The organism is Streptomyces showdoensis, assembly GCF_039535475.1.
GTDB classification, from domain to species: Bacteria; Actinomycetota; Actinomycetes; order Streptomycetales; family Streptomycetaceae; genus Streptomyces; species Streptomyces showdoensis.
In genome coordinates this window covers 1-115,343 of record NZ_BAAAXG010000029.1, presented here as the reverse complement: position 1 = coordinate 115,343, position 115,343 = coordinate 1, and the positions used below count along the sequence as shown (strand labels likewise).

At 72.9% G+C, this 115,343-nt stretch carries 91 protein-coding genes and 5 pseudogenes (1 of these 96 running past the window's edge); 54 read left to right on the top strand and 42 right to left on the bottom strand.

Features of this window, described 5'->3' with window-relative positions; translation table 11 throughout:
• A protein-coding gene (locus ABD981_RS38425) for a hypothetical protein (RefSeq protein WP_046907785.1) crosses the window boundary here: on the top strand, positions 1 to 187 show its 3' end. It extends 350 nt beyond the left edge of the window; 187 of the gene's 537 nt are visible here — the last part of the coding sequence; its start codon lies off the left edge, out of view; the stop codon is at positions 185 to 187.
• A gap of 33 nt (positions 188 to 220) precedes the next feature.
• Here ABD981_RS38425 and ABD981_RS38420 read toward each other — a convergent pair whose 3' ends face one another.
• Positions 221 to 925: a helix-turn-helix domain-containing protein gene (locus ABD981_RS38420; RefSeq protein ID WP_046907784.1), complete on the bottom strand. Its 705-nt coding sequence runs from the start codon at positions 923 to 925 to the stop codon at positions 221 to 223.
• 227 nt (positions 926 to 1,152) lie between these two features.
• On the opposite strand from ABD981_RS38420, the gene ABD981_RS38415 reads away from it, so the two are divergent.
• From ABD981_RS38415 to ABD981_RS38400, 4 genes are all read left to right on the top strand, one after another.
• Positions 1,153 to 2,343, top strand: a complete 1,191-nt coding sequence (locus ABD981_RS38415) for a cytochrome P450 (RefSeq protein ID WP_046907783.1) — start codon at positions 1,153 to 1,155, stop codon at positions 2,341 to 2,343.
• A gap of 121 nt (positions 2,344 to 2,464) precedes the next feature.
• Entirely contained in the window at positions 2,465 to 3,097 is a 633-nt protein-coding gene (locus tag ABD981_RS38410; RefSeq protein ID WP_240495213.1) for a HutD/Ves family protein, read from the top strand.
• A 785-nt stretch (positions 3,098 to 3,882) separates the two neighbouring features.
• Positions 3,883 to 4,140 carry a DUF6221 family protein gene (locus tag ABD981_RS38405; RefSeq protein ID WP_046907782.1) on the top strand — a complete coding sequence of 86 codons (258 nt, stop codon included), beginning with the start codon at positions 3,883 to 3,885 and terminating at the stop codon, positions 4,138 to 4,140.
• Positions 4,141 to 4,509: 369 nt separating this feature from the next.
• Positions 4,510 to 5,625: an AraC family transcriptional regulator ligand-binding domain-containing protein gene (locus ABD981_RS38400; RefSeq protein ID WP_165590931.1), complete on the top strand. Its 1,116-nt coding sequence runs from the start codon at positions 4,510 to 4,512 to the stop codon at positions 5,623 to 5,625.
• A gap of 4 nt (positions 5,626 to 5,629) precedes the next feature.
• On the opposite strand, the gene ABD981_RS38395 is transcribed toward ABD981_RS38400, so the two are convergent.
• Positions 5,630 to 6,478, bottom strand: coding sequence for an SDR family oxidoreductase (locus ABD981_RS38395; protein WP_046907781.1), 849 nt, complete (start codon positions 6,476 to 6,478; stop codon positions 5,630 to 5,632).
• A 93-nt stretch (positions 6,479 to 6,571) separates the two neighbouring features.
• Between ABD981_RS38395 and ABD981_RS38390 the strand changes: the two genes are divergently transcribed.
• From ABD981_RS38390 to ABD981_RS38365, 6 genes are all read left to right on the top strand, one after another.
• Positions 6,572 to 6,991 carry a MarR family winged helix-turn-helix transcriptional regulator gene (locus tag ABD981_RS38390; protein WP_046907780.1) on the top strand — a complete coding sequence of 140 codons (420 nt, stop codon included), beginning with the start codon at positions 6,572 to 6,574 and terminating at the stop codon, positions 6,989 to 6,991.
• Positions 6,992 to 7,188: 197 nt separating this feature from the next.
• A complete protein-coding gene (locus tag ABD981_RS38385) occupies positions 7,189 to 9,447 on the top strand; it encodes a choice-of-anchor A family protein (protein ID WP_123954466.1) in 2,259 nt (752 codons plus the stop codon).
• Between the two features lie 195 nt (positions 9,448 to 9,642).
• Positions 9,643 to 9,963, top strand: a complete 321-nt coding sequence (locus ABD981_RS38380) for a PEP/pyruvate-binding domain-containing protein (protein WP_123954465.1) — start codon at positions 9,643 to 9,645, stop codon at positions 9,961 to 9,963.
• 148 nt (positions 9,964 to 10,111) lie between these two features.
• A complete protein-coding gene (gene zapE / locus ABD981_RS38375) occupies positions 10,112 to 11,173 on the top strand; it encodes a cell division protein ZapE (protein WP_240495211.1) in 1,062 nt (353 codons plus the stop codon).
• A gap of 283 nt (positions 11,174 to 11,456) precedes the next feature.
• Entirely contained in the window at positions 11,457 to 12,551 is a 1,095-nt protein-coding gene (locus ABD981_RS38370; RefSeq protein ID WP_046907778.1) for a baeRF3 domain-containing protein, read from the top strand.
• Positions 12,552 to 12,569: 18 nt separating this feature from the next.
• Positions 12,570 to 13,070 (top strand): DUF1269 domain-containing protein, encoded by a 501-nt coding sequence (locus tag ABD981_RS38365; RefSeq protein WP_046907777.1) that lies wholly within the window; start codon positions 12,570 to 12,572, stop codon positions 13,068 to 13,070.
• Between the two features lie 56 nt (positions 13,071 to 13,126).
• On the opposite strand, the gene ABD981_RS38360 is transcribed toward ABD981_RS38365, so the two are convergent.
• The 3 genes from ABD981_RS38360 to ABD981_RS38350 all read right to left on the bottom strand — a co-directional run bounded on the left by ABD981_RS38360 (position 13,127) and on the right by ABD981_RS38350 (position 15,779).
• Positions 13,127 to 13,846 (bottom strand): hypothetical protein, encoded by a 720-nt coding sequence (locus ABD981_RS38360; protein WP_123954464.1) that lies wholly within the window; start codon positions 13,844 to 13,846, stop codon positions 13,127 to 13,129.
• A gap of 78 nt (positions 13,847 to 13,924) precedes the next feature.
• Positions 13,925 to 14,461 (bottom strand): cupin domain-containing protein, encoded by a 537-nt coding sequence (locus ABD981_RS38355; RefSeq protein ID WP_046907776.1) that lies wholly within the window; start codon positions 14,459 to 14,461, stop codon positions 13,925 to 13,927.
• Positions 14,462 to 14,519: 58 nt separating this feature from the next.
• Positions 14,520 to 15,779, bottom strand: coding sequence for an MFS transporter (locus tag ABD981_RS38350; RefSeq protein ID WP_046907775.1), 1,260 nt, complete (start codon positions 15,777 to 15,779; stop codon positions 14,520 to 14,522).
• 117 nt (positions 15,780 to 15,896) lie between these two features.
• On the opposite strand from ABD981_RS38350, the gene ABD981_RS38345 reads away from it, so the two are divergent.
• Complete coding sequence (locus ABD981_RS38345; RefSeq protein WP_046907774.1) at positions 15,897 to 16,403, top strand: MarR family winged helix-turn-helix transcriptional regulator; 507 nt, start codon at positions 15,897 to 15,899, stop codon at positions 16,401 to 16,403.
• 48 nt (positions 16,404 to 16,451) lie between these two features.
• Here the strand turns inward: ABD981_RS38345 and ABD981_RS38340 are convergent, their stop codons facing one another.
• Complete coding sequence (locus ABD981_RS38340) at positions 16,452 to 17,045, bottom strand: TetR/AcrR family transcriptional regulator (protein WP_046907773.1); 594 nt, start codon at positions 17,043 to 17,045, stop codon at positions 16,452 to 16,454.
• A gap of 93 nt (positions 17,046 to 17,138) precedes the next feature.
• On the opposite strand from ABD981_RS38340, the pseudogene ABD981_RS38335 reads away from it, so the two are divergent.
• Positions 17,139 to 17,570, top strand: a pseudogene (locus tag ABD981_RS38335) (nuclear transport factor 2 family protein); the annotation flags it as partial.
• A gap of 125 nt (positions 17,571 to 17,695) precedes the next feature.
• Positions 17,696 to 18,565 (top strand): NAD(P)H-binding protein, encoded by an 870-nt coding sequence (locus ABD981_RS38330; RefSeq protein WP_046907772.1) that lies wholly within the window; start codon positions 17,696 to 17,698, stop codon positions 18,563 to 18,565.
• A gap of 28 nt (positions 18,566 to 18,593) precedes the next feature.
• Here ABD981_RS38330 and ABD981_RS38325 read toward each other — a convergent pair whose 3' ends face one another.
• The gene (locus ABD981_RS38325) at positions 18,594 to 19,013 is read right to left on the bottom strand and encodes an SAV_915 family protein (RefSeq protein WP_240495210.1); all 420 of its coding nucleotides are present in this window, start codon (positions 19,011 to 19,013) and stop codon (positions 18,594 to 18,596) included.
• A 353-nt stretch (positions 19,014 to 19,366) separates the two neighbouring features.
• Between ABD981_RS38325 and ABD981_RS38320 the strand changes: the two genes are divergently transcribed.
• Positions 19,367 to 19,876, top strand: coding sequence for a universal stress protein (locus ABD981_RS38320; protein WP_240495209.1), 510 nt, complete (start codon positions 19,367 to 19,369; stop codon positions 19,874 to 19,876).
• A 108-nt stretch (positions 19,877 to 19,984) separates the two neighbouring features.
• Here the strand turns inward: ABD981_RS38320 and ABD981_RS38315 are convergent, their stop codons facing one another.
• The 3 genes from ABD981_RS38315 to ABD981_RS38305 form a co-directional block, all read right to left on the bottom strand.
• Positions 19,985 to 21,226 (bottom strand): DUF559 domain-containing protein, encoded by a 1,242-nt coding sequence (locus tag ABD981_RS38315; RefSeq protein ID WP_123954461.1) that lies wholly within the window; start codon positions 21,224 to 21,226, stop codon positions 19,985 to 19,987.
• A 386-nt stretch (positions 21,227 to 21,612) separates the two neighbouring features.
• A complete protein-coding gene (gene bla, locus ABD981_RS38310) occupies positions 21,613 to 22,551 on the bottom strand; it encodes a class A beta-lactamase (protein ID WP_046907771.1) in 939 nt (312 codons plus the stop codon).
• A 141-nt stretch (positions 22,552 to 22,692) separates the two neighbouring features.
• Entirely contained in the window at positions 22,693 to 23,844 is a 1,152-nt protein-coding gene (locus tag ABD981_RS38305) for a hypothetical protein (RefSeq protein WP_046907770.1), read from the bottom strand.
• A 479-nt stretch (positions 23,845 to 24,323) separates the two neighbouring features.
• Here ABD981_RS38305 and ABD981_RS38300 point away from each other — a divergent pair, with 479 nt between their 5' ends.
• Positions 24,324 to 25,841, top strand: a complete 1,518-nt coding sequence (locus ABD981_RS38300) for a glycosyl hydrolase family 18 protein (RefSeq protein WP_046907769.1) — start codon at positions 24,324 to 24,326, stop codon at positions 25,839 to 25,841.
• A gap of 109 nt (positions 25,842 to 25,950) precedes the next feature.
• Here the strand turns inward: ABD981_RS38300 and ABD981_RS38295 are convergent, their stop codons facing one another.
• The 4 genes from ABD981_RS38295 to ABD981_RS38280 all read right to left on the bottom strand — a co-directional run bounded on the left by ABD981_RS38295 (position 25,951) and on the right by ABD981_RS38280 (position 31,890).
• Positions 25,951 to 28,341: a heavy metal translocating P-type ATPase gene (locus tag ABD981_RS38295; RefSeq protein WP_205628160.1), complete on the bottom strand. Its 2,391-nt coding sequence runs from the start codon at positions 28,339 to 28,341 to the stop codon at positions 25,951 to 25,953.
• Positions 28,342 to 28,422: 81 nt separating this feature from the next.
• Positions 28,423 to 29,898, bottom strand: coding sequence for a multicopper oxidase family protein (locus tag ABD981_RS38290; protein WP_165590930.1), 1,476 nt, complete (start codon positions 29,896 to 29,898; stop codon positions 28,423 to 28,425).
• Positions 29,899 to 30,140: 242 nt separating this feature from the next.
• Positions 30,141 to 30,653 (bottom strand): SRPBCC family protein, encoded by a 513-nt coding sequence (locus ABD981_RS38285; RefSeq protein WP_240495208.1) that lies wholly within the window; start codon positions 30,651 to 30,653, stop codon positions 30,141 to 30,143.
• Between the two features lie 169 nt (positions 30,654 to 30,822).
• Entirely contained in the window at positions 30,823 to 31,890 is a 1,068-nt protein-coding gene (locus ABD981_RS38280) for an LLM class flavin-dependent oxidoreductase (RefSeq protein WP_046907767.1), read from the bottom strand.
• A gap of 99 nt (positions 31,891 to 31,989) precedes the next feature.
• On the opposite strand from ABD981_RS38280, the gene ABD981_RS38275 reads away from it, so the two are divergent.
• The 3 genes from ABD981_RS38275 to ABD981_RS38265 all read left to right on the top strand — a co-directional run bounded on the left by ABD981_RS38275 (position 31,990) and on the right by ABD981_RS38265 (position 33,838).
• Complete coding sequence (locus ABD981_RS38275; protein WP_046907766.1) at positions 31,990 to 32,394, top strand: hypothetical protein; 405 nt, start codon at positions 31,990 to 31,992, stop codon at positions 32,392 to 32,394.
• 33 nt (positions 32,395 to 32,427) lie between these two features.
• On the top strand, positions 32,428 to 33,099 hold the full coding sequence (locus ABD981_RS38270; RefSeq protein ID WP_165590929.1) for a hypothetical protein: 672 nt from the start codon (positions 32,428 to 32,430) through the stop codon (positions 33,097 to 33,099).
• A gap of 184 nt (positions 33,100 to 33,283) precedes the next feature.
• A complete protein-coding gene (locus ABD981_RS38265) occupies positions 33,284 to 33,838 on the top strand; it encodes a hypothetical protein (protein ID WP_046907764.1) in 555 nt (184 codons plus the stop codon).
• Positions 33,839 to 33,920: 82 nt separating this feature from the next.
• Here the strand turns inward: ABD981_RS38265 and ABD981_RS38260 are convergent, their stop codons facing one another.
• A complete protein-coding gene (locus ABD981_RS38260; protein WP_046907836.1) occupies positions 33,921 to 36,032 on the bottom strand; it encodes an FUSC family protein in 2,112 nt (703 codons plus the stop codon).
• A gap of 66 nt (positions 36,033 to 36,098) precedes the next feature.
• Between ABD981_RS38260 and ABD981_RS38255 the strand changes: the two genes are divergently transcribed.
• From ABD981_RS38255 to ABD981_RS38210, 10 genes and pseudogenes are all read left to right on the top strand, one after another.
• Positions 36,099 to 36,374: a hypothetical protein gene (locus ABD981_RS38255; RefSeq protein ID WP_345530569.1), complete on the top strand. Its 276-nt coding sequence runs from the start codon at positions 36,099 to 36,101 to the stop codon at positions 36,372 to 36,374.
• A 137-nt stretch (positions 36,375 to 36,511) separates the two neighbouring features.
• Entirely contained in the window at positions 36,512 to 37,417 is a 906-nt protein-coding gene (locus ABD981_RS38250) for a sterol desaturase family protein (protein WP_046907763.1), read from the top strand.
• Between the two features lie 133 nt (positions 37,418 to 37,550).
• Positions 37,551 to 41,214, top strand: a pseudogene (locus ABD981_RS38245) (type I polyketide synthase); the annotation flags it as partial.
• Between the two features lie 150 nt (positions 41,215 to 41,364).
• A complete protein-coding gene (locus ABD981_RS38240) occupies positions 41,365 to 47,058 on the top strand; it encodes an amino acid adenylation domain-containing protein (RefSeq protein WP_382747979.1) in 5,694 nt (1,897 codons plus the stop codon).
• Positions 47,045 to 48,730: a phytoene desaturase family protein gene (locus ABD981_RS38235; protein ID WP_046907761.1), complete on the top strand. Its 1,686-nt coding sequence runs from the start codon at positions 47,045 to 47,047 to the stop codon at positions 48,728 to 48,730. The genes ABD981_RS38240 and ABD981_RS38235 overlap by 14 nt, the downstream gene beginning before the upstream one ends.
• Before the next feature lie 11 nt (positions 48,731 to 48,741).
• Positions 48,742 to 50,385, top strand: coding sequence for a phytoene desaturase family protein (locus ABD981_RS38230; protein WP_046907760.1), 1,644 nt, complete (start codon positions 48,742 to 48,744; stop codon positions 50,383 to 50,385).
• On the top strand, positions 50,382 to 51,437 hold the full coding sequence (locus tag ABD981_RS38225) for an MDR family NADP-dependent oxidoreductase (RefSeq protein ID WP_046907759.1): 1,056 nt from the start codon (positions 50,382 to 50,384) through the stop codon (positions 51,435 to 51,437). The genes ABD981_RS38230 and ABD981_RS38225 overlap by 4 nt, the downstream gene beginning before the upstream one ends.
• Positions 51,434 to 52,516 (top strand): Rieske 2Fe-2S domain-containing protein, encoded by a 1,083-nt coding sequence (locus tag ABD981_RS38220; protein WP_046907758.1) that lies wholly within the window; start codon positions 51,434 to 51,436, stop codon positions 52,514 to 52,516. The genes ABD981_RS38225 and ABD981_RS38220 overlap by 4 nt, the downstream gene beginning before the upstream one ends.
• 59 nt (positions 52,517 to 52,575) lie before the next feature.
• The gene (locus tag ABD981_RS38215; protein WP_046907757.1) at positions 52,576 to 53,685 is read left to right on the top strand and encodes a PP2C family protein-serine/threonine phosphatase; all 1,110 of its coding nucleotides are present in this window, start codon (positions 52,576 to 52,578) and stop codon (positions 53,683 to 53,685) included.
• Positions 53,686 to 53,796: 111 nt separating this feature from the next.
• A complete protein-coding gene (locus tag ABD981_RS38210) occupies positions 53,797 to 55,455 on the top strand; it encodes a CAP domain-containing protein (RefSeq protein ID WP_123954458.1) in 1,659 nt (552 codons plus the stop codon).
• A gap of 12 nt (positions 55,456 to 55,467) precedes the next feature.
• On the opposite strand, the gene ABD981_RS38205 is transcribed toward ABD981_RS38210, so the two are convergent.
• Positions 55,468 to 56,508: a saccharopine dehydrogenase family protein gene (locus ABD981_RS38205; RefSeq protein WP_205628159.1), complete on the bottom strand. Its 1,041-nt coding sequence runs from the start codon at positions 56,506 to 56,508 to the stop codon at positions 55,468 to 55,470.
• A gap of 127 nt (positions 56,509 to 56,635) precedes the next feature.
• Here ABD981_RS38205 and ABD981_RS38200 point away from each other — a divergent pair, with 127 nt between their 5' ends.
• Positions 56,636 to 57,571, top strand: a complete 936-nt coding sequence (locus ABD981_RS38200) for a helix-turn-helix domain-containing protein (protein ID WP_046907756.1) — start codon at positions 56,636 to 56,638, stop codon at positions 57,569 to 57,571.
• 28 nt (positions 57,572 to 57,599) lie between these two features.
• On the opposite strand, the gene ABD981_RS38195 is transcribed toward ABD981_RS38200, so the two are convergent.
• Together ABD981_RS38195 and ABD981_RS38190 are read right to left on the bottom strand one after the other, a co-directional pair.
• Positions 57,600 to 59,174 carry a beta-N-acetylhexosaminidase gene (locus ABD981_RS38195; RefSeq protein WP_046907755.1) on the bottom strand — a complete coding sequence of 525 codons (1,575 nt, stop codon included), beginning with the start codon at positions 59,172 to 59,174 and terminating at the stop codon, positions 57,600 to 57,602.
• On the bottom strand, positions 59,167 to 60,327 hold the full coding sequence (locus ABD981_RS38190) for an ROK family transcriptional regulator (protein WP_046907754.1): 1,161 nt from the start codon (positions 60,325 to 60,327) through the stop codon (positions 59,167 to 59,169). The genes ABD981_RS38195 and ABD981_RS38190 overlap by 8 nt, the downstream gene beginning before the upstream one ends.
• Positions 60,328 to 60,418: 91 nt before the next feature.
• Between ABD981_RS38190 and ABD981_RS38185 the strand changes: the two genes are divergently transcribed.
• From ABD981_RS38185 to ABD981_RS38165, 5 genes are all read left to right on the top strand, one after another.
• The gene (locus ABD981_RS38185) at positions 60,419 to 61,771 is read left to right on the top strand and encodes a Gfo/Idh/MocA family protein (protein ID WP_345530568.1); all 1,353 of its coding nucleotides are present in this window, start codon (positions 60,419 to 60,421) and stop codon (positions 61,769 to 61,771) included.
• Positions 61,768 to 63,063 carry an ABC transporter substrate-binding protein gene (locus ABD981_RS38180; protein WP_046909705.1) on the top strand — a complete coding sequence of 432 codons (1,296 nt, stop codon included), beginning with the start codon at positions 61,768 to 61,770 and terminating at the stop codon, positions 63,061 to 63,063. Before ABD981_RS38185 ends, ABD981_RS38180 begins: the two co-directional genes overlap by 4 nt.
• 167 nt (positions 63,064 to 63,230) lie before the next feature.
• On the top strand, positions 63,231 to 64,202 hold the full coding sequence (locus ABD981_RS38175; protein WP_046909760.1) for a carbohydrate ABC transporter permease: 972 nt from the start codon (positions 63,231 to 63,233) through the stop codon (positions 64,200 to 64,202).
• Positions 64,199 to 65,092, top strand: a complete 894-nt coding sequence (locus ABD981_RS38170) for a carbohydrate ABC transporter permease (RefSeq protein WP_205628238.1) — start codon at positions 64,199 to 64,201, stop codon at positions 65,090 to 65,092. The genes ABD981_RS38175 and ABD981_RS38170 overlap by 4 nt, the downstream gene beginning before the upstream one ends.
• A 191-nt stretch (positions 65,093 to 65,283) precedes the next feature.
• The gene (locus tag ABD981_RS38165; RefSeq protein WP_046909706.1) at positions 65,284 to 67,236 is read left to right on the top strand and encodes a discoidin domain-containing protein; all 1,953 of its coding nucleotides are present in this window, start codon (positions 65,284 to 65,286) and stop codon (positions 67,234 to 67,236) included.
• A gap of 236 nt (positions 67,237 to 67,472) precedes the next feature.
• Here the strand turns inward: ABD981_RS38165 and ABD981_RS38160 are convergent, their stop codons facing one another.
• The 5 genes from ABD981_RS38160 to ABD981_RS38140 form a co-directional block, all read right to left on the bottom strand.
• Entirely contained in the window at positions 67,473 to 67,625 is a 153-nt protein-coding gene (locus ABD981_RS38160; RefSeq protein WP_165590981.1) for a DUF7638 domain-containing protein, read from the bottom strand.
• Positions 67,626 to 67,688: 63 nt separating this feature from the next.
• A complete protein-coding gene (locus ABD981_RS38155; protein WP_046909707.1) occupies positions 67,689 to 68,222 on the bottom strand; it encodes a hypothetical protein in 534 nt (177 codons plus the stop codon).
• A 185-nt stretch (positions 68,223 to 68,407) separates the two neighbouring features.
• A complete protein-coding gene (locus ABD981_RS38150) occupies positions 68,408 to 69,112 on the bottom strand; it encodes a class I SAM-dependent methyltransferase (RefSeq protein ID WP_046909708.1) in 705 nt (234 codons plus the stop codon).
• A 35-nt stretch (positions 69,113 to 69,147) separates the two neighbouring features.
• Positions 69,148 to 69,744, bottom strand: coding sequence for a class I SAM-dependent methyltransferase (locus ABD981_RS38145; RefSeq protein ID WP_046909762.1), 597 nt, complete (start codon positions 69,742 to 69,744; stop codon positions 69,148 to 69,150).
• A gap of 59 nt (positions 69,745 to 69,803) precedes the next feature.
• Complete coding sequence (locus ABD981_RS38140) at positions 69,804 to 71,693, bottom strand: ATP-binding cassette domain-containing protein (protein ID WP_046909709.1); 1,890 nt, start codon at positions 71,691 to 71,693, stop codon at positions 69,804 to 69,806.
• Positions 71,694 to 71,994: 301 nt separating this feature from the next.
• Between ABD981_RS38140 and ABD981_RS38135 the strand changes: the two genes are divergently transcribed.
• Together ABD981_RS38135 and ABD981_RS38130 are read left to right on the top strand one after the other, a co-directional pair.
• Positions 71,995 to 72,267 (top strand): hypothetical protein, encoded by a 273-nt coding sequence (locus ABD981_RS38135; protein ID WP_123954797.1) that lies wholly within the window; start codon positions 71,995 to 71,997, stop codon positions 72,265 to 72,267.
• 165 nt (positions 72,268 to 72,432) lie between these two features.
• Positions 72,433 to 73,488: a metallophosphoesterase family protein gene (locus ABD981_RS38130; RefSeq protein WP_046909711.1), complete on the top strand. Its 1,056-nt coding sequence runs from the start codon at positions 72,433 to 72,435 to the stop codon at positions 73,486 to 73,488.
• Between the two features lie 149 nt (positions 73,489 to 73,637).
• On the opposite strand, the gene ABD981_RS38125 is transcribed toward ABD981_RS38130, so the two are convergent.
• From ABD981_RS38125 to ABD981_RS38090, 8 genes are all read right to left on the bottom strand, one after another.
• A complete protein-coding gene (locus tag ABD981_RS38125) occupies positions 73,638 to 74,159 on the bottom strand; it encodes a P-loop nucleotide/nucleoside kinase family protein (protein ID WP_046909712.1) in 522 nt (173 codons plus the stop codon).
• A gap of 179 nt (positions 74,160 to 74,338) precedes the next feature.
• Complete coding sequence (locus ABD981_RS38120; RefSeq protein WP_046909713.1) at positions 74,339 to 75,994, bottom strand: ABC transporter substrate-binding protein; 1,656 nt, start codon at positions 75,992 to 75,994, stop codon at positions 74,339 to 74,341.
• A 14-nt stretch (positions 75,995 to 76,008) separates the two neighbouring features.
• Complete coding sequence (locus tag ABD981_RS38115) at positions 76,009 to 76,815, bottom strand: ABC transporter ATP-binding protein (protein ID WP_046909714.1); 807 nt, start codon at positions 76,813 to 76,815, stop codon at positions 76,009 to 76,011.
• A complete protein-coding gene (locus tag ABD981_RS38110; protein WP_046909715.1) occupies positions 76,812 to 77,834 on the bottom strand; it encodes an ABC transporter ATP-binding protein in 1,023 nt (340 codons plus the stop codon). The genes ABD981_RS38115 and ABD981_RS38110 overlap by 4 nt, the downstream gene beginning before the upstream one ends.
• Positions 77,831 to 78,706 (bottom strand): ABC transporter permease, encoded by an 876-nt coding sequence (locus ABD981_RS38105; RefSeq protein ID WP_046909716.1) that lies wholly within the window; start codon positions 78,704 to 78,706, stop codon positions 77,831 to 77,833. The genes ABD981_RS38110 and ABD981_RS38105 overlap by 4 nt, the downstream gene beginning before the upstream one ends.
• The gene (locus ABD981_RS38100) at positions 78,703 to 79,758 is read right to left on the bottom strand and encodes an ABC transporter permease (protein ID WP_123954798.1); all 1,056 of its coding nucleotides are present in this window, start codon (positions 79,756 to 79,758) and stop codon (positions 78,703 to 78,705) included. The genes ABD981_RS38105 and ABD981_RS38100 overlap by 4 nt, the downstream gene beginning before the upstream one ends.
• Positions 79,755 to 81,464, bottom strand: coding sequence for an amidohydrolase (locus ABD981_RS38095; RefSeq protein WP_240495341.1), 1,710 nt, complete (start codon positions 81,462 to 81,464; stop codon positions 79,755 to 79,757). The genes ABD981_RS38100 and ABD981_RS38095 overlap by 4 nt, the downstream gene beginning before the upstream one ends.
• Positions 81,465 to 81,473: 9 nt before the next feature.
• Positions 81,474 to 82,550 (bottom strand): C45 family autoproteolytic acyltransferase/hydrolase, encoded by a 1,077-nt coding sequence (locus ABD981_RS38090; protein ID WP_046909717.1) that lies wholly within the window; start codon positions 82,548 to 82,550, stop codon positions 81,474 to 81,476.
• A gap of 124 nt (positions 82,551 to 82,674) precedes the next feature.
• On the opposite strand from ABD981_RS38090, the gene ABD981_RS38085 reads away from it, so the two are divergent.
• The 3 genes from ABD981_RS38085 (at position 82,675) to ABD981_RS38075 (ending at position 85,050) form a co-directional block, all read left to right on the top strand.
• Complete coding sequence (locus tag ABD981_RS38085) at positions 82,675 to 83,703, top strand: LacI family DNA-binding transcriptional regulator (protein ID WP_046909718.1); 1,029 nt, start codon at positions 82,675 to 82,677, stop codon at positions 83,701 to 83,703.
• Between the two features lie 424 nt (positions 83,704 to 84,127).
• A complete protein-coding gene (locus tag ABD981_RS38080; protein ID WP_046909719.1) occupies positions 84,128 to 84,484 on the top strand; it encodes a hypothetical protein in 357 nt (118 codons plus the stop codon).
• Between the two features lie 116 nt (positions 84,485 to 84,600).
• On the top strand, positions 84,601 to 85,050 hold the full coding sequence (locus tag ABD981_RS38075) for a DUF5959 family protein (protein ID WP_240495342.1): 450 nt from the start codon (positions 84,601 to 84,603) through the stop codon (positions 85,048 to 85,050).
• A 182-nt stretch (positions 85,051 to 85,232) separates the two neighbouring features.
• On the opposite strand, the gene ABD981_RS38070 is transcribed toward ABD981_RS38075, so the two are convergent.
• Together ABD981_RS38070 and ABD981_RS38065 are read right to left on the bottom strand one after the other, a co-directional pair.
• Entirely contained in the window at positions 85,233 to 86,168 is a 936-nt protein-coding gene (locus tag ABD981_RS38070) for an amidohydrolase family protein (protein ID WP_046909721.1), read from the bottom strand.
• A gap of 94 nt (positions 86,169 to 86,262) precedes the next feature.
• Positions 86,263 to 87,510 (bottom strand): amidohydrolase family protein, encoded by a 1,248-nt coding sequence (locus ABD981_RS38065; RefSeq protein WP_046909722.1) that lies wholly within the window; start codon positions 87,508 to 87,510, stop codon positions 86,263 to 86,265.
• A 97-nt stretch (positions 87,511 to 87,607) separates the two neighbouring features.
• Between ABD981_RS38065 and ABD981_RS38060 the strand changes: the two genes are divergently transcribed.
• Positions 87,608 to 88,087 carry a MarR family winged helix-turn-helix transcriptional regulator gene (locus tag ABD981_RS38060; protein WP_046909765.1) on the top strand — a complete coding sequence of 160 codons (480 nt, stop codon included), beginning with the start codon at positions 87,608 to 87,610 and terminating at the stop codon, positions 88,085 to 88,087.
• A 733-nt stretch (positions 88,088 to 88,820) separates the two neighbouring features.
• On the opposite strand, the gene ABD981_RS38055 is transcribed toward ABD981_RS38060, so the two are convergent.
• Positions 88,821 to 89,810 (bottom strand): nucleotidyl transferase AbiEii/AbiGii toxin family protein, encoded by a 990-nt coding sequence (locus tag ABD981_RS38055; protein WP_123954799.1) that lies wholly within the window; start codon positions 89,808 to 89,810, stop codon positions 88,821 to 88,823.
• The gene (locus tag ABD981_RS38050) at positions 89,807 to 90,397 is read right to left on the bottom strand and encodes a hypothetical protein (RefSeq protein WP_046909723.1); all 591 of its coding nucleotides are present in this window, start codon (positions 90,395 to 90,397) and stop codon (positions 89,807 to 89,809) included. The genes ABD981_RS38055 and ABD981_RS38050 overlap by 4 nt, the downstream gene beginning before the upstream one ends.
• Positions 90,398 to 90,521: 124 nt before the next feature.
• Between ABD981_RS38050 and ABD981_RS38045 the strand changes: the two genes are divergently transcribed.
• The 3 genes from ABD981_RS38045 (at position 90,522) to ABD981_RS38035 (ending at position 93,340) form a co-directional block, all read left to right on the top strand.
• Positions 90,522 to 91,454, top strand: a complete 933-nt coding sequence (locus tag ABD981_RS38045) for a phytoene/squalene synthase family protein (RefSeq protein ID WP_046909724.1) — start codon at positions 90,522 to 90,524, stop codon at positions 91,452 to 91,454.
• A gap of 29 nt (positions 91,455 to 91,483) precedes the next feature.
• Positions 91,484 to 91,921: a glutaredoxin domain-containing protein gene (locus tag ABD981_RS38040; RefSeq protein WP_046909725.1), complete on the top strand. Its 438-nt coding sequence runs from the start codon at positions 91,484 to 91,486 to the stop codon at positions 91,919 to 91,921.
• Between the two features lie 441 nt (positions 91,922 to 92,362).
• A complete protein-coding gene (locus ABD981_RS38035; protein ID WP_046909726.1) occupies positions 92,363 to 93,340 on the top strand; it encodes an alpha/beta hydrolase in 978 nt (325 codons plus the stop codon).
• Positions 93,341 to 93,522: 182 nt separating this feature from the next.
• On the opposite strand, the gene ABD981_RS38030 is transcribed toward ABD981_RS38035, so the two are convergent.
• Positions 93,523 to 94,023, bottom strand: coding sequence for a GNAT family N-acetyltransferase (locus ABD981_RS38030; protein WP_046909727.1), 501 nt, complete (start codon positions 94,021 to 94,023; stop codon positions 93,523 to 93,525).
• A 132-nt stretch (positions 94,024 to 94,155) separates the two neighbouring features.
• Between ABD981_RS38030 and ABD981_RS38025 the strand changes: the two genes are divergently transcribed.
• Both ABD981_RS38025 and ABD981_RS38020 read left to right on the top strand, forming a co-directional pair.
• The gene (locus tag ABD981_RS38025; protein ID WP_046909728.1) at positions 94,156 to 94,746 is read left to right on the top strand and encodes a DUF4291 domain-containing protein; all 591 of its coding nucleotides are present in this window, start codon (positions 94,156 to 94,158) and stop codon (positions 94,744 to 94,746) included.
• Positions 94,747 to 94,910: 164 nt separating this feature from the next.
• Entirely contained in the window at positions 94,911 to 95,204 is a 294-nt protein-coding gene (locus ABD981_RS38020) for a putative quinol monooxygenase (RefSeq protein ID WP_046909767.1), read from the top strand.
• Positions 95,205 to 95,267: 63 nt separating this feature from the next.
• On the opposite strand, the gene ABD981_RS38015 is transcribed toward ABD981_RS38020, so the two are convergent.
• The 4 genes from ABD981_RS38015 to ABD981_RS38000 form a co-directional block, all read right to left on the bottom strand.
• Positions 95,268 to 95,792: a DUF1877 family protein gene (locus tag ABD981_RS38015; protein WP_046909768.1), complete on the bottom strand. Its 525-nt coding sequence runs from the start codon at positions 95,790 to 95,792 to the stop codon at positions 95,268 to 95,270.
• Positions 95,793 to 95,990: 198 nt separating this feature from the next.
• The gene (locus tag ABD981_RS38010) at positions 95,991 to 98,396 is read right to left on the bottom strand and encodes a protein kinase family protein (protein WP_046909729.1); all 2,406 of its coding nucleotides are present in this window, start codon (positions 98,394 to 98,396) and stop codon (positions 95,991 to 95,993) included.
• Positions 98,332 to 99,444: a patatin-like phospholipase family protein gene (locus ABD981_RS38005; protein WP_123954801.1), complete on the bottom strand. Its 1,113-nt coding sequence runs from the start codon at positions 99,442 to 99,444 to the stop codon at positions 98,332 to 98,334. Before ABD981_RS38005 ends, ABD981_RS38010 begins: the two co-directional genes overlap by 65 nt.
• A 351-nt stretch (positions 99,445 to 99,795) precedes the next feature.
• Positions 99,796 to 99,978 (bottom strand): hypothetical protein, encoded by a 183-nt coding sequence (locus ABD981_RS38000; RefSeq protein WP_240495343.1) that lies wholly within the window; start codon positions 99,976 to 99,978, stop codon positions 99,796 to 99,798.
• Positions 99,979 to 100,450: 472 nt separating this feature from the next.
• Between ABD981_RS38000 and ABD981_RS37995 the strand changes: the two genes are divergently transcribed.
• Positions 100,451 to 103,267 carry a TIM-barrel domain-containing protein gene (locus ABD981_RS37995; RefSeq protein ID WP_205628240.1) on the top strand — a complete coding sequence of 939 codons (2,817 nt, stop codon included), beginning with the start codon at positions 100,451 to 100,453 and terminating at the stop codon, positions 103,265 to 103,267.
• Between the two features lie 468 nt (positions 103,268 to 103,735).
• Complete coding sequence (locus ABD981_RS37990) at positions 103,736 to 104,170, top strand: MarR family winged helix-turn-helix transcriptional regulator (protein WP_046909770.1); 435 nt, start codon at positions 103,736 to 103,738, stop codon at positions 104,168 to 104,170.
• Positions 104,171 to 104,179: 9 nt separating this feature from the next.
• Here the strand turns inward: ABD981_RS37990 and ABD981_RS37985 are convergent, their stop codons facing one another.
• Complete coding sequence (locus ABD981_RS37985; protein WP_046909732.1) at positions 104,180 to 105,466, bottom strand: NAD(P)/FAD-dependent oxidoreductase; 1,287 nt, start codon at positions 105,464 to 105,466, stop codon at positions 104,180 to 104,182.
• 173 nt (positions 105,467 to 105,639) lie between these two features.
• Between ABD981_RS37985 and ABD981_RS37980 the strand changes: the two are divergent.
• From ABD981_RS37980 to ABD981_RS37970, 3 genes and pseudogenes are all read left to right on the top strand, one after another.
• Positions 105,640 to 107,714 (top strand): annotated as a pseudogene (locus tag ABD981_RS37980) (MMPL family transporter).
• A gap of 275 nt (positions 107,715 to 107,989) precedes the next feature.
• Positions 107,990 to 110,899 carry an MFS transporter gene (locus tag ABD981_RS37975; RefSeq protein ID WP_345530565.1) on the top strand — a complete coding sequence of 970 codons (2,910 nt, stop codon included), beginning with the start codon at positions 107,990 to 107,992 and terminating at the stop codon, positions 110,897 to 110,899.
• A 405-nt stretch (positions 110,900 to 111,304) separates the two neighbouring features.
• Positions 111,305 to 111,979 carry a TolB family protein gene (locus ABD981_RS37970; protein ID WP_345530564.1) on the top strand — a complete coding sequence of 225 codons (675 nt, stop codon included), beginning with the start codon at positions 111,305 to 111,307 and terminating at the stop codon, positions 111,977 to 111,979.
• 2 nt (positions 111,980 to 111,981) lie between these two features.
• Here ABD981_RS37970 and ABD981_RS37965 read toward each other — a convergent pair whose 3' ends face one another.
• On the bottom strand, positions 111,982 to 113,415 hold the full coding sequence (locus ABD981_RS37965; protein WP_046909735.1) for a tetratricopeptide repeat protein: 1,434 nt from the start codon (positions 113,413 to 113,415) through the stop codon (positions 111,982 to 111,984).
• A 282-nt stretch (positions 113,416 to 113,697) separates the two neighbouring features.
• Here ABD981_RS37965 and ABD981_RS39010 point away from each other — a divergent pair.
• The 3 genes and pseudogenes from ABD981_RS39010 to ABD981_RS37960 all read left to right on the top strand — a co-directional run.
• A pseudogene (locus ABD981_RS39010) lies at positions 113,698 to 113,949 on the top strand (RICIN domain-containing protein); the annotation flags it as partial.
• A gap of 17 nt (positions 113,950 to 113,966) precedes the next feature.
• Positions 113,967 to 114,062, top strand: a complete 96-nt coding sequence (locus ABD981_RS39005) for an RICIN domain-containing protein (RefSeq protein ID WP_425586555.1) — start codon at positions 113,967 to 113,969, stop codon at positions 114,060 to 114,062.
• A 418-nt stretch (positions 114,063 to 114,480) separates the two neighbouring features.
• Positions 114,481 to 115,121 (top strand): annotated as a pseudogene (locus ABD981_RS37960) (fasciclin domain-containing protein).
• Positions 115,122 to 115,343: the final 222 nt, after the last annotated feature.

The window sequence follows — 115,343 nt, the reverse complement described above, 5'->3', positions numbered from 1 at the left end:
CGCGGCCGGCACCGGCCTCAGTCCCAGCCTCTGGCGCAAGCAGTACGGGGAGTGGACGAGCGACGAGATGAACCCGCTGGAAGCCACCGCCTTCCTCCTCGCGGAACACATCAACCGCATCACCGACGACCGCGAGTTCGCCACCCGCCTGATCGCCGACGCGCTGTCCCGGGTCGACAAGGACTGAGGGGGGGGGGCGGGGGCCGGCCGCCAGGCGGACCTACGACAGGAGGGTGCGCCAGCGGTCGGCCGACTCCATCATCTCCTGGACGACCTGTTGAAGGTACGTGCCGCCCCGGGCGAGCCGCCGGGCGGCGGGCCGGTCGGGCCCGAGCCGCTCCGCCGCCGCGATCGAGGCCCGTGCCACGTCGAGCGTCTGCCGTGCGCTGATGAGGATCGAGTGGTACCACGCGTCGTCGTCGACCACGTACACGTCGCGCCGCCGCTGCGGATCGCGCTCGCGGCGGACGTACCCGTTCTCCACCAGGAAGTTGACGGACACGGAGACGGAGGCCGGACTGACCCGCAGCCTGCGGGTCAGCTCGGCGGCGGTGCGCCGGCCGTCCTCGGACATGAGCAGGTCCACGTGCACGCGGGCCGTCATCCGCGGCATGCCCGATCTGACGGCCAGTTCGACGATCTCCGCTTCGACCGCGCTCCCGGACGACCGATCCGCCACCGTCCCCGACGCTTCGACCGCCCGTGCGGGCGGGGGCGTGGGCGTGCTGCGCCGCGCCCGTTGGGCCGTCACCTGGTGCGCCTGCTGGGGCCGGTAGCGTCCGGGTCCGCCGTTGCGCGTGACCTCGCGGCTGATCGTCGACGTCGGCCGGCCGAGCCGCCGGGCGATCTCCGCGTACGAGAGGCCGCCGGCGAGCCCCGCCGCGATCCGATGGCGTTCCTGCTGGGTCAACCGTCCTCCTGGCATGCGGCCAGTATTGCCTTCGCTCGATCTCATTGCAACGAGGCGTTGCATTCGGGCGCAGCGTCATTGCATCAATTTCGGCTTCACTGCCTGCGATGACTCGCTCGATCCATTGCTCGAATGGTGAACGCAACGTAGCGTTCGGGATAGGCCGAACACGGGGCGCGGGCCGGACGGGGTCCGGGCACCGGCCCGGCCGAACCCGTGATGCCGCGAGATGAGGAATGGTCATGACCGAGTCCCTCCACACCGTCACGACGCTGCCGACGGAGCGTCCGGCCGGCTGTCCCTTCGACCCGCCCGCCCCCCTCACCGAGGCCCAGCGGCACGGCCCCATCAGCCGCTACACCCACCCGGGAGGGAAGCCCGGCTGGATGATCACCGGACACGAACTGGTCCGGTCGGTCCTGGCCGACCCGCGGTTCAGCTCGCGCAAAGAGCTGATGAACGTGATCGACTTCGAGCTCCCTCCGGCGCCGCCCGGCGAGTTCCTGCTCATGGACGACCCGCAGCACAGCCGCTACCGCAAGCCCCTGGTGGGCAAGTTCACCGCCCGACGGATGCGGCTCCTGACCGAGCGCGTCGAGCAGATCACCGCCGGCCGTCTGGACGCGATGGAGCGCACGGGGCCGCCGACGGACCTGGTGACGGCCTTCGCCAAGCCCATCCCGACCATGGTGATCTGCGAGCTGCTCGGGGTGCCGTACGAGGACCGCGACTCCTTCCAGGAGCAGATCGACACGTTCATGGGCGGGGACACGAGCGACGAGGAGCTCATGGCGGCGTACACCGCCACCCAGGAGTACCTGGAGCGACTCGTCGCCGCCAAGCGCGCGAAGCCCACCGACGACGTGCTCAGCGAACTCACCGACAGCGACCTGAGCGACGAGGAGCTGAAGGGGATCAGCCTGATCCTGCTGGCCGCCGGCTTCGACACCACGGCGAACATGCTGTCCCTCGGCACCTTCGCGCTCCTGCGGAACCCGGACCAACTCGCCGCGCTGCGCGCCGACCCCTCGCTCACCGACCGGACCGTCGAGGAGCTGCTGCGCTATCTGAGCGTCGCCAAGTCGTTCACGCGGACGGCACTGGTGGACGTCGAGCTGGGCGGCCGGACCATCGAGGCCGGGACCACGGTCGTCCTCTCGTACCACACCGCCAACCGCGACCCCGAGCGCTACCCCGACCCCCACGCCCTCGACCTGCGCAGGGACGCGGGCGGCCACCTCGCCTTCGGTCACGGCGTCCACCTGTGCCTCGGCGCGCAGCTGGCCCGCGTCGAGATGCGCGTCGCGTTCTCCGCCCTCCTCGACCGTTTCCCCACGCTGCGGCTGGCCGTACCGGCGGAAGAGGTCGTGCTGCGCCCGGAGACGGCCGACATCTTCGGGGTGAAGAGCCTTCCGGTCACCTGGGACGTGTGACGGCGGTCGGATCGTACGGCGGACGTGTCCCTTGCGGCCGGCTCCTGCCGCCAGGGCGCACCCGCCTAGACTTCGTCGCCGATCAGCACCCGTGACACACACGCAGGTCAGGAGCCCCCTCATGCACGACGCGGACGCCATGGACGAATCGGACGGCATGCGCGGCATGCACCCCTTCGACGTCGAGACCCTGCCCGTCGGCCGCTGGCGCAACGGCGGCGGTGCGACGAGGGAGGTCGTCGCGCGGCCGGCGGGCGCGGAGGGATTCGGCTGGCGGGCGAGCATCGCCGACATCGCCGCGGCGGGGCCCTTCTCGGCGTTCCCCGGTGTCGACCGGGTGCTCACCCTGCTGGCGGGCGACGGCGTGCGGCTGACCAGCCCTGGGGCGTTCGACCGCCTTCTGCACCGCACGGGCGAGCCGTTCGCGTTCTCGGGCGACCTCGCACTGGACGCCGCGCTGCCGGGCGGGCCGTGCCGGGTCCTGAACATCATGGTGCGGCGGGGTGGGTGGGCGGCACGGGTGGAGCGGCCCACGGGTCCCGTCGCGCCGCCCGCCGGGCACGCGGGCCTGCTGTACGTGCTGAGGGGACGGTGGCGCGCGGGTGCGGGCGGTGCCGTTCTGACGCCTGGGCAGGGCGTGTGGTGGGACGGGGTCGCGGGCGCGGGAGCCGGCGATGCGCCGGGCGCCGGGTCGCTCGTACCGCTCTCGCCCGACGCCGTCGCCCTGTGGGCGGATGTGGCTCCGGTGGGGTGACCCCGGGCTCCGGGCAGCCGGAGGGTGCGGTGACGGTGGTCGAGTTCGGCACGACGCCGCCGTACGCGTCGAGGCGGTCGACCGTGCACGTGTCGACGGCGAGCGCGCCGGGGCCGTAGTGCGTGGCGCACCCGCACCCGGCTGAGATCGGGCAGAGCACGCCGAGGACGGTCGCGATGCGTGCGGCGATGTTGAATGGTGTCGTGGCGAGACGAAGCAAGGCGAGGAAGAAACCGTCCCTAGGCGTGCCGAGGGAGATCATTCTTTTGACGGGCGCGAAGGAGTGGCCCTACACGGTCGCCGCCGACGACGGGAGCGGCGTGTGCGGCAAGGTTCCGCTGCCGTGCGACGCGTTGCCGGAAGACGTGCAGGAGCGCGTCTTCACGCCGCTGGCAGAGCTCACCCGCGCCTGGCACGGCATCGATATCGACGTGACGTGGTCCCCCTTGACACAGGACTCATGGGTCGGGCGGATCACGAGGGGGGGACGGGACGCCGCCAGTCGAGGGCGGCCCCGCCTGACCGGCGGTGCCTGCCGGGGGGCGAGTCCGCAGGCGGAGGAGCGCCGATCCCTCCTGGGGACGAGCTCCCCGGGGCGGGGCGGCGGCCCCTGGCGCCGCGCGGCGGCCCCGCGGACTGCACCACCCCGCCCCCCCCAGACACACACCCGGATCACCGGCGCCCCACCGCCGGATGACTCGTGGCGGGCGGATTCAGCTCGGGGGAACGTCCAGCGGACCCAAGTCGCTTGACGGGCGCAGCACCTTGGTCGCGAAGATGGCCGCATGGACGATCTTGTGGAGTTCCTCGTCGCACGCATCATGGACGACAACCACGCCTATGCCTACGTGGCCGACACGCTGGGCGGCGACGCCCTTCTCGACAGCCATCTGCCCATGCTCGACCTCACCGAGCAACTGGCCCGCGAATACGCGGCGATGGACCCCTCGGACCCCCGCTCGGAGGGCGTGGCGTACGCGCTGCGCGTTCTAGCCCAGTCATATGCCGAACACCGCGCCTACCGGGAGGAGTGGCGCCCGTAGCCTTTCAGGCTGCTGTACGACGAGATCCTTGCGCCATGGGTGAAGTCTCCCGCCCGATACGTGTCCGGTTCGAGCCGTTGCCTCACTCGGCAGCTCGGGGAAGACCATGATGAACGGGATCGAGAACGTGAGCATCGCGAGCGGGACCGGAGGATGCACCTTGCCGCGCCGTACGGGGGTGCCGGGACCGGCCGGGGCCGAGAACCAGGCGACCCCGGCAGCGCAGCGGTCCGCCTCCGTGAAGATCACAGGGCGCCCCCGTACGAGGAGAGTCATGACGCGATCGAGGTGCACACGGCACGGCCGCGAGGTGGAGGCGGTGGCGGTGGCGGTGACGACGGCGCCGCGCGCGAAGGGCCGGCGGGCGGCATGAGCGACCCGATGGCGCCCTGCGGCACCGCCCTCCCCGAACCCCTTCCGGCATCGCGGACCCACCCCGGCACGAAGCCCGCGTCCTTCACCCGCCTGATGCTCCACAGCGCCTCCCTGCTGGGCATCCGGGAGAGCGCGGGCACCGACCTCCTGGGGCTGGCGCCCGCGCAGCTGAACGACAACCGGTACCGCACGCCGTCCGCCACGAACGGGCGCATCTGGGAGCTGATGACGACCAGGGCGCCCTGGGCCGAGGTGGCCGCCGTCATGACGCAGGAGTCGAGTCTCGGCCGACTCGGGGTGTGGGACTACCTGATCACCTCGGCCGTGACGCCGCTCGAAGGCATCCAGGACGGCGCCCGCTACCTCGCCGCCGCCGGCGACGTCCGCAGCCACACCCTCCTCGTCGACGACGACGGGGACGAGGTCACCATCAGCCACGTCAACGACGCCGACCTGGGCTACGAAGCGGCCAACGCCGTCCGGTCCTACATACTCGGCGTGGTCTGGCGGCGGCGGTGCGAGGCGCGGCAGCGGTCGATCGCCCCGGTCCGCGCCGCCCTGGCCGCGCAGGCCCCGCAGCGCCACGACACCCTGGCCGGGCTCTTCGGCACCCGGGTCATCGACTTCGAGCGGCCGGTCGGCTCGATCACGTTCCGCACCGCCGACCTGCGGGCGCCGGGCCCGTACGCCCAGCCCGGTCTCTCGGCCCTCCTGCGCCGGGACACCGAACAGGGCCTCGCCCGCGCCATTCCGCTGCACGACTGGCTGGACCTGTTCCGGACGGTCCTCAGGGGCGCCGTCGAGGAAGGGGGCCAGGAGCTGACCCTCGCCGCGCTGGCGCGCCGGATGACCCTGGGCGGCCGGACCCTGCAGCGCCGCCTCGACGCACACGGCACGACCTGGCGCGCCGAACTCGAGACGGCCCGCCGCGAGCGCATCACCCGCCTGCTCGAGACCACGGACCGCACCACCGACGCGATCGCCGCCGAGAACGGCTACGCCGACGCCCGGGCGCTGCGCCGCGCGGTCACCCGCTGGACCGGACGCACCCCCAGCGAGCTGCGCCGCCGTGCGCCGCGCGCGGCCCCACCCGTGACGGACGCCCCGTAACCCGTCAGCGGACCCAGCCGCCCGTGAGGTTCTGGACCGCGGACCCGTCGAGGTCGGCGAGCTTCACCCCGGCGAAGGCGCGGGCGGCGTCGGAGGTGAGGAGGCGGAAGGCGGGGCGCTCGGCGTCGAGGAGGTCGACCATCCGCTCCGCGACGTCCTGGGAGGTCTGCGCGGAGGCGAAGGCGCCGCTGGTGCGCTCCAGGTACGCGGACAGGGCGGGCGCGTACGGACCGGCCTGCTCCAGGGCGTCCGCGGGGAGGCCCACGTTGCTGACGAACTCGCTCGCCACCGCCCCCGGTTCGACCACGCTGACGGAGACGCCGGCCGTGGCCGCGACCGGGGCGAGGGACTCCATGAAGCCCTCGACCGCGAACTTGGCCGCGCAGTAGGCCTCGTTGAAGGGCTGGCCCACCACGCCGCCGACGCTGGTGACGGTCAGGACCCGTCCCTTGCTCTGACGCAGGAGGGGGAGGACGGCCTTCGTGACGTTCAGGACGCCGAAGAAGTTGACCTCCATGACGGCGCGCACGTCGTCGACGCTCTCCTGCTCCAGGGTGCCCACGTGGCCCGCGCCGGCGTTGTTGACCAGGGCGTCCAGCCGGTCCAGGCCGGCCAGGCACGCCGTGACCGACGCGGGGTCGGTCACGTCCAGAGCCCGGAGGTCGACGGAGACGCCGGCCTCGTCGGCCGCCGCGAGCAGGGCGCCCGCCTTCGCGGTGTCCCGCATCGTGGCGATCACGTGCCAGCCGGCCCGGGCGGCGGTGACGGCGGTGGCCAGGCCGATGCCGGAGGAGGTGCCGGTGACGAGGACGGTTCTGGGGGTGGCCGTGGGGATGGTCGCGGGGGTGGTCATGCCGCATCCTTACTTATCGCTCATAACTAATATGATTCATAACTATGGCGCGCGATATTTCACCGTGTCAAGCACATCGTTAGACTGCCCTCCATGTCCGAGTCATCAGATGAGCTGACCAAGGAGATCGTCGGCCTCTTCGCGGCGGTCAACCGCCGCTACGCCCAGGAGTCCGAGACCGCGGCGGCCACCCATGACCTGACCCCGCTCCACGCCAAGGCACTGCTGGCCGTCGAGGTACCGCTCCCCATGCGCCGCATCGCCGAGCGCCTCCACACGGAGCCCTCCAACGTCACCGTGATCATCGACCGGCTCGAATCCCGCGGCCTGGTCGAGCGCCGCCCCGACCCCGGCGACCGCCGCGTCAAGCTCGTCGCCGCCACCACGGCCGGCCGCACCGTCACCGCCGACCTGCGCGCCCGCATGCCCTTCGCCTCCGCGCCGCTCGACCGCCTCAGCACGCCGCAGCGCGAGTCCCTGCGCGAGCTGCTGCAGCTCATGCTCGACATCTGACGGCAGCCGGCAAGGGCGGGCGCGTCACGGGCGCCGACGCCGGACCGGGCGGGTACGCGCCCCCTCCCACCAGGGCGGTTCCGCGATACTCCTTTCGGCGGTCGGGCTTCACGCCTGTCGGTGAGCGCGTTCCCTGAGCGGCCCAAAACGGGGCTCCGCGAATGGTGGCCCGAGGTCCCCGGGCCAAGACTCCCCGCATGAGACACCACACGACGCGGCGCTCTCGGCGCCCCCGGAGGAGAGCCGTCTCGGCCGGGCTCTCCTGTGCAGTCACCCTCGCGGCCGTCCCCGCCCTGCTCCTGGGGCCGGCGAGCTCCACCGCGCTCGCGGCGCCGCTGCCCGGCGGGCTCGGTCCGTGCATCCCGGGAAGCTGCCCCGACCCGTTCCCCGAAGTCGGCAACGGGCCCCTCGCGGGCCGTGACGCCGGCATCAACATCTTCGTGGGGAACGACTACCTCGTCCGCGGCCGGGCGGCCGAGGCCGAGGGGCGCGTCGTGGTCCTGGACGACTTCGACCAGAACAAGGACGCCACCGCCGGAGGCCTGTACAACCTGGGCATCGTCGGCGTCGGCTCCCGGGTCGTCCCGCCCAAGGACGCGGACTTCCTCACCACCGGCGGCGACGTCACCATCGCCACCGGACAGCGGCTGGAGACGACCGGCGGCATCCTCACCGAGACCGGGACCGTACGCCACGCGGGCACCGTCACCGGGAACGTCACCGGCACCCTGGTCCAGGACGCCAACGCCATCACCCCGTACGCGGGACTCCGCGACCAGCTGACCACCGCGAGCCGCTGCTACGCCCGCGTCGACGGGCAGCCCCGGACCCCCACCGGCACGGTCGTCAACCAGAACTTCCAGACCCTCTTCACGGGCGACGGAGCCTCCGCCCTCCAGGTCTTCAACGTCGACGCGGACATCGCGTCCACCAGCGGAGGCCAGCAGGGCGTCGTCTTCGCCGGCATCCCCGCCGGAGCCACGATCCTGGTCAACGTCTTCGGCGCGAACCGCACCATCAACACCTACAGCGGCGGCCTCGACGATGACGCCGACCCGCTCAACGCCTACCGCGGACGTCTGCTGTGGAACTTCCCCGACGCCACGGCCATCGGCCTGCACGGCACCGGCCAGTTCCAGGGCAGCTTCCTCATGGGCGAGCAGTCCTCGATGACGACCGTGACCCTGCCCGGCATCAACGGCCGCTTCTTCACCACCGGCTCGGTCACCCACACCAGCTCCGCCACCGGTGGCGGCGGCCAGGAGTTCCACGCCTACCCCTTCAACGGCAACCTTCCCGACTGCGGCGACACCACCCCCACGAGGGGTGAGGTGACGGTGGTGAAGCGGGACGCGGACACGGACGCCGTGCTGCCCGGTGCGACGTTCCGCCTGTGGGAGGAGACGAACGGCGTCGCCGGCCTGCAGACGGGCGGCGCGAACCCCGACACGCAGATCGGCGACACCTGCGTGACCAGCGCCGAGGGCGAGTGCGCCCGGACCGTGGAGGTGGGGACGTACTACTGGGAGGAGACGGCCGCCCCGCCCGGGTACGACCTGCCGGCCCAGCCGGTCTTCGGCCCGCTCGTCCTGACCGAGGAGAACGCGTCCGCCGGCGTCTCCGTCACCGCCGAGAACACGGCGACCCCGGTCGTGCCCACGAAGGGCGCGGTGAAGGTGGTCAAGACCGACGCGGAGACGGGCGCGAAGCTGCCCGGTGCGACGTTCCGCCTGTGGGAGGAGACGAACGGCGTCGCCGGCCTGCAGACGGGCGGTGCGAACCCCGACACCCAGGTCGGGGGCGCGTGCGTGACCGACGCGGTCGGTGTGTGCACGCGGACCGTCGAGGTGGGGACGTACTACTGGCAGGAGACGGCCGCTCCGTCCGGCTACGAGCTGCCGGCCCAGCCGGTCTTCGGTCCGCTGGTCCTGACCGAGGAGAACGCGACCGCCGGCGTCTCCGTCACCGCCGCCAACCGGAAGTCCCCGACCCCGCAGGACAGGGGCAAGGTCATGCTCCTCAAGACCGACGCCAAGAGCGACGCGCCGCTGCGCGGTGCGACGTTCGAGCTGTGGGAGGAGACCAACGGCCGCGCCGGACTCCAGGCCACCGGCACCGACCCGGACACCCGCGTCGGCACGCCGTGCACCACGAGCGCGGCCGGCCTGTGCTCCTTCGGCGACCTGGAGCACGGCACGTACTACCTGCGTGAGACCGCGGTGCCGGACGGCTACGTCCTGCCGGCCGACCCGGTCACGGGTCCGTACGTGGTCAGCGCCGAGCACGAGGTCGTGACCGTGCGGCTGCAGAACAGCCGCGACGAGAACCCGTGCGAGCCCACCGGCTACGGCGACGGAGGCTATGGCGACCAGGGATACGGCGACCAGGGTTACGGTGACCAGGGATACGGAGACGAGGGCTACGGAGCGTGCGCCACACGCGCCAAGAGGGCCTGATCCGCGGCGACCTGACGTGACCGCCTGAGGCATACCCGTGCCCGCCACCTGTCCGGTGGCGGGCACGGGCGCAGGTACGGGTGCGGGTACGGGTGCGGGCCCTTGTCACGACGGGCACCACGCGGAAACCCGTGCGCGCGGCCGGTTCCGGTGCGATCATGATCCTTTCGTGGAGGCCGATGCGGGGGTCGGGTCATGGAGTTCGTGCTGCCGTTGGACGCTGCCGCGGCGACGCTGGAGGCAGCGGGCGGCAAGGGAGCGGCTCTCTCCGAGCCGGCGCGAGCGGGGCTGCCCGTACCGGGCGGGTTCCACGTGACGACCGCCGCGTACCGGGAGTTCGTCACCTCGACGGGCGTGTCCGACCGCATCCGCGCGCGCCGCGGGCGAAGCCGTCGTCGGCGGCCTGGTCACCCCGGACACCCTGGCCGTCGACCGGACGAGCCTGGCCGTCGACCGGACGAGCCTGGCCGTCGTGCGGACTCCCATGGGCCCTGCCGCGCCGGTCTCGCCCAGTGACCGCGACCTACGGGCCTGACCTACGGGCCTGACGTACGTGCCTGACGTGCGGGCCCGACGTACGGGCAGGTCCGACCTGAACGACCTGACCCGCATCCCTCCCACCCTCCGCCCTCCCAGCCCGCGTACGAAAGGGACGACCAGACCGGTGCCCCAGCACGAGCAGGCCATGCGCCGCCACTTCCACCAGGCCGCGGCGCGGCGAGGATTCGCGGTCGCCCCGGCCCAGGAGGCCGCCGTCGAGCGCTTGGCCCGGCTGGCGGCCGAACTCGCCCGGCCCGCCTGGACGTTCCCCAAGCCGCCGCGCGACCTGTACGTCTGGGGCCCGGTGGGGCGGGGCAAGAGCTGGCTGGTGGACACGTTCTACGAGGGGCTGCCCACCGAGCGCAAGCGGCGCCTGCACTTCCACGACTTCTTCCGGCGGCTGCACGACGGAGTGACCGCGCCGGGCGCTCGCCGCGACGGGCAGAGCGCCGTCGACAGCGCTCTCGACGAGCTGATCGGGGACAGCAAGGTCCTGGTCTTCGACGAGTTCCACGCGCACGACGCGGGCGACGCGATGCTGATCGCCCGCCTCTTCCGGACGCTCCTCGACCGCCGGATCACCTTGGTCACCACCTCCAACTACCCGCCCGCCGGCCTCATGCCGGACCCGCTCTACCACCACCTCTTCGAGCCCACCATCCAGCTCATCGAACAGCGGATGGACGTCCTCGACGTCTCGGGTCCGGTGGACTTCCGCCGGCTCGCGGCGCCCCGGTCGCGGGACGGTGGACGGCGGTTCGCGACGGGCCTGTGCCTGCCGCCGGGCGGCACCGCGCCGGCGGACGCGGGCCTCGCCCTGCCGTCTCCCGCCGAGGCCACCACTGTCCCGGCCCACCTGCGGGAGCTGCCGGCCCGGGCGGTGCGCGGCGAACTCGTCTGGCTCGGCTTCGACGCGCTGTGCGAGACCGCGACGGCGGTGTCCGACTACCTGGCGCTCGCCGAACGGTTCTGCACCCTGGTCCTCGACGGCGTACCGCCGCTGGCCGAGGCCTCCGCCGACGGACGCCAGCGCTTCGCGAACCTCGTCGACGTCGCCTGCGACCGGGACGTCCGGCTGGTCCTCATCGGCGCCGACCCGCTGACGGCCCTCCCCGACGGCCCGGTCCTGACCCGCGACCTGGACCGCACGGCGAGCCGGCTGGCGATGCTCGGGCGTCCGGCCTGAACCAGGGGCCGCCGTGGCGGTGCCCGGCCTGCCCCGCGCCGGCGCTCCCGCCCCGGTCGCGCGGAGGGACCCGCGGGGGCAGTATGAGATCTTGTGGCGGCTGTAGCGACAGCGGTACGTGCCTGAAGGCATCCCCGGCGACGAGGACGGGAGGGACACGGGCCAACCGCTGATCGACACCCGTACGGATGCCGGTGCCGGTGCCGTTTCCGGATTCCGGCACAGGCCATGGCAGCCGACGGACGCAGCCCGCAAGGAAGCAACCCGCAAGGAAGGCCATCCCATGGATCCCGTCCTCACGCCGGTCACGCTCGCGAAGTTGCGGCAGCCCCGGCCGTACCCCGCCCTGTCCCTGGTGATGCCGACGCACCGGCGCGAACCGGACAACACCCAGGATCCCGTACGGCTGCGCAATCTCATCGCGGAGGCGGAGAAGGCGGTCCACGAGGACCCGGCGGTGTCGCGCGAGCGGCGGGCGGACGTCCTCGACCAGCTGCGCCGGGCCGAGGCCGAGATCGACCTGGTCCACGCCGAGGACGGCCTCGTGGTCTTCGTCGCGCCGGGGGAGCACCACGTGTGGTCGGTGGCCCGGGAGGTCCCGGAACGCGTCGTCCTGGCCGACACCTTCCTCACCCGCAACCTCGTCGCCGCGCAGGCCGCCGAGCAGCCGTACTGGGTGCTGGCGGTGGCCGCCGACCGGGTCTCGCTGTGGGACGGAGGCGCCGAACGGGCCTCCGAGCACACCGGGGACGGCTTCCCGCTCTCCCGCAGCCTCGAAGACCCGGACGCGGAGCGCAAGGAGCGCATCGGCGACCTCCCCAGCACCTTCCAGGACGAGGCCACGCGCCAGTTCCTGCGCGAGGCGCACGAGAAGCTGCGGGTCGTGCTGGCCTCCGAACCCCGCCCGCTCTACGTGCTCGGGTCGTCGGCCGCGCTCGCGCTGCTCGCGGACCTCGGTTCAACGGGCCCCGACACCCTGACCATCGAGCACGGCGGACTCGCCGCCGGGCCCGCCGCCTCCGTCTGGGGCGCCGTCGAGCCGGTCCGCACCGCACGCGAGGCCGCCGCGACGGCCACCGTCGTCGCCGAGCTGGACGCCGCACGGGGCCGGCACGAGTACGCCGGGGGCATCGACGAGGTGTGGCAGGCCGTGAAGGACGGCAGGATGCGGCTGCTCGCCGTCGAGGAGCACTACCGGACGGTCGTACGCGACGAGGGCGGCCACCTGGAGCCCGCGGACGCCGCAGAGGCCGGAGCCAGGGACGACATGGTCGACGAGATCGTCGAGCAGGCCCTGGAACGGGGAGCCGAGGTGCGCTTCGTGCCCGACGACTCCCTCGACGGCCGGGGCCGCATCGCCGGGGTGCTGCGGTACTGAGACCCGAAGGAGAGACGGATGTCCGAGCTCATCGTCCTCGGCTACGAGGATCACGCGGTCGCCCGCAAGGCGTTCGCGGAGGTGCGGAAGCTGAAGGACGCCCAGGTCGTCGACCTGGCCGGCCTGGCGGTCGTCACCGTGGACGAGGACGGCACGACCCATGTGGACACGCCGGCGAGGAGTGAGGAGGTGGCCCTCTCGGCGACGGCCGGGGCGCTGTGGGGCATGGTCTTCGGCATGGTGATCCTCACTCCGGTGATGGGCGTGGTGGGTGCCGCGGTCGGCGGCCTCATCGGCAAGCTCAACCAGATGGGCGTGGACGGCAGGTTCCGCGGCAAGGTCCAGGAGCTGCTCAGCCCGGGTTCGGCGGCCGTGGTCGTCATGGCATCCGAGGTCACCGAGGCCCGGTTCGCCGCGGCGATGGCGCCCTTCGGCGGGACCGTCCTCAAGACCTCGCTGTCGGAGGAGAGAGAGAAGGAGCTCGCGGAGCAGCTGGCGGGGCCCGACGCGACGGCGTGACGCGTGTGATGCGGGATGCGTCATGACGCGGCGTGGTGTGTGGCGGCCGGGGGCGGTCAGTGCAGGCCGAGTTCCTCGCGTGAGGCCACGTCGGGGTCCATGAGGATGAGGAAGTCCCGGTCCTTCTCGGTCAGCACCTTCAAGGACCCGGGCTCGTCCTGCATGACGTACCCGCGCAGCACCGCCCCGTCGCGCAGGCCGATCTCCTCCAGCGGCACCCAGGGAGTCCTGCTGGTGGCCGCGCCCACCAGCAGGCCGACGAGGAGCAGCACGCCGAGGTGGCGGCCGGCCCAGAGGGCGGCCCGCCGGCGCTTCCCCTCGGCTCGGGCGCCGTGTGCGAGGGCGAAGTACACGACGGTGGTGGCGGCCGCGATGAGCGGCAGCCACCAGGCGTCGAAGCTCCACAGGTAGGCGACCATCATCACCAGCAGGATCGTCAGCAGCACCGTGCCGGTGAGATCCGGTGCCCTGTGCTCGGCGCCTTCCCGCTCCCGCCGCTTGGCTTCCTCGAAGCCCCGCCGGCTCTCCAGGAGGCTGACGAGCGCGACGGGGGTGAGCGCCGCGATGAACACGGCCGAGATCACCGAGCTGGCCATCACCGTGCCCAGCACGATGCCGAGGCTGTCGTTCAGGTCGACGGTGTGCAGGACCGCGAAGGCGGTGTGCCACTCGTATCCGGCGACGGCGAAGAGCCGGAGCAGCAGGAACAGGAACGCCGCGGACGTCAGCGTCAGCCCGACCCCGTGCCGGCCCTTCTCACCTTCGGAATGCGCCACACCGCCACGATCGCACGGCGGCAACGACCGTCCGGTCGGACACGCGCCGGGCCACCCGGATCCGGGGTGTGGCGTCGATCATGCGGAACGCTCCAGGGCCGCGCGCCAGACCGGGCTGTCGACGTAGTGGTTGTCGTAGCGTTCCGAGGACTCGGCGATCTCCTTCGGGTCCGCCTCGCCGCGCATCACCCGGCCGAGCAGGCGCAGGTAGTCGAACCTGCCCATTCCGGGGGTGAAGACGAACAGGACGTCCGCCTCGCGGCCCGGGGCGGCCGCGAAGGCGTGCGGGGTGTGCGGCGGAACGGCGAGGAAGTCGCCCGCCTCGAGCACGGTGACCTCTTCGCCCACCAGGACCTGCAGGGCGCCGCTGATGACGAAGAAGAGTTCGGACGCGCGGGTGTGGAAGTGGGCGGGTGCACCTGCCGCACCCGCGGCGAAGGTGGACCGGTAGCTCGTGAATCCGCCCCCGGCGCCGTCGGCGCCGCCGGATTCGGCCAGCAGGGTCATGACGCTGCTGGGGTCGGCACAGGTCTCGGCATCGGCGTGCCGGGTGAGCATCGCGGCGAGAGGGGGAACGGTCGTGGTCGTGGGCTCGGTGGGTGCGTTCTCGTTCATGGGTGACTTCCTGAGAGTGGAGGAGGGAGAGAGGGAAGGGGACTTGGGACGGGGGGCGTCAGGCGCCGAGCGTGATCAGGGCCGCGACAGCCGGTCCGAAGGCGCCGCCCAATTGGTAGCAGAGGTTGAACAGGCCGATCGCCGTGGGGCGTTGAGCGGCCGGCGCCGCCTGGGTGGCGTAGACCGCGAGCGTGGCCTGGCCCGCGCTCGTGGTGAAGACGGCGAGCGTCGCGACGAGCAGGAGCAGCGGTGCCCAGGGGGTCAGTACGGCGGTGAGGGGGGCCAGCGCTCCGACGGTGAGCAGGAGCGTCAGCACCCGCGGGCGGCCCAGTCGGGACGAGGCGGCGGCCAGCACCATGGAGAGCGCCGAGCCGGCGAGGAGTGCCACCAGCTGGCCGGTGCCGATCGTGGAGGTCGTCCAGTCCGTGCGGTCGCGCAGCAGCTGCGGGACGGTGAAGAGAAGGGTGAAGTACGAGGTCGCGAAGGTGCAGGCGAGCAGGGCGGAGAGGACGAAGGCGCGGCTGCGCAGCAGCGCCGCGGGGACGAAGCCCGTGGGGTGGGACCGGATGTGCAGGGCCAGGACCGCGCCCGTCAGCAGCGAGGCGGCGACGGCCGGGAGCGGGTAGCGGGGGACGAGCACCAAGGCCGTCGCGGTCAGGACCAGGAGGGCGGCGCCCCGCCCGTCGAAGGGGGTGCTGCGCGGGGGTGCGGACAGGTCGGCGCGGCGCATGACGGCCGGCAGGGCCAGGAGGGCGACGGCGCCGACGGCGAGGGACACCCGCCAGGAGGTCGCGCCCGCGACGGCCGAACCGAGCAGCGGGCCGACCGCACCCAGCGTCCCGAAGCCCGCCGTGATCACTCCCATGCGGCGGACCGAGCCCGCCAGGCTCATCGCCGCGGTGATCAGGCCCGCCCCGCCCACCGCCTGCGCCGCCCGGCCCGTCATGGCGACCGGCAGCCAGGGCGCAACGGCGACGACGGCGGTGCCGGCCACGATCAGCGCCGCGCTCAGCCGGAGCGTGGTGCCGAGGCCGCGGCGCCGCAGCAGGCCCGCCATGAGCGGGGTGCCGACGGCCATGGCCCAGGCGAAGACCGTGACGAGCCAGGTCGCCGTCGCCGTACGGATGCCGAGCGAGCCGGCCATGTCGGGAAGGATCAGGACCGGGCTGTTGGCGCTCGCGGCGACCGGGGTGGCGAGTAACGCGAGCCAGAAAGCCGGGACTTGGCGTGGTGGGGCGGCAGTCCCTCCGGCTGAGGGGGCGGGTGCCTGGGCGTGTTCGGCGGTGGGTCCGGGGAGGTGGCGGGCGAGCCCGGGCATCGGCGTGCTCCTGTCGTTCAGCCTTGATAATCTCAACGTTGAGATAAAAGCAGCTCTGATCTTTCAACGTCAAGTGTCTTAACGTTGAGAAGATGAACATGGAGAGGAGTGGCGGCGATGAGCGATGCCGTGGACGCGATCATCGGCCAGTGGGCCGAGGAGCGCCCCGACCTGGTGGAGGACCTCTGGCCGGTGGAGCTCTTGGGCCGGATCCAGCGATTGGCCCGGGTGGTCGACAAGTCCGCCAAGGCCTCGGCCGCCGCGCACGGAGTGGAGCACGGCGAGTTCGACGTGCTCACCACGCTGCAGCGTTCGGGGCCGCCGTACACGCTCACCGCCGGAGCGTTCCTCAAGGCGGCCATGGTGACCTCGGGAGCGATCACCAACCGCATCGACAGGATGGAGGCCAAGGGTCTGGTCGAGCGGGTGCGCGAGGGGGACGACCGGCGCACCATCAAGATCCGCCTCACCGAACACGGTCACGAGGTCACCAGGGCCGCCTTCGCCGACCACCTGGCGAACTACGCGCAGCTGCTCGCCGACGTGGACCGCGACCTCGTCGACAGGACCGCCGAGGGTCTGCGCCAGGTGCTGGAGACCCTGGGTGACACGGGCATCAAGTGACGCCGGTGTGGCGCCCCGGGGGCGGGTCGGTGTTCGGGCTGCTCGGTGCTACCTCGCCGCGCCTCCCCGGTTCACGACGCCCCTGACGTAGTCGGCGAGTCGGTCCCTCAGCTGCTCGCGCGGTACGCCTTCGCGGCCGGCCAGGTGCTCGACGAGGTCGGCCCGCACGACGGAGAGGAGGGCGTGGGCCGTGAACCCGGGATGGGGCAGGCCGGGGACCTGTTCCAGTACGTCCCGGAGCAGGGCGTGCCAACGTCCGTACTGCTCCGCCCCGTACGGCCCGCCGCTGCCGCTCTCCTCCAGGGCCAGCGCGAGGGGGCGGTTGTCGAGCTTGAAGCACAGCATGGCGTCCAGCAGGGCGACCGCACGCTCCCGCGGCGGAGTCGAGGTTCCCAGGGGCGGGGGTCCTGCCGTCACGGCTTCCCGGAGCGGTTCGAGCCGCGTCTCGTACAGGGCGCGGAGGAGCCCGGCGCGGTCGCCGAAGGCGCGGAAGAGGGTGCCCTTGCCGACGCCGGCCGCCGTCGCGATCTCGGCCATCGTGAGGTCCTCGGCGCTGCCGGAGCGGGTGAAGAGGGCGTCGGCGGCCTCCAGGACGGCCTGTCGGTTGCGGGCGGCGTCCTTGCGGGGCTGGCGCTCGGGCATGGTGCCCTCCCATCGGCGATTGAAAAACGGACCCAGGGTCCGTATCGTCGAAAGCGGACCCCGGGTCCACATTCTACGAGGTGGAGGACACCCATGCCCCTGGCCACACCCCTGTCCGAGACGACCTCCCGTTCCCCCGAGGAGTTGTTCCGCCACGGCCTGCGGCTTCTGCTCGCCGAGGACATCGCCGGGTGGGTGGACCTGTGGGCCGACGACGGGGTGATGGAGTTCCCGTTCGCGCCGCCGGGCCGCCCCGGACGGCTGGAGGGGCGGGCGGCCGTCGGCGACTACATGCGGCCCTATCCCGAACACATCGCCCTCCACGACTTCCCCGAGAGCGACCTGCGCGTCCACCGGACCGACGATCCGCGGACCATCGTGGTCGAGATGCGCGGCGTCGGACGACTGGTGCGCACCGGAGCCCCGTTCGACATGACGTACGTCGCCGTCGTCACCGTGGAGGAGGGCCGCATCACGTCGTACCGCGACTACTGGAACCCCCTCACGGCCCTGGAGGCCGACGCGGGCGCGGGCTTCGGCTCCGATCCCGGCGCGGGCACCGCCGCGGCCGCCAACGCCGCCAACGCCGCCAACGCCGTCACGGCCGGCACCGCCCCCGACACCGCCGCCGACAACGCCGGGACCGGACGATGACCGCCGCGGGCGGCCCCGCCGTCCTGGTCACGGGTGCCACGGGGACCACCGGCAGCCGCGTCGCCGCGCGACTGGTGGCCGCCGGCCACGGGGTCAAGGCGGCCAGCCGCAGGGCCACCACGCTTTCGGGCGCCGAGCCCGTCGCCTTCGACTGGCACGACTCCGGCACCCACGGGGCCGCGCTCGACGGCGTGGACCGCCTCTACGTGATCCCGCCCGTCGGCGATCCCGACCCGGCGGCGGTGGTCCTCCCCTTCCTGCGCCGGGCCCGTTCCTCGGGGGTGCGGCGAGCGGTCCTCCTGAGCGCCTCGTCGATCCCGGCGGGCGGCCCCGCCGTCGGGACGGTGCACCGGGAACTCCCGGCCCTCTTCGACGAGTGGGCGGTCCTGCGGCCGTCCTGGTTCATGCAGAACTTCACCGGCAGCCACCTCCACGCCGAGAGCATCCGCACCGAGGGCACCTTCAGGACCGCCGCCGGCAACGGCCGGATCGGCTTCGTCGACGCCGAGGACATCGCCGCCGTCGCCGTACACGCCCTGACCGACGAGCACGCCCCCGGCTCCGACCTCGTCCTCACCGGGCCCGAGGCGCTCAGCCACGACGACATCGCCACCGTCCTCACCGAGACCACCGGCAGGACCGTGACCCACCGCCCGCTGTCCTACGAAGACCTGCGCGACCGCCTCGCCGCGCTGATGCCACGGGAGTTCGCCACCCTCCTGGCCGACATGGACCGCGCCATCGCCCAAGGGTCGGAGGACCGGGTCACCGACGCCGTCCAGCGCGTCACGGGACGCCCCGCGGGCAGCTTCCGGGCGATGGTGGAGCGGGAAGGGAGAACGGGGAGGGAACTGCCGGCCGGCTGAGCGGCGGGCGTCCCCGGCCCCGCCTCTCTCAGGCCGCCGTGGACCGAACAGAGCCCCCGGCGGCCTCCGCGTCCGAGACGACGACGGAGCTCACGGAGCTCACGGAGTACACCGAGTCCACCGAGTCCACGGAGGGCGTGAAGGGGGCCGGGGATCCGGTGGCCTGAGGAGCCGTGAGCGTCGGGTCGACCGTCACCAGTGCCGCCCCGACGGGCGCGGAGATCACCCGCAGAACGGCCTCGTCGAGCCGCACCCAGGGCTGGTCCGCTCCGAGCGTCTCGGCGAGCCGGTCGTGGGTGGTGAATCCGACCGCGGTGCGCACGCCCAGGGGGGTACGGAACATCCGTACGGCCACCTCGGCCGATCCCGGCCGGACCGGGACGTACAGGGGTCCGGCCGTGTCCCGTTCCTCGGGCTCGGGGTCGTTGTCGTACGTGAACAGGCACATGGGGCCCTCCTTGAGGAGCCTCGAACGGCGGGTCGCGCCGCCCGGAACGCCGGGGCGCTCCGGGCGGACCACCGAAGCTATGCTCCCGCCGCCGCTCCTCGGGACCCGCCCTGACGCGATCTTGACGGTGAACTCCGTCGGCCATACGGCCCGCTGACGGCCGGCGGCCGACACTGTCCGGCCCACGGTGTCAGAAACGCGTCATGGCCGGGCCCCGCGCTGTCAGAAACGCGTCAGGGAGGGGCCCCGGAGCGCCGGCGGCGTCCTTGTATGGGACCCGCGTGTCCACGGAGGACGCGGGAGCCGCGCCGTCGCGGGGGGCGGCGCACCACGCGGGGGAGGGGAAGAGGGACGTGGCGAAGATAGTGGTCGGGGTGAGCGGAAGCCTGGGCTGTCTGTCGGCCCTGCACCGGGCTGCCGCGGAAGCCCGCCTGAGGCGGGCCGAGTTGTGGGCCGTGCTGGCCTGGCAGGCACCCGGCGGCGGATTCGGGGGCCGTCACGTGGCCGACGACCCGGTGCCGGGGCTGTGCCGCGATGCCGCCCGCGAGCGGCTGCGCGAGGCCTTGGACACGGCGTTCGGGCCCGGACGCCCGGACACCCCGCTTCATGGCCTCACCATCAGGGCCACCCCGGGCGTGGCACTCGTCGACACCGCCCAGGACCCGGACGACCTCCTCGTCGTGGGCACCGGGGCCCGCGGTCCCCTGCGCCGCCTCGTCCGCCCCTCGGTGGCCCGCTACTGCCAGGCGCACGCCGCCTGCCCCGTACTGGCCGTGCCGCCGTCCCCGCTCCTCGCGACGTACGACTCGGCCCACCGCCGCAACCTCTGGCACTTGCCGCTCGACCCACGCGGGGCCGTCTGACCCGGAGCAACGGGACCGACCGGTTCCCTGACGTCCCGGGCTCCGGACGATCCGGTGGGCCCCCGTGCCGGGCGACCGGTCGCGCACGGGTCGGGCAGCGGTAGCCGGCTACGCACCCGGACCGCGAACGGGGTCCTCGTCGGGGCCGTGCGCGAGCGCGGCGCGCAGGCGGTCCGCGCAGGCGGGGAGGGCGCGGAGCAGGTCGCTCTCCCAGAAGCGGAGGACGCGCCAGCCGGCCTCGGACAGCTTCCGGTTCTGGTAGGCGTCGCTGGCCATGTTCCTCTGCACCCGGGGGTCCTCCCGCCACTCCGGGCGCAGGCCGTGCCAGTAGTCGCCGTCCGCCTGCAGGACGAGCCGGAGCGCGGGGACGGCGGCGTCGACCGTCCACCGGTCGAGGCGGTACTGCGCCTGCCACGACAGATCCCGGTCGTCCTCCGCGACCAGGTCGTCCAGCAAGGCGTACAGGATCCGCTCGGGCCGGGTCGGAGCACGGGAGGACAGCTGGTCGTGGCGCGCCCGGGCCAGAACGGCGAGGCGCTCGGGATCCGTGCCGAGGAACGTCGCCCTGCACGTCCTCGAACACGTCCGCCTGACCCGGCCGAGCGACGCCGGAACCTCGAACTCGACCTCGCACACGGGGCACCGCTTGCCGACCCGGCGCCGCGCGCCGATCGAGCGGCAGCCGTCGGAGCAGTACGTACCGCCGCCCTCGGCCGCCACCGACTCCTTCACGGTGAAGGCGGCACCGCACACCCGGCACGTGCAGGCGACACGACGCGCGGTGCAGGCCTGCGAGCAGTACAGGCCCCACCCCTTCTCGACCACGCTCCGCACCGCCCGGAACGAGCTCCCGCAGGACAGACAGGACCGCTCCTCGGTGCCTTCGGCGATCGCCTGGCAGGTCCGGCCGCAGTACTGCCCGCGGCCGGACCCGACACGGGAGACCTTGACCTCGAACCCGGCACCGCACTGGCGGCACGAGCGCGCCACCCGGGTCCGCTGCGCCAACCCCGAGCAGGTCTTCGAGCAGAACCGCCCGCGCAGGGTGCCGACCGGGTTGTTCGGCGTCTTGGGGAAGAACTCGGCGCCGCACTGCGCGCACCGCCGCGCCCGCCGTCCCGTCGCGGCCTGCCGGCAGGTGTGCGAACAGTACGCACCCCGCGTCGCCGCCGCCGCCTTGCCCCGCAGCCGGAACTCCCGGTGGCAGTGGCCGCACGAGCGGGTCACCCACGCGGTGTCCTCGGCCTGTTGCGACCGGAAGCACGGCTGCGAGCAGTACTTCCTCCCGGCCTGGGAAGGCGGAGCGGTGAAGTCGCGGCCACAGCGCGCGCAGGTGAGCGTGACAGGCATGGCGTGGAGTGTGCCAGGAGCCACTGACACCGGCCGGGGCCGGCCACGGGAGAGCCGTACGGGAGGCCTTGCGGGAGAGCCGTACGGGAGGCCTTGCGGGAGAGCCGTAGGGGAGAGCCGTACGGAAGAGCCGTACGGCGAGTGAAAGGCACTGGCGTCGGTGCTGAGGCTCGGACTGGCCGCGGTCCATGGACCGGGCGCCTGTGCGCTCCACACGGACCGGTGCCGTCATCGGCATCGCAGCCAGGTCGATCGCCGACCGCAGCCGCTGGCGGCGCGTGACGCGTCGGTACGGGAGGCAGTGCGCGGGACCGGCCTCTGCACGGCGGGGGAGCGCCGCAGGCTCGTGGCCCCGCCGCAGGTCGTGGAGGCGGTGACGTACGCCGTCAGGACAGTGCCGCGACCGCCACGGAGGCGGCTCGGGCGATGAGCCCGTTGTCGTCATCGGCCTCCTCCGTACCCCGGTTCGACATGATCGCCATGACGATGGGCGCGGCGTCAGGAGGCCACAGCACGGCGATGTCGTTGCGGACGCCGTAGTCACCGCCTGCGCCGCTCTTGTCACCGACCACCCACCCCGCCGGCACTCCGGCCCTGATCAGCTCGTCGCCGGTGGTGTTGGTCCGCAGCCAGGTCGTGAGCTGCGCGCGTTCGGCGGGGCCGAGGGCGTCTCCGAGGACGAAGGCCCGCAGGTCGCCGGCGATCGCGCGGGGCGTGGTGGTGTCCCGTGTGGCCCCGGGGGCCCATTGGTTGAGCTCCGGTTCGCGGCGCTCCACGACGGTCGTGGTGTCGCCCACCTCCCGCAGCGCGGCTGCCAGGCCCTTCGGGCCGCCGAGTGCGTCGAAGAGGAGGTTGGCCGCGGTGTTGTCGCTGTGGCGCACGGCGGCGTCGCACAACTCGTGGAGCGTCATCCCGGTCTCGACGTGCTTCTCGGTCACGGGGGAGTGGTCGACCGGCTGCTCCCCGGAGTACCGGATCACCTTCCCCATTCCGCTCGGCGAGTGGGAGCGCAGGACGGCGGCGGCGGCCAGCGCCTTGAACGTGGAGGCGTAGGCGAACCGTTCCGTGTGGTTGTGGAGCACCTCCCGCCCGCTGCCGGTGTCGACCGCGTAGACCCCGAGCCGTGCCCCGTACGCGCGCTCCAGCCGCTGGAAGTCGCCGGCGGAGGATGCTCCGGGGACCGCGGCAGTCGGGGTCGGTGCCGTCAGGGAGGGCCGGGGGTCGGTGCGGGGCCCGGCCTGGCCGCAGGCCGCGAGCGGGAGAACGGCGAGCACGGCAGCGCCCCCGAGAACCAGCCGCCGTGCGCCCGCGTAGGCGCTTCGCATCGTCGAACCCTCCAGGTGTTCCAGGTGTCCAGCGGTTCCAGCGGCCATCGGGTGGCAGCTCCGTCGCCCGTTCCCGGATGACGGACCTGAGCGCCCGTGCGTCAGACCGAACGCGTGGGCGCTGCCGGCCTCCGTCCGGCTCTACTTGCCCGGGCCCCGGAAGAGGCCGAGCGTCTTCGTGAAGGACTTCAGCGGCGAGCTGTCCTGCTTGGCCGCCGCCGGCGGGGCCGTCCGCGGGGCGCCGTCACCGCCGGTCGCCTCGGCGAGTGCGGCGAGCGCTGACTCGGCGGCCTCCCGGTACAGGTCGCAGGACGCCGTCATGGCCTCGAGCGACTTGGCGTACCGGGTGACCATGGCCCGGGCGTGGACCAGCTCCTCGTCGGAGGTGAGCAGGTGCCAGCCTTCGCGCAGCCGGGTGAGGGCCTGTTCGGCGTCGGGCGGCATGGGCAGCGGGAGGGAGGCGAACTCGGTGATCCTGGCCAGGAGTTCGGTCGGTTCCGTGCCGTCGAGGAAGACGTTGCGTACGGTGAAGCGCTGCGCGTCGTAGCCGGGTGTCTCCGGCACCGTGGGCAGGACGACGGCGCCGCCGCGCGGTATCCCCACCCCCAGCGCGCGCTTCATCGCGAAGTCGGCGGTCAGCGCCTGGTCCGGCGTGGCCCGGTGCTCGACCACCCGGTGCCGCAGGCTCGGGGGCAGGAACGCCGTGATCGGCTGCCGCCCCAAGGTGTCCGGGGTCATCGCCTCGTGCACCAGGACGTGGATGGCCCAGCTCTGCCGCGGGCAGTCCCGCAGAAGGCGGCGCAACTCGTCGTCGTCCCTCGGCAGGTGGTTCGCCGTCCGCAGACGCACGCCCGGCACCATCTCGTGGTCCCACGGAACCTGCTCGCTGTCCGGCCAGAACACGGTGGCCGGGGAGAGCCAGCCCGCGTCCCACGCCCGCTCCGCCTCGGCGGCGAGGACCCAGGTGACCCCGTCGCGCTCGGCGCGGCGGGACTCGGGGTCGAACGTGGTCAGCTGCGCCCGCACCGTGACGTCGTCGGCCACCCGCCAGCGCGCCTCGAAGAGACGGCGGGCCGAGGGGCCGGGGTCGGCGGACGCCTCCCGGGGGTAGAGGTCGGTGGACTTCGCCGCCTCGACCGGGTCGAGGTCCAGGAAGTCGTCGATGACCCGAGCCGCCTTGAGGGCGATCAGGTTGCGCCGGACGTCCCGCTCGGGCTCGGACCCGAGGTGACGCCCCCGCCCGAGCCACGCGGTGTCGGGGACGGTGGTCGATGAGGTGCTGTTCTTGGCCATGGAACCGTTCGGTGGGTGATGAGGGCCCGACCAGTATGGTCCGTGGCCCGGGCAAGGGAAGCGATACCCCGTCCATACCGCCGTGACTCGGATGCCGGGGCGATCCACGGGAGTCGTCATCGGCGTGACCGGGGTGAGCCACGCGATCGGGGCGAGCGGTTCGATCGGGGCGAGCGGTTCGATCGGCGCGACCGGGCGAGTGGCCCGGACGGCGGGCGTCGTGCCCCGGGAACCCTCCGGCGGCGGGCACGCCGTCGATTCCTGGCTCGCTGGACCAATCCGTCCGCCCGCGCGCATCTCCCCAGCGCCCGCCCGCACCGGCTGGATGTACCACGCAACGAATCGCGAAATTGGTCTAGTCCAAGTTTGGTCCAGGCCATTGACGTGCCCATGGCTACGGGGTTACTCCGTATCGCAACAGTCGTGCGCGACAACGGCGTTGGCGCACCCCGCACCCCCCCCACAGTCATTGGATTGCCATGAGAAGACGTTCGCTCCGATCGGCGCTCACCGCCGCCGTGACCGCCGTGGCCGCCCTCGGCCTCTCCGCCGTCGCCACCGCACCCGCGCAGGCGGCGACACCGCTCCCCGCCCGGGTCTTCGCCCCCTACTTCGAGTCCTGGACCGGGGAGAGCCCCGCCGCCCTGAGCGCGCAGTCGGGCGCCAAGCACCTCACGATGGCGTTCCTCCAGACGGCGACCAAGGGGTCCTGCACCGCGTACTGGAACGGCGACACCGGACTGCCGATCGCCCAGTCCTCGTTCGGCGCCGACATCAAGACGATGCAGTCCCGCGGCGGCGACGTCATCCCCTCGTTCGGCGGCTACACGGCCGACACCACCGGGACCGAGATCGCCGACAGCTGCACCGACGTCAACCAGATCGCCGCCGTGTACGAGAAGGTCATCACGACCTACGACATCACGCGGCTCGACATGGACATCGAGGTCGACTCCCTCGACAACGCCGCCGGCATCGACCGCCGCAACAAGGCCATCAAGCTCGTCCAGGACTGGGCCGCCGCCAACGGCCGCCAGATCCAGATCTCGTACACCCTGCCGACGACCACCCGCGGGCTCGCCGCGAGCGGGCTCGCGGTCCTCAAGAACGCCGTGACCAACGGAGCGCGCGTCGACGTCGTCAACCTGATGACCTTCGACTACTACGACAACGCCGCCCACGACATGGCCGCGGACACCAAGACGGCCGCCCAGGGCCTCTACGACCAGCTCGCCAAGCTCTACCCCACGAAGACGTCCACCCAGCTCTGGGGCATGGTCGGCATCATCGAGATGATCGGCGTCGACGACTTCGGACCGGCCGAGACCTTCACCCTCGCCAACGCCCGCACGGTCTACGACTGGGCGGTCTCCAAGGGCATCAACACCCTCTCGTTCTGGGCGCTCCAGCGCGACAACGGCAGCTGCCCCGGCGGCGCGGCCGCCGACGGCTGCTCCGGCATCCAGCAGAACACCTGGGACTTCTCGCACATCTTCGCCCCCTTCACGAGCGGGACGACCACCCCGGCCGACGACTTCTCGGTGACCACCACCCCGGCCTCCGCCACCGTCACCGCCGGCGGGTCCACCTCCGCCACGGTGCGGACGGCCGTCACCGCCGGCACGGCCCAGACGGTGAACCTCACCGTCAGCGGCCTGCCCGCGGGCGTCACCGCCACGCTCAGCCCGGCCTCGGTGACGGCGGGCGGCTCCTCGACCCTCACCGTGAACACCACGGCCGCCACGGTCTCCGGCACCTACCAGGTCGTGGTCAACGGAGCGAGCCCCTCGGCCGGACACGCGGCTGTCCTCTCCCTGACCGTCACCGGCGGCGCCACGCAGTGCACGGCGGCCCCCTGGGTCTCCTCCAGCGTGTACACCGGCGGCCAGCAGGTCTCGCACAAGGGTCACACCTGGAAGGCCAAGTGGTGGACGACGGGCGAGGAGCCCGGCACCACCGGCCAGTGGGGCGTCTGGCAGGACCTCGGCGCCTGCTGATCCCAGCCCTGCCGACCGGCCCGGTGTCCGCCGAGAGGCGGGCCCCGGGCCGTGCGTTCGGGGACGGCGGGTCTCCGGCCCTCGCCGGCGCCCCTCGGTCGTCGGTGAGTCAGTGCGTCGGCGGCCGGAGTCTGCGCAGCAGGACGGCGTTGAAGGTGACGATGACGGTGGACGCGCTCATCAGGAGCGCGGCCCACTCGGGGCGGAGCTGGATCCCCAGGCTCGGGTAGAGGACGCCCGCGGCGACGGGGATGGCGAGCAGGTTGTAGATCGCGGCCCAGAACAGGTTCTGCTTGATCTTGCGGCGGGTGGCGCGGGCGATGGTGACGGCGTACGAGACGGCGGCCGGGTCGTCGTGGACGAGGACGACGTCGGCGGTCTCCACGGCCACGTCGGTGCCGGCGCCGATGGCGATGCCGACGTCGGACCGGGCGAGGGCGGGGGCGTCGTTGACGCCGTCACCGACCATGGCCACGCGGGCGCCGCCGTCCTGCAGGGCGGTGATGTCGGCGGCCTTGTCCTCGGGGAGCACCTCGGCGATGACGGTGTCGATGCCGGTGGCCGCCGCGACTGCTTCTGCGGTACCGCGCTGGTCGCCGGTGAGCATGACGGTCCTGATGTCCTGCTCGCGGAGGCGGGACACGGCGGTCGGGGCCGTGGCGCGGACCGGGTCGGAGACCGCGATCAGCCCGAGCGCCTTGCCGTCGGCGGCCACGTAGATCGCGGTCCTGCCGGAGGCCGCCAGAGCGGCGGCGGTCTCGGTGAGGGCCGAGGCGTCGACGCCCTCGCGCCGCATCAGGCGCAGGTTGCCGACGAGGACGGTGACGCCGTCGACGAGCCCCGTGACGCCGTGACCGGGCACGGAGTCGAATCCGGTCGCCGGGGCGAGGGCCAGGCCGCGGGTGCCGGCCGCGTCCACGATCGCCTCGGCCAGCGGGTGCTGGGACTGCCGGTCCACCGCCGCGGCCGCCGCCAGGACGCGCTCGTCCGCCAGACCCGGCGCGGCCACGACGTCGGTCACGGCAGGCCTGCCCTCGGTGAGCGTGCCGGTCTTGTCGAACACGACGGCCGTGATGACCGCGGTGTTCTCCAGAGCGGTGGCGTTCTTGAACAGCACGCCGCCACGGGCGCCCTGCCCGATGCCGACGGTGATCGCGGTGGGAGTGGCCAGGGCGAGGGCGTCCGGGCAGGCGATGACGATCGCGGAGACGGCCGCCGTCACCGCGAACCCGACGCCGTGGTCGCTGCCGAAGACGCTCCACACCAGGAAGGTGACCAGCCCCGCCCCGAGCGCCACGAAGACCAGGTAGCGGCCGGCCCGGTCGGCCAGGCGCTGAGCGGGGGCCTTGGAGGCCTGCGCGTTGCGGACCATCCGGACGATCCGGGCCAGCGCGGTGTCCGCCCCGATGGCCGTCGCCGTGAACGTGAACGCGCCCGTGGTGTTGAGGGACCCGCCCACCACCCGGTCGCCCGCCGTCTTGGCGACGGGCACCGGCTCACCGGTGATCATCGACTCGTCGACGTAGCTGGCGCCTTCGCCGACCGTGCCGTCCACCGGGACCTTCTCCCCGGGCCGCACCACGACGGCGTCGCCCACGACCACCTGGTCCAGCGCCACCTCGGCCTCGGCGCCGCCACGGCGTACGCGCGCGGTCGGCGGCGCCAGGGTGAGCAGCGCCTCCACGGCACGGCCGGTGGCGAACCGGGAGCGCATCTCCAGCCAGTGCCCGATCAGGCTCAGCGTGGTCAGCATCGCCGCGGCCTCGAAGAACACGTCCTCCTGCCCCGCGAGGGTCGCGAACACCGAGTACAGGTAGGCGACCAGCACGCCGACGGAGATCAGCGTCATCATCGTGACATCGCCGTGGCGCAGCGACCGCGCGGCCGACGACAGGAACGGTCGGCCGCCCCAGAACACCACCGGCGTGGCCAGGATCAGACCGAACCATGCCATCGGCAGCCCCAGCGGCCGTTCGACCTCGACGCCGAGACTGTGGCCGATCGGTGAGAACACGACGATCGGGATCGTGAGCACCGCACAGACGACGAACCGGCGGAGCATGTCGTCGACCGCCGCCGCACCGTGCCCGGCGTGCCCGGCGTGCCCGGCGTGTGCGTCGTGTGCGTCATGTGCGGACGGCGCCCCGGCCGGGGCGGCCGGGGCGGGCGGGGCGGAGCGATCATGGCCCGCATGGGCCGTACGGAGTGGGGAGCCCGGCCCCGTGGCGCGCGGGTCCCGTTCGTCGGCCGCGCCGACGGCGGGGTGCCCCGGCTGGCAGCACGAGTCCGGACAGGCCGCGCAGTCGCATCGGTACCCGGCCCGTTCCAGGTCCCGGGTGAGCCGGTCCGCACCGGTCACGGCGGGGTCGAAGCCGAGGTGGGCGGTCGCCGTGGTCCGGTCGATCGTCACCGACCGCACTCCCGGCCGGCCGGCGAGGTGCCGCTCCAGTCCGGCCATCTCGCCGCCGCAGGAACACGACCGCAGCGCGATCTCGGCCACCTGGTCACCTGACACCCGTCCGCCCACGCTCCGCCCTTCCTCGTCCCCCGCTCGCTCCACGTCCCGGCGCCCGCCGCGAGGTCATCCCCCCGCGACGTAGTCGACGGTCTGCATCATGCCGAGGTCTTCGTGGTGGAGCTGGTGGCAGTGGGCGGCGGCGCGGCCGGTGAAGTCCTCGTACCGGACGAGGAAGGTGACGGACTGGCCGGGTGCGCCGCCGGGGATGCCGATGGTGTCGTGCCAGACCGGAGGGTCGAGCCGCGTGCCGTTCCGGTGGGTGAGGAGGACCTGGTTCGTGTGCAGGTGGAAGGGGTGGTTGAGCGCCGGCAGGCTCTCGTCGCTGCGGACGGTCCAGCGTTCGACCGTGCCCAGGCGCAGGGTGTGGTTGGTGTAGCCGGGGTCGAACAGCCCGTAGGCCGGGTCGTGTGACAGGTCACCCGAGGGATCGGCCGCGGGGGTGGCCTGGGTGCCCAGCATCCGGTACGCGTTCGGGAAGTCCCCGGTGAAGACGCCGGAGTCGGCGTGGAAGACGACCTCGCGGTCCGTGCCCGGCAGGGTGATGTCCTCCTCGTGCAGGAACGGCCTTCCCGGCGGGAGCGAGGCCGGCAGCTCCATCGGCGGTTCGACGGGTGTTTCCGTCACCTGGACCGTCATGAGCGGGGCGGACGCCCCCGCCGACTTCAGCGTGTAGGTGCCGGGCGTGTCGCCCCGGACGAGGACGTCGGCGCGGTTGCCCATGACCATGCCCACCTCGGTCAGGGCGACCGGTTTCGCGAAGGTGATGCCGTCCTGGGCGATCTGGTGCATCAGCAGGGTGCTGCCGCCGTCCCCGGTGATCGCGAGCCGGAGGGAGGTGAACGCGGTCGCGGCGACCAGCCGCCATCGCTGGACCTCCCCGGGCCGCAGCGTGATGGTCGGGTTGACGGTGCCGTTGACGGTGAAGGTGGACGGAATGCCGCTCACCCAGCGGCCCGAGGTGAAGGCGGGGACCTTGCCGTCCTTGATCTTCAACTCGTTGATGCAGACGACGACGTCGGCGGCGGCCCTGATCTCCGGGACGTCGTCGACGTCGCCCTCGACGACGATCACCCCGGCCATGCCCCCCACGATCTGTTCGGCCGTGGATCCGTGCAGGTGGGGGTGGTACCAGTAGGTTCCGGCCGGGTGGTCGGCCGGCACGTCGATGGTCGTGACGTACCGCGGCTCGGCGGCACCCGCGGCGACCTCGTCGTCGCTGCGCGGGGCGAACTCGCGCAGGACGTTGTCGGCGTCGCCGGACGGGGAGACGTGCATTCCGTGGGTGTGCAGGTTGAAGCTGTTGGGGTGGTGCGGCGCGTGGGAGTCGCGGATGTGCGGAGGGTTGGGCGGCAGGCCGTTGACGTGCGTCAGCCGGAGCGTGTCCCCGGCGCGTACGCGCAGGGTCGGCCCCGGAAGCGCGCCGTTGTACGTGCGCGTGGACACGGGGCCGTAGCCCGGGACGGAGATGTCCGTGAACCGGACGTCGAGGACCTGGTCGACCACCGGCGCGGGCCGGCCGGGCACCGACCGGGAGGTCACCACGACGGGCTGCGGAAACGCCGTGGGCGCCGCCACCGCGCTCCGCCCGGCCAGAAGCCCGCCCGGCGCCGCCGAGAGGACGACGGGGATGGCCTTGAGAATCGATCGACGGCTGATTCCATTTCCTCGCATAAACGGGCAATTTAGATTAATTCGACGCCGGGTGGATGGGTGACACACGGGGGAGCCCGGCACACTGCCGCGAGCGGGGTCGGCGCGGGGAACCGCCTGGCTCGCGAAACTCAACGGCTGCGCGTTCCCCCTGGCGCGGCGCCGTCGTCAGCGTGCGTGCCGGTGCCGGTGCCATTGCCGGTGCCGGCGCGCTGCTCGCTCACCGCGATCCGGGCCAGCTTCGTGAGCATCATGCCGTTGCGGATCGAGACCACGTAGTCCACCGGGAACCCGTGCATGCGGGTGCCGGGTCCCCGCAGGGGGTGCCAGTCGAGGACGAAGAGGGTGCTCTCGGCCCAGGGGATCAGCTTCATGGCGATGCGCGCCGCGCCGAAGGGGCCCGCCTTCGCCTCCAGCTCCAGACGACGCTGCGGCTCGCAGATGCGGACGACGCACGTGTCGTCGAGCACGAGGGGACCGACGCCGACCCGGACCTGCAGGCGGGCACCCACGTCCGGCCAGTGGGGGTCCGTGGAGACGACCTGCTGGGTCCCGGTGACCCATTCCCCGTAGCGATGCCCGGCCGACAGCAGGCCCCAGACAGTGGACGGCGGACTCAGGATCAGCCGACGGTTCCGAGACACACCGACCACGCTCCTTCTTGCCCCTGGGACCGGCGCGCACACGACCGTGCCGTCGCGAGCGGAACGCCCTCACGGCAGCTCGGAGTGCTCCTTGACACTAGCCGCGGTGTGCGCTTCCGGCATGCGGAGCAGTGGCCGGATACGGAGACGGATACGGAGACGGCCTCGCTCAGGCGAGGAGCCGCGCGAGCCGGGCCATCTCGGCGGGCGGGTCGACCACCGGTTGGATGAGGAGTTCGTCGACGCCGGCCCGTTCCAGGGCGGCGATGCGGTCGAGGAGGTCGTCGCGGGTGCCGACCAGGGCCAGGGTGCGCATCAGGGAGGGCAGCACCAGGTCCCGGTCCCGCGGCGCGATCCGCCCGAGGTAGCCGGGGTAGAGCCGGGTGTGCCGGTCCGGCGCGGTGGCGGTGGTGCCGCGCCGGACCAGGAGCCGCCGCACCGCCTCGTTCGCCTCGGGGCCGAGCTGCTCGGCCAGGGCGGGTTTCTCGGCGACGGTGTCGGCGGCGAAGGCCAGCAGCGACAGGACCAGGTGTCCGGTGGCGTCCCGGGCGGCGTCGCCGTGGGGGTCCTCGCCTTCGTCGAGGAGGTGGAGCGCGGTGACCGCGTACGAGTCCTTGGGGGCGTCGGGCTCGAGGTGCGCGGCGCGGGCGGCGCGGCGGCGGGCCTCGTGCAGCGCGTGCCAGGCGGCGGGGTCGAGCAGGCCGAAGGAGACGAGCCCGGTGCCGCGGCGGCCCGCGACGGCGGCGGCCTTCGGTCCGAGCAGCGCGGCCACGACGAACTCGATCGGGTCGGCGGTGTTCACGTGCGCCCCGCCGTGCAGGAAGCGGATCTCGCGCACCCGGTCGCCCTCGCGGTACTCGGTCGGGCGTCCGGCGCACAGGTCCGGCAGCGCGGCGACGAAGTGCTCCAGCCTCGCCGTCGTGGTCGGCCGCATGCCCAGGGTGCGCCGGGCGGTGTTCCCGGTGCCGACGCCGCAGACGATCCGGCCCGGTGCGAGGGCGTTGAGACTGGCGAGCCCGCTCGCGGCGGCCGGGGCCGAACGCAACGCCGGCGAGGTCACGCCGATGCCGAGCCTGATGCGACTGGTGGCCTTCGCGCACAGGCCCAAGGCGACGAACGGATCGCCGTGGACCATCGGCGTGTCGTTGACCCAGAAGCTGTGCAGCCCCAACTCCTCGGCCCGTGCGGCGAGGTCCTCCACGCCGGGCTGCGCGCTGACCACGACACCTGCCCGCATCACAGCCTCCAAGGTGTACGGACGGAACCGGACCCGCTCGGCATGACGCTACGGGGTGCGTCCCTGTCCGGTGGATCATGACGATGACAGGGTGTCCCCGTGAGTTACAGCATCTTCCTGCTCCGCTTCGTGGACGGCGAGGTCGCCGCCTTGGACGCCGAACGCTTCCGGCGTGCGACGGAGCCGTACGTCGTGGTGGGCGGCCCGGAGGAGGGCTTCTCCCAGCTCCGCGCGGAGGACGGGGGCGAGGCGGACCTCTACCACGAGCGTCACGGCGACGGCGGGATGGACTGCGTGACGGCGACGCACTTCGCCCGTGGCGCGATGTTCGGCGTGCTCGCCCGTCTGGCGGCAGCCCTGGGAGCCTCGATCGTTCCCCAGGACGGCAGGACGGCGATCTTCCACGAGAACGACCGTCGCCACCTTCCTGCCGAGCTCCAGGGGGACGCGGTGGTCATCGCCCCCACGGAGGAGGCGTTGCGGGCGGCACTCGAAGCGGGCTGAGCCATCGCCATAATCACGTGCGGAGCCCGTCCGGTGGTGTCTAGCATCCGGACGGCCGAACACGCACGTGTTGGTGGGGGAGTAGCGCACTTGTTCAAGAGATCGACGACCGTTTCGTACGAGACAGGCTCGCGGGCGGTCCGGGCGGCCGTGCTGGTGGTGTCGGGTGGCCTGGTGCTCGGTGGGTGCTCGCTCGTGGGGCTTGGGGGCGGGGGATCGGGAGCGCCGAGTGAGCCGGTGCGGGTCGAGTCGCGGGATGCGGCGCTGACCCGGGCGGGGCGGGTCCAGGAGCACGTGCGCCGACTGACGGGTCTGGAGCTGAATCCATGGGTCCTCCCCATCGCCTACTACAGGTGCCCGGGGCGGGGGACCGGCATAGCCGACGCCGGTGAGCCGTACCGGCTCGTGTCGCCCGTCCAGTTGAAGGTCACGGACGACCGGCGCCCCGGGAGCCTTCGGGCACTCCTGGAGAAGCTCGCGGGCGAGGGATTCGAGATCGCCCCGGGCGAGTTCGGTTCGGCCGACGCGTCCGACGAGTCCAGCGGGGACTTCGAGGCCGCCCACGACCGCTCCGATCCCTACACCGTTTCGGTCAGGAGCGAGACGAGGGCCGGCAAGGACGGCGGAATCATCGTCACCGTCACCCTTCCCTGCCAGGCCCCGCCCCCCGGTTCGGCCCCGCCCGCTCCGACAGCCGCACGATGAGGCTGGTGCGGTAGTGCGAGGGCGGCCTGACGAGGTGTCGTCGGGTCGCTCGGACGGCGCGTGCGCCGGTGACGTTCGTGTCCCGTGTGGCGTGCCCTCGCCAGGGGTCATTGAAGGGACGCCGGGGTGGAAAGGGTGGCCTCGCTCCTCGGACGAGGGGCACAGCCGACCTTGGGAGAAGACGTTGAAGCGTGTTCCGCTCCGCCGTTCCGCAGGACTTCTGGCGGCCGCCGCGGCCCTGATCGCAGGCCCCGCGCTGTCCGCCCACGCCGCGCCCCCCATCGCCCCGAACGACCAGCAGACCTACTCCGAGCAGGTACGGGCCGCCGGCCTCACCGACCGGCAGGCCGCGCAGCTCCGGGAACGGGTCGCCGCCGTCGTCGCCCGGAACCCGCAGGCCCGCCAGACCTCGGCGAACACCCTGGCCGTCCCCGGCGGCACCGTCACCGTTCCCGCGCCCGGACAGGCCGAAGCACGCGACCTGGCCGCCCCGAACGCCCCCCGGGCCTGTAACGACGGGCACCTGTGCATCACGGACGGGCGCGGCGTGAACTACGACTACTACCGTTGTGGCTACTACGACTTCGACGGCATCGGCGACGGAACCTTCAACAACAACCAGACCCCCGGCACCCGCGCCCGCTTCTACAACAGCGACGGCAGCGAGCGCTGGTCCCACGTGGCCAAGGGCACGGGCACCGCGTCCTGGACGCCCGTCTACCACATCCGTCCCTGCTGACCGACCGCTTCCGATCCCCGTGCCCGCCCTCTCCGAGGGCGGGCACGCTCGCATGCCACGCGGCGAGGCCCTGTCTTTCGGATCAGGCCGGATCAGCCCGCGCCGTCATCCGCGCCACGTCCGCGTCGAGCGCGTCCAGCCAGGTCAGCGCGGCGAAATAGCGTGCCGGGGCGGATTCCGTCGCAGGGTCGGGGGCCGGCGCGGCCGGCGGTGTCCCCACGGGCGTGTCCGAGGTCCCGGCGGGGGAACCGGCCGCTCCCGCGCCCGCACGGGGGGCGCCGCGCCGGTCGGACGTCTCGGCGGCGGTGGCGCGCAGGAGGGCGGCGACCTCCTCGGCGCGGGCGTGGAGCCGGGTGCGCTGGGGCGGGTCGGGGCCCGGGCCGCCGCGGGTCAGGAGCCGGCGGGAGCCCCACAGTACGTGGTGGCCGATGATCATGAGCGCCTGCCAGTCCGGTGCGGTTCCGGCGTCGTCACGCGGCTCGCTCTGGCGTTCCGCGTACGCCGACTCCGCGAGGGAGAGGGCGAGTTGCAGCTCCCGGTCCTCGGGCACCCGCCCCCGTCCGCCCGCCGCCACCGCGGCCGAGGTCTCCTCGACGGTCGCCGCCGCCCGGGTCAGGAGCGTGCCGACAGCCCTGGGCAGCTCCCGCTGGGCCCCGCGCGGCCAGGCGAGGAGCCCGAAGAGGACGCCCAGCAGGCTGCCGACCAGCACGTCCAGGATCCGGATGCCGGCCAGCCTCCACGTCGCCGGCGCCAGCTGCGCGAAGACGAAGGCCACCACCAGGGTGAACATCCCCTGGGCCCAGCCCACCCCGCGCACCGGCCCGATCCGGAACGCGAGGAGCATGACCAGGGGAAGGGCCACCGCGTAGACGGTCGTGTGCCCGCCGACCAGCGCGAGCACCGCAGCCGTCACCAGGGCGCCGATCAGGGTGCCCGTCAGCGCCGCACGGACCGTCGCCCCGGTCTGGGACGCCGTGGTGCGGGTCAGCGAGAGGACGGCCAGCATGGCCCAGAAGCCGTGCGGCAGGGATTCCACCCCGGCCACGGTGCGGGCGGCGCCGAGCGCCAGGCCCAGTCGCACGGCGTTCTGGAAGTAGACCGAGCGGGGCCGGGCGTGGGCCGCGAGCCGGTGCCACCACAGCCGTGGCGCCCGCCGGCCCGCGTACCAGAACCGGCCCGGTTCCCGGCCCGTCGGCGGCCGGGCCCGTCGTCCGAACACGGCCAGTTCGGCGGCCGTGCACAGCGCCGCGGCAGCGTCCGCCAGCTCCAGCAGTGCCGCCCGCCGCCGGCCCTGAGCGGCAACGGTCGGCTGGTCGTCGGCCGCCGCGAGCTCGTCCCGTACCCGGCGCAGCTCATCGGCCGCACCCCGGGCCGCCCCCGGGCCCGCGCTCGCCCCCGGGCCCGCGGGCGGGCCGGTGAGGAGCTCCGCGGTCTCGGTCGCGGCGGCGCAGACGGCGGTCAGCACCTCGGTCCGCTGACCGGTCGGCGGCCGCCCGGGCGGCGGAGGCGGCAGGTCCGCCAGCCGGGCGAGCAGGGTCCGTGAGGCCAGCCCCGCGTGGGCGAGGGCGCGGTCCCGCAGGCCCGGGCCCGCCGGCCGCTCCGCAGGGTCGGTCCGGGACGGCCGCAGCGACTGGCCGGCCGCACGGGCGGCCGCCGTGGAGGACGAGGAGAGCGCGTAGGGGGAGTGGTCCAGCTCCGTGACGCAGTGTGCCGCCGTGCTCGCGGCGGTGGCGGTCAGGCGCCGGTACGGGGTCCCCCGGGGCTCGGGCAGCAGGAACGCCTCGGCCAGCACCAGCAGGGTCAGCCCGAGGCCGGTGCCCACAAGCCGCTCCCCGAGCGTGTCGGGCGCGAACGGCGGGAAGCTCGGCAGGATGTAGAGGAGTTGCAGGCCGGGGGCGGCCCCGGCGGCCCTGGGGCCGGCCACGGCCGCGAAGGCCAGCAGGAAGCCGATGGCCAGCATGCCGACCACCGCGGTCCAGGTCCGCACGGCGAGACAGGTGCCGGCCACCACCAGCAGAGCGGTCAGCGGCGCCACCCGGACCAGGACGCCCGCCCGCTGCCGGCCGGTGCCGGGGATGTGCGACAGGGCGGCCATCGACACCGCGGTGAACAGGGCGTAGGTCGCCGCCACCGGCCGGTCCCACCCGTACAGGCAGAGGAAGAAGCCGGCGCAGGCGGCAGCGGTCGTGCGCACCGCCCGCCGCGTCACCTGCGTGGGACCCCGACCGGCGCTCGCGTCACGTTCGGCGCCCATGCCTCCATGGTCGAGCCGGCCGGACCGGGGTACCACCGGTGGAGCGCGGGCACCGCCGAGGAAGGTGCGGCCGTCAGGGCGGGATCGACGAACGATCACGCCAAAGACGGCGACGGCCGAGCGGCAACAGGCCATGAGCGGATCGTGCCGACGCGCTGGTCCGGTCTCCGGGCCACGTGGTCGGCCGCCCGCCGTGGCGGCGCCGCGGTGCTGCCGAATCGTTGCTCCCGTGTACGGACCGAACGCGCGCGTCACTTCGAGTACGTCGATCATCAGAAATGAAAAGACTGTCGTCCTACCGGCTGCCTGTAAAAGGCCCCGTCGCGCGTTGTCCAAAAACTGCCGGTGGGTAATACACGAGTCCTCGTGTCCGCTGCTACTCTGCAGTCCCTAATTCGGATGCGATGGAGATTCTCCGTATGGAAAATCGACCCGAGGCGGGGTCGTTGTCTTCGAACTCGTGGGTGGTTGGCTCTTTCTCGCGCCAGGTGCTCCGCCATGCCGCCTACCCCGTCCTGGCCCTGTCCGCGGTCTGGCTCTTCGTCTCGACGCTGCACTACGGCTGGGACCGCGGCGCCGCCGTCCAGCTCTTCCTGGTCGGCGCCATCCTCTACCTCGCGGTGCTGGAACGGCTGATCCCCCATCGGTCCGACTGGCATCCCAGCGTCCGGGAACTCTGCTGGTACTCGGCCTACTTCGTGTTCACCATGGCGGGAGCCGTGATCGCCCAGGCCGTGGTCGCGGCGGTGGTCGCGGCGCTTCCCGGGGGCGGGCTGGGGGTCGCCCTGTGGGTGCAGGTTCCCGTGGCCCTCCTCGCCTCGTCGCTCGCCGGCTACCTGGCGCACCGCTTCGCGCACACGAACCGCTGGCTCTGGAAGGTCCACGGAATTCACCATGTACCGGGGAAGGTGAACGTGGCCAATAACGGTGTCAATCACGTACTGGACGTCAGCTTCAAACAGGGGGTCGTGCAATTGACTCTCGGATTGCTCGGATTCTCGCCGGATTGCCTTTTCGCCGTGGCGCTCTTCACCATTGTGCAAGGCTATTTCGTGCACGCGAACGTGGACATCCGTCTCGGTCCGCTCAACCACGTCCTGGCCGGCCCCGAGCAGCACCGGCTGCACCACAGCGCCGACGTGACCGAGGCCGGGCACTACGGCGTCGACCTCTCGGTCTGGGACCGCCTCTTCGGCAGCTTCACCTGGCGGCCCGGCCGACACCCGGCCGTGGTCGGCGTGCAGGCCCCCGCCACGTTCCCGGAGACCGGGGAGGTCCTCGCCAGCCTGCTCCACCCGTGGCGCCGTCCACCCCGCACCGCGTAGCCCCCCCATACCGCGTAGCCCCCCGCACCGCGTAGCCCCCCGTACCGCTGAGCCCCGTGCCGTACGGGCGAGGTGCCCGATCCATGCCCACCGCCCGGCCCACACCGAGGCGCCGTCCCTTCCGGATTGGACCATGACCGACTCACCCCACGCCGCCGACCGGGACAAGATCGCCATCATCGGCATCGGCTGCCGCCTCCCCGGACACGCGGGTGACCACCGGGCCTACTGGCGCAACCTGATCGAGGGGCGGGACTGCATCGTCCCCACCCCGGCGGACCGGTACGACACCACCACGCTCGGCAGCCGCGACCGGGCCAAGCCGGGGCGGCTGACCGGTGGCCGGGGCGGCTACATCGACGGCTTCGACGAGTTCGACCCGCACTTCTTCGGCATCAGCCCGCGCGAGGCGCACCACATGGATCCGCAGCAGCGCAAGCTCCTGGAGGTGTCCTGGGAGGCTCTGGAGGACGGCGGACAGAAGCCCGGCGAACTGGCGGGACGGGACGTCGGGGTGTTCGTCGGGGCCTTCACCCTCGACTACAAGATCCTGCAGTTCGCCGACCTCGGCTTCGAGACGCTCGCCGCGCACACCGCCACCGGCACCATGATGACGATGGTGTCGAACCGCATCTCGCACTGCCTCGACCTCCGCGGCCCCAGCGTCTCCATCGACACCGCGTGCAGCTCCTCCCTGGTGGCGGTCCACCTGGCCTGCCAGAGCCTGCTGCGCGGCGAGAGCGAACTCGCCCTCGCCGGCGGCACCCTGCTGCACCTCGCGCCGCAGTACACGATCGCCGAGACCAAGGGCGGTTTCCTCTCCCCCGACGGGCGCTCGCGGGCCTTCGACGCCTCCGCCGACGGATACGTACGGGCCGAGGGCATCGGTGTGGTGGCGCTCAAGCGCCTGTCGGACGCGCTGCGCGACGGCGACCCGGTCCACGCGGTGGTGATCGGCAGCGGCGTCAACCAGGACGGGCGGACCAACGGCATCACGGTTCCCAACGCGGACGCCCAGGCCGCGTTGATCGAGCGGGTGTGCGCGGAGGCGGGGGTCGCGCCGGGCAGCCTCCAGTACGTCGAGGCGCACGGCACCTCGACGCCGGTCGGCGATCCGATCGAGGCCGAGGCGCTCGGCCGGGTGCTGGGGATCGGCCGGGCACCGGGGTCCCGGTGCTACGTCGGCTCGGTCAAGACCAACATCGGGCACACGGAGTCCGCGGCCGGAGTGGCCGGGCTGATCAAGACCGCGCTCGCCCTCCGGCACCGCCGCATCCCGCCGCACCTGAACCTGGAACGCCCCAACCCCGCCATCGACTTCGCCGCGCTCCCGTTCGAGATCCCGACCGTCCCGGTCGACTGGCCGGCACACGAAGGGCCCGCCCGCGCGGGCGTCAACTCCTTCGGCTTCGGCGGCACCAACGCCCACGTCCTGCTGGAGGAGGCACCGGCGCGCGCTCCGGAGGCTCCGCGGCCCGCGGTCCCGGCACCGCCCTTCTCCATCCTCCCGCTGAGCGCCCGCCACGCGTCCGGACCGGCCGAACTGGCCGGCGGCATCCGGCGGGAGCTCGCCGCGGGCACCTCGCTCGCCGACATCGGGTACACCCTCGCCCACCGCCGCCAGCGGTTCGAGGAACGGCTCGCGGTCGTCCACACCTCCCGCGCGTCGCTCGACGAGGCGCTGGCCGTCTGCGAGCGCGGCGAGCCGCACCCCAGGGTGGTGCGGGGACAGCGGCGGGAGGCCGGGCGACGGCGGCTCGTCTGGGTGTTCACCGGCATGGGGCCGCAGTGGTGGGGCATGGGACGCGGGCTGCTCGAAGCGGAACCGGTCTACCGGGAAGCGGTCGAGCGCTGCGACCGGGAGATCCGCCGCCAGGCCGGCTGGTCGCTGCTCGACGAGCTGGCACGCCCCGAGGCGGAGTCCCGGATGGGCGAGACCTGGCTGGCCCAGCCGGCCAACTTCGCCGTCCAGGCCGGGCTGGCGGCCCTCTGGCAGCACTACGGGGTGCGGCCCGACGCGGTGGTCGGACACAGCACCGGCGAGATCGCCGCCTTCCACCAGGCCGGGGTGTACGGCCTGGAGGACGCGGTACGGGTGGCCCTGCGCCGCAGCGCCCTCCAGCACCGGCTCGCCGGCACCGGCGGCATGCTGGCCGCGAACCTGTCCGAGGAGGAGGCCGGACGGCTCGTCCACCCGTACCGGGACCGCGTGTCGGTGGCCGCCGTCAACGGACCGGCCTCGGTGACGCTCTCCGGCGATGAGGACACCCTCCGGGAGCTCGCCGACCGCTTGGGCCGGGACCAGGTCTTCACCCGGTTCCTCGACGTCGAAGTGCCTTACCACAGCGTGCGGATGGAGCCGATCCGGGCCGAGCTGCACGAGGCGCTGTCCGGGATCGAACCCGGTCCGGCGCGGCTCCCGCTGTACCTCACGGCCAGGGACGGACGCGCGCACGGGCCCGAGCTGGACGCCGCGTACTGGTGGGAGAACGTCCGGCAGCCCGTCAGGTTCCGCTCGGCGATCGACCGTCTCGTCGACGACGGCCACACCCTCTTCCTGGAGCTCGGCCCGCACCCCGTCCTCGGCCACTCGATCCGTGAGTGCCTGGACGCCCGGGCCGCCGACGGGCTCACCCTGCCCTCGATCCGCCGCCGGGAGGACGAGCCCGAGCGGTTCGCCCGCTCCCTGGCCGAACTCCACACCCTGGGCGTCGAGGTGGACTGGACGGTGCTCCAGCCCGAGGGCCGCCCGGTGCCGTTGCCCGGCTACCCGTGGCAGCGGGACCGGTACTGGGCCGAGCCCCGCCCGGTCGAGCAGATCCGCCTCGGCCGGCTCGACCACCCGCTGCTCGGCCGCCGCACCGACTCCCTCCAGCCCACCTGGGAGAGCCGGCTGGACACCGAGCGCCTGGTGTACCTGGCCGACCACCGGATCGAGGGCAGCACGGTCTTCCCGGCCGCCGGGTACCTGGAGATGGCCGCCCAGGCCGTCCGCGCCATGACCGGCGGCGACCAGGCCGCGCTGGCCGACGTGGAGTTCTCCAAGGCCCTGTTCCTCCCCGAGGGCGAGAGCACCGCCGTCCAGCTCGCCTTCGCCCCGGAGGAGGCCGGGTTCACCATCGCCTCCCTCGCCGGATCCGGGGCCGACGACGAGGGAGGGGCCGGGTCCGGGGACCGCACGGTCCACGCCAGGGGAGTCGTCCGGGCCGGCCAGCCGCGCCGGGACACGGCCCCCCCTGGACCTCGAAGCCGTCCGGGCCCGCAGCGAGCGCCGTCGCGACGGGAGCGAGTGCTACGCGGAACTGTCGGCGCTCGGCTACCACTACGGCCCGGCCTTCCAGGCCGTCGAGGAGCTGTGGAGCGGACCCGGCGAGGCGCTGGCCCTGATCCGCCCCACCCCGGCGATCGGCGCGGGCGCGGCGGACTGCCACGCGCATCCGGTGCTGCTGGACGCCTGCTTCCAGACCATGCTGGCCGCCTCCGCGCCGCTCGACGGCAGCCGGACCGGTGGCATCCGCCTGCCCGTCGCGATCGAGGAGGTGCGCCTGGCCCCGGTCGGGGACCGGCCGCTCTGGGCGCACGCCACCGTCACCGAGCAGAACGACGAGGGGCTGACCGGCGACCTCGCCCTGTACGCCCTGGACGGCACACCGCTCGGCACGATCACCGGCTTCCGCGCGGCGGCGGTGGACCGGGTGGCCGCCTCGGTCAAGCGGGGCACCATCGACGGCTGGCTGGCCGAAGTCGTCTGGGAGGACGCGGAGCCGGCGGAGGCAGCGGAGGCAGCGGAGGTAGCGGCCGAAGGCGTCTCCGAGCAGCCGGGACCGGAGGCGTCCGCGCCCGACGCGTCCGCGCCCGACGCGTCCGCGCCCGACGCGTCCGCGCCCGACGCGTCCGCGCCCGAGGCGCCCGCGCCCGACGCGTCCGCGCCCGAGGCGCCCGCTCCCGTGGCCCCCGCGGCGTCCGCCGCCCCGCAGGGTGAGGAGGTGCCCGACCTGCTGGTGTTCGCCGACGCGGGCGGCCTCGGCGAGCGGCTGGCCGAACTGGTCCTGGCCCGTGGCGGCCGGTGCCGGCTCGTCCGGCCGGGGCGCCGCTACCGGCGCGGTGCGCGGCACACGACCGTGCGGCCGGACTCCTCCGCCGATCTGCGGAGGCTGTTCGCGGACCTCGACCCGGCCACCCGGACCGTGGTCCACCTGTGGAACCTCGATCTGCCGCCGCTGGACGCCGCCGCCCCGGCGGACCTCGCCGAGATCGGAACCCTCGGCGGATACTCCCTGATCCCGCTCGCCCAGGTGCTGCCCGAGGCCCGGCCGGACGGACGGCTGCACCTCGTCACGCGGGGCACCCAGGCCGTCCGGCCGGGCGATCCGGTGGAGCCGTTCGGCGCCCCCGCCTGGGGCATCGGCCGCGTGCTGCGGCAGCAGGAACTCACGGCCCACAGCGGCAAGTCGATCGACCTCGGCCTCGCCCCCGGGCTCGACCCGGCGGCGGAGGCCGAAGCCCTGCTGCGCGAGCTGACGGCCGACGACGGCGAGGACGAGGTCGCGCTGCGCGGCGACCGCCGCCACATCAGCCGGCTGCGCCCGCCCGCCGGGCTCACCCACCCGCTGCCGCTCCGGCTGCGAGCGGACGGCAGCTACCTGGTCACGGGCGCCTTCGGGGCGCTCGGTCGGCTGCTCTGCCGCACCCTGGTCCGGCGCGGGGCCCGGCGCCTGATCCTCCTCGGCCGCAGCGCCGTGCCCGAGCGCGGCGCGTGGCCCGGGCTGGATCCGCTGAGCCCCGCCGGACAGCGGGTCGCCTTCCTGCGCGAGCTCGAAGCCCTCGGTGCGGAGGTGCTGGTCGCGGCGGTCGACGTCACCGACCCGGAGGCGATGGAGCGGTGGCTCGGCCAGCGGAGGCGGAGCGGGCTGCCGCCGGTGCGGGGCGTGTTCCACCTCGCCGGCCAGGTACGGGACGTCCTGCTGCCGGCGCTGGACCGCGAGGCCTTCGACGCCGGCTACCGGCCGAAGGTGGACGGCGGGTACCTCCTGCACCGGCTGCTGCTCGACGAGCCGGTCGAGCACTTCGTCCTGTTCGCCTCGATCGCCTCGCTGCTCACCACGGCCGGGCAGGTCAACTACGCCGCCGGCAACGCCTTCCTCGACGCGCTCGCCCACCGCCGCCGCGCACAGGGACTGCCCGCGCTCAGTCTGGACTGGGGGCCCTGGGCCACCGGCATGATCGAGGAGCTCGGGCTGGTCGCCCACTACCGGGACGCCCGCGGGATGAGCTCGCTCGCGCCGGAGGCCGGCATGGCGGTCCTGGAGCGGGTGATCGGGCAGGACCGGGCCCAGCTGCTCATCGCCACGGTGGTGGACTGGCCGGTGTTCCTCGCCTGGTACCCCACGCCGCCGCGGCTGGTCTCCGGACTCGCGGCCGCCGCCGCGCGGGACACCCCGGCCGGGCCCGGCGGCGGTCTGCTCGACGCCTTCCGCCGCTCCGACGCGCAGGAGCGCACCCGGCTCGTGGCCGAGCGCTTCGCCGAGCTGGCCGCGGGCGTGCTCCGGGTGCGCCCGGAGCGGATCGACGCGGACAGCCGGCTCGGCTCGCTCGGCCTCGACTCACTGCTCGCGATGGAGCTGCGGGCCCGGGTCCTCACCGAACTGGGAGTCTCGCTGCCGGTGGTGGCCCTGCTCAGCAACGGCCCGGTCGGCGAGCTGACCGACCGTCTCCACGAAGGACTGACCGAGCTGGTGTCGGCCGAGGCACCGGACCAGGAGGCGGAGGTGGAGCTGTTCACCGACCCGCACCGCCACCCGCTCACCCACAACCAGCAGGCCCTCTGGTTCCTCCGGCAGCTCAACCCGGACGGTTTCGCCTACAACATCGGCGGCGCGGTGGAGGTCCGCGCCGCGCTCGACCCGGAGCTGCTGTTCGAGGCCTTCCGCACCCTCATCGGGCGGCACCCGAGCCTGCGGGCCGGCGTCACCACCGAGGCCGGCCGCCCCGTGCAGCGCATCCGGAGCGAGATCCGCGCCGACACCGGCCTGTTCGACGTCGAGGGCCTGCCCTGGGAGGAGGTCCGCGCCCGGCTGGTCGAGGAGTACCGCAGGCCGTACGACCTGGAGCACGACCCCCTGGTCCGGCTGCGGCTGTTCCGGCGCGGGCCGGACCGCTGGGTCGTCATGAAGGCCGTCCACCACATCGTCTCGGACGCGATCTCCACCTTCACGTTCATCGAGGAGCTGTTCGAGGTCTACCACGGCCTGCGCACCGACCGGCCCGTGGAGCTCGCCCCGGTGGCGGCCCGCTACCTGGACTTCCTCAACCGCCAGAACCGCTTCCTCGCCGGGCCCGAGGCACGGCGGATGCTGGAGTACTGGCGCGGTCACCTGCCGGACGAGGTGCCGGCGCTCGACCTGCCCACCGACCGGCCGCGCCCGCCGGTGCAGACGGACAACGGAGCCTCCGAGTTCTTCCTGCTGGACGAGGAGCTCAGCGCCCGGGTGCACGCGCTGGCCCGCGAGCACGGCGTCACCCCGTACATGGTCCTGCTCACCGCGTACTACCTGCTGCTGCACCGGTGGTCGGGCCAGGACGAGATCGTGGTCGGCAGCCCCGTCACCGGCCGCACCGAGGAGGAGTTCGCCTCGGTCTACGGGTACTTCGTCAATCCGCTGCCCCTCCACGTCAGCCTGGCCGGCGAGCCGACCGTGTCCGAGCTGCTGGGACGGGTGCGCGACACCGTCCTCGGCGGGCTGGACCACCAGGAGTACCCGTTCGTGCTGCTGGTCGAGCAACTGGGTCTGCAGCACGACCCCAGCCGCTCCGCGGTCTTCCAGGCGATGTTCATCCTGCTCACCCACAAGGTCGCCACCGAGCGCATCGGATACGAGCTGGAGTACATCGAACTCCCCGAGGAGGAGGGGCAGTTCGACGTCACCCTGTCCGCCTACGAGGACCGCTCGGACGGACGCTTCCACTGCGTCCTCAAGTACAACACCGACCTGTTCGACGCGGCGACGGTCCGGCGGATGGCCGGGCACTACCGCACCCTCCTCGACGGGCTCACCCGCGCCGACGCGGAACGCCCGGCGGACCGGCTGCCGATGCTCGGCGACGCGGAACGGGACCGGATCGTCACGGAGTTCGGCGGCGGTACGCGGACCATCGACCACGGCGTGCCGGTGCACGAGCTGATCGGCAAGATCGCCGCCCAGTACCCGGAGGCGACCGCCGTGTCCGTCCCCGGCGGACGGCGGTTGCGCTACCGGGAGCTGGAGCACCGTTCCCGCCGGATGGCGGCCGCGCTGCGCGAACTCGGCGTCGGGAACGGCACGGTCGTGGCGGTGTGCCTGGACAAGTCCCCGGAGCTGGTGGTCGCCCTGCTCGCGGTCCTCCGCGCCGGCGGCGCGTACCTGCCGCTCGACCCGGACCACCCGGCCGAGCGCCTGGCCGGGCTGATGGAGCACGCGGGCGCCCGGCTCGTCCTCACCGACCGGCAGCAGGGGGAGGCGTCCCCGCCGCCCCACCGGGCGGTGACCCTCGACGAGCTGGACCGGCCCGAACTCGACGACCGGGCCGAGCCCGCCGTGGACCTCGACCAGACCGCGTACGTCATCCACACCTCGGGTTCCACCGGCCGCCCCAAGGCCGTCCAGGTCAGCCACCGCAACCTCGCCTCCGTGTTCGTGGCCTGGCAGGCGGAGTACCGGCTGGAGACCGAGGCCCGGGTCCACCTGCAGATGGCGGGCGTCTCCTTCGACGTCTTCACCGGCGACCTGGTCCGGGCCCTGTGCTCCGGCGGGACGCTGGTCCTCGTCGACCGCGAGCTGCTGTTCGACACCGCGCGGCTCTACCGGACCATGCGGGCCGAGGGCGTCGACTGCGGCGAGTTCGTCCCCTCCGTGGCGCGCGGCCTGCTGGCGCACTGCGAGCGGGAGGGGACGAACCTGGACTTCATGCGGCTGCTGATCGTCGGCTCCGACGCCTGGAAGGCGGGCGAGCACCAGCGGCTCCTCGCCCTGTGCGGTCCGGACACCCGGGTGGTGAACTCCTACGGCCTCACCGAGGGCACCATCGACAGCGCCTACTTCGAGGGTCCGGCCGACCACCTGGAACCGGGCCGGATGGTGCCGATCGGCCGGCCGCTGCCCAACAGCGAGCTCTACGTCCTCGACCGGCACGGCGAGCCCGTGCCCCCGGGCGTGGCCGGCGAGCTGTGGATCGGCGGCGCCGGGGTCGCCACCGGCTACCTCGGCGAGCCGGAGCGGACGGCCGAGCGCTTCGTCGTCCGCACCCCCGGCCGCGCACCCGTCCGGCTGTACCGGACGGGCGACCTCGGCCACTGGGACGCGGACGGAGTGCTGCACCTCCACGGCCGCGCCGACGGCCAGGTGAAGGTGCGCGGCCATCGGATCGAGACCGGTGAGATCGAGGCCCGGCTGGCCGCCCGGCCCGAGCTCGCCCAGGTGTGCGTGACGGTACGGCCGGACGAGAGCGGCGAGAACGTGCTGTGCGCGTACTGCGTGCCCGTCGAGGGCGCCCGGCTGGACGCCCGGGAGCTGCGCCGCCACCTCGCCGAGCAGCTGCCCACCTACCTGATCCCCGCCCACTTCACCGAACTGCCCGCCCTGCCGCTCACCTCGAACGGCAAGGTCGACCGGGCCGCGCTGCCGCAGCCGCGCGCCGAGGCCGGGCCGGAACCGCACGAGCCGCCGGTGACGCTGTACGAACGGCGGATGGCCGCGCACTGGCAGACCCTGCTCGGGCTCGAACGGCCCGGACTGCGGGACGACTTCTTCGAGGCGGGCGGCAGCTCGATCAAGCTCATCGAGCTGATCCACCACCTGCGGACCGAGTTCAACGCCGCCGTCCCGGTCGGCGGCCTGTTTCGGACCAGCACCCTGCACGGCATGGCCCGCACCCTGGAGGACGTCGTCACCGGGCGGCTCCCCGGCGCCGAACCGTACCTGTGGTTCAACCCCGGAGCCGACCCGACGGGGACCGTCTTCTGCCTGCCCCCGGCGGGCGGCCACGGGCTGGTCTACCGGCAGCTCGCCGCCCGGCTCCCGGCACACCGCTTCGCCGCGTTCAACTACCTCTCCGGCCCGGACAAGGCCGCCCGCTACGCGGACCTCGCCGAGGAACTCCACCCGGACGGGCCGTACACCCTGTTCGGCTACTCCCTCGGCGGCAACCTCGCCTTCGAGGTCGCCGAGGAACTGGAGCGGCGCGGCCGCACGGTCGGCACCGTGGTCATCATGGACTCCCACCGGATCGCCGAGGCCTTCGTCCTCGGCGAGGAGCACCTGGCCGAGTTCGAGCACGAGCTGGCCGAGCACCTGCACCGGCACACCGGGTCCGAGATCGTCGCCCGCGAGACCGTCGAACAGGCCCGCGAGTACCTCGCCCACTGCAGTGCCCACCCCGCCCTCGGCGTGCTGCGCGCCCCGATCGCGGTGATCTCGGACCGGGACAAGCTGCGCCACTTCGCACCGGGCGAACCCGGCGGCTGGCACGGCGCCTCCAGCACCGGCTGCACCGTCCACCAGGGGCACGGGCGGCACGCCGAGATGCTCGACGGCGCCTTCCTGGACCGCAACGCCGAACTGGCCCGCACCCTGCTGGCGGGAGGTGCCCCGCATGGCGGCGCGTGACACCGGCCCCCAGTGGAGCGCCCGGCCCCCCGGCGGACGGCCCCGCGTCATCATCATCGGCGCCGGCATGTCGGGCCTGGCCGCCGGCTGCTACGCGCAGATGAGCGGACTGGAGAGCCGCATCTTCGAGAAGCACGTCCTGCCCGGAGGCTGCTGCACCGCCTGGGCCCGGCAGGGCTACCTCTTCGACTACTGCATCGACTGGCTGATCGGCACCGCACCCGGGACCGGGGCGAACGACGTCTGGCGCGAGCTCGGCGCGCTGGACGGCAAGCGGATCACCTCCTTCGACCAGTTCAACCGGGTCGTCGACGAGGACGGGCGGTCCGTCACCTTCTACAACGACCCCGACCGGCTCCAGCGCCACCTCCTGGAGATCTCGCCCGCCGACGCCCGGCTGATCCGCTCCTTCTGCCGGGACCTGAGGCGCTTCGCCGCCCTCGACCCGCACTGGGAACTCAAGCCGCCCGCCCTGAAGTCCGCGGCGGAGAAGGCCCGCACCCTGCTCGGCATCCTGCCCGCGTTCCGGCTGTACTGGCGCACCGCGGCCACCCCCATGCGCCGTTTCGCCGACCGTTTCCAGGACCCGCTGCTGCGCCAGGCCTTCCCCAACGTGTTCCTGCAGGAGCTGACCGGGTTCCCGCTGCTCCCGTACCTCTTCACCATGTCCTGCGCCCACAACGGCAACGCCGGCTTCCCGGAGGGCGGTTCGCTGGGGCTGGCCCGGTCGGTCGAGGAACGGTACGCCGGCCTCGGCGGGCACATCGGATACCGCTCCCGGGTGGAACGCATCCTCGTCGAGGACGGGCGCGCCGTCGGCGTGCGCCTCCGGAACGGGCAGGAGCACCACGCCGACCACGTCATCGCCGCCTGCGACGGCCCGACGGTCCTGGACCGGCTGCTGGAAGGGCGGTGGACCAGCCCGCGCACCGACCGCCTGTACCGCGAGCTGCTGGACACCCCCGACAACCTCTACCCGGCGGTGGTCTCCGCCTTCGTCGGCCTGGACGGCCCGCTGCCCGACGGCGAACCGCACAGCACCACCTACCTGCTCGGCCCGGACCGGGGCGCCGACCTGCCCGGCTGCCTGCAGCACAGCCTGGTCGTCCAGCAGCGCTCCGGCTACAGCACCGGCTTCGCCCCGGCCGGGAAGTCGGTGCTCCACTGCACCTACTTCACCGACCACCGTTCCTGGCAGGAACTCCGCAAGGCCGACCGCACGGCGTACCGGGAGCGCAAACGGCAGGTCGTCGACTTCCTCCGCCGCTTCCTCGCCGAGCGCCACCCGGGCATCGGCGAACGCATCGAACTGATCGACGTCGCCACCCCGGCCACCACCGAGCGCTACACCGGCAACACCTACGGCAGCATCCTGGCCTGGAAGGCCTTCTCCGAGGCCGACGACGTGTCGACCGCCCTGGTCAACCGGGACCGGATGCGACTGCCCGGCCTGAGCGGCTTCTCCATGGCCGGGCAGTGGACCGGCATGGGCGGCCTGATCCGGGCGGCCACCAGCGGCCGGTACGCCGTCCAGTACCTCTGTGCCGAACTCGGCACCGAGTTCCGGGCCTGGCCCAGCGAGGGCACCGAACCCTGGCACCCCGGGAAGCTCGGCCGGCTGCCGCAACTCGAACAGCGACGGACTGCCCGGAAGGCGGCGGTGGCCGAATGACCAGAGAGACCATGCTGATCATCGGGGGAGGCCTCGGCGGCCTGTCCACCGGCTGCTACGCCCAGATGAACGGCTACCGCAGCCGGGTGCTGGAGATGCACGAGATCCCCGGCGGCTCCTGCACCTCCTGGGACCGGGGCGACTTCACCCTGGACAGCTGCGTCAGCTGGCTGCTCGGCAGCGGCCCCGGCAACGAGATGCACCAGATCTGGCTGGAGCTCGGCGCCCTCCAGGGCAAGCGGATGCGCAACTTCGACGTCTTCAACACCGTGCGCGGCCGCGACGGACGGGCCGTCCGCTTCTACTCCGACCCGGACCGCCTGCAAGCCCACCTGCTCGACCTCTCGCCCGCCGACGCCCGGCCGATCCGGGACTTCTGCGACGGCCTGCGCACCTTCCGCCGCGCCCTGGCCCGCTACCCCTTCCTCACCCCGGTCGGACTGATGGGGCGCAGGGAGCGCTGGCGGATGCTGGCCTCCTTCATCCCCTACTTCAACGTGATCCGGCGCTCCCTCACCGTCCTCATGCGGGACTACTCCAAGCGGTTCCGGGACCCGCTGCTGCGCGAGGCGTTCAACTTCATCCTGTACGAGAAGCACCCCAACTTCCCGGTGCTGCCCTTCTACTTCCAGCTCGCCGCCCACGCCGACCAGTCGGCGGGCGTGCCCGAGGGCGGCTCGCTCGGCCTCGCCCGCTCGGTCGAGCAGCGCTACCGCCGGCTCGGCGGCGAGGTCACGTACAACGCGAAGGCCGTCGAGATCCTCGTCGAGGCGGACCGGGCGGTCGGCGTCCGGCTCAGCGACGGGACCGAGCTCCGCTCCGACATCGTGGTCTCCGCCTGCGACGGCCGCACCACCCTGCTCGAACTGCTCAAGGGCCGCTACCTCACCGACGCCTACCGCGAGCTCTACACCAGCACCATCAACGAGCCCGGCATGGTCTTCCCCGGCTACCTCACCGTCTTCCTCGGCCTGCGCCGCGCCTTCCCCGACGGCGAGCCCTGCACCACCCACCTGCTCGACGACTCCGTGGCGGCCCGGCTCACCGGCATCCGCCACCCCAGCATCAACGTGCAGTTCCGCAGCCGCCACTACCCCGAGCTGTCGCCCCCGGGCACCTCCGTCGTGTACGCCACCTACTTCTGCGACATCGCCCCCTGGCGCGAGCTGAGCACGGGCCCGGAGCAGGCCACCCGGGTGCGCCGCGGCGAGGAGCTGCACACCCTGCCGGTCGGCCGCGGAGGCGCGTACCAGCGGGCCAAGCGGCAGGTGCGGGACACCATCACGGACTACCTGGAGCAGCTCCACCCGGGCCTGAAGGACGCGATCGCGGTCAAGGACGTCTCGACCCCGCTCACCCAGGTCCGCTACACGGCCAACCACGACGGCACGGTGCTCGGCTGGCAGCCCTTCGTGACCAGCGGCGAGGCCGTGGAGCAGGAGGTCCGCCGGCACGGCCCGGGCCTGCCCGGACTCTCCGGCTTCTACCTGTCCGGAGTCTGGGCCACCACCGGCGGCCTGATCCGGGCGGCGGCGTCCGGACGGCACGTCATGCAGTTCGTCTGCCGCGACGACGGCCGGCCGTTCACCGCCACCGTCGACCACAGCGCCCCCCTCCCCGTCCAACTCATCGACCCGGTAGGAGCTACCCCTTGAAGACCGAGAAGTGGATCGTCAGCGAGCACAACGACGGCATCCCGGACGTGGACCGGATGTACGTCAAGGTGGTGGAGGACCTCGACACCGACCTGGCCGAGGACGAGATGCTGCTGCGCACCCGGTACGTCTCCGTCGACCCGTACCTCCAGGGCATCGCCCTGGACACCCCGGTCGGCGACCACATGGGAGCCGACTCGATCATGGAGGTGCTGGCGGCCGGGCCGCGCGCCTCCTTCGCCGTCGGCGACCTGGTCCAGGGCTTCGGCGGCTGGCGGACCCACCTGGTCTCCAACGGCGCCCCCGCACTGTGGCAGACCGGAACCTTCCCGATGGTCTTCCCCGCCTACCGCCGGCTGGACCCGGCCCACTACGACGAGGCGCTGCCGCTGAGCACCGCGCTCGGCATCCTCGGCGGTGCGGGCATGACGGCCTGGGGCACCCTGGACAGGTTCCTGGACGTCCGGCCCGGCGACACCCTGGTGATCAGCGGCGCCTCCGGTGCGATCGGCACCCTGGTCGGCCAGCTCGCCAAGCGGGCCGGCGCGCGGGTGGTCGGCACCACCGGTTCCCCGGAGAAGGCCGCCCGGCTGACCGCGCTCGGCTTCGACGCCGTGGTCGTCTTCCGGCACGGCGGGGACGCCGCCCAACTGCGCGAGGACCTCGCCAAGGCGGCTCCCGGCGGAGTCGACCGGTACTTCGACAACCTCGGCGGCGCCCTCACCGACACCGTCTTCCCCATGCTCACCGTGGACAGCCGAGTCGCCGTCTGCTGGCAGTGGGCCAGCCAGGTCGGCAACGAGTGGTCCGGCCCGCGCCTGCTGCCGTTCATCATGTTCCCCCGCACCACGATCCGCGGCATCTTCGCGCTGGAGTGGTTCACCGACGAGAACTGGGCCGCCCTGCACGCCGAGCTCGGCCCGCTGGTCCGCAGCGGCGAGATCCGCTACCAGCAGACCGTGCACCAGGGCTTCGACAGCATCCCCGCCGCCTACCGCAGCCTGTACACCGACCGCGCCGGGTCCTTCGGCAAGGTGCTGGTCGAACTGTGAACCCCAGGCACACCCGGTCCCTCACCGAGGGACCGAGCCCGGCCGACGCGCACGCCCCCGCCCTGCCCTATCCCGACGGCTGGTTCGCGGTGGCCTTCGCCGCGGAACTGGTGCCGGGCACCGTGCTGACCCGGCCCCTCCAGGGCGAGGACGTGGTGCTCTACCGGCTCCGCGACGGCGGCGTCCGGGCCGTCCGCCCGTACTGTCCGCACCTGGGGGCCCACCTCGGGCTCGGCGCGATGGAGGGGGACGACCTGATCTGCCCCTTCCACCGCTTCGCCTTCGGCCCCGACGGCTCCTGCGTGCGCACCGGGTACGGCACGCCACCGCCGCCGTCCTCCGACCTGGCCGCGCTGCCGGTGCGCGAGGTCAACGACACCGTCTTCGTCTGGCGGCACCACGACGGGCGGGCACCGGACTGGGAGCCCGTGACGTGGCACGCCCTCGGCACGCGGGCCCCCCGCTTCGCCGCCTGGGAGATGCCGGGCCACAGCCAGGACGTGGTCGAGAACACGGTGGACCTGGGACACTTCGGCCCCCTGCACGGCTGGGGCGAGTCCGAGGTCGCCGAGCCCGCCGTGTTCGACGGACGGAGCTTCCGGGTGTCGGTCCGCTCCCGCGAACGGGTGCCGCTGCTGGGCGAGAGCCCCCTGGAGGTGACGCTGGAGGGCTGCGGCATCAGCCAGGTGCACGTCTGCACGGCCCTGCCGCGGTTCGGGGTGCGCACCTGCGCCCTGTACGCGACCACGATGATCGCTCCCGCCGCGTTCCAGCTCCGGCAGGCGAGCCGGCTGGACGTGGCGGAACCGGGCGCGCTCCCGGGGCCCGCGGCCCGCTGGCTGAGCCGCTCGCTCACCCGGCTGCTGGCCGGCGTGATGTTCCGGGGGAACTGCGAGTTCGTCGCCCAGGACTTCCCGGTCTGGGCGACCAAGCGCTACCAGTCCCCGCCCCGGCTGGCGCGGGGCGACGGCCCGATCGGCCCGTTCCGGCACTGGGCGCGCCAGTTCTACCCGCCGGACCGCCTGCGGGCGCACGTACCGTCGTCGGTCCGTTCGGCGGAGGGGAGCAGGTCCGGCTGAGCGCCGCCGTGGCGGGGCCGTGGAATGCGCGGGGCCTCCCGGCGTAGGAGCCTGGTGGTGTGGTGGAGCCGAGGAGGACGGGGACCGGCGCGAACCGGCGGAGCTGGCTGCGTGGAGCCCCGCCGCCCCGCTGGGTGCGGGTCCTGCCCGTGCTGCTGCTCGTCGGGGTCGGCGCGGCCTCCGCCACCGACTCCGTGTCGGTGGACATCGGCTTCCTCCTCGGCGCGGTGCCCCCGCTGGCAGTCCTGGCCTACGGCCCCCTGGCCACGGCCCTCCTCGGCGCCGCGACGATCGGGCTGCTGACCATCCCCGTCTTCCATCTGGACCGGCCGGGCAACACCGACCTGTTCACGCTCGGCTTCGTCGCGGCCCTGAGCGTCTTCGTCTCCTTCGTCCGCGGACGCCGGGACGAGCAGCTCGACCTGGAACGCACCGTCGCCGAGACGGCCCAGCGGGCCATCGTCCCCGACGTGCGGCGGCGGGTCGGCCCCGTGCGCTGCGCCAGCCTGTACCGCGCGGCCGAACGCGGCACACTGGTGGGAGGCGACTTCTTCGACGTCCGGCCCGGCCCCCACGGCGTGCGGGCCGTCCTCGGCGACGTGCAGGGGCACGGGCTCTCGGCCGTCGCCACGGTCGCCTCCGTCCTGGGGGCGTTCCGCGAGGCCGTGCTGGACGACGTGGACGCCGAGTCGATCGCGGCGCGGCTCGACCGCCGGCTCGTGGTGGACTCGGCGCGGACCGAGCACGCGGAACTCTTCGCCACGGCGGTCCTCCTGGACTTCGCGCCGCGCGGGGGGTCGGTCCGCGTGCTGGCCTGCGGCCACCCGCCGCCGGTCCTGCTGCGCGGCGGAGCGGTGAGCACCCTGGACCTCGACCCCGGACCGCCGCTGGGACTGGGGCTCGCCGACGTCATGCCCGGCACCGCCGCCACGGTGTCGCTGCTGCCCGGGGACCGGCTGCTCCTGGCCTCGGACGGGGTCGTGGAGACCCGGGACGCCTCCGGCGCCTTCTACCCCTTCGTCGAACGGCTCGCCGGCATGACCGCCGTCGGGCTCGACCGGCTGCCCGACGAGATCTGGGCCGACCTGAACCGCTTCGCCCCCAAGATCCAGGACGACGTCACCCTCCTGATCCTCACGCTGGACACCGCCGGACCGGCCGACGACTGACGGCCGGCCCGTGTGACGTGGGTCATAGCGGGGGTTTTCCGTTTTCCGTTATCCAGGTCCCGGCGGGTGGCTCTCCTTTGCGCAAGGTTCTCCACAAGAGGTGAGTGAGGGGTGGACAGCGTGCAGCGGACCACTGGTTTCGAGCAGCTGACGGACGCGGAGCTGATACGGGCGGCGCAGTACGGCGACACGTGGGCGCGCGAGCAGCTCATGGACGCCTACCAGCCGCTCGTCCAGGCGCTCGCCGCCCGCGCCCTACACGGCCGCCCCGGCGCGGACGCCGCGGTGTACGCGGTGGTGCGGGACACGCTCGGCCGTGCCGAGTTCGCGCTGGGCACCCTCCCGTCGCCGGACGCGTTCCGGCCCTGGCTCGTCGGGATCGGAGTGGCGAGCGTCCTGGCCCACGCGGCGGGCCTGCCCGCCGGGACCACCCCCGGCGCCCTGTGCTGGCTCGACGCCGAGGACGCGGTGCTGGTGGCCCTCGGCTCGCTGGAGGAGACGGGGCTGCTCGGCCGTCACGAGACGGCGGCGGCGCTGAGCTGGTCCCCGCAGGACGTCGCGCTGCGCCTCGAGACGGTACGTGTGCGTCTGGACGCGGCCCGCTCCGTGACGACCGCCCTCGCCCGCGGCCCGCGCTGCCCGGTCCTCGCCGAGCAGGCCGGCACCTGGGACGGCCGTCCGGGCGCCGCCTGGCGTGACCACCTGGCCCGCCACACCGCCCAGTGCGGGCACTGCGCCACCGGCATCGCCGCGCCGCGGGCCACCGGCTCGGCTCCGGGATACGCGGTGGCCGACCCGGGCGCGGCCGGTCCGTCCGTCCCCGCGGCCGCAGCGGCGGGGACGGCGGGCGTGGCGGGCGGGGCCGAGGCCCTCGCCGCGACGGAGACCTTCGCGGCAGTCCCCTCCGACGCGGCCGACGAGCTCGCCCCCGCCGGATGGGACGCGACGGCCGCGGCGGGGCGCCGCAGCACCCGGGCCGGCCGGCGCCGGCGCCGTCAGGCCGACGAGCGCAACCGCCGCCGCGTGGTCGTCGCGGCCGGTCTGGCCGTCGTGGCGGTCACGGGCGGCGCGTTCACGCTGAACGCGGGCCGCGGCGGAGACGGAGAGCTCCTGGAGGCGGGCCGGGCCGGGGCGCCGGACCTCGACCTGCGCCTGTCGAACGAACCCGGCACCCTCACCGCCTCCCCGTCCGCCACCACCGCCTCGCCCTCCGCGACGGGGGCCCCCACCACGCCGAAGAAGCCCACCACCACGCCGAGCAAGGCCCCCAAGACCGCCACCACGACGCCCGCCGCCAAGCGCACCGCGGCCCCCGTCCGTACCACCAAGGCCCCCGCCCCGACGAAGACCGCCTCCACCCCGGCCCGCGACGGCCGGCAGGACTCCGGCCAGAAGTCCAACGCCGACCAGGTCATCGCCCTCGTCAACGCGGAGCGCGCCAAGGTCGGTTGCGGCGCGCTGACCGCCAATGCGACGCTCACCAAGGCGGCCCAGGGACACTCCGACGACATGGCGGCCCGGGACTTCTTCGACCACACCAACCCCGACGGCGACGGCCCCGGCGAGCGCGTGACCGCCGCCGGCTACCCCTGGACCACCTACGGCGAGAACATCGCCATGGGCCAGAGCAGCCCCGAGGCCGTCATGGAGGCCTGGATGAACAGCCCCGGCCACCGCGCCAACATCCTCAACTGCGACTTCAAGGAGATCGGCATCGGCATCCACAACTCCGGCGGCCCGTACTGGACCCAGGTCTTCGGCGCCCGCTGACCGTGCCCCGGGTCAGGCCGTCCGCTCCCGGTGGTGGTCGAAGGTGATGTGCGGGGCGAGGGCGCGCAGGAAGTCGACGGCGTCGAAGAGTTCGCCCGCGGAGGCGACGCCGACGCCCCTGGTGCGGCCGGTCAGGACCCGGTCGACGGCTTCGACGACGAGCGGTGCGGTGACCGCGTAGATGTCCCGGCCACGGGCCGTGGCACGCCGTTCGGCCCCGCCGGAGCGGACCAGGACGTCGACGAGGAAGGTCTGGCCCGAACGCCCGCTGCCGTCGGTGGCGGTGGGGGCGGGGGTGTCGGGAGCCACGACGTCGCGGGCGGCTTCGGCAGTCATGTAGCTGGTCACGTCCGGGATGGACAGGTGCTGGGGGACGGTCACGACATCGGCCATCGTGAACTCCCCGATCACGGGCCGCCGGCCGACCGGCCGGGGGAACTCCCAGTCGAGGGTGGGGGCCGCGTCGGTGCGCCGCTCCCACCGGCCGCCGCGGTAGCGCAGGCGGTGCGCGCCGCGCCGCTCGCGCGAGACGGCACCGGACCGGCGGGTGCCGGCGGTGGGGTGCCAGTCGCTGAGCGCGTAGGCGATGTGCGCCTCGTCGGCACCGGACCAGTCGCCCATCGCCGCGGTGACCAGCAGGTCGCCCAGGCCGCCGAAGAAGGCCATGGCCGGGACCACCAGCGCGCCCGCCTCCGCGGCCCGGTCGCGGTAGTGGGCGAAGGTGTCGAGGTTGGCCTCGATCTCGGCGGCCACGTCCAGGTACGGGATGCCCGCGCGCAGGGCGGCCTCGATCACGGGGCCGGTGGTCGAGGCGAAGGGCCCGGCGCAGTTGACGACCGCCACCGTGCCCGCCAGGGCGCGGTCCAGCGAGGCGGGATCGTCCGCCGACGCGACCCGGGCCTCCAGCGCGTGCTCCTCGGCCAGTTCCCGCAGTGCCCCCGCGTTGCGCCCGGACGGCACGGGGACGAAGCCCCGGGCGAGCAGCTCCGCGACCACGAACCGCCCGGTGTGACCGTACGCCCCGAACACCGCCACCTGTCGGCCTGACTCCATGAGACTGCTCCCCGCACTCGTACCCCCGCGGCGGTCTCGGTCCGCCGCGGCCTGGTGCCCCCATCGTCTCCGGCGGGGTGAGCCCCGTACGAGAGTCGGAAACGACGTGCCCCGTACACTTTCGGACATGCATCGCGTCGCGCTGGCCGTCACCGACGGCATGCTCCACTACGAACTGTCCGTAGCCGTGGAGATCTTCGGATCCGACCTCACCCATGTCGTGGACCCCTGGTACGACTTCGCGCTGTGCGGGACCGGACCCGTGCGCGTCGGGCGCTTCCTGCTGGAACCCGACCACGGCCTGGACCACCTCGCGCACGCCGACACCGTCATCGTGCCCGGCTGGGCCGACACCGACCGCGAACCCCCGGCGGAGCTGCTCGACGCCGTACGGGCCGCCCACCGGGCCGGTGCCCGCGTGGCCTCGCTGTGCACCGGCGCCTTCGTCCTGGGCGCCGCCGGCCTGCTCGACGGCCGGCGCTCCACCACCCACTGGGCCCACACCCGGGAACTGGCCCGACGCCACCCCGCCACCACCGTCGACCCGGACGTCCTCTACGTCGACAACGGCGACGTCCTGACCTCCGCGGGCAAGGCCGCCGCCATGGACCTGTGCCTGCACCTGGTCCGCCTCGACCACGGCGCGGCCGACGCGAACAGGATCGCCCGCCGCCTGGTCATCCCCCCGCACCGCGACGGCGGCCAGGCCCAGTTCATCGCCACGCCCCTCCCCGCCCCGGGCAACCACCCCCTGGCCGAGCTCCTGCCCTGGGTCCTGGAACGGCTGGACCAGCCCCTCACCGTGGAGGACCTGGCCCGCCGGGCCCGCATGAGCTCGCGCCACCTGGCCCGGCACTTCAAGCACATCACCGGCACCACCCCGCTCCAGTGGCTCCACAGCCAGCGCATCCGCCACGCCCAGGAACTCCTGGAGACCACCGACGCCACCGTCGACGCCATCGCCGAGACCACCGGCATGGGCACCGCCACCACCCTCCGCCGCCACTTCCACCGCAGCGTGGGCGTCCCGCCCGACACGTACCGCCGGACCTTCCGCTCCTGAAACGGCGGCCAGTCCCACGGGTCGGCGGTCAGGGCGTCGGGGAGGGGCCGTCGAGCGGTCGGTAGCGGACGCCCATCCGGTCCAGCCGGGACAGGTGCGGGCGCAGCCGCCCCAGGAAGTCGCCGTGGTCCCGGCCCGCCGGTGAGGACCAGGCCACTTCGGCCAGGGCGCACAGCCGGGGGAAGGCCGCGTACTCGACCCGCTCCGGCGTCGGCAGGTACTCCGTCCACAACTGGCCCTGCGTGCCCAGGACCTGGGCCTCGGTCAAGGTCGGGGGCACCGGCTCGTAGCCGTACACCTTCTCCAGGGTGGTGACATGGCCCATGGAGAGCGGTTCCCCCGGGCCGTCCGCCTGGCCGTAGTCGAAGTAGGTCCGGTCGTACGGTGTCATGATCACCTCGTGCCCGGCGGCCGCGGCGGCCAGCGCCCCCTCCTCCCCGAGCCACGACATCACCGTCGCCCCCGCGGACAGCGGCCTCGCCCGACCGGCCACCAGCACGTCGTCCCAGCCGACCGTCCGGCGGCCCCGCGCCCGCAGCCAGGCGTCCAGCTCCCCGACGAACCAGCCGTGCAGCCCGTCGACGGAGAGGCCCAGCTCGCGCGCCCTGCGCCGGGCCGAGGGGGAGGCGTGCCAGCGGGCGGTCGGCACCTCGTCGCCGCCGATGTGGACGAAGGGGGACGGGAACACGTCGAGCACCTCCTCCAGCACGTCGTGGCAGAAGCCGAGGGAGGCCTCGCCGGGATCGAGGATCCGGTCGTGCACGCCCCAGCGGGGCGACACCTCCACGCGCTCCGGCGGGCCGGACGCGTCGCCGCCGCCCAGCTCGGGGTAGGCCGCGATCGCCGCCTGGGTGTGCCCCGGCAGGTCGATCTCCGGGACGACCGTGACCCCCCGCCGGGCCGCGTACGCGACCAGGTCCCCCAGCTCGCGGCGGGTGTAGAAGCCGCCGTGCGGCACCTCGTCGTACCGCTCCTCGGCGAGCGCCCCCGCCATGCTGCGGGACCGCCACGCGCCCACCTCCGTCAGCCGCGGAAGGCGCTCGATCTCCATCCGCCAGCCCTGGTCGTCGGTGAGGTGGAGGTGCAGGACGTTCAGTTTGTGGGCGGCCAGCAGGTCCACGTAACGGAACAGGAAGGAGGTCGGCATCCACCAGCGCGCCACGTCCAGGTGCCCGCCCCGCCAGCGGAAGCGCGGAACGTCCCGCACGGACACGCACGGCAGTTCCCAGCGGACGCCCCGGGCCGGGCGGTCGCCCCACGCCTCGGCCGGCAGCAGCTGGCGCAGCGTCTGCACGCCGCGCAGCAGACCGGTGGGCGCGCCCGCCGTCAGGAGCACCCGCTCGGGGGAGACGTCCAGGCGGTAGCCCTCGGACCCCAGCCCGGCCGCCTCCACCGCGTCGACGGAGAGGACGACGGCGTTGCCGTGCGCGACCCCGGCGGGGGCGAGCGGCAGTCCGGTCGCCGGGCGCAGCAGCTCGCGCAGCAGCGCCGCCGCCTCCCGGGCGCCGGGGCCCGCCGCCAGGGAGGTCGTCGGCGTGAGGGCGAAGGTCCCGGTGCGGCGGTGCACCGAGGTGGGCCGGGGGAGCAGCCGGATCTCAGGCACCCGGCGCTCGCGGGGCCGGCAGCGGGGCGTCGACGTCGTAGAGGCGCGCGTCGACGTGGTCGAGAGCGTGCCGTACGGCTCCGAGGACCACCGCCTGGTCGCCGAGGCCGGAGATCGCGAGGGCGGGCGGCTCCAGGCACAGCGGGTCCAGATGCCGGCGCAGCGGCTCCATCAGCACGTCCGCCGAGCGGGACACCCCGCCGCCGAGCACGACGAGGTCGGGGTCGACCGTGAGCACCAGCGCGGCGATGCCCTCCGCCAGGTCGTGGGCGAACTGCTCCACCGCCCAGCGCGCCGCCGGGTCGCCGGACCTGGCCGCCGCGAAGACCAGACCGCCCGTCTCCTCGGGCGCGGTCCCGGGGGGAAGGCCGGGAAAGGCGGCCAGGTGCGAGGGTGCCCGGTGCCAGCCGACCAGCGGGAGGGCGCCGATCTCGCCGGCCGCGCCCCGGCGGCCCCGGTGCAGCTCGCCCCGGATGAGCATCCCGCAGCCGGTGCGCATGCCGGACAGGACGAAGACCACGTCGTCGACCTGCTGCGCCACCCCGGCCCAGCGCTCCGCGAGGGCGGCCAGGTTGCAGTCGTTCTCCACGAGGACCGGGGCGTCGAAGTCGCGGCCCACCTCGGCCGCGAGGTCGAGGCCGGTCCATTCGGGCAGGCTGACCGAGAGCTTCACCGTGCCGGCTCCGGTCACCACGCCCGTCGTGCCGACGCAGACGGCCAGCACCGCTCCGGCGGGGACCCGGGCGTCGTCCAGCGCCCCGGGGACGGCGGAGCGCATCGCGGCCAGCCGCTCGGCACGGCCCGACGACGCCTCGGCGCGGACCGAGAACCTGCCCGTGACCTCGCCGTCCAGATCGCAGACGACGGCGCGGACGCTGGAGGCCCCGACGTCGATCCCCAGGACGTGTCCGGCCTCGGCACGGAACCGGAACAGCCGCCGCGGCCGGCCCATCCGCCCGCTCTCCCGGGGCGTCTCGCTCAGCCAGCCCTGACCGAGCAGCTCCTCGACGAGCCCCTCGACGGTGGGGCGCGAAAGGCCCGCGCGAGCGGCGAGTTCGGTGAGCCCGACGGGCGGCCCTTCCCGCACCGCGCGCAGGGTGGCCGCCAGGTTGATCCTTCTCAAGCGCGGGCCGTCGCTGCCCCGGATCTTCAACTATCGACTCCTTCCCGGGTATTGACAGGATGTCACTCCACAAATAAAAACATCCTTCATTAGTAAGTCGCAACCCACGGAAGGGCATTCGATGCGGAGTTCCGAAGTCCGACTTGCCGTCATCGGGGCGGGGTTACGCGGTACGGGATACGCCCGCCGTGCCCGGACCACCGGCCGGGCACGCGTGGTGGCCGTGGCCGAGCCGGACGAGGAGCGCCGCACCCGGTTCGCCGCGGAGCACGGCATCCCCGCCGAGAACGTCTTCGCCGACTGGCAGGAGCTCCTCGGCCGGGACCGGCTCGCCGACGCGGCCGTCATCTCGACGCAGGACCGGATGCACGTCGGCCCCGCGGTCCTCGCGGCCGAACGCGGCTACCACCTCCTCCTGGAGAAGCCGATGGCACCGACCGAGGCGGAGGCCGTCCTCATCGCCGAGGCGGCCGAGCGCCACGGAGTCCTGCTCGCCGTGTGCCACGTCATGCGCTACACGCGCTACACCGAGGCCCTCAAGGAGCTCCTGGCCAAGGGGACCATCGGCGAGATCATGAACATCCAGCACCTGGAACAGGTCGGCTGGTGGCACCAGGCGCACTCCTTCGTCCGCGGCAACTGGAGCAACGAGGCCGAGTCGGCGTCGATGCTGCTCGCCAAGGCCTGCCACGACCTGGACTGGATGGTCCACGTGAAGGGAGCCCTGCCCGAGCGGATCTCCTCCTTCGGGAACCTCGTGCACTTCCGCCCGGAGCAGCGGCCCGCGGGCGCCACCGCCAACTGCCTGGACTGCCCGGTGGAGGCCGGCTGCCCGTACTCCGCCAAACGGATCTACCTCGACTGCCTCGGCGATCCGGTCAAGGAATGGTGGCCGCTGTCCGCCGTCACCGACGACCACACCGAGCGGGGCGTCCTGACCGCGCTGCGGGACGGACCGTACGGCCGCTGCGTGTACGACGCCGGGAACGACGTCGTCGACAGCCAGGTCGTGGACATGGAGTTCGCCGACGGCACGACCGCCAGCTTCACCATGACGGCGTTCGCCGCCCTGGAACACCGCAAGACCCGCATCTTCGGCACCCACGGCTCCATCGAGGGCGACGGAGTGCGGCTCCACGTCCACGACTTCGTCACCGACAGCCACACCACGATCGTCACCGACACGGGCAGCGACGCCTCGGCCGCCGAAGGCCACGGCGGCGGCGACGAGGCACTGCTCGACGCCTTCGTCGAGGCCGTGCGCAGCGGGGATCCGCGCTCGATCCGCTCCACCGGGAGCGAGAGCCTGGCCACCCACCGCGTGGTCTGGGCCGCCGAGACCGCCCGCCGCACCCGCACGGTCACCACCCTTTCCCCGCACACCCTCCCGTCGCACCAAGCCCCGTCCCCCCAAGCCCCGCCCCCGCACCCACCGGCCCCCCAGGTCCCACCCCTCACGGAGAAGACGCGATGAAGCAGCTCAGCACACGGGTGACCGCACTCGCCCTGCTCGGCGCACTGGCCCTCACCACCACCGCCTGCGGCAAGAAGAACGGTGGCGACTCCGCCGCCGGGGAGGGGGCGAAGTCCTTCTCCTACACGTCGACCTGGGGCAAGGACGAACCACAGGCGAAGATCTTCCAGGCGGCCCTCGCCGACTTCACCGCGCAGACCGGCATCCAGGTCGACGTGAAGTGGATGGGCCGCAACGGCACCGACAGCCTCGCCACCGAGATGGCCGCGGGCCGGGGACCCGACCTGTTCGACACCGCCACCGACAACATGGGCAAGTTCCGCGCCCAGAACCTGCTGGCCCCCGTGGACGACGTCCTGAACGCGAAGATACCGGGGGAGGGGACGACCGTCGGCGAGGTCCTCTCCACCGCCGCGAAGCAGGCCTCCTCCGACGAGAAGGGCCTCGGCCTCATCCCGCACACCGTCATCTCGACCGGCGTGTGGTTCGACGCGGCCCGGCACCCCGAGCTGGAGACCGCGCCGCCGCGCACCTGGGCCGCGTTCGTCGCCTACCTCGACAAGGCCAAGAAGGCGGGCCGCGTCCCCCTGGGGCAGGACGGCACCGTCCCCTTCTACAACGCGTACTGGTTCTACTCGGCGCTCGTCCGCGCCCAGGGCGCCGGGAGCCTGCACGCCCTCGGCACCGACCCCGCGGCCTGGGACCGTCCCGAAGTCCTCGCCGCCGCGCGGCAGGTGGAGAAGCTCGCCTCGGGCGGGTACTTCCAGAAGGCCTTCACCGCCACCAAGTACCCTGCCGCGCAGGACCGGTTCGCCACCGGCGGGTACGACCTCAACATCAACGGCACCTGGCTGACCAGCGAGATCAAGCCCAAGCTGCCCGCCGACGCGAAGATCTCCTCCTTCCAGTACCCGGCCGGCGGAAAGGACTCCGTCGAGGCGGGCACCCTCGGCTGGGGCGTGAACGCCAAGGGCCGGCACCCGGAGGCCGCGAAGCGGTTCCTCGCGTTCTTCCAGCAGAAGAAGTACACCTCGCGCATCGGCACCGAGGCGCTCAACATCCCCTCCCGCTCCGACGTGCCCGCACCGGCGAACCTGACCGGACTGCAGAAGGCCATCACCGGAGCCACCGCGGTCCACAAGCCCTACGACGGCGCCCCGGGGCTCAACGCCTGGTGGACCGACGTCTTCCTGCCGCTCGACGACAAGCTGATCGGCGGCAAGCTCTCGGCCGAGGAGTTCGTGGCCCAGGGCAAGGAGAAGAGCGCGACGTTCATCGCCTCCAACGGCTGACCCCTCCTTCCCGGCACCCTCGCCGCGGGGCGACCTCCCTCCCAAGCCCATGAGCCCCACCACACCCATGAGCCCCACCACACCCATCAACCGCACGAACCCGACCAACGCCATCACCCCACCAACGCCATCAGCCTCACTCCCCGACGTCCCCGAAGCAGGTGACCATGAGCGCGACAGCGGTCCGTATCTCGCGCGAAACCCCTCCGAACACCTCGGCGCGCGAGAGCGGGCGGCGCGGGCGGCGCACCCCGCGGCCGGCGCGGGAGCGGGCCTTCTGGCCCTTCCTGCTCCCGGCCCTCGTGCTCTACTCCGCCCTGTTCGTCGTGCCCGCGCTGTACGGCGCCTGGGTCAGCCTCCATCGCTGGGCCGGACCCGGTGCCGAGATGTCCTGGCGGGGCCTGGGCAACTACACCTCGCTCCTCCAGAACGAGGCGTTCCGGTCCTCGTTCCTGAACACGCTGGTCCTGTCCGTGGGCGGCGGCGCCGCCGTCTTCGCGGTCACCTTCCTGGCGATGACCGTGCTGCGGCAGGCGAGGGGCCGGGCGTTCATCCGCTCCGTCGTCTTCCTCCCCATGATCATCTCGGCGATCGCCGTCGGCGCGGCGATCGGATTCCTGCTCAACCCCGACGGGGCGGTCAACGACCTCCTCGGCGCGGTGGGGATCGAGGCGCTGCCCTGGCTGGGACCCGAGCTGGTGTTCCGGTGCGTCATCGCCGGCCTGGTCTGGTCGTCGACCGGCTTCTACATCGCCCTGATGATGTCGGCGGTGGACGCGATCCCGCCGCACCTCTACGAGGACGCCCACCTGAGCGGCGCCACCAAGTGGGAGCAGTTCCGGCACATCACGCTGCCGCTGACGTGGGACGTCTTCTCGGTGGCGGCCGTGCTGTGGGTCGTCAACAGCCTCAAGGTGTTCGAGATCGTGCTCGCCTTCACGACGGGCGGCACCCCCGGCAACCCGCCGCTGGAGGCCCGTACCGTCGCCGTCCAGCAGTACATCACCGTCTCCGGCGGCAACACGGTGCCCGAGCTGGGGCAGGGCGCGGCCATGGGCGTGTTCGTCGTCCTGGTCACGGTGGTCCTGATCGTGCTGATCCGTCGCGTCACGCGCCGCGACCGAGTGGAGCTCTCGTGAATCCCGTCCACGGCACCCGCCCGGTGACCCGTTTCGTCGGCGACGTCCTCGTCCCGCGGCTGACCTCGGCCGCGCTCTGGCTGTGGGTGGTCTTCAACCTGGCGCTCGTGGCCTGGGTCGGCCTCCAGTCGCTCAAGTCCCCGGGTGACGTATGGCTCCACCCCTTCTCCCTGCCGTCCGCGCCGGAGTGGCAGAACTGGTCGCGGGCCTGGCAGGCCGCGCAGTTCTCGAAGGCCGCTCTCAACAGTGTGGTGCTCACCGGGGCCGGATCGGTCCTGATCGTCGGCATCGCGGCGCCCGCGGCCTACGCACTCGCCCGCTCGACACGGCGGGTGGCGGGCGGACTGACCGGCTACTTCGCGATGGGCATGAGCATCCCGCTGCAGACCCTGATCATCCCCGTCGTGGTCGTGAAGCTGTCGCTGAGCACGTTCATGGTGGACTGGGTCACCGGATGGTGGGACGACCGGATCACCCTGCTGATCTTCGAGGTCGCGCTCTCCCTGCCCTTCGCCGTGTTCGTCCTCAGCGGCCACCTCCGCTCGCTCCCCCAGGAGGTCGAGGAGGCGGCGGAGCTGGACGGGGCGGGACCGCTGCGGACCTTCGTCCAGGTGATCGTCCCGCTGGCCCGGCCCGGCATCGTCACCGTGCTCGTCCTCAACGTGATCGGGCTGTGGAACTCCACCCTGCTCGTCATGGTGATCGCCCCCGGCGAGGACGAGCGCACGCTGCCCGTCGCCCTGCTCCACCTCTACGGGACGATGCAGTACTCGTCCGACTGGGGCGGCATGTTCGCCGGGATCGGCATCCTCGTCTTCCCGATGATCGTCCTCTACCTGTGGTGCGGCCGGCGCATCGTCGAGGGCATGACGGCGGGGATCGGCAAGTAGGCCCGAGGGCCGGTCTCGGAAGGCCGGCATCGGAGGTCGGCCCCCTCGGAGGTCGGTCCCCTCGAAGGCCGGCGTCGGAGGTCGGCTTCGGAGGTGGGCGTGGTCCCGGCGGCCCGCCCACCTCCGCACGGGCGGGCGACGACTAATGAAATCCCCTTTCTGATGTAGGCGCTTCTCTCTCAGGAGGCTTCATGCACAGCAGACGTACTGTTCTCTCGGCGGCGCTCGGTACGGCCCTGGCCGTCGCCGTACCGCCGGCCGCAGCCCGGGCGGCGACGGGGACCACGTACTACGTGGACTCGTCCGGCGGGAACGACTCGGCCGACGGCACCAGCACGGGCACTCCCTGGCGCAGCCTGGCCCGGGTGAACCAGCAGGTCTTCCAGCCGGGCGACACCGTCCGCTTCCTCGCGGGGCGCACCTGGACCGGTCAGTTCGCGCCCAAGGGCTCCGGTTCCGCGGGCGCCCCGGTCACGGCGACCTCGTACGGGACCGGGGCCAAGCCGGTCATCGCCGGGGCCAACACGGTGCCTTCGGCGGTGCTCCTGGAGAACCTGCGGCACTGGACGCTCGACGGCCTGGAGATCACCAACGGCACGGGGTCGACGACCTGGCGGGTGGGCGTCGAGGTCCGGGCCAAGGACGTCGGCGCCGTCCCCGGGATCACGCTGCGCAACCTGTACGTCCACGGGATCGACGGCGTCGCCCAGGTCGGCAAGGGCAACATCGGCTCGGCCGGCATCCTCGTCGACGTCCGGGGCAACACCGTGCCGACGTACTTCACGGGCATGCTGATCGAGAACAACGAGATCGCCGACACCAAGGCCTACGGCATCACCACCTGGTCCACCTGGATGCAGCGCGAGGGCTGGACCTCGCTGTGGGGCGAACTGAACATCCCCGCCAACGAGTACGGTCCGTTCACCCCCAGCACCGGCCTGGTGATCCGCGGCAACCACGTCCACGACGTCGGCTCCGGCGGCATCAACACCAACCAGGTCGCCGACACCCTCATCGAGTACAACACCGTCGCCCGGGCCACCTCCACCACCACGAACGTCGGCATCTGGTGGTCCGGCGCCGACCGCACCACCGTGCAGTACAACGAGGTGTACGGCGCCCGCTTCGGCGGCCGGGGGCTCGACTGCACCGCCTTCGACGCGGACGCCTCCACGCACGACAGCCTGGTCCAGTACAACTACAGCCACGACAACGGCGGCGGCTTCTTCATCTCCGTCTCGCTGGGCTCCGCCCCCGCCAGCGCCGTCATCCGCTACAACATCAGCCAGAACGACGGCAACGAGATCTTCACCTTCTCCACCAACACCGACGGCGTCGACATCTACAACAACACCGTCTACGTGTCGTCCTCGCCGAGCCGCCCGCTGTACAAGATCGCGCAGGTCTACCACAACCCGAAGAACGTCACCTTCCGCAACAACCTCTTCGTCAACCTGGCCAACCTGCCGTACGACACCGCCGGCATCACCTACCGCAACAACCTCTACCGCGGCGGACCCGTGCCGCCGGACACCGCCGCCCTGACCGGCGACCCGAAGCTCACCGCACCCGGCACGGCCACCTCCCGCGCCGACCTGACCGGTTACCGGCCGCTCACCGGATCCGCCGCCATCGACGCGGGCCTTGCCATCACGGGAAACGGCGGCCGCGACATCCTCGGCACCGCCCTCGCCGCCACCGTCGCGGTCGGCGCCGTCCAGGGCGCCCCCGGCAGCTACGGGGCGCCGATCGCCTCGACCACCATGGGCACCGGTCAGGGCACCGTCGCCGCTCTCGTCGACGGGAGCGAGGCCACCAGCTGGGCGAGCCCGGTCGCCGTGACCCTGCCGGGGGACATCACCCTCGACCTCCGCACCGTCCGCCGGGTCGCCGCGGTGACCCTGGCCACCCACTTCGGCCAGGGCCAGGGCTTCACCCGGGTCGACGTCCAGACCTGGGACGGCACGGCCTGGACCAGCCGGCTCACCGACGCGGCCCTCACCTGGAACAGCAACAGCTCCACCGTGGAGCGCCGCACCCTGACCCTGCCGACCCCCGTCGACACCTCCCGCCTACGGCTCGTCGTGAAGGCGGCCAACCGCCAGTGGGGCAACATCGCCCTCAACGAACTGACCGTCACCTGAGGCCCGCTCGCCGCCGCTCCTAAGGGAGCGGCGGCGAGCCGATCCCGACCCGCTGCGCGTGGAGCTCGGGGCGGACGAGTTCGAGCAGGCGACCCGCACCTTGAGCGGCCCGTCCTTGCGGTCCATGTCAGCTGAGCGCAGAGGTCGGGTGCGAGTCAGGTGCGGGGCTGGCTGAACTTCCATGCGGCCGGACCGTGCGCCGACGCCGAGGCATCGTCCGGAAGGTCGGTGGCCACTCATCCGGAGCGCAGCTCTCCCGCGAACTCGTCGACGGTGACCGTGCCCCAGCGGTCGATGAGCCCGTCGGCGCAGATGACGGGGTCGGTGAGGAAGAACGTCCTGCCGCCGCGGATGAAGGCGTGACGCCCGCGTACCGGGTATGCGGACACCGTCCCGCCTTGTGATGAGTGGTCCGGGTACCGACCACCGTGCGATTCCGCCAGTGGGCGCATTCACCCGTCGGCCGGTGCCTTGCCGCCGACGGCGCGGCGGAGTCGGCCCCACAGCGAGATCGGCGGGGTGCCGCCGACAATCTTGTCGGAAGCGTCGGCCTTCGGCGACGGCTCGGTCCGCTCCTCGCGGAGATCGTCACCGTCTCCCCGGAAGGCGACGGCCTCCTCCCCGATCCCGACGACCTCCAGGAGGATGTCCAGGGCCTTGTCGCCCTGCTCGTGCGGCTCGGTGAGCCAGACGAACGAAAGGCCGAGAGGATTGCCGTCGTGCTTGCTGATCGCGAAGCTGAAACCCCTCAGCCGGAAGAGAACGACGTCGAGATCGTCCAGCCCGTCCCACGAACGCTCCACCTGCAGACGCAGCCGCTGGGCCACGGGCTGCACCGGTAGCGCCAGCCCTCCGATCATCTGGAACAGCGGGGCTGTGTGCTCCCATACGCTGTACTGGTACGCGGGATTCTTGCCGGTGTAGTAGGGCAGTTGCGCAGCAGGTTGCCAATCGGCCTCAGGCCCCGGAACCTCGATCTCCGTCACAGCGGCTCCTCCCCATGACCTCCAGCGAACTGGTGATCAACCTACCTGTCACTCGCACTCGCGCGACGACGGGTCGCGCGGGCCTCCTTCTTCGTGTGCCGCCTCTGCCCGGACGTCCCCTGCACCCACCGCTACGACTGCCGAGCCGGGGGAAAGGTCTCCCGGCCCGCAGGGAGCCTGGACGGTCACGGGCCTGGTGTGCTCGGCGGCCGGCGGGCGGCGTACACCCGGTAGGAGAGGCGATGGTCCCGCTCCGGGGAGTCGATCTCGGTCACCGACTCGATGGTGAGGCCGTGCCGGATCAGGAGCTCCTCCCACAACGCCGGGGCGAGGACCCACATGTGTACGAGGTGCTCGGTGTCCGTCCCCGGCAGGCGCAGCACCTCGGGCCGTGCGGTGACGGAGTCGCACGGCCCGTCGCCGCGCGAGTTGGTGTGCAGTGCGCTGAACACCAGTCGGCCGCCCGGCCTGAGCCCGTCGGTCAGAGCGGGGAGAAGGCGGTTCGGGTCCACGAAGGGGACGCCGCCGACGGAGTAGATCAGGTCGTAGGGGGTGGCCTCGTGCAGGTGGTCCACGGCGTCGGCGCGTACCAGGTGCAGGTGAGGGGTGTCGGGATAGCGGGCGCGGGCGCGTGCGTGCTGGGTGGGAGAGGCGTCGACGGCGGTGACGTGCGCGCCCAGGGCGGCGAGGTGGGCGGCGTGCCGGGCGGCCCCGGCTCCCAGGTCCAGGACGCGTAGACCGGCTACGTCGCCCAGGAGATCGACGCTGGGGTCCGCCTGCGGGATGTCCCAGGACCACTGGTTCAGTTCCGGCAGGTCGAAGGTCCGGTCGAGCTGGTGACGGCCGTAGAGGTCCCAGGTCTCGGCGGTGCGTTGTTCGATGTCGAGCACGACGGTCTTCCCTCCAGGGGCGGGGCGGGCGGCTTTCAGGGGCCCAGCGCGTAGCAGCGCAGGACGTCGAGGTCGGCGGTGCGCACCGTGGACCAGCCGGTCGTGAGCAACTCGGCGTCCGTGGGGGAGATGCCGAGCCGTGTGAGGGCCGGGTCGGTGCTCGTGCGGCGGCCGGCGATTTCGGTGACGACCCAGAGGGTTCCGCCGGGTGCGAGGAGGTGGCGGACGCGGTCCAGGAAGGCCGGCTTGTCGCCCATCCACCGGTAGACGAGCCGACAGGTGATGAGCGCGTAGGCCGGGGCGGGGAGAGTGGTGAGGTCGCCCGTGTTGACGTCCAGGCACCGCCAGGTCGGTTCGGGCCCGGGCCCGTGGTCGGCGTCGTGGGCTGCGGCGAGCGCGACGGCGGTGGGGGAGCAGTCGATCCCGGTCGTGCGGTAGCCGAGCTCGTGCTGGAGGTACCGGGCCAGGGTCCCGTCGCCGCTGCCGACGTCGAGGGCGGGGCGGTCGAGACCCGGACCGAGGTGGTTCGCCATCAGCTGCCTCTCGGTCGCGCACAGCCGCCGGTAGCGGCGGCCGCCGGCCCACAGGGGCTCCCAGTAGGCAGGGTTCGCGGTGGACTTGGTGGTGGTCACGACGTGCCTCTCAGGGGAGTGCGGTACGGGGGCGAGGAGGAGGACCACGGGGTGGTCGGTCAGCGGTCCTGGGACAGTTCCAGCAGCTCGGCGAAGGTTCCGCCGCCGTGGGCGAGGTCGTCGTACCGGCCCTGTTCGGTGATCCGGCCCTCCTCCATCACGATGATGTGATCGGCGATCCTGGTGTTCTCCAGCTGATGGGTGACCACGATCGTGATGCGGTCGGCGGCGATGGCCTTGATCCGCTCGAAGATCTGGTGCTCGCCGCGCGGGTCCATCTGGGAGGTGGGCTCGTCGAGGATCAGCAGCGCGGGCCGGCGGTACAGGGCCCGGGAGCAGGCGATGCGCTGCCACTGGCCGCCGGAGAGCTCCGTACCGCCGAAGACGTCCCGGGCGAGGAGGGTGTCCAGGCCCGAAGGGAGCTCGTCGACGGCCCCGCGCAGGCCGACGGCGTCGATGGCCTCCCACACCGGGGCGTCGTCGACGGTGCGGGGCTGGCCGAGCGTGACGTTCTCGCGGAGGCGCAGCGGCCACTGCGCGAAGATCTGCGGCACCAGGCCCGTGTTCGCCCACACGGTGGCCGGCTCCACTCCGGCGAGATCGGTCCCGTTCCAGGCCACCGTTCCCTTGTCCGGCAGGTAGATCCCGGTCAGCAGACGGGTCAGGGTGGACTTCCCCGAACCGTTCGCCCCGACGATCGCGAGGACCTGGCCACGCCGCAGGGTCAGGGAGACGCCTTCCACGGCGGGCTTGTCCTTGCCCGGGTACCGGTAGACGACCTCCTCCAGGCGGATCTCCTCGACCGGCCCGCTCAGACGGCGGGGTCCCCGCCGGGGCGCGCGGGCGGCCGCGTCGTCGAGGAAGGTCTGCATGTCGCCCAGGTAGAGACTGGTGTGAAAGACCGCGGCGCCGTTGACCACGACCTGCGACAGGGCGGCGAGCAGCGTCTGCACGGCGATGACGGCCGTCGCGGCGAGCGCCAGGTCGACCCGGCCCGAGACCGCCAGCCACGCCAGAACGCCCCACGTCGCCATGAGGAAGAGGCCGCCCGCCAGCGCGGACAGCAGGGCGATCCGCAGGGTCCGCGGTGCGGCGGCCAGGGTGCGCCGGTCGCACCGGTCGGAGAGGGCGCGGTACCAGAAGACGAGGTAGCCGGTCATCGAGTTCGCGCGGACCTCGTCGCTGTACTTCGACTCCGTCGCCCACCAGCGCATCATCCCGCGCACGTTGCGGTCGGCGATGTTGCCGTAGTGGATCTCGTAGTCGACCCGTGCGCTCAGGACGGCCCCGACACCCGCCGGCAGCACGGCGAGGAGGAGCAGCGGCAGCATCAGCGGGTTCAGGACCGACAGCACCCCTCCGGCGGTCACCATGCGGATCACCGCGGACACGAGCCGCTGCGCGTCCGTCACCATCACATGGGTGCGCATCACCCCCATCTCGGCCGCCTCGCGCCGGTCCGAGAACCCGTCCTCCGCGTACGCCACCGCCTCCACCCGGCACACCGCCTCGACCAGAGCCGAGTCCGTCTCGGTCGTCAGCCGCGGTGTGATCCGCCGCTCCGCGTACGAGGCCACCGCCCCCGCCGTACGAGCCACCCCGGAGGCGACCGCCACCACCAGCAGGGCCGGCAGCGCGCCGCGCAGGCGGTCCCCGGCGCTGCCGGCGCCGAGCACCGGCTCCATGGCGCGGGCCGTGGCGGTCAGCAGCACGGCGGCGGAGACGCCCGTGAGGAGCTGGCAGCCGAGCAGCAACTGCACGGCCCGCCGGTCGATCCGCCAGGAGAGGCGGCCGATCCGGCCGAGGACCGCCGGGATCCGGGCGCACACGCGCCGGAAGGAGACCTCGGCGAGCGGATTGACGGAGTACTGCCCGGTGTACGTGATCTCCGCGGGCGGTGGCGGCGGCGGGGTGGCGCCCTGAGCGGGGTCCGGGGCGGTCGAGGTCAACGGCGTCCTCCTGAACGGTCGTCCGGCGTGGTCGTGAGGCTCAACGACCACGCCGGACCATCGAACTGGCGTCTTTCAGTCGTCGCGGGAGCGACGGGGACGCCGGGATGCGGCGCGTGTCGGAGCGTGGCGGATGCATCGACCCGCTTCCCGTAACAGACCCACGGGAGAAGGGGGTTGTCCGAATCGCCGACGGGCGCGCCCGCGGGCCCACGAGCCCACGAGGTTATGAGGCTACGGTCCTCCACCCCGCTCGGCCTGGCGGCCCCCACATCGTCTCGGCACCCGTACATTGGCGGCTGTGGACATACCGACCGCCTTCCGCTGGGTGCTTCTCGCCCTGGCCGTCCTCCAGCTCGTCTCGCTCGCCCCCGTCTTGCGGCGGCTGCGCCGCGCGGAGCCCGAACAGCGCCTGGCCGCCCGCATCGACGCGTTCGAGTCGCTCAGCGGCATGCTGCTCCTCGGGGGCCTCGGCCTCGACAACCTCACCCTCGGGGTCATCGGCCTCGTCCTGATGAGTCTCGCCCTCCTGCTGAGGGGCGTTCGGCTGCTCGCATCCCGTCGGCGCGCCTGACCCTCGGTTCCGCCGCCGTTCCGTCGGAATTCATTCATCCTCCCTACATCCGGGGCTGGGCAACGGGCCCCCGTGATCACGTATCCATAACGGGTCTAGTTCAACGCGCGGTGGCCGGGAGGGGCGAGTGCTCCCGGTCGCCGCGGCCCCCGAGAGGAACTCCCCGTGGACCGCAGATCTCTCCTCACCGTCGCCACCGGAGCGGTGGGCGCCGTCGCCGCCGCCCAGATACCGGCGGGCGCTGCGCCCTTCGGCCGGTCCGGCCAGGAGGCCGCCTCGCTCGCGGGCGGGCACGCCGGCCATGGGCGGCCGGTCACCACGTTCAACGTCATCAGCGACATCCAGGGCGACCTCCGCGACCTCGGTGTGGCGCTCGAGGACATGCGCCGGACCAACCCGGCGAGCTCGGGCCTCGCCGTCGCCGGTGACATCACGCCGCGCGGGTACGACGCCGAGTACGCGGCGGTCACGGCCGAACTCGCGCGTCACACCCGTGCGAAGACGACCGCCTGGGCCATCGGCAACCACGAGTTCTACGTCCCCAAGTGGCGCGATCCGTCCACCCTCGCGCAGGACACCTGGCCCAACGGCACCACCGAGGACTCCCTGTTCCGGAGCTTCTTCCATTTCGCCGGGCGCAACACGGTCTACGCGGAGCACTCGTTCGGCGGCATCCCGGTGCTGAGCCTCGGCACCGAGAAGTACATGCACTTCCACGACCCGAAGCTCTGGGACGAGGTGTGGCTCAGCGAGGCGCAGTTCGCCTGGCTGGAGGAGCGCCTCGCGTACTGGGCCCGCCGGCGCAAGCCGGTCATGGTCGTCACCCACCACCCGCTCCCCAACACCGTCTCCGGCAGCCACAACCGGCTGTACTCGCGCGACTACCTCCAGGCGGACCGGCTCCTCGGGATCCTGGGCCGTCACCGCGACGTCTTCCTCTTCTGCGGACACACGCACTGGGACCTCGCACTGTCCGACTGGTACGTCCGCCGGGTCGTCCCCGGCACGGCCAACCTGGACGGCTTCTCGGTCATCAACACCGGTGCCGTGCAGACGGGTTACACGGACGACGGCCAGGGCGGCGAGGTCTCCGTCCCCGGAACCTTCAACCAGGGGCTCCAGGTGGAGGTCTTCCGTGACCGAGTCGTCGTCAAGGCCCGTGACTTCGCCGCCGGCAGCTGGCTGAAGCAGATCACGGTCCCCCTCTCGACGCGCATCTGATCGCCGTACCTCTCCGCGGCCCGCGCGCACGCCACGCGGGCCCGCACGCCCGGGAGCGGACGCCGCCGACCCGGCGGCGTCCACTCCCGGGCACGCGCGCCAGACTGTCACGCATGCGCGTCGCCGCTGGGAGACCACACGGCCGGGAATCAGAGGTCAGGGAGCGCCGGGGCCAGGAACGCCAAGGCTGTCGCGACGTTCTGCGGCAGGTCGCTCACGCTGTCCAGCACCAGCCGGTCGTCCGCCCAGGGAGCGAACTCCTCCTGCCGCCGCTCCACCTCCTCCCACGTCGGCTCGTCGAAGCCGTCGATCTCCCGGGTCCGGCCCGCGAGCCTCCGGCGATGCGTCGCCGGATCCGAACACGCCACCTCGATGAACACCAACGGCACGGCGTGACGAGACGCCAGCGACCGCCACTGCGCCCGTGCCTCCTCCGCCGCGTTGACCGCGTCGACGATCACCGTCTGGCCCAGGGCCAGCACGCCGTCGGCCACCGCCTCGGCCACGACATACGCGGCCAGTCCGGTCGGCTGACTGCGTGCCACCCCGGCACGCCACATCGCGGCCTCGATCGGGTCCACCGACACGACGGGAGCACCCAGCTTCCGTCCCAGCTCCTCGGCGATCGAACTCTTCCCCGCGCCGGGCAGCCCGGCCATCGCGATCAGCATGGGACCAGCCTCGCATCCCCGGCCGGCTGCCGACCGGCACCGCAGGATTCCGGTCCCCGCGGCCGGAGGGCCTTGCCGCGGCTGAGCCGGGGACCGCGCCCGTCCGCCGTGGCCGCCCCGCTCGGGACGGCCACGGCGGACGGGTCTGCGGCGCACGGCCGGGCGCGCCGCGGTGAGGGCTACTTGCCGGTGCCTCCCAGGTGCGCCGCCCACGGGTAGTAGACGAAGGCGAAGGAGGCCGGCGCGCCGGTGATCCGGTTGCCGAGCCACACGTCGTTCGTCAGCTGGATGCCGGAGAACATGGGGTTCATCTCGTCGTGCAGCTTGCGTTCCATCTGCACGACCAGCTCGGCGCGGGCCCGCTCGTCTTTCGTGCCCAGCGCCTTGGCGTAGAGCGCGTCGATGCCGTCGTAGCCGGACTGGTTGAACGAGCCGCCGGTCACCGCGGTGATGCCCAGCCAGTCGAGCGGGTTGGGGATGTTCGGCCAGAACTGCGTGTAGAGCAGGTCCGTGCCGCCGCGCGTCGCCGGGTCGTACAGGTAGTTCGAATAGCCCGTCGCGGGAACGACGTCGAGCTTGAACTTCAGGCCGATCCTGTCCGCCGCGTCCTTGATCCCCACGCCCAGCTGCTGCGTCTCCGCCTGCTGCGGCACGACGAGGCTGATCTCCTTCGCCTTCACGTCGGCCGGAACGCCGGCCAGCAGCTTCTTCGCCTCCTCGATCCTCGCCGTGCCGTCGGTCCTGACCGAGTCGGCGTACGTGGTCAGGCCCTCCTTGGCGAAGCCGTACGCCGCGGGCACGGCCTGCAACGGCGCGGGGGTGCCCGAACCGGCGTACACCTGGCTGCCGATGCCCTTCCAGTCGACGGCCATCTGGAGCGCCCTGCGCACGTCGGCGTTGCCCATCGCGCCCTTCGGGTTCGCGACGACGAGGGTGACGGCGAGCGGGGCCGGGCCCGAGTAGAGCTTGCCCGCCGGGGACGTCCTGAGCTGGGCCAGCGCGGCCGTCGGCGGCTGGTACGTTCCGTCGATCTGGCCGGAGAGCAGGCCGGAGGTGATCGCGGAGCCGTCGGTCAGGAAGGTGAAGTCGATGTTCCTCACCTTCAGCGGCAGCGCCTTGTTCCAGTAGCCGTCGTAGCGGCTCGCGCTGATCGACTGCCCCCGCGTCCACTTGGCGAACTTGTAGGGACCGGTGCACATGACGCCGACGTCGGGCGTGCCGACCTTCTTGCCGTGCTGCTCGTAGAACTTCTTCTGGACGACGACACCGGCGTAGCTCGCGAGTTCGTCGTTGAAGAGGTAGTCGGGCTGCTTCAGCTTGACGGTCACCTCGGAAGCGCCCGTCTTCGTGATCGAGGCGACGTTCCGGTAGAGGTAGCCGTAGAAGCCCGTCGGGTCCGTCAGGTTGTGGTTCATGCTCCACGCGACGTCGTCGGCGGTCATCGGCGAGCCGTCCCAGAAGGTGACGCCGTCGCGGATCCGGTAGACCCAGGTCTTCGGATCGGGGTTCGAGGACGAGGTCGCCAGGTTCGGCTTGACCGTGAAGTCCGGCGACTGGACGAACAGGGTCTCGCACATGTTCGAGTTGATCATGTTCGGCGTGTAGTCGGCCGCGTGGAAGGGGTCGACCGTCTGCGGCTCGCCCTGGAAGACGTTCCAGGTGATCTTCTCCACCGAGCCCTGGCCCGGTGGAGTGAAGGTCGTCAGCGCGGCGGCGGACCCGGTGCCGGCGGCACCGGTGGTGCCGCCGCCTCCGGAACAGCCGGCCAGGACGAGGGGCGTGCAGGCGGCGACGGCGAGAGCGACGGTCCGTCTGCGGGGGCGGGGTGCGTTCATGGCGCTGCTCCTGGTCAGGATCGGGCGGTGAGGGATTCGGGGTCCCACCCGGTGCGCGGGACGCTGTCGCGCAGCAGGCGGGTGTAGGCGTGCCGGGGATGGTCGAGCACGTCGGCGGTGGGCCCCTGCTCGACGACGGCGCCATGACGCATGACGATCGTGTCGTCGGTGACCTGGCGGATGACGGCGAGGTCGTGGCTGATGAACAGGTAGCTCACCCCGCGCTCGCGCCGGATGTCGGAGAGCAGGTTGAGGATCTGCGCCTGGATCGAGACGTCCAGCGCGGACACGGCCTCGTCGAGGATGAGGACGTCCGGATCGGCGGCGAGCGCGCGGGCGATGGCGACGCGCTGACGCTGGCCTCCGGACAGGGACCTCGGCAGCGCCGCGAGCTGCCGGTCGTCGAGTCCGACGAGCTCGGCGAGTTCGGCCACCCGCCGCGCGGTCCCCTCGCGGCCGAGCCGGGCGTGCACGCCGACGACCTCCGCGAGGCAGTCGCCGACGCGCTGGCGGCGGTCGAGCGAGGTGTACGGATCCTGGAACACGATCTGGATGTCCCGGCCCCGCCGGCGCCGGACGCGGGCGGAACGCGCCGGCTGGGTGCGGTCCTCGCCCCGCACCGTGATGCGGCCGCCGGAAGGGCGCTCCAGACCGATGATCATGCGGGCCGTGGTCGTCTTCCCGGAGCCGGACTCCCCGACGATGCCGAGGGATCCGCCCGCGGCCAGCGAGAAGCTCACGTCGGCTACCGCGGTCGCCCGGTCGGGCCCGTGGCCGAAGGTCTTGGTCAGGCGCTCGACCACGAGCAGGGGTTCGGTCATCGCTGGGCCTCCTCGTTCGAAGCGCTGACGACGGACGGCCGCGGCACCATCCGGCCGCGCAGCCCGGGCATCCGGACGCACCCGGTGTCGCCCTCCCCGATCCGCAGCAGGGGCGGCACACCCTCCCGGCACCGGTCCTCGGCGAACGGGCAGCGCGGGGCGAAGGCGCAGCCGTCCGGCGCCTCGTAGGCGGTGGTGGGATGACCGCCGATCGCGGGCAGCCGCTCGACGCGGCGGTCGATCTCGGGGCGCGCGCGCAGCAGGGCGGCGGTGTACGGGTGGAGCGGGTCCTCGTGCAGGCGCCGCGAGGCCTGCCGCTCCATCACCTGCCCCGCGTACAGCACGATGGTCTCGTCGCAGACGGCGCCGGCGAGCTCCAGGTCGTGCGTGATGAAGAGCATCGCCATCCCGTACTCCCGCTGCATGCGCCGCAGGACCGCCATCACCTCCGCCTGGGTGGTGACGTCGAGCGCGGTCGTCGGCTCGTCCGCCAGGATGAGCCGGGGCCGGGCGGCGACCGCGGCGGCGATCATCACCCGTTGCAGCAGGCCGCCCGAGAGCTCGTGCGGGTACTGGCCCAGCCGGCGTTCCGGGTCGGAGATCCCGACCTGGGCGAGCAGCTCCCGCGCGCGCCCGCGGGCTGCGGCCTTCGGCATCCCGGCGTTGAGGCGCAGCGCCTCGGTGAGGAAGTCGCCGATCGTCCGCACCGGGTTGGTGTGGGCCCGCGCGTCCTGGAAGATCATCGCGACGTCGTTCGCCCGGTAGGACCGCAGCGCCTCGGACCGCAGGTCGAACACCTCGGAGCCGTCGAAGCGGACCCCGCCCCGGACCTCCGCGCCGTCCGGGAGCAGCCGCGCGAGGGCGCGTACGGTCATCGACTTGCCCGAACCGGACTCGCCGACCAGGCCGAGGGTCTTTCCGGCGTCGAGCGAGAAGGACACGTCCCGCAGCACGGTGCGCGGCTCGCCCGCGACCGGCAGCCGGACCGTCAGGTCCTCGACTTCGAGCAGAGCGTTCACGAGCGTGCCTCCCAGCGCTCCGTGAGCCGGTCGCCGAGCAGGTTGACGGCACCGACCGTGATGACGACGAGGGCGCCGGCGTACAGCGCCTCCTGCGGGTGCTGCTGCAGCGCACCGGCCATGCCGGTGCCGACCATTGCGCCCCAGTCCGCGGTGGGCGGCTGCACCCCGAGGCCGATGAAGGAGAGACCGGCCAGGTCCATCAGCGCGAACCCGAAGGCGAGCGTCGCGTTGGCGACGATCAGGCCGCTCACGTTGGGCAGGATGTGCCGCAGCGCGATCCGCAGCCCGGGCACGCCCTGGACCCGCAGCGCCGCGATGTAGGGCAGGTTGCGTTCGCGCAGCGCCGCGCTCCGTACGATCCGCGCGATGTACGGGACGTAGGCGATGGCCAGCGCCACGACCGCGGCCGGCAGGCCGGAGCCGAACAGGGCGGTCGCCAGGATCGCGAGCAGCAGGCCCGGGAAGGCGAACACGGCGTCGACGACCCGCACCACCAGCTGGTCGAACCAGCCGCCGAACCACACGGCCGCGAGCGCCAGGACCGTGCCGAGCACCGTCGAGATCACCACGACGAGGAACGGGCCGGTCAACGCGGTGCGGGAGCCGGTGACGAGCCGGGAGAGCAGGTCCCGGCCGTTCGCGTCGGTGCCCAGCGGGTGCGTACCGCTCGCGCCCTGGTAGGCGCCGGAGAAGTCGATGGCGTTCGGGTCCTGGGGCGAGACGGCCGGCGCGAGGAGCGCGCAGGCGACGACGCACCCGAGGAGGGCGAGCGCCACCCAGCCGGACACGCCGATGCCTCGGGTGCCGGGGGAGCGCCGGGCGGAGGCCTTCCGGGTTCCGGAGCGGCGTACGGTCGCTGTCGCGCTCATGAGTCCTTCTTCCCGATCGACACGCGCGGGTCGAGCAGTGTGTAGGCGATGTCGATGAGGGTGTTCAGCACGATGAAGGCGGCCACGTACACCAGGCAGATCGCCTGGACGACGGGGAAGTCCTTCTGCTGGACCGAGTTGACGAGGAACTGACCGAGCCCGCCGAGCTGGAAGACCTGCTCCACGACGACGCTTCCGGCGATCAGGCCCGCGATCGTGAGCCCGGCGACGGTGAGCACGGGCATCGCCGCGTTGCGCATGACGTGCCGGCGCACGACGGCGCGGCGCGGCAGTCCGCGGCTGATCGCCGTCTGCACGTGGTCGGCGGACAGCTCCGCCCGCACGGCGGTCTGGGCGAGCCGCGCGACGAACGCGACGGAGGCGAGGGCGAGCGCCAGCGCCGGGAGGGTCAGGTGGTGGATCCGGTCGAGTCCGCCGCTGCCGGCGCCGAAGACCGGGAACCACTCGAGGCCGACGGCGAAGACGAGGATCAGCACCACGGCTCCGACGAAGGTCGGCACGGCCATGACGCCCGTCGCGCCGGCCATGGCCGAACGGGACACCCAGCCGGGCTTGAGGCCCGCGAGCGTGCCGATGGCCAGCCCCAGCACCAGGACGATCACCGCGGCCATGACGACGAGCAGCGTGGTCGCCGAGGCACGGCCGCCGACCAGCGTGGACACCGGCTGGTTGTAGATGATCGAGGTGCCGAAGTCGCCCCGCAGCACACCGCCCAGCCACCGGAGGTACTGCTGCCAGACGGAGTCGTCCAGGTGGTACTCGGCCTTGATCGAGGCGATCGCCTCGGGGCTCATGGTGCGCCCGTGCGTGAGGTACGTGAGCGGGCTGCCGGGAGCGGCGTAGAGCGCTCCGAAGACGACCATGCTCGCGATCAGCAGGGTCACGGCGAGACCCGCGACGCGCACGGCGACGAACCGCGCGATCGCCGCGACGGGCCGCTTCCCCGGCTTGCCTTCCTTCACCCCCGTCACCCCCTTCGCCCCGTTCCGCTCCTCCGGCGCCGCGGGCGCCGCCAGGGTCGCGTCGCTCATCGCTCCACCTCCGGCCGTACCTGATGGACGGCGCGGCCGCCGACGACCGTCCGCAGCACGCGCGTGTCCAGCAGCTCCTCCAGCGGCCGGGAGAAGACGTCCCGGTCGAGCACGACGAAGTCGGCGTAGAGCCCTTCCGCGAGGCGTCCGTGCAGGTGCTCGGAGCGGCTCGCCCAGGCGGCGTCGCGCGTGGCGTGCACGATCGCCTCGGCGAGCGGCAGCGCGTAACGGGCGATGTTGGCGGGCAGCGACGGGTCCAGCGCCGAGCGCCGGGTCGCCGCGACGAACATGTTGGGCAGCGGGGCGTGCGGCGAGGTGGGGGAGTCCGTGCCGAGCACGAGCGTGGCGCCGGCCTCGGTCATCTCGGGCCACGGGAAGCCGCGGTCCACGCGCTCGTCGCCGAGGACGCGGCGCCAGTTCTCCTGTATGGCCGGATCGGCGTGCACGGGCTGCATGCTCGCCGTGATGCCGAGCGCGGCCAGCCGGTCGATGTCCTCCGGGGTGACGACCTCCAGGTGCTCGATGCGGTGGCGGCGCTCCTTGGGGCCGTTGAGCGTGACGGCGTGCTCGACGGCGCCGATCGCGACGCGGACGGCCTCGTCGCCGATGGCGTGCATGGCGACCTGCAGGCCGGCCGCGTCCGCGGCGGCCACCACGGGGGCGAGTTCGGCGAGGCTCCAGATCGGGTCGGCGTTGCCGCCGTCGACGTAGGGCTTGCCGAGGGACGCCGTACACCCGTCGACGGTGCCGTCGACCATGACCTTGATGCCGGTCACCCGCAGGAACGGCGTCGAATGGCGGGCGGCGAGCTCGACGACGCGCGCTACCTGGGCCAGGTTCCTCGCCTCGTCGCCGGTCGGCTGGACGCGCCAGAACGCGCCGATGCGGGTGGTGAGGGCTCCCGCCGCGTCGGCACGGCGCATCGCCGCGTAGTCGTCCTCGTTCATCGCCATGTCGGTCGAGCCGACGACGCCGGACTCGGCGTACGCGGCGAGGGCGACCGCGAGGGCCCGGTCCCGGTCGGCTCCGGTGGTGAAGCCGTCGAGCACCGGCCATACGAGGCGGTGCATCGCGGTCTCGTCCACGAGGCCGGTCGCCGCGCCGTGCGCGTCGCGGTGGACCGTGCCGCCCGGCGGCGACGCGGTGGCCGCGTCGATGCCGACCTCGTCGAGGGCCGCCGTGTTCAGCCAGATCGAGTGGAAGTCGTACGCCTGCGCGTATACGGGCCGGTCGGCGACGACGGCGTCGAGCATGCCGCGGTCGGGGGACCCGCCGGGGAAGTCGCCGTGCTTCCAGCCGGTGGCGAGCACGCGCGGAGCGTCCGGGTGCTCGCGCGCCCACGCGTCGATGCGCCGCTGGATCTCCTCCACCGAGCCGGCGCCCCAGAGGTCGACCTGGGCCGCGGCCTCGCCGGTGCCGACCACGTGGGCGTGGCCGTCGACGAACCCGGGCAGGACGGTCGCGCCGTCGAGGTCGTGGACCAGGGCGTCCGCCCCGGCCACGCGGGCGGCCGTGGCCTCGTCGCCGACGTAGGCGATCCGGTCGCCCACCACCACGAGGGCCTCGGCCCAGGGGCGGCGATCGGACGTGAAGAAGCGGGCGTTGCGGTAGAGCTGAGCGGGTGTGGTCACGTCGTCGTCCCTGACAACCCTGTCGTCCGTGCCGTGCATGTCGTCCGTTCCGTGCATGTCGTGCATGTCGTCCATGGGGGTTCCTCAGAAGTGGTCGAGGCCCTCGCGGGCCGCGGTGTCGGGGGTGCCGGCCCGGTACGCGAGGGCGAAGCCGGGGAGGTCGAGGGAGACGGTGAGCAAGGTGCCCCACCGCTCGTGGCCCGGCTGGGACGGATCGGCGCGGACGCACACGACCGCGGCGGCCCCGTCCCCGCCGCAGAAGGCCGCCGCGCGCTCCTGCGCGGACCGGCCGGTCATGCCGCCGCGTACGGCGCGGGCGTGCTCGTACCGCTCGACCGACACCGTCTCCGGGACGCTGAGGTCACCGTCGGCGAGGCCGGCGTCGAGGAAGTGGTTCGTGTGGAGGAGCCAGCCGTCGGCACCGGGCTCCAGCACGGCGAGTCCGGACGGCGACATCTCGATGGAGGCCGCCTCCGCCCGGCCGTCCCGGTAGGCGGCGACGGTCAGCACCGTGGACGCGCCCACCTTCGCGGAGGCGACGAGGTCACGGGCCTCCGCCACCGTCGTCGCCTCCTCCAGGACGCGACGCGCGACCGCGTGCACGGGCACGCCGCCGGCGGCGCTGTCGGAGCGGTGCCTCAGGATGTTGAAGTGCAGGCCGAGGCCGGCGTCGTTCACCCCGATCTTCGCGGCCGTGCCGAACTCGGTGAACAGCTTCACCCGGCGACCCGTGCAGGTCACGAGGGACAGCAGGAGACCGTCCGGGGTGAGCGAGTCGTGCCAGTCCCAGGTCTGGATCGTCTCCGGCGGACCGCCGGCGGGCGGCGCGTACACGGCGGTCGTGCACTCACCCGTCCCCGGTACGGGCGCGGCGGCGAGCACTTCGGTCCGCGCGCCGACCGCGGCCGCCTGCCACGGCTCGATCCCCGCCGCCTCGGCGATCCCGTCCGACTCCTCGGCCAGTTCCGGGTACCAGTCGCGCAGCGCGTCCCGGCTCGCGGCGGCGACTTCGCGGACGGTGGCGTCGGGGATGCCCAGCACCTCGAAGTGCGCCAGGTAGCGGGCGCTGACGTCACGCACCCGGTCCGCGTACCGCGTGCCGATCTCTCGGCCGCGCTCGCGTGGATCGGGGGTGGTCGAGCGCAGTATGTGCAGCTTCATCTTGCTTGGAGACCTTTGCCTTGTGAGGCCCATCACAGGGAGGGATGCGCGACACGCTAGGTAGGTAAAACGTTTAATACAACGGTCTTCCCGATGTCGCTTTCCGCTCCACCAGGAGGTCGCCGTGGCCAGGTCGAAGGGCGTCACCATCCGCGACGTAGCCCAGCGCGCGGGGGTCTCCGTCGCGGCGGTATCGATGGCGCTCAACGGCACCGGGACGCTGAGCGAGGCCACGCGGCTGCGCGTCCGGGCCGTCGCCGAGGAGATGGACTACCAGGCCGACGCCCTCGCGCGCGGCCTGCGGCGGGCGTCGGTCGGGGCGATCGGGCTGGTGCTGCGCTCACTGGACTCCCTGGGCGAGTACGCGCCGCAGGGCGTCGACGTGTTCACCCGCTACATCGGCGCCGTCTCGGCCCAGGCGATGGACCGCGGCCTCAGCGTGATGCTCGTACCCGACCCGACCAGACGCCCGACACCTCCGCTCGCCCTCTCGCTCGACGGCTACATCGTGACGATGCCGCACGTCGACGACCCGGTCGTCGCCCTCCTCGAACGGCGCGGGATCCCGTACGTCACGCTGGGACGCGACCCGAGCCGCCCCGAGTTCACCGACTGGGCCACCGAGGACGAGCACGTGAGCCTCCGGCGCATCTACGAGCACTTCGCCGCCAACGGCGCCCGGTCGATCGCGCTGGTGCGCGGCACCGACCCCAACGCCTGGAACATCGACGGCGAGGCGATGTACCGCGGCTGGTGCGAGAGTTCCGGACTCACCCCGCGCGTCTACGCGTCGGCCGAACGCGCCGGCGAACGGGGCGGCGAGAGCGTCGCCCACGCGATCGTCGACGACGGCGTCCCGGACGCGATCCTGTGCCACACCGGTCGCCAGGCGGCCGGTGTCCTGGCGGGCCTGACGGCGCGCGGCGTCAGCGTGCCCGACCGCACGATGCTCGCCGCGGCCTCCGACTCCGAACACACCCGGCACAGCCGCCCCGCGATCTCGTCGATCGAACTCCACGCCCCGGAAACGACGCTGGCCCTCCTCGACCTCCTCCAGGCCCGCATCGCCGGCGAACCGAGCCGAGGCCCGGTCCTGACCACCTCCCGCTTCCGCATCCGGGCCTCGTCCCGACGAGCCCAGCCGGGTTCCTGACGGCCGCTCGGCGGATGCGTGGGCGGCGGCGCGAGGGGAGCCGCTTCGCCTCTGCCGCATTCGGAGATCGTGAATTCGTGAGCGCGAGCGTTCTTGTTACCGTTCCGTCAAGGCCGCTGGAATCGAGGCAACCCACCTTTCCAAGCGTGGAAGCGCACCACCTCACGAGAGGCAGCCATGATCCCGAATCCGGAAACTCGTCCCGCGTTCGAACTCCGCCTCGGTGGAATGAGCCTGACCGTGCAGCGCATCCCCGGTTGGCTGGTCGCCCTGGTCACCGCTGTCGGTGGGGTGGCGGGCGGATGGTGGGCCGGTCCGTGCGCCGGCTGCCGGCGCCTCACGTGCTGACGTGTGCCTGCAGCAGCTTCCACGCCCCAAGACGTCGTTTCTCATGGCTGTCAGAGCGGCATGAGAGCGTCCAGGCATGAGCTACGACCTTGCTGTCTGGGAAGGCGATAGGCCAGCGGATGACAAGACCGCCAGCCGGGTCTTCGACGACCTGTACGACCGCTACATCGACAGCGAGGCGGAAGAACCTCCGTCCGAGCGCATCGCGGCATATGTGGCCGCGCTGCTTGAACGGTGGTGCGACCTCACCGAGGACGAGGAGGACACCTCGCCCTGGTCGACCGGTCCGCTGATCCGCGAGGCCAGCGGTCCGCTGATCTACTTCCCCATGCGGTGGAGCATGGCCGAGGAGGCGTCCGCCTACGCTGCGGCCGTCGCGGAGTCCATGGGTCTGATCTGCTTCGACGTACAGCAGAACCGGCTCATGCCATGAGAAGGATGGCCAAGAACTCCTCACGCGATGCCCCTGCGCGGCCGAGTGCTGATGCGCGTGCAGGATGGCGAGAGTCGACGCGAGAGCGGGGAGCGGGCGTGGCCGGGGGCGGCACTGTGGATCTCATCCGTCTGGCCGATGGGGAGAGCAGTCTTGAGGTTCGTGTTCTGGGCCGGACGATGCCCGGGGTGTTGACCTTGCACGACCACCTCGATGCGGAGCTCGTCGTCACGAGCGGGTTCGCCCACGGACGTCTCGATGTGTGTCTGGCTCCGGAGGACTTGGACAGCTGGTCACGGGTCCTGGGAGAGCTCGCAGCCGGGCGTGATGCCGTCTGGATGGATGACGGGCGCAACCCCGAGATCCGGTTCGAGCCGTCCGGTCGGCAGGGGGCTGCCGTGTGCGTGGTGGAGGACCTGGCCGCATCGGGGACATCCGTCCGTGTCCCCGTGCGCCTGGCCGGCGGATGGGCCGATGAGCACGTCGAACGGCTGCACCGTGTCCGTGCCGCCTGGCCTCAGGAGGCTGCGGAGACCTCGCCCGGTGCCTACGAGTGGCGACGCTGAGCCGTTGAGAACCGTGGCCGGTGGAGGCTTCGGTCCCCACCACGGCCCACAGCCCACCGACCCGGCCGAATGAGATGACCGCTAGGTTCTGTCGTCAAATGTCACGCCCACATCAGGAGTGACCGGGCATTGGGGTGGGGCACGAGCTCCCCTGTCGTTGTAGTGCGTCGAACCGGTTGCTGTCAGCGGGCGGCAAGGCGGGGGAAGAGGCGAAGGGCGTTGGCATGTTCGATGGCGTTAAGGCCGTTGCCCTGCAGGGTGGTGGTCAATGCGGTGATGGCGCGGTCGATGGTGGTGGCCGGGGCGGCGCCTGCGTCGGTGCCGAACAGTAGGTGGTCGGTGCTGGTGACCTGGAGGGCGGGAAGGAGTGCGTGGGGGCTGCCGCCCATGGCGGTGTCGTAGTAGAGGGTGGCCAGGACATCGGTGACGTGCTCGGGAGTGACGGTGGCGGGGTCGTGGGCGCCGGGCATGGCGGCGCATTCGGCGATGCGCCAGGCCAAGGCGGGAAGCGGGCCGCCCAGGTGGGGCAGGATCAAGTTCAGGTCGGGGTGGCGGTGGAAGACGCCGGCGAACAGGGCGTCGGTGATGGTGCGGGCCGTGTCGAAGGGGTACTCGATCACCGATGGGTGGCGGCCCAGCGCAAGCTCGGTGGCGTGGGGGCAGCTCGTCGGGTGCACCAGGACCGGGACGGCGCGGCGGTCCAGTTCGGCCAGGAGGGGCTGCCACCAGGGGTTGCCGAGGTAGCGGCCCGCGACGTTGGAGGTCAGGGCGACGCCGTCCAAGCGCAGGACGTCCAGCGCGTACGCGAGTTCATCGAGCATGGCATCCGGGTCGTCGCCCGGAAGGCAGGCCAGGGCACCGAACCGCTGGGGATGCCGGCCGATCAGATGGGCCAGGTCCTCGTTGATGCGGCGAGCCAAGCCCTTCGCCTCGCTGCCGCCCTGAGGGGTGAAGGGAACCGACAGGATCTGGACGGCGGTTTCAGTACGCTCCATGGCTTCCAGCGTGGCTTCGGCGCTCCACGGGGCGCGGTTGCCGGGTGAGGGCTGTTTGGCGGCCTGGGCGGCGACGGCGCCGCCGAAGTAGTGGGCGTGGACATCGATGCGGTGTGCGGGCATGGTGCAGTCACCTCGCTGAGTGAGAGTGGGGAAGAGGCCGGAGAAGGTGCAGGGCCGGGACCGTTGGGGCCCGGCCCTGCACCTTCAGCGGAGTTCAGGCGGCCAGGTGGGTGCCGCGACGCCAGATGGCGCGAGTGTTGAGGGTGTCGGTGATGGTGGTGGTGGGGTCGCCGTCTACCAGGAGCAGGTCGGCGCGCAGGCCCTCGGCGATGCGGCCGCGGTCGGAGAGGTGGAAGCGGCGGGCGGTGGTGGCGGTGGCGGCGCGCAGTGCGGCTGCGGGGGTCAGGCCGGCTGCCACGAGGTGCTGGAGTTCGTGGTGGACGCTGGCGCCGTGGGCGAGGCCGCCGAGGAACGGCATGGGCTGGGAGACGTCGGTGCCCACCAGCAGGTCGACCCCGGCGTCGGCGAGGGCCTTGACGCTGTCCAGGACGTCCTGGAGCTTGCCCTGGGGGTAGTGGCCGAAGCAGGAGCGCAGCGTGGTGTCCCAGGCGGTGTCCAGGCGGGAGGCCACGCGCGGGTCGTCGGCGAGCCGGTCGCCGGTGATGCCCATCATGGAGGCGTTCAGCACGGTGCAGGGCACGATGAACACCCCGGCGTCCTTGATCATGGTGATGATCTCGTCGGTGGGCGGTTCGACGAACAGGTGGACCAGGCCGTCGATGCCAGCCTCGAGGGCCATGCGGGTGGCGTCGATGGTCAGTGCGTGGGCGACGGTCAGCACGCCGTGCTTCTTCGCTGCCGCGACACCGGCGTTCAAGGTGGCCTGGTCGAGCATCGGCAGGCCCGGGTGCCCCTCGACGCTGCCGTCATCGATCATGAACTTGATGTAGTCCGAGCCGTGCGCGAGCAGCTGCGGGATGGATGCCGCTGCGGCCTCGGGGCTGGTGGCGTCGGGGTGGTAGGGCGGCTCGCCCCGGTGCCCGCCGCCCCCGCCTCCCCCCTCGCCGCCGCCGGTCGGTCTGCCCGGGTGGAAGTCCGGGGGGAAGAGCTCGCTGGGGTGCCCGCCGGGCGGGGTGAGCGCGAAGCCGGAGGAGCGGACGTCGGCGACCGAGTCGTCCTGGTTGATCGCGCCGCGGCGGTCGCGGGTGTTCGCGCCCTGCATCTCCAGCTCCGTAGTGACGCCGAACTTCAGTGCCAGCGCGAGACCGTCGCGGTCGGTATGGACGTGTGCGTCGATCAGGCCCGGCAGCAGCGTCGCTCCGGTTCCGTCGACGATCCGGGCCCCGGCCGGGGCGTCGCCGCCGACCTGGACGATCCGGCTTCCTTCGATCACGACGGTACTGACGCCGAGGGGCTTCTCTCCGTCGAAGACCTTTGCGCCGGTGATGGCGGTGGTGCTCATGATCGCGCCTCGCTTCGGTGAACCAATCCAACAATCCATACCTTAAGTCATATACATGCGCTGCGCATGTCGATCTGGTGTGTCGTAGATTGTGAGGGTGACCAGTCAGAACCAGCCCGTGCCCGTCGACGACGAAGAACTGCTCGACAACGTCGGGCCGGCGTTGTCCCGCTTGCGCCGGCGGGTGGGCGGCGGGCGCGGGGACCTGACCCGCAACATCGTTCTCAATGTGATCGGGGAAGCGGCCGGCCGGGTCACAGTGGGCGGCGTGGCCGAGGAGATGGGAGTTGCCCAGCCCGTCGCGAGCCGCGCCATCGCCGCGTGCATATCGGACGGCCTGGTGCGGCGCATCGCCTCCCAGCGGGACGGGCGCAGCACCCTGCTCGAACTCACCGACGAAGGAGAGTCGGCACGCCGGAGTTACGCTCAAGCGCAGCGCCACGCCTTCGAAGAGATCACCGCGCACTGGCAGAGCGAGGACCGCCTGCAGTTCGCACGATTCCTCCACCGCTACGGACAGGATGCGCGTGCCTGGTCGGCGCGGGACCGTGCCGCACCCGACGAAACGCAAGGCTGAGCGTCCTCCGGCCGGATCGCCGCGTGCATGGCCGTGCCGGCGCACCTGCATGCGGGCGCTCTCGCCATGTGCCGTCGATGGTTCAGTGCGACGGCTGTTAGCGGAGCGAGGACGTGCGTGATCGAGAGCGCGGTGCGGGGTTACGGCGTCGCCGACAGTCGGGTGCGCCACGGGCGTTGTGGAACCTGGCGTGCGGGGGCCGGTCGGGGCCGTCGATGCGGGTCTCGTTCCAGTCGAAGTGGCAGCAGCCGCAACCCGCGCAGAACGAGGTGGCGGACAGCAGGACCCCGCCCGGTGTGACGGTGGGCACGACGTTCGCTTCACGTATGCCGGTGCGGTTCCAGCCCTCCGTGACGGAAGCCTCGATCGGTGGTCGTCCTGCCGGACGAACTCCGCCGCGTGTTCCGCGGCCCAGTCTGCGAAGGTCAACGCAGGACGGCCGGGTTCGACCGTCGTGGTGACGGGGGATCCCTCCCACAGCGATGCGGTGGCGGCGACCGCCGGCGCATCCAACCTCTATGCGAGTGTGCTGGCCCCCGGCCCGGGGGCGCTCTTCACCTACCTGACCATTCGCGGGGCTGCAGGCGCAGTCGGGTGTCCTGTGGCGACTACAGCGGGCCGCCCCACGGACATGGATCTGATCCACCACTCACGGTCGCCCCCCGGCTGACCATGCTCGAGTGCGAGCGTGCAGTACGAATAAGGCTGTCAACAACGCTCGTGGTCAATACACCTAGGCCGTCCCCAGCACCGGAGCCAAGGCGGCCAGCAGACGGGTGCCGAGGTCGTGCCGGGCGGCATCGGTGTGCGGGTGGGAGTCGTCGAAGCCCGTCCAGTCGAGCTCGCGGACGGCGTTCTCGAACATGGCGGGGTTCAGCGGCTCGTCCGGATGGCCGGGCCACTCGTCCGCCTCGCGCAGCACGGTCTCCAGGAGGGCGAGGGGCAGGGTGCAGCTCTCCGCGAGGAGGACCGCGTCGTACAGGTCCTTGGCCTGCGGGTACATGTCGCAGCTCAGCCACATCAGCTTCCAGGCCAAGGACAGCTCGCGGTCCGCGGCCTGCAGACGGACACCCGCGACCTCGGCAGGGCGGGGCGGCGTCGGGAGGCGCTCGTTGAAGACGAAGTCGAGCTGGACCTGGCCGCCGGGGAGCCCGGGGGCCGTCCACGGCAGGACCAGGCGGTTACCGGGCACCCGCTCGTACGTCCAGATGTACTCGGACACGGCTCCCGCCGCCGAGACCGACAGGCCCGTGCCGCGCTCCTCGGCGAGGCGCTCGGCAGACGCGGCGATGCCGTCGAGCATCGTGCGGGTCCGGGGCTCCTCGATGCGCCAGGTCTCCGGGACGACGACGAAGTCGATGTCCTTCGGGGCGCGGGCGGCGTCGCCGAACCAGGCCCCCATCAGCATGCTGCCGCGCAGCACGAGGGAGCCCGCCCACGGGGACCCGGCGACGGCGGCGAGGACGAGGTCCAGTGCCGCGCGCCGGGCCGCCTGCCAGCGGGCGCGCAGCTCCGGGTCCTCGACGACCCCGTCGCTGGGCCGGAAGGCCTCGTCGAAGTGCTTGAGCGCGGGATCGAACACCCGGTGCCGCAAGGCGGCCTCGCCGATCCCCGCGGTCAGGGTGTACGGCGGGTCGTCCTTGCGGTGGATCCGCTCGGCGGCGGGTTCCGTGGTGCTGTCCGGCCCGTCCGGTATGGACGGCGCCCACTGCTTCTCGGTCATACGGCCTCCTCCAGCCAGCCCTCGTCCCACGACAGGTCGCTGTCGGAGACCACGAACTCCCTCTCCTCCGCCACCGGCTCGTACCCGGCGGCGACCAGCACGCCGATCAGCGCGTCGCAGGCGCGCCCGGCCGCGTCCGCCGGCCCCGGGTGCCGCCGGGTCACGAAACGCTCGTGCCGCCCACCCGGCCCCAGGACCCGGCGCGCGTTCCACGACACGTGGGCGCCGTGCGGCACGACGAGCTCCTCCAGTGCCGCCCGGTCGTACGCGGCGGGCAGCGCCAGCTTGACGTGGTGCTCGTAGTAACCCCCGCCGGGCCCCGCGGGCTCCGTGCTCCACGGCACCGTCTCCACCTTGACCCGCGCCGGCTCGAAACCGGCCTCCCGCAGCCCGGACACCACCGCCGGATGCCCCGCCCGGCCGCGCAGCGTCAGCATCGGCTGGACCCGGGAGCTGCCACGCGCGAGGACGATCGTGGTGACCTTCAGATCCCGGTCCGCAGCCCAGGCACCGAGGCGGCCCAGCTCACCCTCGTCCCGGCACCGCACCGTCACGTGCGTCTCGAAGACGTCGTCGACCTCGTTCATCCCCCACCTTGGAACCCTTCGCGCATCGCCGCGATTCTCACAGACGGGGGGCCGGGGGCGCCTCCGGGTTTCCGCCCCCGGAGCCGTAGGCTCACAGCCGACGACGAGACGACTGGAGACCGGCATGTGGAAGCGGGCCCTCGACCGGGCCGGGGTGCGGGAACCGCGGCTGCGGCGGGACTACACCGAACAGCGACGGGCGGTACGGAGGTTCGCGGCGGCCGAGTACGCGGCGGCGCGGACCCTGCTCCCCGCCGCCCTGCTTCCGCACGTCGTCGCCGCCGTCGCGTTCATGCACGAGACCGACGACCGGATCGACCGCGGCACCCCGGAGGAACGGAAGGCCGCGCTCGCCGAATGGGACGGCCTCGTACGCGCGGCCCTCGCCGACGGCACATCCGACCTGCCCGTCCTGCGCTGCCTGGCCCGCACCGCCGAGTGCCATCCCGACGTGCGCGCCCACGTGGACGACTTCCTCCGGGGCTGCGAGCGCGAGGTCGCCTGGCGCACCATCGCCGACGACCGGGAACTGGAGCGGTACGTACGGGAGTACTCGCTTCCCGCGCTGATGCTCACGGCCTGCCTCCTCGCGCCCGAGGACGCGTCCGAGCGGGCGGCGTTCACGGAAGGCTGCCACCTGCTCATCCGCGCCATGCAGCGCATCGACTTCCTGGAGGACCTGCCCGAGGACGTACGGGCGGGCCGCCACGGCGTCCCCGCCGACGCGGTCGCCCGCCACGGCGCGGACCTCACCCGGCCCGGCCCGGCACTCGGGCGCCTCGTCGGGGAACAGGCCGCCCGCGCCGCCGCCGACCTCACGGCCGCCGCTCCTCTCCCGACCCTCGTGGCCCCTCCGTACCGACCCTTCGTCCGTGCCCTCGCCGGTGTCCAGCACCTCCGCCTCGACGCAGTGCGCCGCGCGGGCGCCTCGCTGGCCATCCGCACCTCGGGCCCCTCGGCACCGGCCGCCGCCCTGCTGCTGCTCAAGGAGGCGGCGAGGCGGGTTCGAGGCCGGGGCGGCGTGTCCGGAAGCCCCGCGAGCGGGCCGGTCCGATGAACAGTTCGACTCGTCGGTAGCCTGCGTCCATGATGCGTGCCTGGATCCTGCCGATACTGCTCGTGCTCTGCGGCTCGGTCGTGGCGACCGGAATGGTGTCCAAGGGGAACCTCGGGGCGGGCGCGGCAACGCTCCTGGCGTTCCTGCTGCTCGCCGGCGTCAACTCGCCCCTGATCTTCCCGCGGTCGATCGGCGCCCGGGAGGCGCGACGCCGCAGCGCGGCCGACGGCCGGCCGGTCGTCTACTGGCGTCCGGGCTGCGCGTACTGCATGCGCCTGCGGATGCGACTGGGGCGTCGCGCCCGCCGGCTCCATTGGGTCAACATCTGGAACGACCCGGAAGGAGCCGCGGCGGTGAGGGCGGCCAACGACGGCAACGAGACCGTGCCGACCGTCGTCGTGGCGGGCCGGCCGCACACCAACCCCGATCCCGCTTGGGTGCGCGAACAGCTCTCCTCCTCCGCGTGATCGGAGGCCTGGAAGCCCGTAGGCGGCGCGGTGGGCGGGCCGGCGTCCGGCGCCCCGGACGGTATACCCGACAGGTCACGAAGCGGGGGAGGAATCCCCTTTTCGGGTGATTTGCCCATCACGTCGCTCGGCGCTGAGGAGTCGTTCAACGCGTGCCGCAACGCTTCGGCCGGCCTTCCGGCGTGCAGCGTTGCGGGTTCGCCGGCAGCATGAACTCGCCTCCCTTTCAGGAGTGTTGAAGGCTTTCGCCGGCTCGCTCGGGTGGCTGCGGATCGCCGTACGCGGGCTCTGCGCGCGGGACCGGATCCGTGCACCGAGGGCGACCCGCACCGCTCGAACGCGGCTAGCTTGCGGAATGGCTGCCGCAGCCCTGCTGCGCGTGCCGCGTCCCGTGGTCGTATGAATGCCGTGGCGCGCCCGTTCCGAGTGAGAGGCCTGTTCATGACCGAGCCGAATCCGTACACGCCCGTTCCCCCGGTCCTGGAGCCGGCCGCGGCCGAGTTCGCCCAGGCCACGTCGAAGCCGCCGTTCCTCTTCCAGCTCCCGCCGGCCGAGGGCCGCAAGGCGGTCGACGAGGTGCAGTCCGGCCCGGTCGACCTCCCCGCCGTGGACGAGGAGTGGGTGTCCGTGCCCGGCGGCCCCACCGGTGAGGTCCGGGCCCGCCTCGTGCGCCCTGCCGGGGCCGCGGGCCCGCTCCCGGTCATCGTCTACATCCACGGTGCGGGCTGGGTGTTCGGCAACGCCCACACGCACGACCGCCTGGTACGCGAACTCGCCGTCGGTACCGGCGCGGCCGTGGTGTTCCCGGAGTACGACCTGTCACCCGAGCACCGCTACCCGGTGGCCATCGAGCAGAACTGGACGGTCGCCCGCTGGATCGTCACCGAGGGCGCCGCCCGCGGCCTGGACGCGTCACGGATCGCGGTGGCGGGAGACTCGGTCGGCGGCAACATGAGCGCCGCGCTGACCCTCATGGCCAAGGAGCGCGGCGGCCTGCCGCTGGTCCAGCAGGTGCTCTTCTACCCGGTCACCGACGCCTCGTTCGACACCGGCTCCTACCACCAGTTCGCCGAGGGCTACTTCCTGCGCCGCGACGGCATGCAGTGGTTCTGGGACCAGTACACGGGCGACGAGACCGCGCGGGCGGAGATCACCGCCTCCCCGCTGCGGGCCGCCACCGAGCAGCTGGCCGGGCTGCCGCCCGCCCTGGTCATCACCGCCGAGGCCGACGTGCTGCGGGACGAGGGCGAGGCGTACGCCAACAAGCTGCGCGCCGCCGGAGTGCCGGTCACGGCCGTCCGCTACCAGGGCGTCATCCACGACTTCGTGATGCTCAACGCCCTGCGCGGCACCCACGCCGCCGAGGCGGCGATCGAGCTGGCCATCGGCACGCTCCGGCGCGCACTGGCCGCTGCCTGAGGCGACAGCGGATCCGGGCGCCGACGATGACCGGCTCGGCGGCGGCCGACGGTTCGAGCCGGACCGCTGCTGCGCCGGACGACCGGGATCACCCGGGGGCCGATCGCCTCGGCCCCCGGCGGGATCGCGCCTGCCTGCGCGGTTGCCTGGTACAGGATCACCAGAAGAGTGGGCACGGCCCCTCACACGGCACGTTCCATGCACACCAGTTGATCCCGCTCGTCCCACGATTCGGCGACGGCGAAGCCGAGCCGCTCGTACAGCGCGATGGCGTCTGCCCGCCACTTCCACACCGACAGCCGTACCGTGCGGACGCCGTTCTCCGCGGAAAGCGCGAGTGCGGCGCCGACCAGTCCGGACGCGATGCCCTTGCTCCTGAAGGCCGGGTCGGTCCAGAGCCGCTTGATCTCCGACCGCCCGCCGACGGGAGCGGTCACCACCAGGCAGCCGACGGCGGTGTCCCCGCTGAGCGCCACCAGGACGACCGCGTCCGCGAACGCCGTCCTCGGGTCCAGGACTTCCGCCCGGTAGCGGTCCGGCAAGCCGCTCACGTCGGCGACGGCCGCGCCCTTCTCGGCCTCGGTCCGCAGGTGGTAGCTCGCCAACAACGCGGCCGGCCCGGCCTCGACGGACGGACGCCGGCCGGGCCAGCGAACGATGGCAACCTCACGCTGATCAGTCACGCAGCCAGCATCACACGCCTCGTACCGGTCGCCGAAGGAGTCCGCTGATCGCCCGCCTGCACCGGCCCCTGGCCGGGTGCCACGGGGAAATCGGCTCGTCGCGTCAGGGTGTCGGATGGCAGGGTGCCGAGTATGACGCCCCAGTATCAGATCCGTGCCGACTACGACGCTCGCACGATCGTGGTCTACCAGGCGTACGCGCCTGCCATCGCTGACGCGGCACTGCGGGCGGGCCGGTTCGTCGCGCCGTTCTCGTTCCAGCGCATGACGTGGATCAAGCCGTCGTTCATGTGGCTGATGCACCGCAGCAACTGGGCCCGCAAGCCCGGCCAGGAACGGGTCCTCGCCGTGCGGATCACTCGGGAGGGCTGGGAGGAGGCCCTGTCCCAGGCCGTTCTGACGACCGCCGACCCGGCAGCGGTGGCCCAGGCGGCCGTCCACGTCCAGTGGGACCCGGAGCGCTCGCCGCGCGGAGCGGCACTGAACCACTACAGCATCCAGGTCGGCATCGGCCGTCACCTGATCCGTACGTTCAACGACGACTGGATCGTCAGCCTCACCGACCTCACCCCCAAGGTTCGGAAGGCATCGGCACTCATACAGAGCGGACACGCGGCCAAGGCGCCTCGGCTGTTCCCCGTAGAGCGCCCCTATCCCACGCCCTCGGCGCTGGGCGGGGAGGGCGTTGCCAAGGCCGGTGCCGTCACCGGCGAACGACGGTGAGCGTGTCGTCGGCACAGTCGGAAAGGCCGCTCGTCACGCGGCACTTGGGAGTGCGGTGGCAGCGGCGCGGGTGGCTCGGGTGGGAAGGGCGACGCGTTGTGGCGCACCGCGTGCGGGCATAGACTCGCGCGTCCCGGAGGATGCGAATCGAAATGGAGCGTTTGATGCCCAAGGTCACCGCGATCGCTCTGCTCAAGGCTGCCCCTGGCGCTGAGGAGAAGGTGCGTGAGCAGGCTCTGTCGCTGGTCGCGCCGTCGCGGGCCGAGCCGGGCAACATCAGCTACCAGGCGTACGTCCACCCCGAAGACGCAAGCGCGTGGCTGGTGTTCGAGGAGTGGGAGGACCGCGCTTCCTTCGAGGCGCATCTGTCGAGCCCACACCTGACCGAAGCGCTCGCGGCGGGGCCGGGACTGCTGGTGGGCCCGCCGGCCGAGCACGTATTCACGGCTGCGGAGTGACCGGGGGCCTCGGCGGCCGGCCGGCACGCGTCGCCGTCGTCGAGGCCCGGCAAGGGGGGTCGGTCAGTCCCACCAGAGCACCACGAGAAACTGCCGCTGCGATGCGGCACGGTAGAACGCGCGGAGTGCGTCGAAGTGCTCCCGTACGTACCTCCTGACGCCACCGACGATCCCCTCCGCGCCCTCGCCGATCAGGGAGGCGGCCTCTGACTCGTCTTCCGGCAGGGTGGCCAGGAGGGCCGGAAAGTCGATCCGCTCGACCACTTCGGCGACTTGAGCCACCTGCGCCGCGGAGAGGGCCGTGGGCTTCGGTCCGAAGGGGGCGATGTCGTGCGGATGCGTATGCAGGAAGGCGAGGTCGATCGCGGTGTCGCCTTCGAGAGCCAGCCGGAGAGCATTCCGGTGAACGTCGTCAAGGCCTCCCAGCTCGCAGACCCGCTCGATCAGGAACGGCGCCCAGTCCAGGTCCAGAACGTCGGCCGCCGGAGGGTCCCACCGAGGATCGCCCACGGGTGACGTGCCGGCCGCCTGGCGGCAGGAGGCGAGGTACTCCGCCGGTATGCGGGCGAGTTGCTGAGTGACGGCCATGTTGGCCAGTATCCCGAAGGCGTCCACCGGTTTTCCGCCGCCGTACTCGCCTTCGCGGGGGCAGCGCAGAGGCATGCCGAACAGTCCGGCGCCGCTGGCTGCGGCTGCCGAGCATCCGGGTGGCAGCGTCGCCGAGATCGATCCGGCGCACGGGCCGACGCTTCACCGATACCGCCCCGGCAGGCTCACCGGCACCGCTCACCCGAACCGCCCCACGCGTTCCGCGGCCAGGCAGGCGCGGACGATCGCGACGCGGATCGGCGGGCCGCCGATGCCGCACTTGATGGCGTAGAAGAGGAAGAGGTTGGTCGCGGTCACGGCGGACGCGTAGACGTACACGTCCTGGAGGAGCTGCAGGTAGAGGGCCGTGCCGATGGTCATGACGACCACGCAGTAGAAGAGCGAGGTGGGTACCCACTGGGAGAACGCGGAGAGGCCGGTGATCTTGTCGTCCTCGGCGGGGAGCGTGCTGATCCCGAGGCGTCGGGAGCGGCGGATGACCGCGTGGATGTAGGCCAGGGTGAACACGTTCGCCAGCCACGTCAGGATCTGCCCGATCGCGGAGTTGAGCGGCCACCAGCGGGGTTCGACGAGGGTGATCGCCAGCACGAGCAGACAGGGTACGAAGGCCATCAGGCGCATGATCACCTCCGTCGCCACGGCCAGCCGGGTCAGCGCTCCGGCCCGCCACCCGATGGCGAGGGGCGTCAGACCGGAGAACAGCATCTGGTAGTACTTCGGCGCCGCGATCGCGTACGACAGCCCGACCATCCGGGCCGGGAGGTTGGCCTGGAAGTCCGGCACCCGGTAGTCGTCGCGCCGCCACGAGTCGACGATCGGGAGACCCTCGGGGGTCCCGGCGGCCCGCTGCACCAGGGCGACCAGGTTGTTGCCCCACGAGAGGTCCAGGTCCCGCAGGATCCAGGTGATGACCACGGTGTTCGTCACCGCCCAGATCGCCGCCGACAGCAGCGACCAGGCGAGCAGCCAGTTGGCGAACGAGCCGCGCCCCGGTTCCGCGCGCTCGCTCCGCTGTCTGCGCATCCGCCACAGCCGCCACTCGCGCCCCGGGTCGCCGGCCAGCGGGCGGAGCAGCTCGCGCCAGGCGCGCCAGCCGGTCTCGACCCGCAGGACGCTCTCGCCCTGCTCGGCGGCCTGCACCATCTCGAGCTCGGCCAGGAAGGCGTCCTTCAGCCGGGCGAACGTGTGCGCCGGGTCGGTTCCGGGGGAGAAGAGGAGCAGCCGGCGCTCCGGGGCGGCGTCGACGAGGTCTTCGAGGAAGCGGGCCAGGAGCGTGGCGCGCATGTAGAAGATGTCCGGTACGACTCCCTCGGCTCCCGCCTGCCCGGTGCCGAAGAGGATGAGCAGCCGGCCGAGCGAATACAGGTCCGCCCGGGCGATGTCGGTCTCCCCGGCCCTGACCTCGGGGGCGATGTAGCGGGCTTCGGCGCCGCCGGTGCCGGTGACCGTGTGGGTGTAGAGGTAGTTGCGGCCGAGGTCGACGAGTTTGAAGGTGCCGTCGGACGCGGACACGATGATGTTGGAGGGAGTGAGGTCCGCGTGCACGCCCTTGGGTCCGCCGCGCACCGGGTCCTCCCGCGCGATGCGCTGGAGCTCCTCCAGTGCGTCGAAGAGCAGCAGCCCCTTGTCCCGGAGCCGGTCGAGGTCGAGGCTGAGCGGGGACGCCCGCCGCCCGTCGGCCGGCTCCCGGTCCGCCTCCTCGCGGACGAGTTCGGCGAGCGTTCTGCCCTCGACGAAGTCCATCAGGATCCAGCTGTCGAAGCTGGCCCAGACCCGCACCAGGTGACGGGCTCCGGTGCTCGCCGTGCCGTACGTCTCCGCGTAGCCGCGCGTGGCCTGGGCGAGGGTCGCGATCCGGGTGAACGGGTACAGGATCAACTTCAGGGCGAACTCCGGGCGGGTGCCGTGGACGGCGTCCGCGGTGCTGCCCCGCAGGATCATCGAGGTGCTGCCGTGGCGGTGGAAGCGCAGCTTGCGCTGCATCGCCCGCCACTCGCGGGCCGCGGTGCCCCCGGCCACGGGCGGGCGGCGCCCGGCGGGCTCCCGCTCGGGGCTGTACACGTCGGCGATGACCTCGGCGACCGCGACCTCCTCGACCAGGACTCCGCAGACACCGCCGCAGTCGTGCGTCAGCGCCCGGCCGCCCTGGCCGGCGCCGGCGCCCGTGGGTGAGAGCGAGCGCTGGGCCTCCGATTCGGCGAGGCCGAGCAGCGTCAGCAGGAACAGGGTGACGAAGCCGAAGAGCTCCGCCTGGCCGAGCGGCTCGGCCTGTGCGGACCGGCCGGCCCGCTGCCGGCCGGTCCACCCGCGGTACCCGAGGCACCAGGAGGCCAGCGCGGTGATCGTGCCCTGCCTGCCGCCGGGGCCGAAGCGGTCGTCGAAGGACCGCTCGTCCAGCGGTATGTCGTGCAGGAGCCGCCGCCACAGCCCGAGGCGGCTGGCCTTGTGCCGGGCCGTCTCCGGCCGGCCGTCGGCGGGAAGTCCGAGGAGGTCCCGTAACCGGCCCGCCTCGGGGTCGTCATAGCCCCTCAGGCCGGACAGGGCCGCGAGCAGCCGGTCCAGTGTGGTGCCCTGATCGTCCATGCGCGCTGTCCACCACCATCAGTCTCGGCATGGCACGGATGCCTCCCCTGCGGATCAGGCCGGCCGGTCTGCCCTCGGTGGCGCAGAAGGCGATCCCGTAGGCCATCCGGGCGTGGCGGAGGAGCGGACCGTGCTTGAGTTCGTGTCGCTTGAGCTCGGGCATCCACGGCAGCGGTGCCAGGTCGAGCACGTACGGGCCGTCGGCGCCGGGCGCCGTGCGCATCCGGCGCAGCCGTTCCTGGTCGTCGTGCTTCTCGCGGATCGCCGCCAGATAGCCGCTGCCGAGTCCGCGGCGCACCTTCTCCAGGTGCAGGTAGGTGAAGCGGTGGAGCAGGTTGAACCCGCTGCCGGCCGGCCGCATCGGCCGAGTGCTGAGCGACAGGACGTGGGTGCAGCCGTCGTCGAGTGCCAGCCGGAACGGCAGGGCGGTGAGGACGCCGCCGTCGACGGCGCGCGGCACGTCCGGCAGGGCGACCGTGCCGGGGACGGCGACCGGAAGCCACGCGGAGGCGCGTAACGCGTCCTTGAGGTGCTGCCGTGAGGAGAACTCCCGCAGCACCACGGTCCGTAAGGCGTCGACGTCGGTGACGGGGACGGCCAGCGGAATCGGCGAACGGAGCACCGCCTCGTAGTCCAGCGGCTTCACCCGCTCCATGACGTGGTCGAAGGAGTAGGACAGGTCCAGGATGGGGCGCCGGCGCAGCGGTCGGGAGAAGTCGACGAACCGCTTGGTCGTCAGGTCGTCGTAGTAGATCGACAGCGGGTACCAGGTCTCGCCGGCGAGGAAGTAGGCGCCGTTGATCCCGCCGGCGGAGCAGCCGTACACCACGTCGAAGGCGTTCTTGTAGCCGTAGTCCTCCAGTTGGGACAGCATCGCCGCCGAGATCACCCCGCGCATGCCGCCGCCCTCGACGGCCAGGGCGACCCGTGCGCCGTCGGTCCGCTGCCCCGGCAGGCTCCCGGAGTCCCGCCGGGCGCGCAGGATCTTCAGGACCGGATGCGCCGGATCCCAGTACTCGGGCGTGCCCTCGGCATCGTCGGTCCGCATGATTCCCCCTGGTGTCGGTCCTTGATCCCCCGTCCCGCACCGCCAACCTCTTCCCGACCCCACTCCCGTCAAAACGGCCTGACGGACGTTACGTGTTGCGGCCATCGAGTCTTCGTCACGCGACGCAGACTTCCGGCCATCACGAGCCGCTCCGGCACGTGTGAGCGACCGAAGGCGGAAGGGGTGGGGCCGGTTCCTGTGGCCGGCACCGTCGCCCAGGAGGGCGCGCGGGACTCGGTCAGGTCAGTGGCGCGCCGGGCGCGGGGCGCGGCCGCGGGTCGTCCGACGACGGTGGCGGTTGAGGGCGCGTCGGGCCGTTCCCGTGATGCGGCGGCCGACGGCCTCGGGGCATCAGGGCTCGAGGCCGCCCTCGCGCGCCGGGTCCGCCACGAACCGGCTCAGCCGATAGGTGGTCGGCCGCACGGGACGGCTGCACGGCATGTCGACGCGGATCATCGACTCGTCGAGTCCTTCCTCCGCGAGGCGGCGCACGTGTGCGCGCAACTCCGCCCCGTCCTGCGTGTCGACGACCACTTCCCACCGCCCCGCGTCCGGCGCCGTGCGCGCAGCGAGCCGCCGCCTCTCGGCCTCTTGCCGCCGCTTCCTCTTCCCCTGACCTGGCACCGGCCCAGAATCGCCTGCCGGTGCCGGAACGGCAAGAGGATCGAACCGGGCGGCAGAGCGCACCCGGCGCGGCCGGGGGACGTCCTGCGCGCCCACCGGCCGTGCAGCGCGTCAGGGCTCCTACGACCCGCCGGCCGTGCAGGGCTCCTGCGCCCGCCGGCCGTGCAGCGGCACGCTCCCGTTCGCGGCCTCGCGGCCTCGCGGCGCGATGCACGCGCGTGACCAGGGATGCTTGAACTTGCGCGTAACCATGCCTGTTTGAGCACTTGACGTCATCCATGCCTCGCTGCTGCCATGTCTCACGCCCCCACGCGCGGGGGAGCTCCAACGACCACTGCCCGGCGTCCCCGGAGCCGCAGACCTCGTGAGGAGAACCAGCCGCATGACCGCCGTAACCCCGTACGCCCCGCCACGCCCGCGACCGGGCCCCAGACGCACCGCCATGTTGCTCGTCGCCGCGCTGATCGGCGCCCTCCTGTCCGTCATTCTCCCCGCGTCGTCGGCGCAGGCCGCCACCGCGGGCAACGTCACCGGTGTCACCCGGTCCGGCGACACCTTCACCGTCGCCACGTCCAGCGGCGCCGCCGCCCGTGTCGTGATCGCGCGGTCGGACATCTTCCGCATCTGGCTCTCGCCCAACGGGGCCTTCACGGACGACCCGGCGGGCACGGACCTCGCCGTCAACACGGCCTTCGGCTCCGTCGGCGCCACCCTGACCGACGCCGGGTCCTACTACCGGGTCGGGACCCCGGCCATCAGCCTGCGGATCAACAAGTCCCCGCTGACCTTCGCCCTCTACCGGGCCGACGACTCCACCCTGCTGTGGTCCGAGGCGCAGCCCACCAACTGGACCGGCTCCCAGACCACCCAGTACCTCACCCGGGCCGCCGACGAGCAGTTCTACGGAACCGGCCTGCGCCTCGGCGAATGGGCCCTGCGGGACAAGACCGTGCCCGTCGCCGTCTCCAACCAGTGGACCGAGAACACCAACGCCAGCCCCGCGCCCTTCTACATGTCCACCAACGGCTACGGCGTCATGCGCAACACCTGGTCCCCGGGCTCGTACGCCTTCACCGCGCCGACCTCCCTGCGCCACAACGAGAGCCGTTTCGACGCCTGGTACTTCGCCGGCACCTCCCTCAAGGACGTCCTGAACGGGTACACCGACGTCACGGGCAAGCCGTTCCTCGCCCCGATCTGGGGTCTCGAACTCGGCAACGCCGACTGCTTCAACGCCTCCAACCCCGACTACCAGGGCGACCACAACCGGCTCCGTCACCAGACGACCCCGGACGTGGTCGGCTACGCCACGGACGCCCGCGCCGCGGACATGCCCTCGGGCTGGTTCCTCCCCAACGACGGCTACGGCTGCGGCTACACCAGCCTCCCCGAGACGGTCACCCAGCTGAAGGCGAAGGGCTTCCAGACGGGCCTGTGGACCTCCACCGGCCTCTCCGGCATCGGCTGGGAGGTCGGCACCGCCGGCTCGCGGGCGGTCAAGACGGACGTCGCCTGGATCGGCGGCGGGTACAAGACCGCGTTCAACGGCGTCAAGCAGGCCGTGGACGGCATCGAGAACAACTCCGACGCCCGCCGCTTCGTGTGGACCGTCGACGGATGGGCCGGAACCCAGCGCAACGCCGTCGTGTGGACCGGCGACACCTCCGGCACCTGGGACGCCATGCGCTGGCACGTCCCGGCCATCGCGGGCGCCGGTCTGTCCGCGCTCAACTACGCGAGCGGGGACGTCGACGGCATCTTCGGCGGCAGCCCCAAGACGTACGTCCGCGACCTCCAGTGGAAGGCCTTCACCCCGGCGTTCATGACGATGTCCGGCTGGGGCGCGACCGGCCCCTCCGCCGGCTACCAGGACAAGCAGCCCTGGCGCTTCGCCGAGCCGTACCAGTCGATCAACCGCACGTACCTGCAGCTGAAGATGCGGCTCATGCCGTACATGTACACCATGAGCCGCAACGCCACCGACACCGGCGTCCCGGCCACCCGGGCCATGGTCCTGGAGTACCCGAACGACCCCGTCGCACGCGGCAACCAGACCAGCGGCCAGTTCATGGCGGGGGACTCCTTCCTGGTCGCCCCCGTCGTCTCCGACACCACCACCCGTGACGGCATCTACCTGCCGGCCGGCAGTTGGACCGACTACTGGACCGGCAAGGTCTACAACGGCCCGGGCTGGCTCGACGGCTACTCCGCCCCGCTCGACACCCTGCCGCTCTTCGTGAAGGCAGGCGCCGTCGTCCCGATGTGGCCGCAGATGAACTACACCGGCGAGAAGCCCGTCTCCACCCTCACGTACGACATCCAGCCGCGCGGCACCTCCTCCTTCACGCTCTACGAGGACGACGGCGTCACCCGCGCCTACAAGACCGGCGCCTCCGCCCGCCAGCGGGTCGACGTCACCGCGCCCGCCTCCGGCACGGGCGACGTGACCGTCTCCGTCGGGGCGAGCACGGGCACCTACACCGGCAAGCCGGCCGCCCGCGGCTACGAGTTCGCCCTGCGCAGCGCGAGCGCACCGGGAACCGTCAAGGTCGGCACCACCACCCTCCCGGCGCTGGCCGGCAAGGCCGCGTACAACGCCGCGGCCACCGGCTGGTTCTACGACGCCGCCGACCGTTCGGGCACGCTCTGGGTGAAGACCGGCAGCATGGGGACGGGCACCGCCTTCACGGTCACCGCCACCGCCCTCACCGTCCCGGCCGGCACGGCCGTCGGCGGTACGGCCCCGAGCAGCCCGATCAGCCAGGCCGGCTGGAGCGTCCGCTACGCCGACAGCCAGGAGACGGCCTCGGAGAACGGCGCCGCCGCCAACGCCATCGACGGCAAGCCGTCCACCATCTGGCACACCAAGTGGTCCAACGGCGCCGCGGCGCTCCCGCACGAGATCCAGATCGACCTCGGCGCCCGGTACGACGTCGACTCCGTGACCCACCTGCCCCGCCAGGACGGGGGAGTCAACGGCCGCATCGGCTCCTACGAGCTGTACGTCTCCGACAGCACGACCTCCTGGGGCGCCCCCGTCGCCACGGGCACCTTCGCGGACACCGCGGCGGCGACCCGGGTGGCGTTCACCGCCAAGTCCGGCCGCTACCTGAGGCTTCGGGCCCTGACCGAGGCGGGCAACCGCGGCCCGTGGACCAGCGTGGCCGAGCTCACCGCAACCGGCCGGCCCTCGGGCTGAGCCGGGAGCCGGGAGCCGGGAGCCGGGAGCCGGTAGCCGGCCGCCAGCCGCCAGCCGCCAGCCGACAGCCGCCGGTCGCCGAGCCTGGCGACCGGCGGTCGGGGCTGGCGACCGGTGACCGGGGCGGGCGACCGGCGGTAGGGGCGGGCGACCGGCGGTAGGGGCGGGCGGCCGGGGCCGGTGCCCTGACGGGCGTCCGCCCCGACGCCGGCGGCCGACTCTCCGGCACCGCCGACGCCCGCATAGGCTGGGCGCGTGGGCGATGCACAGACGGACGCGGCAGCGGCAGAGGCTGCGAGCGACAGAGACACGACGGCGGCGGGAAAGACGGACGCGCCGGGCTCGAAGGAACCGGCGGACACCGAGTTCACGGCGAGCCCGACCGCGACAGCGGACGGGGCGGACACGCCGGCGAAGCCGTCCACGCCCGCGACGCCCGCGACCGCCGACCAGGGCGACCCGGCCGACCTGCGGAAGTTCGCCGTCGCCCTGCGCCGTACGATCGGCGAGATGAACCGCCTCGTCCACGGCTTCGCCGCCGACGAGGGGCTGCACCCCACCGACGTCCACGCGCTGGCCTTCGTGCTCGACCACCCGGACACCTGCACCCCCGGACTCCTCCGTGAGCACCTGGGCCTCACGTCCGGCGCCGTGACGGCCTGCCTCGACCGCCTGGAGAAGGCGGGGCACGTCCGGCGCAGCCGGGCCGCCGACGACCGCCGGGTGGTGCGCGTCCACTACGCCCCCGACGCGCGCGGCTCGGCGCGGGCCCACTTCCTGCCCCTCGCCGAGGCCGCGGGACGCGCCAACGGGCGCTTCGCCGCGGACGAGCTCGCGGTCGTCCTGCGGTACCTCGACGCCCTGAACGTGGAACTCGGCGCCCTCCGCGCCCCCCGCCGCTGAGGAACCGGCTCAGGCCGCGCCCGAGCGGAGGTCCTCCAGGACCGTGCGGGCGGCCCGCGCTCCCGACGCCAGCGCGCCCTGGAGGGAGGCGGTCGCCCGGTGGTCCCCGCACGTGTACCGGCCGCGCGCCCACCGCGCGGCACGGAACAGCGGAGTCGGGCCCGGCATGGCGGGCAGGGCGTCGGCGACGGTGACGCGGTGGATCAGCTCCCAGCCGCCGGTGTCCGTCCCGTACACCTCGCCCAGGTCGCGCCGGACGGTCTCGGTGGCGGTCGCGTCGGGGGAGCCCAGCACCGAAGTCGACACCAGCGCCCGGCCGTCGGACGAGAACCCGGGCTGGACCGCGGTCAGGACGCAGGTGTTGAGGAACCTGCGCCGCGCGTCGACGACGAGCACCGGCTCCTCCAGCGGCGGCCGGGCCGCCGCGTGGTAGAGCGTGGTGACCGTCCGGCCGTCCGGCACGCGGAGCCCGGGGAGGAGCTCCGCCGCGGTACGCGCGCCGGTCGCCACCACGACCGTGCGCGAGGCCACCTCGCGGCCGTCCGCGAGGGTCACGCCCCGCGGCGTGACGGCGCGGACGGCGGTCCCGGTCCGCAGCACGTCCGCCGGCAGCCGCGCCGCGAGCTGGGCGGGCACCGCGCCGATCCCCTCGGCCGGCAGACAGAGGGTGCCGCGCAGCATGCTCCGCCACACCAGGTGGAAGAAGCGCGCCGAGGTCTCCAGCCGGTCCTCCAGGAAGACACCGGAGAGGAACGGGCGGAAGAACGTCTCCACCAGTCGCGGTGACACGCCCGCCGCCGCGAGGGCGTCGAGGGTCGTTCCGTCGGAGCCGTGCCGCAGCACGGAGGCCGGTGCCAGGGCGTCCCGGGCGGACAGCGCGGAGACGGCCAGCAGGTCACGCCCGGACATGAGCCGCCCGGGGAGCAGATCGAGGCTCCGCGCCGGCTGCCGGCTGGGGTCCGTGAAGCGGAGCGGCCCGTCGTCCGTGTGGATGAGGACCCCGGGGGTGAACGGGCGCAGCCGCAGCGCCTTGAGCATGAGGCGGCGCTTGACCTGCGGATACGCGGTGTTGAAGACCTGGAAGCCGCGGTCCAGGGTGAAGCCTGCCACCCGGTCGGTGCGCATCCGGCCTCCGACCGCGTCGCCCGCCTCCAGGAGGAGCACCCGCAGCCCCGCCGCGCTCAGGTCGCCCGCGCAGGCGAGCCCGGCGGCGCCCGCGCCGACGACCACCGTGTCGTACGGGGCGCTGCCCGGGGAGCCGTCCGGCCCGCTGCCCGTCGTCGTCCGAGGCGTCACGTTCGCTGTCCTTCCCGTGGTGGCCGCCGTGTCGTTCGCCGCCGCCCGACGGTGCCCCGTGGCACCGTCGGTACCCCTTCGCCCCGCGGACGGCCGGCGGATGCGGCGGCCGTGGTTCAATATCTCTCGATCATTGAGATAGTTGACCATCAAGAGACTTTCGGGAGCGTCCCATGTCCACAGCCGCACGCTGGGTGCGCAGACTGCTGCCCCTGCTGGTGCTCGTCGTCTGGCTCGCCGTCGGAGGCGGACTCGGCCCCTACGCGGGCAAGTTGGGCGAGGTGGCGACCAACGACCAGGCCGCGTTCCTGCCGCGCAGCGCCGAGTCGACCCGGGCCCTCCAGGCCCAGGAGGCGTTCCGCCAGGAGGAGACCCTGCCCCTCCTGGTCGTCTGGACGGCCCGGGACGGCGGCCGGGTCGACCCGGCCGCACAGGCCGCCGCCACCCGCGCGCTGGCCTCCCTCAAGGGCGCCGAGGGCGTGGTCGGCGCACCCTCCCCGGCCTTTCCCTCCGAGGACGGGAAGGCCCTGCGCGGAGTCGTCCCGCTGCGCCCCGACCTCGGCGACGCACTGCCCTCCGCGCTCGCCGCGACCGACGCGGCCGTGTCCGCCGTGCCGGGCACCGAGGCGTGGCTGGGCGGCCCCGCCGCGACCCAGGCCGACCTGCGGGACGCCTTCGCCGGCATCGACGGACTCCTGCTGGTCGTCGCCCTGGTGACCGTCCTGGTCATCCTGCTCCTCGTCTACCGGAGCGTCCTGCTTCCCCTCCTGATCATCATCGGCGCCGTGTTCGCGCTCGGTCTCGCCTGCGCCATCGTGTACGTCCTCGCCGACCACGACCTCGTCCGGGTCGACGGCCAGGTGCAGGGCATCCTGTCCATCCTGGTCATCGGCGCCGCCACCGACTACGCCCTGCTGCTCGCCGCCCGCTACCGCGAGGAACTGGGTGCCCGCGACGGGGCTCGCGTCCCCGCGATGCGCGCCGCCCTCAAGCAGTCCTTCGGCCCGATCGTCGCCAGCGCCGCCACCGTCGCCCTCGGCCTGCTGGCCCTCCTCCTCAGCGACCTCACCAACAACCGCGCCCTCGGCCCCGTCGGCGCCATCGGCATCGGCTGCGCCGTCCTCAGCACGCTGACGTTCCTCCCCGCCGCCCTCGTCCTGCTCGGCCGCGCCGCCTACTGGCCCGCCCGCCCCAAGGCCACCACGGACGCCGAAGCCGCCCACCCCGTCTGGCGCAGGGTCGCCGCACTCGTCGACCGGGCACCGCGCCGGGTCTGGGCGGCGTCCCTCGCCGGGCTCCTCGCCTGCGCCGCGTTCTCCGTCACCCTCGACTCCAAGGGCGTGCCGCTCGACGAGATCTTCGTCAACGACGCGCCCTCCGTCACGGCCCAGGCGCGCCTGAGCGAACACTTCCCGGGCGGCGCCGGCAACCCCGCCGTCGTCATCGCCGACGCGGACGCCGCGCAGCAGGTCCGTACGGCCGCGGAGGCGGTCCACGGCGTCGCCTCCGCTACCCCCTACGCGGCCCCCGGAACCCCGGCACCCCTCGTGGTGGACGGGCGCGTCCGGATCGACGTCACCCTCGCGGACGCCGCGGACTCCGACGCCGCCAAGGAGACCGTCGCCGACCTGCGCACCGCCCTGCACGCGGTGCCGGGGGCCGACGCCCTCGTCGGCGGCACGACGGCCCAGCAGTACGACACCCAGGTCACCGCCGCGCGGGACCGGGGGCTCATCGTCCCGGTCGTGCTCGCGATCATCCTGGTCATCCTCGTCGGCCTGCTGCGCTCGCTGCTGCTGCCCGTCCTCCTCGTGGCGACGGTCGCGCTGAACCTCCTGGCCACGCTGGGCGTCTCGGCCCTCGTCTTCGAGCACGTCTTCGGCTTCACCGGCACCGACTCGCCGTCCCGCTCTACGGGTTCGTCTTCCTCGTCGCCCTCGGCGTCGACTACAACATCTTCCTCATGTCGCGGGTACGGGAGGAGACGGAGCTGCACGGCACCCGCGAGGGCCTGCGCCGGGGCCTGGTCGCCACCGGCGGGGTCATCACCTCGGCCGGCGTCGTCCTCGCGGCGACCTTCGCGGCGCTCGGCGTGATCCCGCTGGCGTTCCTCGTCCAGATCGCCTTCATCGTCGCGTTCGGCGTCCTCCTCGACACCCTGGTCGTCCGCTCGCTCCTGGTACCGGCCCTGGTCCGGGACATCGGCCCCGCGGTCTGGTGGCCGGGCGCCCTGCGCCACCGCCCCTGAGCGACGACTGCGACAGCGACAGCGACGCCGGGCGGTGCGCGGACTCCGGCCCCGAAGTCCGCGGAGCCGCCCGGCCGGCGCGCGCACCGGGCGGTCGGCTCCGCACCCGGCTTCCGCCCCGCCGGGTCTCCGGCGGGGCGGAAGCCGGGAGTCGGGAGCCGCCCGGCCCCCGCAGTTCACCCGACCGCAACCGCACCAACTCCGCCGCAACACCCGGGATCTTCACGTGCGCCGTACCTTTCCCTCGCCCTCGTCCCGCGATCGAAAGGTTTGTCATGCCCAGTCGGAAGGCCACCATGGTGGCCCTCGTCGGCACCCTCGCCCTCGGCACCCTGGCCGCCACGGCCCTGACCGGCCTCGCGCCCACCGCCGCCGCGGCCGGCACCACGTACACCGCGACGGCGGACACGTACGTCGACAGCCAGAACGCCGCCACGAACTACGGCGCCGCACAGCAGCTGGGCGTGGACAACAGCCCCGTCAAGCAGCTGCTGCTGCGCTTCGACGTCTCCGGCCTCGCCCAGCCGGTGACCAGCGCGAAGCTCCGGATCCACGTCGACGACGTCTCCGGCGCAGAAGCCACCAACGGCGGCACGTTCCGCGCGATGTCGAACACCACGTGGTCCGAGACCTCGGTCACGTACGACAACCGGCCCGCCATCGACGGCGCCACCCTCGGCACCCTCGGCGCCGTCGCCCGGAACACCTGGTACGAGGTCGACGTCACCTCGTACGTGAAGGGCAACGGCACCTTCGCCATCGGCGTCACCTCGTCGAGCAGCAACGGCGCCGACTACGACTCGCGCGAGACCGGCGCCACCGCGCCGCAGCTGGTGATCGAGACCGGCAGCACCCCCACCCCGACGCCGACCACCCCGACGCCCACCTCCACCACCGCGCCGCCGACCGGTGACCCGGTGCTCGTCGGCGCGGGCGACATCGCCACCTCGGGCTCCGGGGACACCGCGACCGCGAACCTGCTCGACACCATCTCCGGCACGGTCTTCACGCTCGGCGACAACGCCTACCCCAACGGCACCGCCTCGGACTTCTCCACGTACTACGAGCCGACCTGGGGCCGCCACAAGGCCCGCACCAAGCCGGCGCCCGGCAACCACGACTACAACACCTCCGGCGCGTCCGCGTACTACAGCTACTTCGGCGCCGGCGCGGGCCCCTCGGGCCAGGGCTACTACTCGTACGACCTGGGCAACTGGCACGTGGTCTCGCTGAACTCCGAGACCTCCATGGCCGTCGGCTCGGCCCAGGAGAAGTGGCTGCGCGCCGACCTCGCCGCCAGCACCAAGCAGTGCACCGTGGCCTACTGGCACAAGCCGCGCTGGACCTCCAGCTCCAGCCACGCCCCCGACCCCGCGACGGGTCCCCTGGTCCAGGCGCTGTACGACTACAACGCCGAGGTCGTCCTGACCGGCCACAACCACCAGTACGAGCGCTTCGCCCCGCAGAACCCGAGCGGCCAGCTCGACACCGCCCGCGGTCTGCGGCAGTTCGTCGCGGGGCATGGGCGGCGCGGACCTCTACGGCTTCGGCACCATCCAGGCCAACAGCGAGGCCCGCAACAACGACACCTTCGGCGTCCTGAAGCTCACCCTGCACGCGAACAGCTACGACTGGCAGTTCGTGCCGCAGGCGGGCAAGACGTACAACGACAGCGGCACGGGCACCTGCCACTGACCCCGTCCGACCGGCACCTGCCCGATCGGCACCTGCCCGACCGGCACCCGTTCCACCGGCCCGGACGCCGTACGCGCCGCCCCCCACCTGCGGCGGCGCGACCGGTGTCCGGCGCCGGCCCATCCCAGCACCCGGAGGTCGTCACCCCCGTGTATCTCTCCACCATCGGCAGGACGGAACTGCCGGCCGACTCCGCGGCACCCGGCCGGCGCGGCCGCCTGCGGGTGGTCGGGGGCAACGTCCTCGCACTCGGCACCGTCAGCCTGATCACCGACGTCTCCGCCGAGATGGTCACCGCCGTACTGCCCCTCTACCTCGTCCTCGGGCTGCAGCTCAGCCCGCTCGCGTACGGGGCCCTCGACGGCCTCAACACCGGGGCCACGGCCCTGCTCCGGGTCGTCGGCGGATACGTCGCCGACCGCGTCAGCCGGCGCAAGGCGGTCGCCGGAGCGGGCTACGGCCTGTCGGCACTCGCGAAGCTCGGCCTGGTCGCGGCGGGCGGCTCCGTGACGGCGCTCGGCCTGGTCCTGACCGCCGACCGGGCGGGCAAGGGCCTGCGCACCGCTCCCCGCGACGCCCTCATCACCCTCTCCACCCCCGAACACGCGCTGGGCCGGGCCTTCGGGGTGCACCGGGCGATGGACAGCCTCGGCGCCTTCGCCGGCCCCCTCGCGGCCCTCGCCGTGCTCACGGCCGCCGCCCAGTCCTTCGAGGCGGTCTTCGTCACCAGCTTCTGCGTGGCCGCCCTCGGCGTGCTGGTCCTCCTCCTCTTCGTACGGGACCACAGGACGGCCCGCCCGCCGACGGGCACCGTCTCCCCGCGCGCCGTGGGACGCCTGCTGCGGGAGGCCCCGGTACGGCGTCTGGTGGGCGCCGCGTGCCTCCTCGGACTGGCCACCGTCGGCGACGGCTTCGTGTACCTGCTCCTCCAGCGGCGCGAGTCCCTGTCGCTGGGCTGGTTCCCCCTCCTCGCCGTCGGCACGAGCCTCTCCTACCTCCTCCTGGCGGCCCCCCTCGGGGCCCTGGCCGACCGGATCGGACGCCTGCCCGTGATGCTCGGCGGCTACGGAGTCCTCGCCGTGGTCTACCTGCTCCTGCACGGCCCCCTGGACGGCCCGGCCCTCCTGGTCACGGTCCTCTTCCTGTACGGCCTCTTCTACGCCTCCACCGAGGGCGTCCTGATGGCCCTGGCGGGCCCCGTCCTGCCGGAGCGCCTGCGCACGACGGGCATCGCCCTGGTCCAGAGCGGCCAGGCCCTCGCGTACCTCGGCTCGTCCGTGCTCTTCGGCCTGGCGTGGCAGGCGTGGGGGGCGGAGGCGGCGAGCAGGGGAGCGGCGGTGGCGGTCGTGGTGGTGGGCGCGGCGACGGCGCTGCTGCTCGGGCCGTTGCGGCGCCGGGCCGCCCCGACTCCGCGGGCGCGGAGGTCCCGCAGCCCTCGCCGGCGCCCCAGACCGCCCCGGATTCCCCGGCGCCCCCGGTATCCCCCGTAAACCCCGCAACCCCGGACCCCGCACGAAAGGCCCGGCTCCTCCTCATGAAGGCCATGACCAACGCCCCTTCCCAGCGCGTGAAGATCCTCGTCACCGTGCTCGCCGCCGTCCTGCTGGCGGCCCTGGCGGCCGCCACGGTCGTCCGTGCCCGCCAGAACACGACGTCCGACGCGAAGGCCGGCGCCGACCGGACGCCGGCCGGCGCCGCGGCTTCCCCGGACGCTGCCCGCCACCCCGGTGTACGGGTCCGGGTGCTGAGCAACGGGCTGCTGTCCACGGTGTCGCTCGACGACCCGTCAGGACCGCGCACCGTCACGTCGACCCACTGCGACCGCGCGTACACGGCGGGCGGGACGACCGCCTGCCTCACGCCCGCCGGAGCGCTCAGCGGCCCCGAGGCTCCTGGTGCTCGACGAGCGACAGCAGACCCGGCGCACCGTCCCCCTGACCGGCCTGCCCAACCGCACCAGGGTCTCGGCCGACGGCCGCATGGTGGCCTGGACGCTGTTCGTGGGCGGCGACTCGTACGCAGGCGGCGGCTTCTCGACGCGGACCGGCGTCCTGGACACGCGCACGGGCCGGCTCGTCCCCTCACTGGAGGACTTCGCGGTCTTCCGGGAGGGCCGGCGCTACCGGGCCGCGGACATCAACGTCTGGGGAGTGACGTTCGCGGCCGGCGGCAACCGCTTCTACGCGACGGTCTCCAGCGCCGGCACGCGCTCCCTGGTGGAGGGCGACCTCGCGGCCAGGACCCTGCGCACCCTGGCGGACAACGTCGAGTGCCCGTCGCTGTCCCCCGACGGCGAGCGGATCGCCTTCAAGCAGGCGGTCGGCGCCGACCCGGCGAAGGGCTGGCGGGTCACCGTCCTCGAACTGGCCACGCTCCGGCGCACGGAACTGGCCGAGACGCGGAACGTGGACGACCAGGCCGCCTGGCTGGACGACGCCACCGTCGCGTACGCCCTCCAGCGCCCCGACGGGACCAACGACGTGTGGACGGTCGCCGCCGACGGCTCGGGCAAGCCCCGGCTGCTGATCCCCGGCGCGAATTCGCCCGCCGTACTGCCGGCGGCCGGCTGACTTCAGGTCGCGGGTCGGAGGGCCCGGGCCGTGGCGGTCGCCGCTGCCCGGGCGTGGTCGCGGGCGGTGCGGGCCCGGGTGGTGTCGCCCAGGGCGTCGGCGAGGCGGGCCCGTGCCGACCAGTTGTACGTGCTGTCAGGGCGGAGGCCGGTCCGCTCGCTGATGAGGACCCGGGCCAGCTCGTGCCGCCCGGAGCCGAGGGCGGAGTCGAGCAGAGTGCGCTGGAGGGCGTCGCGCTGGGCGTGGCTGCCCCCGAACTCGTGCAGCCTGCGGCGCAGCGGCCACAGCAGGTCCACGACCGTGGCGTGGTCGCCCCGGGCGTGCGCGAGCAGCGCCTCGCAGGCCGGGAGTCCGATCTCGGCCGTCATCCGGTGGTTGGTGACCGTGTCGGCGTCCGTGCCGGCGCGGGTCAGCCACCTCCGCCGGTCCGCGATGAGCCGTTCCGCCGCGTCGAGGCGTCCGGATCCGGCGTAGGCCATGGTCGCGTGGACGTCGTTGAAGGCGTAGTACGGCGGGTCGGCCCGCGCCGCCCACGCGTCGGCCAGGGCGTCCCAGCGGGCCTGCGGCCGCATCCCCGCGAGGTGGATCCGCCACAGCAGCGCCGCCGCGTCCAGCAGTTCCATCGCCTGACCCGTCGAGCCGTCGTGGCGCAGCGAGGCGTCGTAGACGGCCAGGGCGGCGTCGGTGTCCCCGGCCTCCAGGGCGTAGAGGGCGTAGTGCCACCAGTTGTGGACGTCGAGATAGTTGTCCCGCGCCCAGTCGGCCCGCCGTGCGTCGAGGTAGCCGATGCCTTCGGACACGCGTCCCTGCATCTCGTACGTGTGGACCACGGCGTGGATCGCCCAGACGTCGCGAGGGTCGTGTTCGACGGCGGCGAGCCCGGCCTCCTCGGCCTGCGCGTAGTGACCCGACTCCTCAAGCCCGAACGCGTACATGCCCAGCACCAGCCCCCGGTGCGGGTCCGCGGGGTCCCAGGCGGACAGGGCTCCGCCGATCCGGTCGCGCAGGCGTACGGCGTCGCCGGTGAAGAAGTCCAGCTGGTGCCCGACGGCAAGGGCGAGCGCGTCCCTCGGGTACGCGGCGGACAGCTCCTCCAGCAGCCCGGAGGCCTGCCGCAGGTCTCCGGCGAGCCAGGCGCCGGCCGCCGTGACGTGCAGCCGCTCCCGCACCGGCAGGGCCGTGACGTCCACCCCGGCCAGGTACTCCCGGAACCGCCGCCGTGCCGCCGCGGCCTCACGCGGCTCCGTACCGAGCACCCCCAAGTACGCGGCGAAGGACTGCGCGAGCGGCGAGGCGGGCGCGCTGTCGACGGCGTCACCGACGGCCCGTTCGACCTCCGGGCTGAAGTGGAGCAGCGCCTCGACGGCCCGGTCCAGGTGCCCGGCCGTCTCCAGGGTGCACTCGTGCAGGGGGTTGCCGTACCGGTCCGTCACCATCGGGAATCACCTCGGCGCGCCTATGGGGGTTTGTGGCAGGGGTAAGGCGCCGGCTCGGCACCACACTCATCCTGCTCCCGGCAGCGCCGCGCCACGCCGTGAACGCCGGAAGGCCGCCCGGCCGGGGGACGGGTCCGGCGCGTCCGTGATCGACCGACCCGGGCACTCCTGGCCCTCCGGTCAAGCACATCCGGGGCCCGGAGGAGCCGCGAAGTCCTCCCTCACGGCGACGACCAGGCCCCCCAGCGCCGCCCCGTCCCAGCGGTTCGGGACACACGCCCCATGCGCTCGGGACACCACGCCGACCATGCTCCTCGACGTGAGCCCCGGCCTCGCACCGCGGGCGGGGCATTCGACTTCGTGCGGAACGGCGACGGCAGCTACGCGATCGTCGCGCGGCACAGCGGCAAGTGCCTCGACGTGTACGACGCCAGCCGGGCCGACGGCGCCGGACTCATCCAGTGGCAGTGCGACGGGGACACCAACCAGCGGTGGCGCCTGGAAGCCGTCTCGGGCGGAGCCGTCCAGCTGCGTGCCGTGCACAGCGGCAAGTGCCTGGAGGCGACCTGGAGCGGCACCGGGGGGAGCAGGTGCGCCAGTACCCGTGCAACGGTGCGGTCAACCAGCGCTGGACCCTGTGGTCCTGAGCCGAGCCGCGCTCTGCCCGGCCATGCCCTCGTTCCGTGGGGTGTGGTGACGAATCCGAAGCCGCCCCGGCCACGGGGCGGCTTCGGCCGTGCCCCCTCCGTGGACGGCGCGCGGACGCTCGAGGGCCGCGACGCACCCGCGCCGGTTGGCCGCCGGCGAGACGCGGGGCGGCGGCGACGGGGCCACTCCCGGGTCCCGGGGCTCGGGTCCCGGGTCTCGGGTCTCGGTTCCCGGTTCGCGGTTCCGGCACGTGGTGGCGGATCGCACCCATCCGCCCGGGGTTCCGCTCCGAATGCCGGACATGAGCACCGACGTGACGACCCCGCGGCACCCGGGAGCCCCGCCTGCCGCGAGCTGGTCGCCGCCGGATGCTCTCCGCGGTCTCCGTACGCCTGCCTCACCTCTGGAGAGCACCCCATGAACACCCTGCGCTTCCGTCGTTCCGCGGTGGCCGTGGCCGCCGCGGCCGCCCTGCCGTTCGCCCTCGCCGCCTGCTCCGACTCCGGGAAGGACACGTCGTCCGCCGAGAACACCGCGCAGGCCGCGCCGCCCGCGGCGCAGACGTCCTCCGACCCGATGGCGTCCGACGGCCCGTTCGGACCGGCCTGCGCCGGTGTGCCGAAGGACGGGGCCGGCTCGTTCGAGGGCATGGCCAAGGACCCCGTGGCCACCGCCGCCTCCAACAACCCGGCCCTGTCCACCCTCGTCGCCGCGGTCAAGCAGGCGGGCCTGGTCGACACCCTGAACAACGCCCAGAACATCACCGTCTTCGCGCCGACGAACGAGGCCTTCGCCAAGATCCCCAAGGCCGACCTCGACAAGGTCCTGGCCGACAAGGCCACCCTCACCAAGATCCTCACCTATCACGTCGTCGGGGAAAAGCTCACGCCGAAGCAGTTGGAGAACGGCACGTTCGTGACCCTGGAGAAGGGCACGATCACCACCAAGGGCTCCGGCCAGGAGTACACCGTGAACGACTCCTCCAAGGTCGTCTGCGGCAACGTGCCCACCGCCAACGCCACGTCTACATCGTCGACACGGTCCTCATGCCCAAGTAGTCCCGGGGCCGCCGAAGGGCGGGTGCGCCGCCGGCCGTACCGGTGGCGCACCGCCCTTCTCGTGTGCGCTCTTCGTACGAGGGGCTCCGTGTCAGCGAAGGTGAAGACGAAGGCCTGCAGGCCGGGGGTGAGGCGGAGTTCGAGGCGGGCCTCGCGGGCGGTGTCGTGCTCGGTGAGCCGGTACAGGGTGGTGTGCCGTGGACTTCGACGGTCCGGGTCCGT

Bases quoted from the DNA above. Each gene is read 5' to 3' on its own strand.
- ABD981_RS38015 (WP_046909768.1), bottom strand. From the start codon at position 95,792: ATGGCCGTCACTCAGCAACTCGCCCGCATACCGGCGGAGTACCTCGCC.
- ABD981_RS38050 (WP_046909723.1), bottom strand. From the start codon at position 90,397: ATGAACGAGGTCGACGACGTCTTCGAGACGCACGTGACGGTGCGGTGC.
- ABD981_RS38180 (WP_046909705.1), top strand. From the start codon at position 61,768: ATGAAGCAGCTCAGCACACGGGTGACCGCACTCGCCCTGCTCGGCGCA.
- ABD981_RS38250 (WP_046907763.1), top strand. From the start codon at position 36,512: ATGGAAAATCGACCCGAGGCGGGGTCGTTGTCTTCGAACTCGTGGGTG.
- ABD981_RS37965 (WP_046909735.1), bottom strand. From the start codon at position 113,415: ATGGTGACGGACCGGTACGGCAACCCCCTGCACGAGTGCACCCTGGAG.
- ABD981_RS38200 (WP_046907756.1), top strand. From the start codon at position 56,636: ATGCATCGCGTCGCGCTGGCCGTCACCGACGGCATGCTCCACTACGAA.
- ABD981_RS38255 (WP_345530569.1), top strand. From the start codon at position 36,099: ATGGTCGAGCCGGCCGGACCGGGGTACCACCGGTGGAGCGCGGGCACC.
- ABD981_RS38080 (WP_046909719.1), top strand. From the start codon at position 84,128: ATGAGCTACGACCTTGCTGTCTGGGAAGGCGATAGGCCAGCGGATGAC.
- ABD981_RS38185 (WP_345530568.1), top strand. From the start codon at position 60,419: ATGCGGAGTTCCGAAGTCCGACTTGCCGTCATCGGGGCGGGGTTACGC.
- ABD981_RS38230 (WP_046907760.1), top strand. From the start codon at position 48,742: ATGCTGATCATCGGGGGAGGCCTCGGCGGCCTGTCCACCGGCTGCTAC.
- ABD981_RS38040 (WP_046909725.1), top strand. From the start codon at position 91,484: ATGATGCGTGCCTGGATCCTGCCGATACTGCTCGTGCTCTGCGGCTCG.
- ABD981_RS38115 (WP_046909714.1), bottom strand. From the start codon at position 76,815: ATGACCGAACCCCTGCTCGTGGTCGAGCGCCTGACCAAGACCTTCGGC.
- ABD981_RS38390 (WP_046907780.1), top strand. From the start codon at position 6,572: ATGTCCGAGTCATCAGATGAGCTGACCAAGGAGATCGTCGGCCTCTTC.
- ABD981_RS38410 (WP_240495213.1), top strand. From the start codon at position 2,465: ATGCACGACGCGGACGCCATGGACGAATCGGACGGCATGCGCGGCATG.
- ABD981_RS38105 (WP_046909716.1), bottom strand. From the start codon at position 78,706: ATGAGCGCGACAGCGACCGTACGCCGCTCCGGAACCCGGAAGGCCTCC.
- ABD981_RS38345 (WP_046907774.1), top strand. From the start codon at position 15,897: ATGAGCGATGCCGTGGACGCGATCATCGGCCAGTGGGCCGAGGAGCGC.
- ABD981_RS38125 (WP_046909712.1), bottom strand. From the start codon at position 74,159: ATGCTGATCGCGATGGCCGGGCTGCCCGGCGCGGGGAAGAGTTCGATC.
- ABD981_RS38385 (WP_123954466.1), top strand. From the start codon at position 7,189: ATGAGACACCACACGACGCGGCGCTCTCGGCGCCCCCGGAGGAGAGCC.
- ABD981_RS37995 (WP_205628240.1), top strand. From the start codon at position 100,451: ATGACCGCCGTAACCCCGTACGCCCCGCCACGCCCGCGACCGGGCCCC.
- ABD981_RS38120 (WP_046909713.1), bottom strand. From the start codon at position 75,994: ATGAACGCACCCCGCCCCCGCAGACGGACCGTCGCTCTCGCCGTCGCC.
- ABD981_RS38010 (WP_046909729.1), bottom strand. From the start codon at position 98,396: ATGGACGATCAGGGCACCACACTGGACCGGCTGCTCGCGGCCCTGTCC.
- ABD981_RS38090 (WP_046909717.1), bottom strand. From the start codon at position 82,550: ATGAAGCTGCACATACTGCGCTCGACCACCCCCGATCCACGCGAGCGC.
- ABD981_RS38305 (WP_046907770.1), bottom strand. From the start codon at position 23,844: ATGGCCAAGAACAGCACCTCATCGACCACCGTCCCCGACACCGCGTGG.
- ABD981_RS38300 (WP_046907769.1), top strand. From the start codon at position 24,324: ATGAGAAGACGTTCGCTCCGATCGGCGCTCACCGCCGCCGTGACCGCC.
- ABD981_RS38370 (WP_046907778.1), top strand. From the start codon at position 11,457: ATGGATCCCGTCCTCACGCCGGTCACGCTCGCGAAGTTGCGGCAGCCC.
- ABD981_RS38205 (WP_205628159.1), bottom strand. From the start codon at position 56,508: ATGGAGTCAGGCCGACAGGTGGCGGTGTTCGGGGCGTACGGTCACACC.
- ABD981_RS38235 (WP_046907761.1), top strand. From the start codon at position 47,045: ATGGCGGCGCGTGACACCGGCCCCCAGTGGAGCGCCCGGCCCCCCGGC.
- bla (WP_046907771.1), bottom strand. From the start codon at position 22,551: ATGCGAAGCGCCTACGCGGGCGCACGGCGGCTGGTTCTCGGGGGCGCT.
- ABD981_RS38380 (WP_123954465.1), top strand. From the start codon at position 9,643: ATGGAGTTCGTGCTGCCGTTGGACGCTGCCGCGGCGACGCTGGAGGCA.
- ABD981_RS38405 (WP_046907782.1), top strand. From the start codon at position 3,883: ATGGACGATCTTGTGGAGTTCCTCGTCGCACGCATCATGGACGACAAC.
- ABD981_RS38055 (WP_123954799.1), bottom strand. From the start codon at position 89,810: ATGACCGAGAAGCAGTGGGCGCCGTCCATACCGGACGGGCCGGACAGC.
- ABD981_RS38280 (WP_046907767.1), bottom strand. From the start codon at position 31,890: ATGCGGGCAGGTGTCGTGGTCAGCGCGCAGCCCGGCGTGGAGGACCTC.
- ABD981_RS38100 (WP_123954798.1), bottom strand. From the start codon at position 79,758: ATGAGCGACGCGACCCTGGCGGCGCCCGCGGCGCCGGAGGAGCGGAAC.
- ABD981_RS38420 (WP_046907784.1), bottom strand. From the start codon at position 925: ATGCCAGGAGGACGGTTGACCCAGCAGGAACGCCATCGGATCGCGGCG.
- ABD981_RS38065 (WP_046909722.1), bottom strand. From the start codon at position 87,510: ATGAGCACCACCGCCATCACCGGCGCAAAGGTCTTCGACGGAGAGAAG.
- ABD981_RS37975 (WP_345530565.1), top strand. From the start codon at position 107,990: ATGCCCAGTCGGAAGGCCACCATGGTGGCCCTCGTCGGCACCCTCGCC.
- ABD981_RS38330 (WP_046907772.1), top strand. From the start codon at position 17,696: ATGACCGCCGCGGGCGGCCCCGCCGTCCTGGTCACGGGTGCCACGGGG.
- ABD981_RS38020 (WP_046909767.1), top strand. From the start codon at position 94,911: ATGCCCAAGGTCACCGCGATCGCTCTGCTCAAGGCTGCCCCTGGCGCT.
- ABD981_RS38005 (WP_123954801.1), bottom strand. From the start codon at position 99,444: ATGCGGACCGACGATGCCGAGGGCACGCCCGAGTACTGGGATCCGGCG.
- ABD981_RS38355 (WP_046907776.1), bottom strand. From the start codon at position 14,461: ATGAACGAGAACGCACCCACCGAGCCCACGACCACGACCGTTCCCCCT.
- ABD981_RS38025 (WP_046909728.1), top strand. From the start codon at position 94,156: ATGACGCCCCAGTATCAGATCCGTGCCGACTACGACGCTCGCACGATC.
- ABD981_RS38175 (WP_046909760.1), top strand. From the start codon at position 63,231: ATGAGCGCGACAGCGGTCCGTATCTCGCGCGAAACCCCTCCGAACACC.
- ABD981_RS38070 (WP_046909721.1), bottom strand. From the start codon at position 86,168: ATGCCCGCACACCGCATCGATGTCCACGCCCACTACTTCGGCGGCGCC.
- ABD981_RS38045 (WP_046909724.1), top strand. From the start codon at position 90,522: ATGTGGAAGCGGGCCCTCGACCGGGCCGGGGTGCGGGAACCGCGGCTG.
- ABD981_RS38395 (WP_046907781.1), bottom strand. From the start codon at position 6,478: ATGACCACCCCCGCGACCATCCCCACGGCCACCCCCAGAACCGTCCTC.
- ABD981_RS38035 (WP_046909726.1), top strand. From the start codon at position 92,363: ATGACCGAGCCGAATCCGTACACGCCCGTTCCCCCGGTCCTGGAGCCG.
- ABD981_RS38165 (WP_046909706.1), top strand. From the start codon at position 65,284: ATGCACAGCAGACGTACTGTTCTCTCGGCGGCGCTCGGTACGGCCCTG.
- ABD981_RS38325 (WP_240495210.1), bottom strand. From the start codon at position 19,013: ATGTGCCTGTTCACGTACGACAACGACCCCGAGCCCGAGGAACGGGAC.
- ABD981_RS38315 (WP_123954461.1), bottom strand. From the start codon at position 21,226: ATGCCTGTCACGCTCACCTGCGCGCGCTGTGGCCGCGACTTCACCGCT.
- ABD981_RS38365 (WP_046907777.1), top strand. From the start codon at position 12,570: ATGTCCGAGCTCATCGTCCTCGGCTACGAGGATCACGCGGTCGCCCGC.
- ABD981_RS38415 (WP_046907783.1), top strand. From the start codon at position 1,153: ATGACCGAGTCCCTCCACACCGTCACGACGCTGCCGACGGAGCGTCCG.
- ABD981_RS38400 (WP_165590931.1), top strand. From the start codon at position 4,510: ATGAGCGACCCGATGGCGCCCTGCGGCACCGCCCTCCCCGAACCCCTT.
- ABD981_RS38350 (WP_046907775.1), bottom strand. From the start codon at position 15,779: ATGCCCGGGCTCGCCCGCCACCTCCCCGGACCCACCGCCGAACACGCC.
- ABD981_RS38340 (WP_046907773.1), bottom strand. From the start codon at position 17,045: ATGCCCGAGCGCCAGCCCCGCAAGGACGCCGCCCGCAACCGACAGGCC.
- ABD981_RS38095 (WP_240495341.1), bottom strand. From the start codon at position 81,464: ATGGACGACATGCACGACATGCACGGAACGGACGACATGCACGGCACG.